Source organism: Erwinia sp. S43 (assembly GCF_016624745.1).
GTDB lineage: Bacteria > Pseudomonadota > Gammaproteobacteria > Enterobacterales > Enterobacteriaceae > Erwinia > Erwinia coffeiphila.
The window spans coordinates 1-91,566 of sequence record NZ_JACVTX010000021.1 but is presented as its reverse complement, the minus strand read 5'-3'; the positions used below and the strand labels follow the sequence as shown (position 1 = coordinate 91,566).

Below are 91,566 nucleotides of genomic sequence, written 5' to 3'. Positions count from 1 at the left end.
CCTGCCTGTCACGCAGGGGGTCGCGGGTTCGAGCCCCGTCCGTTCCGCCACTTATTACGATAGCCCTGAGCATTAGCTCAGGGCTTTTTCGTTTTGGCATCTTAGTACTCTCTTATGTTTCTATAGCCGCATATCTGGAGCTATGGGCTTCACCTCTGTAGTATCGTCACTCCCAATCGTCTTCTACAGACGCTCACGCTAGCCCCCCTGAATCAGCACACCATCACACTTTCATCCTTACACACCCCCACATCCTCCAAATCCTCATGCCGCCGTACCTCTTGTGTCTTCACACTTATACATCTTCTACAGCAGTCTGCATTCCATCACATCTTCATACTCACACATATCCACACCTTATTTCCGAAATCGGGGTGCCAGCCGGCTCTATCAAAAAATCTCAGAACCTGGATTAATGTGAAATTACTCACAAAATAGCGAAGAGCTTATTCGGACCGGAAAGATGAAATAACACCACATAGATCACATAATATTTAATATTAAAAATCAATAAGTTAAGTTTTTTATTGCGCGACGCTCGATTAAATTGAGTGATATGTATCACAAAATTGACCTTATAATCAGCTTGTCAAGACGCCTCTATAGTCAAAATCGTTTCAAAAATGAGACTTACTTCAAAAAATTAAATTCATGCTTCTTTAACATTCACTGCACGTTTCAAATGAATATATATCTGAGGTCAACCATGAAAATAGGATTAGTAATAAGCGGTGGTGATGTCAGCGGAATGAATAATTTTTTATTTCAGATTGACCGTATGACGGATGCTGAAATCGTTATTTTCGATGGTGGTATTAACGGCCTGATTGAAAATCGCTGCAAAGACATATCTCGCCGCGATCTGGTTGATTTATCAATTTCTTCCGTGCCGATTATTTCTTCGGGAAGAAAAGAAGATAAGTGTAAACGATCTGACTATGAACGAATTGCTAAAAATATCCGTCTAAAGAAACTAGACTGTTTAATCATGGGCGGCGGTGATGGTTCATTTCAATTTTTGAAGATGCTCAGCACCTACGATATTAACTGTTATGGCGTAGGGATGACCATTGATAATGACATTACGGGAAACAGTTACACCATTGGTTTTTCTACCGCCTGTGAACAGGTTATTAGTGAGGTGGAAAAGTTACGTAACACCGGGCGTGGTTTACCGGGCCGAATTTTTATGATCGAGCTGCTTGGTGGTTATTGCGGTGAACTGACATTACAGGCTGCACTGAAAAGTAATGCGGATATTGCGTTGATCCCTGAAGTTCCGTGGGATATCGACACTCTGGCAGGTCGGATAAAGCAAAAAATCGACACTCAGAATAGCGTCATTATTCTTTGTTCTGAAGGCTATACCAAAGATTACACTCCGGGATTCCAGGGTGCTATCGATACTATGATCGGTAAGCTTGAACATAAAATTGGTATAAGAATCAGAAAAACCATATTGGGATATGGATTACGCAGCGGTAAGCCTACCGGTGAAGAGATTATTCAGGGTGCTATTCTTGCAGAGGAAGTTGTTCGATGCATTAAAAGCGGCCTGACCAATAAAGTCATTGTTATGAATAACAATAATAAAGCAATACCGATCGATCTTGAAAATTCCGACAAACGTTTAGTGGATGAAGATAGTAACCTCTACAAACTGGCTAAAATAAATAACCTTATCTGAGGTGTTAACATGCTTAAAGTACTCTGCGTATGTGGCTGTGGTCTTGGCTCAAGTTTTGCTATTGAAATGAGCGCAAAATCTGTATTACAAAAACTCTGTATTGATGCCGATATTGAGCACACTACAGTATCAGAAGCATCCTCATTCAAATATGACATTATTCTGACGCAGAAAATGTTTGCTGATGTATTAACATCGGATGCCAGCGACGATCAGAAAAAGAAAGTCATTATATTAAATAAGCTCACTGATAAAAAATAAATAGAAGAAAAAATCCTCGCCTATATGAACTCAAACTGAAACTTGGGGTGACAAGTGGACGCTATTATTCATTTTATTGTGAAAGACTTTCTCGGCCAGGCTTCAATACTGATTGCACTGATCGCCATGCTGGGATTGATCCTACAGAAAAAATCCGTCGGCAAAACGATTGAGGGCACCTTCAAAACGCTACTGGGCTTTTTGATCATGATGGCGGGCATCAATATCATTGTTGCCGCCTTAACCTTCCTCAACGACATCTTTACCAGCGGTTTCGGTATGCAGGGCTACATTACGGATGTGGCGGCTATCGCAGGCGTAGCGAACCGCGAGCTGGGTTCGGAAGTGGCACTGACGCTGTTGGTGATTTTTGCCGTCAATATCCTCATTGCCCGTATCACGCCGTTTAAATATATCTTCCTGACCGGGCAGGCGCTGCTGTGGATGGCCACTATCGGTACAGTAATCGGCTACAAAGCCGGTTTGACGGGAGCGACGTTGATTCTGACCGGAGGAATTTTCGGTGGCATCATGGCGGTGCTGATGCCGGCCATCGCCCAGCCCATCGTACGCAAGATCACGGATTCTGATGATGTCGCACTGGGTCACTTCTGTACTATCGGCTACCTGGTGCAGGCGGCGGTTGCCAGAGCCATTGGTAAGAACTCACGCTCAACGGAAGACCTGACGCTGCCGGATAACTTCAAGTTCCTGCAGGATACCTACCTGTCGATGGCGGTTATCATGGTGCCGATGTATATCATCCCCGCCATTTTCGCCGGTCCTGACTATATCGCTCAGTTCTCCAACGGCACCAACTACATCATGTTCTCATTTATGCAGTCGATGCAGTTTGTCGCCGGGGTCTTTGTTCTGTACAGCGGCGTACGCCTGCTGCTTAACGAGCTGGTACCGGCCTTCCGTGGTATCGCCATGCGCCTGGTTCCAAATGCTAAACCCGCTCTCGACTGCCCTGTACTGTTTCCGTATGCCCCTAATGCGGTGATTGTCGGCTTCCTGGCCACCACCGTAGGGTCAATTATCGGCATGATTGTCTTCCCGATGTTTGGTCTGGCGATGATTCTGCCTGGCCTGCTCACCAACTTTTTCGCCGGTGGTGCTGCCGGGGTGTTTGGCAACGCAATGGGCGGGCGCAAAGGCGCGATAATTGGCGGTGTGGTACACGGCCTGTTTATTACCCTGCTGCCGGCAATCCTGGTACCACTGCTTGAAACCTTCGGCTTCAAAGGGGTGACCTTCAGTGATTCGGACGTGATCGCTACCGGCCTGGTACTCGGCCACGCCTTCCAGAATGAGTGGCCATTTGTCATCGGCTTTATTGCTTTCGTCGTCTTTATTGTCTGGTTTTCCAATAGAAAGTTGAGCAAATAGGAGGAACTATGTTCTCAAAGCTAAAGCAAATGTTCAGCCCGGAAAATTCAGCAACAGAAACGGAAAATAATGAACAGGCAGATATTATTGCTACTGAATTAAAGAAGCTTGAATCCGAACTGGCGGCTAATCCTGCTGATAATAATGCGCAGAAAGTATTAATGGTTAAATACAATCAGGCAATAAAGATTTATTCATCCAGCAAGACATATCGCCATCGTGTAGATGATGTCTTTATAAAAATGGATGAGCTAAGGAATACCATCCGAAAAAATATATGAGGTAACATGAGCATAAAGAACTTTCTTGCAGAAAACCAATATATTCAAGTCCAGATGGAAGTTGATTCCTGGAATGAAATCATTCACCAGGCGGCAAAGCCATTAATTGCAGGCGGGTTTGTCACTGAACATTACCCGCAGGCGGTGATTGATAATACGCTCGAATACGGTGCCTATTATGTTTTTGATGAAGGTATTGCCATTCCACATGCACGACCGGAATGTGGCGTCATTAAAGACTGTTTTAGCATGGTGACATTAAACAAACCGACGTCGATTAACGGCAGTCCCCCGGTCGATATCGTTGTAATGTTCGGCGGTGTGAATGGCGATTCCCATATCACCGAAGGCATTGCATCCATCGTTGGACTACTGGAGCAGGAGGAGACGTTACGACATATCAGGCAAGCGAAAACGATTGATGAAATTATCGGACTACTATGAAAACACTGATTCTAGTCAACGGTATCCCGGCATCAGGTAAGAGTTCAGTCGCGAAAATTATTGCCGATTATTTTTCTTATCCGGTGCTGAGTATCGATGAAATTAAAGAACCTTTTATGGTTCAGTTCGCGGACATTATCGACAGGCCATTGAACAGAAAGCTGGGATACGCGGCCTACGAATCCATGTTTAACATTGTGATGTCCTCTCCGCCAGAGACAGTATTTATTATGGATGCCTGGTTTGGCTTTCGTGATAAATCGGTACTTGAAGGATATCTGGAAAAACTTGGTGAAGTCAGAGTTTTAGAAATATGGGTTAAGGCGTCGCCTGACCTGGTGGCCGAGCGATATAAAAAACGCTGCCACTGCCGGGTAAAAGGTCACCCGGGTGAGGAATATATTTCTGAGCTTATTTTACTGGCTGAAAACGCAAAGCCAATGTGCCTGGGGAAACTTTATACCGTTGACCAGAATATCAGTGCCAGTAATGACGAACTGATTATTTGGATCAAAGAGAACAATTGGCGTAATTAAAATTTACTTACTCTCACCCTATGAGGAATACATTGATGAACAAAATGACAACGGCAGAACGACGTGGTTATCAAATGATTTGCGATGCAACCGGTTCAATGATGGTGGTTGCCTGCGACCAGCGTGGCGGCATGCGCACTTTGCTGGCGGCAACGCCGGAAGAACAGGCGTTAATCAGTAATGAAACCCTGGGTAAAACCAAATACGATATTACCGCCTATCTGGCTTCACAGGCTGGCTGCGTACTCGTTGACCCGATCTGCGCTGTTCCTGGAATTATTGATGAAGGCGTGGTGCCGCGCGATACCGGGTTGCTGATTGGCCTGGATGCCTCCGGTTGGAGTACGTCGCCGGAAGGGTATCGCATTTCCAACATGGTTGAGGGGATCACCGCTCGCAAAGTGCGTGAGCTGGGGGCGACGGGCGGCAAGATTATGATCTATCTGCGCAGCGATAAGCCGGAAGCCAACGTGGCCAACCTGCAGACGCTACGTGATGTGATTGCCGATTTTGCACACGAAGATCTGTTCCTGGTCGTCGAGTTTCTTACCTATCAGCTGGAAGGTGAGAGCAAAGAGGAATACCAGAGCAAAATCCCTCAGCTGATCCAGGAAGGCTGCCAGGCGTGTATTGACTGCGGATCTAAAGTCCTCAAAATCCCTTATCCGGGCAGCGAGCAGTCCTGTGCAGCGGTCACGGATATCTGCGGTGATGTGCCGTGGGCCGTGCTGTCTGCCGGGGTCGATCATGCCACCTTCCTCACTCAGGTGGATATCTCGCTGCGTAACGGGGCTTCCGGGGTGATAGCAGGGCGTTCACTGTGGAAGGACTGCATCTCACTTGACCGTAACGTGTCGAAAGAGAAGCTTTCCTCGATTGCGGTTTCTCGGCTTCGTGATATCCAGCAGCTGCTGGTGAAGTACAAAAAGCAGCTTAACGTGGCCTGAGTAACAGATTGGACCGTTGAGCGATGACCTTTGGGCGGCGTTTAGCCGCCCTTCGTATAATGATGCGTGGTGAAGAACAGATAATGAAGACTCTGGATTTGATCATCTTTGATTGTGACGGCGTGCTGATTGATTCTGAAATTATCGGTATCCGATTAACCGTCTCGCTGCTGAATCAGCACGGTGTAGACATTGACGTTGCAGAGTTTACGCGTTTATACAGTGGGCTGGACTGGGATGCGTTAATCGGGCGTGTCCGGCAGGATAGCGGCGTGAGCCTGCCCGCAAATATAGGTGAGGATTTTTATCCCCGACTGATGGCGAGATTTGCCAGCGAGCTGGAAAGGATTGAGGGCAGCATGGAGGTGGTCAGTACGATTGCAACGCCGAAATGCATCTGCTCCAATTCCGGTAGTGAACAGCTGGACACTGTGCTGACGCAGGTTGGACTAAAAAGCCTGTTCGCACCACATGTCTATTCAGCGAAGGATTTGGGACCGGGCCGAGGCAAGCCCGAGCCGGATATTTTTCTGCACGGCGCGCGGCAGTTTAATGCACGGCCGGGCAACACGCTGGTGATTGAAGATTCGGTACACGGCGTGATGGCGGCAAAACGGGCCGGTATGTACGTGGTCGGATTCACCGGCGGTACGCATACCACGGCAGATCACGCCAGCCGTCTTATCGGCGCAGGGGCGGATGTGACGATCGATTCGCTGTATCGCCTGCCTGAAGAGGTTGAACGCTTTCGGCGGGGTGCTTCATAACTGCCGTGCCATATCGTCTGAGCACGCGTTTACCAGGAAGCCTGGGTGAGAGGCAGAGCGGTTCTGTCAGTCCCCAGGCCGCTGGCAAAAGCGGCAGTCTGTTCGCCTGCACATTGTTTGCATTTACTTACGGAGAAGCTCGGGGAATTACAGCGCGGTGATTGAAACTGCACCGCAAAGCCCCTATAACTGGAAGATGGAAAGCATCCTTCGTTGTAACTGTGCAGGCAATAACGTGCGAAAAAAGACTTATGCCATGAGATATGTAGCAGGGCAGCCAGCGGAACGTATTTTTCCGCCGGGCTCGATGCTTCATGTCGGACAGGCATTACCGCCAGGCGCACCGCTCACCACGGAAACCTCGCTGAAAGTTCTGGTCTGGAATATCTTCAAGCAGCAGCGGGCTGAATGGCTGTCGGTGCTGCAAAACTTTGGTAAAGATGCGCATCTGGTGCTTCTGCAGGAGGCACAAACCACCCCTGAGCTGGTCCGCTTCGCCACCAGCAATTATCTTGCGGCGGACCAGGTTCCCGCTTTTGTGCTGCCACAGCATCCTTCAGGCGTGATGACGCTGGCATCAGCGCATCCGGTTTATTGCTGCCCACTGCGTGAACGAGAACCCCTGCTGCGGCTTTCCAAGTCCGCTCTGGTGACCGCCTATCCGCTGCCTGACAGTCAGATGCTGATGGTCGTAAATATTCACGCGGTGAATTTCAGCATTGGCATTGATGTTTACAGCAAGCAGCTGGGGCCGATTGGTGAGCAAATTATCAACCATCAGGGGCCGGTTATTATGGCCGGGGACTTTAATGCCTGGAGCCGCCAGCGCATCAATGCCCTGTATCGTTTTTCCCGAGAAATGGGCCTGCGTGAGGTGCGCTTTACTGACGATCATCGCCGTAAGGCCTTCGGTCGCCCGCTTGATTTTGTCTTCTACCGCGGAATGGGCGTAGCCGAAGCTTCGGTGCTGGTTACCACGGCTTCCGACCACAATCCGCTGCTGGTTGAATTCAGCTCACGCCCCGCGAGTACTTTCTGAAAATAAAGGAATTATTATGGCAAGCCTTCATCACGATCACGTCGATAAGCAGTTTGGCGAGCAGGCAGGTGCCTATCTGACCAGTGCAGTACACGCCAGCGGTCGCGATTTGGTTAAGCTGAGTGAGCGCTTGTATGCCGCATCTGACGCGCGGGTGCTGGATTTAGGCTGCGGTGCCGGGCATGCCAGCTTTATTGCCGCGCAGCACGTTAAAGAGGTGGTGGCTTACGATCTCTCCGAAAAAATGCTGACGGTGGTGGCGAAGACGGCAGAGGAACGGGGTTATCACCATCTGACTACGCGGCAGGGCTATGCGGAAAAGCTGCCGTTTGCCAACGATGAATTCGATATTGTCATCAGCCGCTATTCCGCTCACCACTGGCACGATGTCGGCAGTGCGCTGCGTGAAGTTCGCCGCGTGTTGAAACCGGGCGGAAAAGCGATCTTTATGGACGTCAATGCGCCGGGGAATCCGGTGCTGGATATCTGGTTACAAACCGTTGAAGCGCTGCGCGATACCTCGCACGTTCGGGATTATTCCCCCGGTGAGTGGCTGACGCTGTTTACGGAGTCCGGGCTGGCCATTGGGTCGATTTCACATGACCGGCTGGAGCTGGAATTTACCAGCTGGGTTGAGCGCATGCGTACGCCGCAGGTGATGGTGCAGGCTATTCGTGCCTACCAGCACTCCGCCCCCTACGACGTTCAGCGATACTATGCGCTGCAACCCGATGGCAGCTTTACCACGGACATTATTTTTATTGAGGCCAGCAGGCCCTGAGCTTGATTACGACTCTACCAGGGCAATCGCCCGTACCGGCGAGGCCGACGCGCCTTTAATCCTCAGCGGTAGCGCGATAAAGGTAAACGATGTGGGCAGGCTGTGCAGATTTGCCAGATTTTCAACGATCAGGCAATCCGAACCCAGCACGGCGTGATGCGCCGGATGCCCCTCGCTGCTGAAGCTGTCCAGCGACATCGCGTCGGTGCCAAACACGGTGACTCCTTGCTCAATCAGATAGCGTGCTCCTTCCCCCGATAACCCCGGCCAGTCCTGCAGGAAAGCCTGGTGATGAGGGCGGGGCTGCCATTTTTTATCATAGCCGGTGCGAAAAATAACGATATCGCCCGCGGCTATCGCGCCGTGTTTCTCTTCCCACTGCTGAATCTGTTCGAGGGTGATTAGGCCGTTTTTCTCAACGTGGGACATATCCAGGCAGCGCCCTCGTCCCGTGAGCTGGCGAACATCAATACTGTCGATGGTTTTCCCTTCGGCAATAAAGTGAATCGGCGCATCTACGTGGGTGCCACAGTGATCGCCAAGGCTGAGCTGGCAGTTATAGTTGCCGTCCCCCGCGACATAGTCTTCTGAACGATGGCAGAAAAACTTGCCGTGAGTTGGCCATACCGGCATGAACTCTTCATAGAGATGATTCAGCTCAATTAAACGGTGGCGGCTCAGCAGATTAACCAGTTCAGTGCTCATATCAGGCCTTTTTAACGTTAACGGTTTCTTTAATTAACCAGAGTGGAATACAGGAAATCACCAGTACTGCCGCTATCACCAGGTAGTGCGTGGTAAAGCCGTAGCTGTGGATGATCCAGCCGCTGACCGGAGCAACCAGAATACCGGCAATACCCACAGCCAGGCCGATCATCAGTCCCATGCTGGATGCGGCAGCGCGCGGGGATGAGTCGATTAACAGTGCATAGGCCACCGGGAAAGGAGAGTTACGGAACAGCCCCCAGAAGATCAGTATGGCCCATGCCAGTGCGGCTGAGTGGATGAATACGCAGAGTGCGGCGGCCAGGATCCAGCCCGCGATGATGATCGTTAGTGAGCGTTTGCGCCCTTTGATATCAGAGAAACTGCCCCAGACGATCTGACCAATCCACCCGGTGAGTCCGGAAGCCCCGGAGATAATGGCTGCTGTAGAAAGATCGAGGCCCACTTCACGGGTCAACTGTAGCGTCAGAAAGTTAGCAATACCCATCTCCGCCCAGGTAAAACCAAAAATCAGCAGTATCGCCAGCTGGCAGTTGCGGTTTTTCAGGCAGGACAGAACGTTGGCCCAGATGGATGACTGCTCAACGGTCTGCTGCAGGGATTCCGTTACCGGTGGCGTAAGGCCATTTTCAACAATCCATTTATTGACCTTATCGTGATTTTTCTTCGTTCCCAGCAGCAGCTGAGCGACTAAAATCACCAGCCCAATCATGGGAATGAACAGGAACGCTTCACGCCAGGTCGCAAACGCCAGGATAGCAGCAATCAGCACCGGCCCGATAAACTGGCCGAGGGGAAAACCGGTATGGTGAACGCCAATCGCGAACCCACGGTTTTCCTTTTGCCACCATTCACCCAGCAGGGCGACGTTAATCGGTTCGGAACCGCCGGTGCCCATTCCCATCGCCACGCGCAGTGCCTGAAACATGCCAAGTGTTTTACAAAACGCGGTCGCCACACCGGAAACCACTTCAACCAGCACCGCCACACACCAGCTGTAACAGCGTTTATGCCCGGTCCCAACCCAGTCAGAAAACAAACCGAACAGGATGGCACCTGTTAAGGTCCCGACAAAGCTGAGCGAGTTGAGCCAGCCGGCCTGCACCTCGGTGAGGTTAAACGAGGTCATGATCGCCGGTAACAGCGTGGGAAGAATAATTCGGTCGATGGAGTTCATTAAAATGGCAAGCGTGGTGATCACCAGCATCCACCATGAAATGGGGTGCGCTCGCGGAATAAAACGCATTAAGCCGCGTCTGGCAGGTGGCTGATGAGCAAGCGGCGGTACTGTCCTGCTTTCGGCCCGCTGGGCCATTTCTGAAGAGGGAAGAGTCATATCCTGTGCCTTTGAAATCGACGTTATCGGTACCGCTCTGCAACTGGGCTGGCAGAGCGGGAAGCCTGGTGTTGTTATTTTTTTTGCGTGTTTAGATCAAAAATTAAACACGTAGATAACATTAGATTTCAGATGTACTACCATACAAGAATAGGCGCGCGATAATTCGATCTGCATCACAGTCACTGCAAAGGAAGCGCTAGCGGGATCACACATTGAACAGCACAGGGGCGATATCAGGAAAAGAGAAAACAAAAAAGCCAATCCGAAGATTGGCTTTTTAACAAGTATTTCAACAGATTAGCTGTCTGGCGTTGCGTTGTTATCGACAAACAACGTCAGCTTGTCGCCCGGTTGAAGGTTTTTGGCATTGTTGGCAACGCTGTTCCAGCGCACCACATCCTTGATATTCACACCGTGACGCTTCGCAATACTGGCCAGAGAATCACCCTTACGAACCTGATAGGTGATGCTGTCGCCGTTATTTGCCAGTCGCGTACTGCTACTCGTTCCCAGATTCAATATCTGGCCGGGTTTAATGCTGGCAGTACGCAGATTGTTAGCGCGCTGCAGGGTCTTTACCGGAATACTCAGACGCTTGGCGATAGCGGACAACGTATCGCCATTGCGCACCTTGTAGGTGGCCGGAGAAACGCTGTTCTTCGCCAGCGACGTTGGCTGAACTGCGGCAATATCACCTTCTGCCAGTGAATTACGCAGCTGCGCAACGTTGGACTTCGGAACCATAATGTAGTGAGGACCATTTGGTGCCGTTGTGCCACGTTTGTATCCCGTGTTGAAACTCTTCAGCTTGCTCAGCGACATGCCAGCCATATCGGCGGCCTGCGTCAGTTCAATCTGCTGACCCACTTCAACACGTGCCAGCGCGCGGGTTTCATTTGCCGTAGGCAGACGAATGCCATAGCGCTTGCTGTCCTTGAGCAACTGCCCCAGAGCCAGCATTTTTGGCACATAAACCGTTGTCTCGCGTGGAAGCGCCAGGGACCAGAAATCCGTCGGTCTCCCTTTGGCTTTATTCGCCTTCATCGCTTTCAGCACGCGGCCTTCACCACTGTTATAGGCGGCTACCGTCAGTAACCAGTCACCGTCAAACATGTCGTTAAGGCGCTGCATCATATCCAGAGCAACTTTTGTCGATGCGACAATATCACGTCGCCCGTCATACCATTGATTCTGTTTCAAGCCGTAGTTTCGCCCCGTTTGCGGCACAATCTGCCAGATGCCAGCGGCATTCGCAGATGATGTTGCGTGGGGGTCAAAAGCGCTCTCCACTATGGGTAGTAGTACCAGTTCCATCGGCATTTTGCGTTGCTTAATCTGCTCGACTATCCAGTACATATACGGCTCTGCCCGTAATGTTACATCGTGGAGATAGCTCTTGTTCTTCAGGTACTTCTGTTTCTGTTCGCGTATCCGGTAATTATCCGGAACCTTCATCTTCAGCTCGTCGCTAATGAAATTCCACAGATCCTGACCCTGCGCGAGGCCGGTTCCATCGTCCTGCCATCGAGGGGACAACATTGAATCTGAGTACTGTCCATTTTCACCTTGACCTGCCGAAGACAAACTCTGTGCATGCTGTTCAGGAATGTTGGCATCATGCTTTGATGCCTGGCACCCCACCAGCAAGACCGAGGCGAGAATTATCGCTTTAGCCTTCATGTGTGTGTCAATAGTTCGATTAAAAGACGAGCAATCATACGTGCTCGTCCCAGTCATGACAACCTAAAATATTAAAAGTGGTCTTTCTTTGCACGTAAGGCAGCAAATACCTGCCACTCATGTTGCATAGTTGTTTCTAAACCGATTTGTTTCCTTAATTCAATATCTTGTGTCATTAAAAAAACATTAATTTTTCGCTCAAGTTCCAGTTTTGTCGGTAAAGTTATGTGGTTTTTTGAGCGTAACTCCTTAATTTTATGCAGATAGCGTTCTATTTCCTTATGTTGCGGATAAATCGCGTGTGCAAAAGTTAAATTCGATAATGTGTATTCATGCGCGCAACAAACTAAAGTATCGGCCGGAAGTGAATTAAGCTTCTGAAATGATTCGAACATTTGTTTTGGCGTTCCCTCGAATAATCTACCGCAGCCGCCGGAGAACAGCGTGTCGCCACAAAAAAGATAAGGGGAACTGAAATATGAGATATGTCCCAAAGTGTGACCGGGCGTAGCATAAATATCGAATTCCAGCCCAAGAATTTTGATTGTTTCGCCTTCGCCGACGATTTTAGTGGCGCCTTTATCCTGCGTTTCCTGTGGACCGTACACCGAAATATCAGGATACCGGGCCAGGATTTCAGCCACGCCCCCCACGTGATCGTGATGATGATGAGTGAGTAAAATCGCGACCGGCTGCCACTGATTTTGGGACAGGGTACGCAAAACCGGCGCGGCTTCGCCTGGATCAACGATCAGACAGCGCCCCGCAGTGTCATTTAACATCCAGATGTAGTTATCCTGAAGTGCCGGTATGCTGGTAAGATTCATATTCACCTCTTTAGAGCCTATACCATCAGGCTATTTTATTTGCCATTTTGGCCCTGGGCAGTGCTCAAAATCCTCACGTACTGTGTGTACGTTGCGGTTTTTCCGCGCTGTCCGTGCCCAAACTGGCTGCAACAATGTACGCCTGGTGGGACAGGCTCTTATATACTTTTCATCAGTGACGCCGCGCCAGGTGTCCTGCGGCAACGCTAATCAGACTGGGTATACACTCATAATGGATAGAAGATGGTAAAGCATGAAGCCTGCTAAAACACGCCAAATCCGCCACGTGCCTGACTCATGGTCGCAAATTCCCTGCGGCGAGTTTTATCGTGACGCGCTTGCCCATCATCTGCGCCCCAGTCTGGCCAAACTGTATGGTTTTCACCTGCTCAAGCTGGGCAATCTCAGCGCGGAAATTGATACGGAATCCTGCGCCATTTCGCATCAGGTTAATGTGGGACTGAAAGGCGATCTGCTCCAGGTAAAAGCAGACCCGCTCAGCCTGCCTTTTGAATCGAAGTCGGTGGATGCCTGCCTGCTGGCTCATACTCTTGCCTGGAGCAGCGATCCGCATCGCATCCTGCGTGAAGTCGATCGGGTATTAATTGATGACGGCTGGATGCTGATCAGCGGATTCAATCTGTTCAGTATGCTGGGCGTCGGCAAGCTGATCCCGGGCGTTCACCGTATGATCCCCTGGAACAGCCGCATGTTTACGCAGATGCGGCTGCTGGACTGGCTGAGCCTGCTGAATTATGAAGTGGTGCAGCGCAGCGGTTTTCAGGTATTACCCTGGAGCCGGCAGGGCGGGAAGGTGATCAGCACGCATCTGCCTGCGCTTGGCTGCCTGAATCTTATTGTGGCCCGCAAGCGCACCTTCCCGTTGATTATCAATCCGATGAAAAAGAGTACCAGCAAGCCGAAGCTACAAACAGTGGGCGCTACCCGACAGTTTCACCCGCGCACCCCTCAGGAACCCGACTGATAGCCAACGTCATCAAATGTGGGATTACCGGCAGCGCTGCGGGCCAGTTCGTCACAGCGTTCGTTTTCGATATGACCGGCGTGGCCTTTTACCCATTTCCAGTCGATGTCATGCAGGCTAAGTGCGCTGTCGAGGCGCTGCCACAGGTCGACATTTTTTACCGGCTTTTTATCCGCCGTTTTCCAGCCGCGCTTTTTCCAGTTATGAATCCAGCTGGTGATCCCCTGGCGCACATACTGGCTGTCAGTACTCAGAATGACCTTACAGGGCTGTTTCAGCGCCTCAAGCGCCACGATTGCCGCCATCATTTCCATGCGATTATTAGTGGTCAGATGGAATCCGGCGCTGAACTCTTTTTCATGCTCGCCGTAGCGAAGAATCGCACCGTATCCACCGGGTCCCGGGTTGCCGAGGCACGAACCGTCGGTGAAAATTTCTACCTGCTTAAGCATCTCTGGTAGACTCCCTGTAGAAAAACGCCAAGTCTGACATAAACGGGTCCTATGAGCACAGTAAATACCACACGCCAGATCGTACTCGATACCGAAACCACCGGTATGAACATGATTGGTACCCACTATGAAGGGCACTGCATCATCGAAATTGGTGCCGTTGAGGTGATTAACCGCCGCCTGACCGGCAATAACTTTCATGTTTATCTGAAGCCCGATCGGCTGGTGGACCCGGAAGCGTTTGGCGTTCACGGTATTGCCGACGAATTTCTTGCTGATAAACCGACGTTTGCCGACATTGCCGATGACTTCCTCGCCTACATCGACGGCGCGGAGCTGGTCATCCATAACGCCTCGTTCGATATTGGCTTTATGGACTATGAATTCGGCAAGCTCAAACGCAATATCCCGAAGACAGAAACCTTCTGTCAGATCACCGATAGCCTGGCGATGGCGCGCCGGATGTTCCCCGGCAAGCGTAACAGTCTTGATGCGCTGTGCTCGCGTTATGAAATAGATAACAGTAAGCGAACGCTGCACGGCGCACTGCTTGACTCCGAAATCCTGGCGGATGTCTTCCTGATTATGACCGGCGGTCAGACTTCGCTGTCGTTTTCAATGGAAGGGGAAAAGGAAGAACAAAGCGGCGGCGATACTATCCATCGTATTGCGCGACCTTCATCGGGGCTGCGCGTGCTGCGCGCCAGCGAGCAGGAACTGGCCGAGCATGAAAAACGACTGGATCTGGTACAGAAGAAAGGCGGCAGCTGCCTGTGGCGTCCGCAGCAGGAAAATGTGTAGTAAGTCACTAAAAATGCGCAATAAAACCGCTTTAAGTGCAAAAAAAGAACAGTTGAAATAATTCTGAATAAAAAGCGTTGACGAACGTTTTGTCGATCCGTAATATCCGATTCGTTCCCGACGGGGAACAAAGCGCGGAGCGGTAGTTCAGTTGGTTAGAATACCTGCCTGTCACGCAGGGGGTCGCGGGTTCGAGCCCCGTCCGTTCCGCCAAGTATACAGAGAAAGGCCGATTCGAAAGAATCGGCCTTTCTCGTTTCTGCTTTCCTGAAAAACGTTCCGGCGAAAAAAAGCCGCAACGCTATCCGTTACGGCTTTCATCAAAACTTCACTCACAGGCATGACCGCCTGAGCTAAGTTTATTACGTTGCTATTGCTGCTCTTTCTGCATCACCACATCGGCACGGTAATCACCGCCCGCCCGTGCAGAGGCCATTTCATCGCGGGCAATCCAGCGGTAGGCTCCGGCTCCCAGCGCCACACCGATAAACCAGCTGAAGTTAGCCACCGCGTGCAGCGAAGGGATAAAGCTGATCACCAGGCCAATGCCCACCGACGGCAGCAGCGCAGCAATCGCTTTCGGATTGAAGCCGCCTTTGTACCAGTACTTTCCTTTCGGCGTGGCGTCAAAGAGGTCGTCAACGGAGATCTTGCTGCGCTTCAGCAGATAGAAGTCGGCAAGCAGGATGCCGAACAGCGGCCCGATAAATGCGCCCAGCACGTCCAGCGTATAGTGAATCAGCTCCGGTGACTGGAACAGGTTCCACGGCGTTAACAGCACGGAACCCACGGCCGCAATCATCCCGCCGGTACGGAAGCTGATTTTCTGTGGAGAACAGTTAGAGAAGTCGAAGGCCGGAGACACAAAGTTGGCCACAATATTAATGCCGATGGTGGCGGTAATCATCGTTAACAGCCCGATCGCCACCGCCAGGTCATTACCGACCATGCTAACGGTTTCAATCGGATCGGTAATCATGCGGCCAAACAGCGATTGCGTACCGGAAACGATCACCACGGTAACAATCGAGAACAGCAGGAAGTTAAACGGCAGGCCCCAGCGGTTACCGCGGCGGATTTCACCCATGCTTTTACCGTAGCGTGCAAAGTCACCGAAGTTGAGCAGCGGGCCGGAGAAGTAAGACACCACCAGCGCAGTGGCGGTAATCATCTGCCATACCTGCTCGCCGCCGCTCAACGACTTGCTGGCCAGCGTAAAGGAGATACCGTCAAAACCGGTCTTGTATACAATCCATCCGGCAAGTGCGCCCATTACTACGTACACGGCCGGGCCGGCGATATCGATGAAGCGTTTAATCGCGTTCATACCGTGCCAGAACACCATCGCCTGTAGCAGCCACATAATGCCGAAGCAGAGCCAACCCAGCTGTGACAGGCCCAGCCAGGACACCTGAGTCATTGGGGTCAGTGCAGGCCAGAACTTCAGCGATACCAGCATCAGGGCGTTAGCGGCCAGATAGGTCTGGATGCCGTACCAGGCAAACGCGATCAAACCGCGGATTACCGCCGGGATGTTGGCACCGAATACGCCGAATGCCTGGCGGCAGACCACCGCATAAGGAACGCCGGTCATCTGGCTGGGCTTCGCCACCAGGTTAGCGCACAGCTGTACGATGCAGATCCCTACCAGCAGGCACATCAGCACCTGCCAGCTGGCCAGTCCCAGCGTAAAGAAGCTGGCTGCCACCACATAGCCCCCCATGCTGTGTACATCCGACATCCAAAAAGAAAAAATGTTGTACCAGCTCCAGTTCTGCTTGCGCACGGGAGCAAGGTCTTCATTACACAGCCGCGGGCTGTAGCTTTTGGCGGCCTCTGATGCCGCCGCCGGGGAAGAAAGTTGACTCTTTGGCATGAAACCTGCTCCTCTGAATACAGTAAGAAAAATGTGCCTGTTAAGGTCATTGCAGGATTCAGGCCAGATCTTAAAACTTTGTATACAAAAATAGGTTATTGCTGTGTACGATTGTCGATGGAAATGATGTTTACCGGAGAAGGTAATGAAGAGTGAAACCGGGCTGAAAACGGCCTCTGACCTGAGTGATAAGGATGAACCTATCTATCAGGCGCTAATGACGGCGATTGTTGAACATCAGCTGCCGCCGGGCAGTAAATTACCGGAAGAGGCGCTTTCCGAGGTCTTTGGCGTGAGCCGCACCGGCATCCGCAAAGTGCTTCAGCGCCTCGCCGCGGTGCAAATGATCACGCTGACGCCCAAACGTGGTGCGCAGGTGGCCACGCCTTCCGTGGAAGAGGCGCAGGATATCTTCCGCACCCGCAGTCTGCTTGAGTGTGCCAATCTTCCCGACGTTCTGGCGCACTGCCGGGGTCCACACCTGGCGGCGCTGGAAAAAATAAACCAGCAGGAACAGCAGGCCCATGCCGTACATGATGGTGCCGCCGCTATCCGGCTTTCCGCCGCATTCCATATTCAGCTACAGGCGATATCCGGCAATCAGGTGCTGACCGAGCTGGTGACGCGCCTCAGCCAGCGCTCTTCGCTGGTGGTGGCGGCCTACGGCGCACCCTGGCAGCACGGCTGCCGCTGCGACGACCACGACCGGCTGCTGGAACTGCTGCGTGAAAAAGAACTGGATCGGCTGACTGACGCATTACGGAAACATTTCGATCATATCGTTGCCAGTCTGCACTTTGAGCGCAGTGGCGAAACGCTACCTGACTTTGCCCGCCTGTTTGCGGCAAAAGGAGCCTGAGCATGAACAAGCAGATCATTCAGGTGATCAATCCCAACACCAGCTTGGCAATGACCGAAACCATCGGTACGGCGGCGCGCGCGGTGGCCGCCGGTAATACTGAGATTCTTGCCGTTTGCCCGCAGCAGGGCGTTCCGTCGATTGAAGGGCATTTCGATGAAGCGATCGCGGCGATTGGGGTGCTGGAACAGATCAAAGCGGGGCGCGAGCAGGGCGCTCAGGGACACGTTATCGCCTGCTTTGGCGATCCGGGGCTTCTGGCCGCGCGCGAACTGGCGCAGGGCCCGGTGGTGGGCATTGCCGAAGCGGCGATGCATATGGCGACAATGGTTGCCACGCGTTTTTCGATAGTCACCACGCTGCCGCGCACGGTCATTATTGCCCGCCATCTGCTGCGGCAGTACGGTTTTGAGCACCACTGCGCAGCGGTACACGCTATCGATCTGCCGGTGCTGGCACTGGAAGACGGTAGCGGTATCGCGCAGGAAAAAGTGCGCCAGCGTTGTATACAAGCCATACGTGAAGACGACAGCGGGGCCATTGTGCTCGGCTGCGGCGGCATGGCCGATCTGGCGCGTGAACTGACGCATGAACTCGGCGTGCCGGTGATTGATGGTGTGGGCGCGGCGGTCAAAATGGTGGAGTCGCTGCTGGCTCTGGGGTTGAATACCAGTAAGCATGGCGATCTGGATTACCCGATTCGAAAAAAACTTTCAGGTCAGTTTGAACGCCTAAACTAAGGCAACGATCTGTTCCGATACTAAGGATGTTTTGATGAGCGATAGTCCGGAAAAGAAAGAGTACAGCTTTAACAAAAACTACCCGCGTGACCTGATTGGCTACGCGGGGAATCCTCCCCACGCCGCCTGGCCGGGTAAAGCACGGATCGCCGTGCAGTTCGTACTCAACTATGAAGAGGGTGCGGAAAACAACGTCCTGCACGGTGATGCGGGCTCCGAGCAGTTTCTGTCCGATATCATCGGTGCGGCAAGTTATCCCGAGCGGCATATGTCGATGGATTCGCTCTATGAATACGGCTCTCGTGCCGGATTCTGGCGCATCCATAACGAATTCCAAAAGCGCAGTCTGCCGCTGACGGTATTTGGCGTGGCAATGGCGCTGGCTCGCCACCCGGAGATCGTCGAGGCGATCAAAAACGCCGATTACGACGTTGTCAGCCACGGCTGGCGCTGGATCCACTACCAGGGAATGGATGCGAAAACCGAGCGCCAGCATATGCAGCAGGCGCTGGATACGCTCACCGATCTGTTTGGCAAAACGCCAACGGGCTGGTACACCGGGCGCGACAGCCCGAATACCCGTCGGCTGGTGGTGGAGCAGGGCGGGCTCACCTACGACAGCGACTATTACGGTGACGATCTGCCGTTCTGGACCCAGGTGACCTGTCAGGACGGCACCGTTAAACCGCACCTGATTATTCCCTACACCCTTGAAACCAACGATATGCGCTTTGCAACGCCGCAGGGTTTTAACACCGCAGAGCAGTTCTACACCTACCTGCGCGACAGCTTCGATGTGCTGTATGAAGAGGGTGAAACTTCGCCGAAAATGCTTTCCATCGGTATGCACTGCCGCCTGCTTGGCCGCCCGGGCCGCTTCCGCGCGCTGCAGCGCTTCCTGGACCATATCCAGCAGCACGATAACGTGTGGATTTGTACCCGCCAGCAGATCGCCGATCACTGGATAAAAACGCATCCGGCTCCACAGGCCTGATCAAAAACGGATGGGGAAACCCATCCGTTTTTTTACGCTACCGGAAGAACATCAATCAGGGAATTAAACTGACCTGTGCCGCAACAATCCGCCAGCCACAGGGCAGTTTCACCCAGGTTTGCTGCTGACGTCCGATTTTATCGCTGCCCTCGCGGGTAAATTCGGTGCTGCAAACGGCAAAATCCTCGCCAAAGGTGGATATCACCGTATTTTGCAGCTGGCGGTTCAGCCCGACGGGCGAGCGTGATGCACGGAATTCGCGGATAGCGTCAATGCCATACAGATTCTCACCGGCGCCCAGACGTACGGTGCGATCGTCGTGCCAGAACAGCTCATCCAGAACGACAGTATCGTTGCTGATTAAGGCTTCCTCGTAGCGATAAAAGGCCGCAGTCACTTCAGCGTGGATCGCCGGGCGATCGATATGTTCACTTTTCATTTTTTATCTTCCATGTTTGCAGGCATCGCCTGCGCAATACCCATCTGCTCCAGCGCCCTGGCGGCTCGCAGACAGGCTTGTTCGTTAAACGGTGCCGCGATTAGCTGCAGGCCAATCGGCAACCCACTCGTCGTTCGTAACGGAACGGTAGCGACCGGCAGTCCGAGGAATGAGATCGGCTGGGCCAGCATGCCCATACTCGCGCGGGTTGGCAAGTCGTTGCCATTAATGCGCATTGTCTGCTGGCCAATCAGCGTGGCGCAGGTCGGCGTGGCGGGAGCGATCAGCACATCAACATCGTTGAACAGCGCCAGCGCCTGCTGCTGGCAGTGGCGGCGGAAACGCTGAGCCTGAACATACCATGCCGAAGGCAGCATGGCGCCGGCCAGCAACCGCTCGCGGGATGCGGGTTCGAAACGCTCCGGCGACTGCTTCAGCGCGGGCAGATAGTGATTTCCGCCTTCGGCCGCCGTGAGGATAAATGCCGATGCGCGTGCCAGCTCGGCCTCCGGCAGTAAAAACTCATCAATGGCTTCCAGCGCCTTCGCCGCAGTGGCGACGGCGGTGCGCGCGTGATCATCGCACCACTGCTGAAAATAGCCGCCCAGCACGCCGACGCGCAGGCCGCCAATCCCACGATCCAGCTGTGAAACGGTGGCGGCAGGGGCTTCCGTCGCCTGAAATGCATCAGCGGGATCGTGGCCCTGCAGGACATCATATACTTCTGCCAGATCGCTCACCCGGCGAGCCAGTGGACCAATATGGTCGAGGCTGGCAACAAACGGATGGCTGCCGCTGCGCGACAGGCGGCCAAAGGTGGGTTTTAGCCCAAAAATTCCGCACAGCGAAGCCGGAACGCGAATGGAACCGTTGGTATCGGTGCCGAGCGTGAAGTGAACCAGCCCGGCGGCAACGGCAGCGGCAGAACCGCCGGACGATCCTCCGGCAATACGCGAAGTGTCATGCGGGTTTCGCGTGGCGCCATAGTGGGTGTTTTCCGTGGTGAAACCGTAGGCGTAGGCATCCATATTCAGCATGCCTGACAGCATCGCTCCGCTGGCGGTCAGCTGCCGCACCGCCCAGGCATCCTCCCTGGCAACGGGGCGATCGCTGAACAGGCTGGCCCCGGCCAGCGTGGTGTGACCGGCCACATCAAACAGGTTTTTAACCGCATAGGGCACGGCGGCAAGCGGAGGAAGAGGCTGGCCGTCACGCTTAAGGCGATCGACGCGCAGAGCTTCCTGCTGCATGCGATCGCGTGTCACGCCGGTCCAGGCGTTAATCGCCGGGTTGTGCTGTTCTATCGCCGCAAGCGTCCGGCTGGCGATATCCGCAGCGCTCAGATCGCCCGTTGCCAGCGCCTGTCTGATTTCACTGATGGAGAGAGCGGCCAGATTCATGCTTTATATACCCCCGCCACTTCCAGCCGGTCATCCAGCGGAAAGGCCATCAGCGGTGCCGCCATGGCGGCAATACGGGTGAACTGTACCAGCAGCTCGGCCCGGCGTGCTTCGTCGAGATCCATCCCGAGGATCTGCTCCATCTGTAAGATATACGTTGCCCAGTCAGGCTGAGTTGGCGTCATGTTCTTCTCCTGCTAAAAGCCCGCGGCGCTGCCGTTGCTGCGGGGATCGAAGGCACCTTCCAGCATGCCGTTGGTATGGCGTACGATCGCGCCTGCGTGGCCTACCGCCTCGCTGAAATCGGGCAGTAGCTCGACCTCATGCCCCAGCGCCTGCAGCGCGTTGATGGTTTCTGCGCTGAATCGACCTTCCAGCTTCAGGGAGTCGGACAGCTGTCCCCAGGTGCGGCCCAGCAGCCAGCGCGGTGCGCTGAGCGCCTGTTGCAGCGGCATCCCCTGAACGACATGACGGGTGAAAATGGCGGCCTGGGTCTGCGGCTGGCCGTCACCGCCCATTGAACCGTAAACCAGCGTGCGGCCATCGTTCAGCCTTGCTGCTGCCGGATTGAGTGTGTGGAACGGCTGTTTACCGGGGGCCAGCGCCAGCAGGTGATCGGCATCCAGGCTGAACGATGCCCCGCGATTCTGCCAGGTGATACCGGTGCCCGGCAGCACGACGCCGCTGCCAAACTCGTGATAAATACTCTGGATAAAGGAGACCGACAGCCCGCTGCTGTCCATCACGCCCATCCATACGGTATCACCCGGGCCTTTGCCGTTGCCCCACGGTGCGGCCTGATTCAGATCGATCCGATCGGCAAGCTGCTTCAGACGATCGGATGTCAGCAGCGACTGCATCTCTTCGCGCATGAAACGCGGATCGGTGATGTGGCTGTCGCGCAGTCCGAAAGCCAGTTTGGTGGCTTCGACGATACGGTGGATGGTTTGCGCCTCGTCCGCATCTTCCATCGTCAGATGGTCGGTGATGCCCAGAATGGCCAGCGATACCAGTCCCTGGGTAGGCGGTGTCATATTGTAGATATCGCCAGACTGGTGGCGAATGCGCAGCGGCGTACGGCGTTTTGCCTGCTGACGGTTCAGATCCTCCAGCGTAATCGGCATACCGAGCTGCGACATTTCTGCGGCCAGCCGCTGTGCCAGCGGACCGCGATAGAAGGTATCCAGTCCTTCTTCAACCAGCTGGATCAGCGTAGCGGCAAGGTCCGGTTGCACAAAGCGGCTGCCGGATTTCGGGATTTCATTTCCCGGTAAAAACGTGGTAGCAAAACCAGGCTGTTCGGCCAGTTCCGCGTATTTGCTGGCGGTGGCTTCCGCCTGTGAAGCCGTGATCGGAATGCCGTCCGCCGCATAGCGGATCGCATCATTTAACAGGCGAGCCAGCGGCAGCTGCTCACCGCCGTATTCGCCGGAAACGGCCAGCGCTTCTGACCAGCCGCTGACCGTCCCTGCCACGGTCAGCGCCGATTTCGGCCCGCGATGGGGAATATGGCTTTCGCCCGCGTAAAAGTCGAGATCGGCCAGGGAACCTGCCGCGCCGCTGGCATCGATAGCGACCGGCTCGCCGCCTGGCGGAACAATCAGCCAGAAACCGTCGCCGCCCAGCCCGTTCATATGGGGATAGACCACCGCAATGGTGGCTGCGGCCGCGACCATGGCTTCAATGGCGTTGCCTCCCGCCCGTAAAATTCCCAGCGCGCTCTCGCTGGCCAGATGATGTGGGGTTACGGCCATCCCCTGCGGTGCCATATTGCTCTGATTCATATTATTCTCGTTATTGCTCGAACTGAGTGTGACTAAAGCAAGAGTCATTCCAGTTTTTGTATAACAATCAGACGCAGGCGGGGGGGCCGGGAAAACAGGGCGTAAGCGAAGGCATTTTTCTGTCCGGCTACAGACAGGCACGTTATTTGTATATGATCGGTGGAATGAAACAAAAGTTACAGGATGCATAGACATGAAGCAGCTTGATGAACGCCTGCGCGGTCACTATGCGCAACTCTCGCCGCAGGAGCAGCGCATTGCGGATTTCGTCTTCGATCATTATGACGACCTGATTGGTTACAACAGCGCTGAACTGGCGCGGCTGAGTGGGGTGTCGAAGGCCACGGTAAGCCGCTTATTTAAGCGCCTGGGCTATGACACCTATAAAGATATGCGCAACGAGCTGCGCACCCTGCGCCAGAGCGGCATGCCGCTGACGGACGTGCGCGATGCGGTTCAGGGCAATACCCTGTTAGCACGCCACTACAAGCAGGAAATGGCTAACCTTACGCAGTGGGTTAACACCCTCGACAGCACGCATTTCGGCCAGGTCGTACAGGCACTGTGTGAGAGCCAGCGAATTTTTATTATTGGCTTACGCAATTCTTATCCGGTCGCACTGCACTTCCGCCAGCAGCTGCTGCAGGTTCGGAGCCGGGTGCAGCTGCTGCCGCAGCCGGGGCAAACTTTTTCCGAAGAGCTAATCGACATCACCCCGGAAGATATGGTGATTGTGATGGCGTTTCGCCGCCGCCCGCGCATTATCCGGCCGCTGTTACAGCAGCTGCAGCAGCGGCATATCCCCACGCTGGTGATGTGCGAACCTCAGGCGCAGACGTCCATCGCGCTGGCGCGCTGGCAGCTGTGTGCGCCGTTGGATAGCGTATCGGCCTTTGACAGCTACTCGGCGGCCAACAGCCTGGTCAATCTGCTATCGAATGCCGTCTTACATGAGTTACTCAGCAACGGGCGTCAGCGTATCCATCAGATTGCCGATCTTTACGGCGAGCTGGACGAGCTGGAACAGCGTTGATGGGGCACTAATTTGGTGCTTTGCATAGTTATGGGGCACGAGGCGGTGCCCCTTTTTATTGCGCTTTTCTCACGCTTCGATCTGCCTTTTCTGAATTTTTTCATCGAAATAACCCGATTTTATTTATGGAATTTATTTCTTTGATTCTGATTTTAATCAGGTTTTAATCAAGCGTTGTCGATCGGCCACCGATTTCAGCAAGAAAAATCAACGCCAAAATCCCCGGTGGCACATTAGTTGCAAATAAATTCTTTAAGAATCTTTCGTTTCATGATGTATTAATCGGGGAAGTGAGAATGAAAAAAGGCTTATTCGCATTACTGGCTGGCGCTTTACTGCTGACGTCTACCGCTTCGGCGCTGGCGGACCAACTACAAGATATTGAAAAACGTGGCGTTATCCGTATTGCCGTACCGCAGGATTTCCCGCCGTTTGGTTCAGTAGGTACTGACTTACAGCCGCAGGGCTATGACATCGATATGGCGAAGTATCTGGCTAAGCAAATGAAACTTAAGTTGCAGCTGGTGCCGGTTACCAGCGCAAACCGTGTGCCTTATCTGCAGACGGATAAAGTGGACCTGGTGATTTCCAGCTTGGGTAAAAATCCGGAGCGTGAAAAAGTGATCGACTTCAGCCGCGCCTATGCACCGTTCTTCCTCGGCGTGTTTGGTCCGAAAGACGGTACTCTGAAAGACGCGGCGGAGCTGAGCGGCAAATCCATCGGCGTTACCCGCGGTGCCGTTGAGGATATGGTTCTGACCAGCGTGGCACCAAAAGAGGCGGAAGTGAAACGCTACGAAGATAACAACACCACGCTGTCGGCCTATCTGTCTGGTCAGGTGCAGTATGTGGCAACCGGTAACCTGGTCGTGGCCGCTATTGCCCGCCAGAACGCTGACAAAGCGCCGGTGGCAAAGTTTATGCTGAAAGATTCGCCGTGCTTTATCGGCATGAAAAAGAATGAACCGGCTCTGAAGGCTAAAGTGGATGAGCTGATCGGCCAGGCGCTGAAGGACGACACGCTGAACAAACTATCGCAAGAATGGCTGAAAGCGCCATTACCCGCTGACCTGGGTTAATCGGGGCTGACTTGATGATCGGGCAACTGAATTTTCCCGCTCTGTGGCCCTACTGGCCGGAACTGATTTCCGGCCTGTGGGTGACTATCCAGCTAACGGTGATGGCTACCGTTGGGGGCGTGGGGCTGGGTATTCTGGGGGCAGCGCTGCGAAGCGGTAAACCCTCACTACTCAGCCGCTGCTGGGGCGCTTACGTCGAACTGATCCGCAATACGCCGTTTGTGGTTCAGCTATTTTTTATCGTTTTCGGCCTGCCCAATCTGGGCCTGAAACTCACCGCCGGTGAGGCGGCGCTGCTGGCGATGCTGATTAACCTCGGTGCCTACAGCACGGAAATCATCCGCGCCGGTATCCAGGTGACGCCGAAAGGGCAGTGGGAGGCCGGGCGGGTGCTGGGCTTAACCCGCACTCAGACGTTTATCCGCGTGGTGCTGCCGCCCTCAATGAAGCGCATTTATCCGGCACTGGTGAGCCAGTGCATTATCGTGATGCTGGGCTCCTCGGTGGTGTCGCAGGTCTCTTATGAAGAGCTGACCTTTGCCGCCAACCTGATCCAGTCGCGGACGTTTTTGAGTTTTGAAGTGTATCTGGTGACCACGCTGATGTATCTGGCGCTGTCGATTGCCATGCGTCAGCTGCTGCTGGCCGCCGGGCGTAAATGGTTCGGGGAGCAGCCGTAATGACGACCTTTACCGACTGGGACATTCTGCGCAATCTGCTGCTCGCGGCGCGCTGGACCATCCTGCTGTCGCTGACGGCATTCTTTGGCGGCACGCTGGTGGCGATGCCGCTGGTGATGGTTCGCCTGACCCGTCGCCGCTGGCCGTGCCGCTTTATTCGCGCCTGGACCGAACTGTTCCAGGGAACGCCGCTGCTGATGCAGCTGTTTCTGGCCTTCTTCGGCGTTGCGCTGTTCGGCATTGACGTTTCGCCGTGGACCGCCGCCTCGCTGGCGCTGACGTTTTACACCAGCGCCTTCCTGATTGATATCTGGTACGGCAGCATCCAGGCGTTGCCGAAAGGGCAGTGGGAAGCCTGCCGTTGCCTCGGTCTGAGCTTCGGCCAGACGCTGTATCGCGTGGTTCTGCCACAGGCGCTGCGCATCGGCATCGCGCCGACCGTGGGCTTTGCCGTACAGGTGGTGAAAGGTACGGCGCTGGCGTCGATTATCGGCTTTATCGAGCTGACCAAAGCCGGAACCATACTGAACAATGTGACGTATCAACCGTTTAAAGTTTTCGGGCTGGTGGCGCTGGGCTACTTCCTGATGTGTTATCCGCTGTCCCGCTACAGCCAGTATCTGGAGAAGAAATTCAATGCCGCTCATCACCATTAATCAGGTGCAGAAATACTATGGCGACAACCACGTACTGAAAGGCGTGGATCTCGACATCGAAATGGGCCAGGTGATCTCCATCATCGGCCGCAGCGGTTCGGGGAAAAGTACCCTGCTGCGCTGCATGAACGGGCTGGAAGGCTATCAGGAAGGCAGCATTAAACTGGGCGGGATGACCATCACCGATCGTGAATCTCAGGCGCGGGAAATCAGCCATTCTGTCGGCATGGTGTTCCAGAACTTTAATCTGTTCCCGCATATGACCGCGCTGGAAAACGTCATGCTGGCACCGCGTCGCGTGCTGAAAAAAAGCGACGCCGAGTGCCGGGCGCTGGCGGCGGAAATGCTCAATAAAGTCGGGCTGGGGGATCGCATGGATTACTATCCTGCCAACCTGTCCGGCGGCCAGCAGCAGCGCGTGGCGATTGCCCGTGCGCTGGCGATGTCACCGAAAGTCTTGCTGTGCGACGAGATCACCTCGGCGCTCGATCCAGAGCTGGTTGGCGAAGTACTGAAAGTGCTGGAGCAGCTGGCGAAAGAGGGCATGACGCTGATCCTCGTGACGCATGAAATGAATTTTGCCCGCGAAGTGGGCGACCGCGTAGTGTTTATGCATCAGGGCCGCGTTTGGGAGCAGGGCGACAGTAAAACCCTGTTTGCCAACCCACAGACCAATGAGCTTAAACAGTTTATCTCCTCGGTGCGTGGGCTTTAGGCTACTTTGTTTGCCATTTTGCACCTGGGCAGTGCTCAGAATCCTCACGTACTACGTGTACGCTCCGGTTCTTGCGCGCTGCCCGTGTGCAAACTGCCTGCACCAGTAACGCCTGAAGCGTTATTTACATATAGGAATCGATGATGGATTTATCTAAATTTACCCAGATCAACCCGCCGCAGCGTTTACTGATGGGGCCGGGGCCGATTAACGCTGACCCGCGCGTGCTTCGCGCCATGTCCAGCCAGCTGATCGGGCAGTACGATCCGGCCATGACCCAGTATATGAACGAAGTGATGGCGCTTTATCGCGGCGTGTTCCGTACCAAAAATCAGTGGACCATGCTGATTGACGGCACTTCGCGCGCGGGGATCGAGGCCATCCTGCTGTCTGCTATTCGTCCGGGTGACAAAGTTCTGGTGCCGGTCTTTGGTCGTTTCGGCCATCTGCTGTGCGAAATTGCTCGCCGCTGCCGCGCGGAAGTTCACACCATTGAAGTACCGTGGGGCGAAGTGTTCACCCCGGATCAGATTGAAGACGCGATCAAAAAAGTGAAGCCGCGCCTGCTGCTGACCGTGCAGGGCGACACCTCGACGACCATGCTGCAACCGCTGGAAGAACTGGGTGCCATCTGCCGTAAATACGGCGTGCTGTTCTACACCGACGCTACCGCTTCCTTCGCCGGTAACGCGCTGGAAACCGATGCCTGGGGACTGGATGCGGTCTCTGCCGGCATGCAGAAATGCCTGGGCGGCCCGTCAGGAACTTCGCCGATCACCCTCAGCCCGCTGATGGAAGAGGCGATCCGCAAGCGCAAATGCGTGGAAGCGGGTATCCGTACCGATGCGCACCAGGACGGCGACGATGAGATGATCTATTCCAACTATTTTGATCTCGGCATGATCATGGATTACTGGGGGCCTGAGCGCCTGAACCACCATACCGAGGCTACCTCCGCGCTGTTCGGTGCCCGCGAATGCGCGCGCCTGATTCTGGAAGAGGGGCTGGATAACGGCATCGCCCGCCACAAGCTGCACGGCGACGCGCTCCTGAAAGGCATTCAGGGAATGGGGCTGGAAACCTTCGGTGACCTTAACCACAAAATGAACAACGTGCTCGGCGTGGTGATCCCGCAGGGCGTCAACGGCGATCTGGTGCGTAAGCTGGTGCTGGAAGATTTCGGCATTGAGATCGGCACCTCGTTTGGCCCGCTGATTGGCAAAGTGTGGCGTATTGGCACCATGGGCTATAACGCGCGTAAAGACTGCGTGATGCAGACCCTGAGCGCGCTGGAAGCCGTGCTGAACCATCTTGGATTCCGTACAACCCAGGGTGCTGCGATGCAGGCAGCCTGGGATCACTATAACGGGAGCCGTTAATGAGTGAGTGCCTGATGACGGCCGCCGCCGCCGCTGAGGCAGCGGCGCGCGTGATGGCCCGCTGCGATGCGCTGGCAGAAATCAGCGAAACGCCGGGTGAACTGACCCGCGTTTATCTGTCGCCGGAGCTGCTGCGGGCTAACGCGATGGTTGGCAAGTGGATGACGGCGGCAGGGATGAAAGTGTGGCAGGACAGCGTCGGCAATATCTGCGGGCGCTATGAGGGCCAGCAGGTCGGCGCGAAAGCGCTGCTGCTGGGTTCTCACCTGGACACGGTGCGCAATGCCGGGCGCTATGACGGCATGCTCGGTGTGCTGACTGCGATTGAAACCGTGCAGTACCTTCACGATCGCGGCGAGCGCCTGCCGCTGGCCATTGAGATTATCGGTTTCTGCGATGAAGAAGGCACCCGTTTCGGTATCACCCTGCTGGGCAGCCGCGGCCTGACCGGCAGCTGGCCGGAAAGCTGGGTCGATCACCCGGATGCCAACGGCATTACCGTGGCGCAGGCGATGAAAAACTGCGGGCTGAATGCCGACCGCATCTGGCAGTCGGCGCGCGATGTCGAAGACTTCGTGGCCTATCTGGAGCTGCATATCGAGCAGGGGCCGTGCCTGGAGCAGGAACAGCTGGCGCTGGGTGTGGTGACGGCGATTAACGGTGCGCACCGCCTGAACTGTCGCTTTGTTGGCGAGGCCGGTCATGCCGGAACCGTACCAATGAGCCACCGTAAAGATGCGCTGGCTGCCGCCGCCGAGTGGATGGTGTATATCGAGCGCCGCACGCCACAGGTTGGTCCGCAGCTGGTGGCCACGGTCGGCACGCTGCAATGTCAGCCGGGCGCGGTAAATGTCATTCCCGGTGATGTGGCGCTGTCGCTCGACGTGCGCGGCCCGGAAGACGGCCCGCTCTCTGCACTGTTGGCCGATTTGCTGGCCGAAGGCGAGGCGATTGCCCAGCGTCGCGGCATCAGCTTCAGCGCCGAGGAGTTTTACTGCATTGCCGCCACCGCCTGCGATAACGAACTGCAGGCCGCGCTGACCCGCGCCGTTGTTCAGGTGCAGGGGCGCAGCGTATCGCTGCCGAGCGGTGCCGGGCATGATGCTATCGCTGTGGCCGAGCGCTGGCCGTCGGCCATGCTGTTCGTGCGCTGCGATCGCGGTATCAGCCATAATCCGGCAGAGTCGGTGACCACGGAAGACGTGGCGCAGGCGGTTCAGGCGTACGTGCAGGTGGTGAATGAGGTGGCGGGCAGGGCGTAATACCGTGCCTCAGTCCGTTTTTATCATGGCGTAGTGTTCGGCTGTTCTGCGTAACGGTACAGGGTGGGAGAAAGTTATATTGATTTTCTACCTTATAACCCCCGATAGTGGGGGTTCCCTGCCGCCGTTTTGTAAGAATCTTGCGCCTGATGTGGAACGACGATCGCTTTTTCGAAAAAATTGAAACCACCCTTGGCGTGGACTACCTGCTGCGTGCGCGGGAGGGGGTGCCCGAAAAAGGGGTGTATATTCGCCCTCATGTGCATCTGGAACACGAGATTATGTGGTTCCGCCGCGCCGAGGGATCGTACTCAATCGGCAGTGAAAAACTCGCGCTGCGCGACAATACGCTGGTTTTTGTAGGATCGATGATCCTGCATGATATGGAGCTGGCGTTTACCCCTGATCACGAACGGTTTTTACTGCAGTACAGCAATGTGGTGATGAACCGGCTCAAATGCCCGCTGCCCTTTACCGGTCAGCACGCCGGGTTTGTCCTTCAGCTCAATGAACGTGATGCGGAACGCATGCAGTTTCTGTTTACCTGGTTTACACAGCTGCATGACGAGCCGCACAGCTCACGCGAATCCAACCCGTTATTAACGCTGCTGCTGAATACGGTTTACGGCCACGCCGAGCAGGCTGTTAAGGTGAACGTCAGCGAAGACAAGAACAGCACCTTCGACAGCCTTATCGATTTTGTCGTGCAGATTGAACGAGATCGGACGTTCAGCATCACGCTGAACGATGCCGCTGAACGCTGCGGGCTTTCATCCAGCCACTTTTCCCGCACCTTCAAAAAAATCATGCAGATTAGTTTTAAAGACTATCTGGTCAGAAAGAAAATTGCCGCCTCAGCCGAGCTGCTGAGAAATACCGAATTGAGCATTACGGATATTGCCTACCAGTGTGAATTCACCGACAGCGCCTATTACTGTTTTAAATTCCGATCGCTGATGGGCGTAACGCCAAAAAAATTCAGAACTTACAGCCGCTCGACAAAGCAGCTATCCACGAAACACGACCCGCTGCCCTGACCGATCCGCCGTTGGATCTCGAAAACATGCTCTCTGTGCTGACTGGCCGCCGGTGCTCTTCCTGAAGCTGTTGCTTAGACGAATTGCTTTTTTCAAAAGGGTGATCGTCGTTACACTCAAAGCGCAAAAAAATTATATAAAGCCGCAATCTCTCTACATTAACCCGCCCCGATAAAGCCTATTTTTGATACCAGCTGGCCCGCTACTCCCTGAACCTGTAGACACAACACCAGAAGGTAATCTATGTCCAAGCTGACGATTAAAGAGAAAATTGGCTACGGGCTGGGTGATGGCGCATCGAACATCATCTGGCAAACCATCATGCTGTTTATGGCCTACTTCTACACCGATATTTACGGCCTCAGCCCCTTTCATATGGGCGTGATGTTTCTTTTTGTCCGCATCGTTGACGCCTTTTTTGATATTTATATTGGCTTCCTGGCGGATCACACTTCAACCCGGCACGGCCAGTTCAGGCCTTACTTACTCTGGTTTTCCCTACCGTTCGGTATTCTCGGCTCGCTGACCTTTTTCACGCCGGATCTGGGTGAAAGTGGTAAAATTATCTATGCCTACGTGTCGTATACGGCGCTCTCCCTGCTGTACACGCTGGTGAATGTGCCGTACTGCGCGATGATCAATAATCTCTCTCAGGACCCCGATGAACGGCTGTCGATGCAGTCCTACCGCTTTGCCTTCGCGGCGCTGGGCGGGATTATCGTTTCCGCCGTGGCGCTGCCGCTGACTAAAGTGCTGGGGGGCGGCAACCTTCAGCAGGGCTATTTCTATGCCATGGTGCTGATGGGCGTGGCCAGCACCGTGATGTTTTATCTCTGCTTCGCCCTGACCCAGGAACGCTATATCCGCCCGGTGGATAAATCACAAAAATTCAGCATGGTATTCAGCGAGCTTCGCTATCTGACGTCGGATGCCAACTGGCGGCGTTTATTCCTGCTAAACGTAATTAACCTGACGGCGGGAATATTAAAGACCGGTGGGGCGATGTATTTTGTTACCTATTATCTTCATCGGCCCGAGCTGGTCGGCGTGGTTCTGACCATCATTCTCGGAGCTAAGTTTTTTGGTTCAATGTTTACCACTACCCTCTATTCCCGATTAGAGCGGGTGTTTGCCTATAAATTGGCGATGTCGGTGCAGGCATTGATTATGATTGCGCTGTTCTTTATACCTTCGCAGCATGCGGTGCTGATTTGCTGCATTATCGGCTGTATTCACGTCATCAACTCAACGGCGACGCCGCTGCAGTGGAACCTGCTCAGCGATATTATCGACAATATTGAGAATAAAGCCGGCAAGTCTTTCAGCGGTCTGGTTTTCTCCACCAATATTTTTGCGATCAAGGTTGGTATTGCCGTGGGTGGCGCACTGATGGGGTGGATACTCACCGTCGGCGGCTACGTGGGCAACGTGCCAACCCAGTTGGATTCGGCCACGCTCTGCATCAGATTAATTTTTACTATTATCCCCGCACTGTTAATTCTCAGCCTGATTCTGGTATTGAGAAATTACGATCTCAGCCCGAAACATCCTGACGGCAGCAATGAGAACGAGGCCGCTAACGGCGTGCTGTCAGACGTGAAAGGAGAAGCAAGATGACCACCATTACTAATCCCATCTTACCCGGATTTAATCCCGATCCGTCGATTATCTTTGCGAACAATGCTTATTATATTGCCGCATCGACTTTTGAATGGTTCCCCGGCGTGAGCCTGTATAAATCATACGATTTAAAAAACTGGAAATTGATATCTTATCCCTTAAATCGGGTCAGCCAGCTGGATATGAAAGGCAACCCGGATTCCGGTGGCGTTTTTGCACCTTGCCTGACGTTTGATAAAGGTATTTTTTATCTGGTTTTTAGCGATGTTAAAAATCTGACAGGCCGCTTCTGGGATGTGAATAATTATATTGTCAGCACGTCGGACATCGAAGGTGAATGGTCAGAACCCACCTATCTCAACAGCCGGGGCATCGATCCCTCTCTGTTCCATAAAAGTGACGGCACCAAATGGCTGGTCAGCATGGAAATGAGCTATCGCGATGGCGGAAAGCCCGGCTTCCCAAAATGGAACGGCATCATCATCCAGCAGTACGATGAACAGCGTAAGCAGCTTATCGGAGAGTGCCGAAAAATTTATAACGGCAGCGAACTGGGGATCACCGAAGGCCCGCATCTTTATGAACGCGATGGCTGGTTCTACCTGCTGACTGCCGAAGGAGGCACTTTCTACAATCACGGCGTGACCATGGCGCGATCCCGAGAGCTCATGGGGCCGTATGAAACCGATCCCTGCGGCCAGATGATGACCTCCCGCTATGACTGCCAGCTGCCCCTTCAACGCGCCGGCCATGCGGATCTGATTGAAACCGGGCAGGGGGAGTGGTTTATCGTTCACCTGTGCGGCAGGCCGCTGCCGTCGCGGGGTAGAAGCCCAATGGGCAGGGAAACTGCCATCCAGAAAGTGTACTGGAACCAGGACGGCTGGCTGCGGCTGGTGAATGAGAAAAACACCCCGGAGCTGGTGGTCCATACGCTGCTGCTGGAAAAACCCTGGCCAGCGACAGCGGCGCGAGATGACTTCGATGCGCCTGTACTGCCGCTGCACTACCAGAGCCTGCGCATTCCCCTGACCGACGCGTTTTGCAGCCTGACGGCGCGGAAGGGCTGGCTTCGCCTGCATGGCCAGGAATCCCTCAGTTCCCATCATCACCAGAGCTTAGTGGCCAGAAGGCAGACCGATTTTGCCTTCCGGGCGCAGACCCGTATCGATTTCCAGCCCGATTCCTTCCAGCAGATGGCCGGGCTGGTCTGCTACTACGACACGACCAATTACCTTTACCTTTATCTCACGCGTGATGAGCACGGCAGACGCACCGTCAATCTGCTGATTAACGATCTTAACCGGTTCAGTGAGCCGAGCGGGGACGGTATCGTCCTCGACGATGACGGCCCGGTGTATCTGAAAGTGGAAGTGGACCACGATGCCGCCTGGTTCTTTTACTCCCTTGATGAGCGGGAGTGGCATCGCGTGGGGAGCTATGTGGAATACAGCAAACTGTCCGATGAATACTTTAAAGAGCGTGGACACGAGCGCTTTACCGGGGCTTTTGTCGGGATCTGCTGCCAGGATTTCACCGGGGAGAACGCCTTTGCCGATTTCGACTACTTCTCTTATCAATCGCTGAACGAGGGCTGAACGCTATCCTCAGATGGCCCGGCGTAACGGAGACGATATGGCATGGCATCCCCATCGCCGGGATACCCGGCGCCATCGTATTACCCTGTTGTTCAATGCCAACAAAGCCTATGACCGGCAGGTTATTGAGGGCGTGGGCGAGTACCTTCAGGCATCGCAAAGCCGGTGGGATATCTTTATCGAAGATGATTTTCGTATGCGCTCAGCTCCGGCTGCTGACTGGCTGGGTGACGGGGTTATTGCAGACTATGACGATGCGGATATCGAGGCACAGCTTGATGGCGTTGCGGTGCCGGTGGTGGGGGTGGGCGGTTCCTTCCTGCATTCGCCGTATCCGCCGGTTCACTATATCGCTACGGATAACTTTGCCCAGGTCGAACTGGCCTGGCGCCACCTGCAACAAAAAGGAATTTCGCAGTTTGCCTTCTACGGCCTGCCGGACAGCCGTCATCATCGATGGGCGAAGGAGCGTGAAATGGCCTTTCGACAGCTGGCCAGCCGCAACGGCTACCCGCTGCGCATTTATCAGGGAAGCGAAACCTCGGCGGTAAGCTGGCAGCATGCGCAAAATCGGCTGGCTGACTGGCTGCAACAACTTCCTGCCCACTGCGGCATCATTGCCGTCACCGATTCTCGTGCTCGTCATATTCTTCAGGCCTGTGAGCATCTGAACATTCCGGTACCGGACACGCTGTCCGTTATCGGTATTGATAACGAAGAGCTGACGCGCTATTTGTCGCGCGTGTCTCTCTCATCTGTGGTTCAGGGAACCCGGCAGATGGGCTTTCAGGCCGCCAGGCTTCTCCAGCGCCTGCTTGACGGCGAGCCGCTGCCGCTGCAACGCATTCTTATTCCTCCGCAACGGGTGATTGGTCGGCGTTCGACCGATTATCGTTCTCTGAGCGATCCGGTGGTGATTCAGGCGATGCACTTTATCCGTGGCCACGCCTGTCAGGGGATCCGCGTGGAGCAGGTGCTGGATGCTGTTGGCCTCTCCCGGACCAGCCTCGACGGCCGATTTAAGGCAGAAACGGGGCAATCGCTGCATGCGATGATCCACGCGGAAAAACTGACCCGCGCCAGAGAGATGCTCAGCGCCTCGCCGCTGCCCGTGACCGAGATTGCACAGGTCTGTGGCTATGCCTCACTGCCGTACTTCTACGCGGTATTTCGAAAAGCGTATGGCATCACACCAGGAGAATACCGGGAGCACAATCGCCACAGCGAACCCTGATTCGTCTTATTTTTATCTTTTAATTTCAATGGATTGATGTTTTGTCGCCGTGGGAGTTGCTGAAGAGTGTGATCGCCAGCACGGTTGCAAATTCTCGCAATCGGGTCGTGAAATATCGCAATTGAGGCGTCGGGCCATTACGCAGAGGATGAGGCAACACGGAGATTCATCATCCTTCAACCCGGAGTCTGCAATGAGCATCTATTTCGACAGGTTAGATAAAGTTCGCTACGAAGGCACACAGAGCCGCAACCCACTGGCATTTCGCCACTACAACCCGGATGAGATAATCCTGGGTAAGAGCATGAAAGATCATCTGCGCTTTGCCGCCTGTTACTGGCATACGTTCTGCTGGAACGGCGCAGATATGTTCGGCGTTGGGGCGTTTGACCGCCCGTGGCAGAAAGTGGGGAACGAACTTGAGCTGGCCAGACTGAAAGCGGACGTCGCTTTTGAGTTTTTCCACAAGCTGGATGTGCCGTTCTATGCCTTCCACGATGTCGATGTGTCGCCGGAAGGCCGGTCGGTGCGGGAGTATCAGAGCAACCTGGCGGAAATGACCGATGTCCTTGCTCGCAAACAGGAAGAGAGTGGCGTCAGGCTGCTGTGGGGCACCGCGAACTGTTTCACTAATCCCCGTTATGCTGCCGGTGCGGCGACCAACCCAAACTCTGAGATTTTCTGCTGGGCGGCGACGCAGGTCTTTCATGCAATGAACGCCACGCACAAACTGGGTGGAGAAAACTACGTGCTGTGGGGCGGCCGCGAAGGCTACGAAACGCTGCTGAATACCGACCTGCGCCAGGAGCGCGAGCAGATCGGACGCTTTATGAATCTGGTTGTTGAGCACAAATATAAAATCGGCTTCACCGGCCCTCTGCTGATTGAGCCGAAGCCACAGGAGCCGACTAAACATCAATACGACTATGATGCGGCGAACGTGTATGGCTTCCTCAAGCAGTTCGGCCTGGAGAATGAAATTAAGCTGAATCTGGAAGCGAACCACGCCACGCTGGCGGGTCACTCGTTCCATCATGAGATTGCGACCGCCATCGCGCTGGGTATCTTTGGCTCTGTTGACGCCAACCGCGGCGATCCGCAGTGCGGCTGGGATACCGATCAGTTCCCGGTCAGCGTGGAGGAAAATGCGCTGGTAATGTATGAAATTCTGAAGGCCGGTGGCCTGACCAGCGGCGGGTTGAACTTTGATGCCAAAGTCCGTCGTCAAAGCACGGACAAATACGATCTGTTCCACGGTCATATCGGTGGGATGGATACCATGGCGCTGGCGCTCAAAGTCGCGGCGCGGATGATTGAGGACGGCGAGCTGGAGCAGACGGTAGCCGATCGTTATGCCGGCTGGAGCAGTCCACAGGGGCGTCAAATCCTGCAGGGCAATCTGTCTCTGGAAGCGCTTGCTGACTACACCAGCGAAAACAACCTGGCGCCTCAGCACCAGAGCGGCCGCCAGGAGCAGTTGGAAAATCTCGTTAATCGGTACCTCTTCGGTTAATTCTTTTGCGCCACCTGCCGGTGGCGCCTGTCCAGGATACTCAACATGTACATTGGTATCGATCTCGGCACCTCGGGCGTCAAAGCGATCCTCGCGGATGAACAGGGACGAGTGATTGCATCTCATACGGCAGCACTGACGTTGCAGCGGCCTCATCCGCTCTGGTCCGAACAGAACCCGGAAGCCTGGTGGCAGGCCACCGATAGCGCCGTTCGCTCACTGGGCCAGCAGCATTCGCTGGCCGCCGTGAAGGCGATCGGGCTGGCGGGGCAGATGCACGGTGCCACGCTGCTGGATAAACAGCAGCGGGTACTGCGCCCGGCCATTCTTTGGAACGATGGCCGCTGCGGTGCAGAGTGCCGCGATCTTGAGGAGGCCATTCCTGAGCAAAGAGGCATAACCGGCAATCTGATGATGCCGGGCTTTACCGCGCCAAAGCTGCTCTGGCTGGCGCGCCATGAGCCGGATGTGTTTCGCCAAATCGATAAGGTGCTGCTGCCGAAAGATTATCTGCGTTTTCGCATGACGGGCCGCTTTGCCAGCGATATGTCGGATGCGTCCGGCACGCTGTGGCTGGATGTGGCCCGCCGCGACTGGAGCGACCGCATGCTGGAAAGCTGCGGCCTGACCCGAGGCCATATGCCTGAACTCTTTGAGGGCAGTGCCATCACCGGCGTCCTCCACGCTAGCGTTGCCCGCGAGTGGGGCGTTCCGGCGGTGCCGATCGTCGCGGGCGGTGGCGATAACGCGGCCGGTGCGGTGGGAGCCGGTATTGTCGATCCCGGTGCGGCAATGCTGTCGCTGGGGACGTCCGGCGTGTATTTCGCGGTCAGCGAGGGTTACCACAGTAATCCTGACAGTGCGGTTCATGCTTTTTGCCACGCGCTGCCCGACCGCTGGCATTTGATGTCGGTGATGCTCAGTGCCGCTTCCTGTCTGGACTGGGCCGCACGCTTAACTGGCGTGGGTAGCGTTCCCGCCTTGATCGAGAAGGCGCAGTCTGCCGCGCCCGGCGCGAGCGGACCGCTCTTCTTACCTTATCTTTCCGGGGAGCGTACGCCGCACAATAACCCGCATGCCCGGGGCGTGTTTTTTGGTTTAGGTCATGAACACGGTCAGGCGGAACTGGCGAAATCGGTGTTGGAAGGCGTGGGATTTGCGCTGACCGACGGAATGAACGTGGTGAACGCAGCCGGGGTGAATCCCGACAGCATCACGTTGATTGGCGGCGGTGCGCGTAGCCCATTGTGGCGGCAGATGCTGGCCGATATTTCCGGCAAAGTGCTGGATTACCGCACGGGGGGCTATGTGGGACCGGCGCTGGGAGCCGCTCGGCTGGCGCAGCTTGCCCTGTCGCCCCACAGCACCTTTAGCGATCTCCTGCCGCCGCTGCCGCTTGAACAGCAGCATATTCCCGATGTTGAACTGCACGCGCAGTATCTCGAGCAACAAGCACGATTCCGTTCTCTGTATCGCCATCTTTCGCCAATGATGTCGGGGGAATAATTTTCGCCAATTATGTCGGGGGAATAATCTGCCCGCGTGGTAAAGAAACGGCCCGTGTCGGGCCGTTTATGTGATTAGAGGCTGAATGCATCCGCATCCCGCCATGCCGGAAACTTCTCGCGATACTCGCGCAGGCTCTCCAGTGAGAGCTCCGCTTCAAGAATCGCTGGCTGATGCGGCTCTCCGGCGGCAAGCACTTCGCCCAGCGGGCTGAAAATCCGGCTGTCGCCGCTGTAACCGTGGCCGTTGCCGTCGGTGCCAACGCGGTTGCATCCGGCAATATAGGCCTGATTTTCAATCGCTCGTGCCTGCAAAAGCGTCTGCCAGTGCAAGGCGCGCGGGGCCGGCCAGTTCGCCACGTACAGCGCCAGATCGTAATCATTCTGGTTGCGGGCAAACACCGGGAAGCGCAGGTCGTAACACACCTGCGGCAGAATGCGCCAGCCGCGCCACTCGAACACTTCGCGGCGATCGCCCGCCAGATAGTGCTCGTGCTCACCGGCCATGCGGAACAGATGGCGCTTATCGTAGAAGTGCACCGCGCCGCCCGGCTCAACGAGGAAGAAGCGGTTAACCGCGCCTTTTGCCGTCTGGATCGCCGCGCTGCCCGCCACCATTGCGTGGGTCGCTGCGGCTTTTGCCTGCAGCCAGCTAATCACTTCGCTTTCAGCCAGCGAGCTTTTCGCCGCTTCCATAGCAAAACCGGTGGTGAACATCTCCGGTAGCACAATCAGGTCGCGACCCTTCAGGCCGTCCAGCAGCGAATCAAAGAAACGCAGGTTGGCTTCACCATCCATCCAGACCAGCGGTTGCTGGAGTACGCTAATTTTTAAAGTTGACACAGTCGCTCCGCAGCAGCATCCAGCGTGGCTTCCTGTTTGGCGAAGCACAGGCGGATCAGTTTATGAGGGAAGGCATCGGCACAGAACACCGACAGCGGAATAGCCGCCACGCCCACTTCTTTTGTTAACCACTGGCAGAATGCCACATCGTCGAGATCCGAGATAGCACTGTAATCCGCCAGCAGGAAGTAGGTGCCTTCGCAGGGCAGCAGCTTAAAGCGGCTGGCGGAGAGCGCCTCAACAAAACGATCGCGGCGGGCACGGTAAAATTCCGGCAGCTCGCGGTAGTGCTCCGGGTGCTGCTGCAGCATGTCGGCCAGCGCCAGCTGCGCCGGGGTGTTGACCGAGAAGGTCAGATACTGGTGAACCTTACGCACTTCCGCGCTCAGCGCGGCGGGGGCCACGCAGTAGCCGACTTTCCAGCCGGTCATATGGAAGGTTTTGCCAAAGGAAGAAACGGCAATCGCCCGCTCGCGCAACTGCTGATGCGCCAGCACGCTGGCGTGTCCGGCTTCATCAAAGCAGATGTGCTCGTACACTTCATCACTCAGGACATAAATTTCCTGCGCGGCAATGGCCTCCCACAGCTGGGCGAAATCACTTTTTTGCCACACGGTCGCGGAAGGGTTGTGCGGCGTATTGAGAATCACCAGGCGTGTGCGCGGCGACAGCAGAGCGGTGAATTCCGCCCAGTCAACGCGGAAGCCGGGCGGCTGTAGCGCGATACGCTTCATAACACCGCCTGCCAGCGTCACCGCCGGGGCGTAGCTGTCGTAGCTCGGGTCGAAGCAGATTACCTCATCGCCCGGGCGCACCAGCGCAGTAATTGCCGCGTACAGTGCTTCGGTAGCACCGGCGGTGACGGTAATTTCGCTGTTTACATCCGGCAGGTAGCCGTAGAGTTCAGCAGTTTTCTGCGCAATGGCTTCACGCAGCGGCGCCACGCCGATCATTGGTGCGTACTGGTTAGCGCCCTGGCTGACGTGATAAGCCAGGCGCTCCTGCAAATAGGCCGGGCCGTCAAAATCGGGGAATCCCTGGGAAAGATTGATCGCGTTGTGCTGCTGGGCGAGCGCGCTCATCTGTGTGAAGATGGTGGTGCCCAGTGCGGGCAGCTTGCTCTCTGGCGTGAATGACGTCTGGCTCATGGTTACAACCCTTGCTGAATGCGGTTTTATGATGTTGTGTCCTGTGTTGCTGCCAATATATCACGGTGATACTATTTGGCAATCGAGACGCTTAGACGGCTAAATGTAAGCCCTGAATAAAATAGTCCCAGAGGAATAAAAAAGAGATGACCCAGACCTCACAATTGGATCAGCTGGTTAGCGCCTGTCACTGGATTGGCGAACGCGGCTGGGCTCCGGCCACCGGCGGCAATATGTCCGTTCGTCAGGACGCGGAGTTTTGCCTGCTGAGTGAATCCGGTAAAGACAAGGGCAGCCTGACCCGCGATGACTTTATTCAGGTAGAAATTGCCAGTAATCGCGTGCCTTCGGGGCGTAAACCTTCCGCAGAAACCGGTCTGCATACGCTGATTTATCGTCTGTTCCCCGAAGCCGGAGCCGTTCTGCATACCCACACCGTTAACTCAACGGTGCTGTCACGTGTGGAGAAAGGCGCTGCGCTGGAGTTGCAGGGTTACGAAATGCAGAAAACGCTGGTGGGCCAGCACAGCCATCTGGACTGCGTGCCGATTGCACTGTTCGATAACGATCAGGATATTGATGGCCTGGCGAAGCGTATCGAGCAGTTTGCCGCGAAGAATCCGCTGCGCTACGGTTTTCTGCTGCGCGGCCACGGTCTGACCTGCTGGGGCAAAGACGTTAACGAGGCGCGCCGCCATCTTGAAGGGCTGGAATTCCTTTTCCAGTGCGAACTGCAACGCCGCGTTCTGGAGAGCAAATGATCCGCGCTATTGTTACCGATATTGAAGGCACCACCAGCGATATTCGCTTTGTTCATAACGTTCTTTTCCCCTATGCCCGTGAAAACCTGCCTGCCTTTATTAAAGGTAACGAGCAGCAGCCTGCGGTGGCTCAGGCGTTGGCCGATCTGCGCGCTGAAGTGAACCGCCCGGATGCCACGTCACAGGAGCTGATTGAAGTGCTGTACGGCTTTATGGATGAAGATCGCAAGTCCACCGCGCTGAAAGCGCTGCAGGGCATGATCTGGCGCGACGGCTATCTGAACGGCAGCTTTACCGGCCATCTGTATGCCGATGTGCTGCCTGCGCTGAAACAGTGGCAGCAGCAGGGCATCGCGCTGTATGTATATTCATCTGGCTCAGTAGCAGCGCAGAAATTGTTATTTGGCTACAGCGATGCGGGTGATATCACTGATCTGTTCAGCGGTTACTTCGATACTCACGTCGGTGCCAAGCGCGAAGTGAATTCCTATCGCAACATCGCGGAGCAGATTGCGCTACCCGCGGCGGAACTGCTGTTTTTATCCGATATCCACCAGGAGCTGGACGCCGCACGGGAAGCGGGCTGGAATACCCTTCAGTTAATACGTGGCGAGGCCGATGCCGAAAGCAGCCATCGCCAGGTTTCAGGTTTTGATCAGATTAACCAGGAGCTGTTGAATTCATGAGTGCACTGACTATTTTTACCGATACCGATGCGGCCACCCAGGTCTGGCACAGTACCGATGCGGCGGAAATCGCCGAGAAGCTGAAATCTAAAAACGTGCGCTTTGAGCGCTGGGAAGCCGACCGCGATCTGGGGGAAAACCCGGATTCTGAAACGGTTATCAAAGCTTACCAGCATGCTATCGATCGCCTGGTCGCCGAGAAAGGCTATCAGAGCTGGGATGTGATCAGCATGCGTGCGGATAACCCGCAGAAAGACGTATTGCGCACCAAGTTCCTCTCTGAGCACACCCACGCGGAAGATGAAGTTCGCTTCTTTGTTGAGGGCGCAGGTTTGTTCTGCCTGCATCTGGATGGTCACATTTATCAGATCCTGTGCGAGAAAAACGATCTGATCTCAGTGCCGGAAGGCACCGCGCACTGGTTTGATATGGGTTCCGCGCCGCACTTCACCGCAATCCGTATTTTCGACAATCAGGAAGGCTGGATCGCCAATTTCACCGGCGACACCATCGCTGACGCCTATCCGCGCCTGCCATAATTTGCATAACGGGGGCGCTGCTTCAGCCCCCGTACTCTTTACCCCGAACCCCGAACCCCGTACTTCACACTCCGTTCACTTCGAAATACACGTGTCGACGAGAAGTGAGCGTCAGCCATAGCCTTGCAGCGATCCGTGCGCAATGGGTAATGGCATTCTCGGTACAGCGGACCCTTTCCGACCCGCTGATTTAGTCCACTATACGCGTGGCTGGAAGACACCCGCAGTCACCTGCTCCGGTGTGACCACACCGGTATCCAGAACCCATCCGCTGATTAATGACGCTGGCGTAACGTCAAACGCCGGGTTGTAAACCTGTGCGCCTTCCGGTGCCCAGGTGACGTCACCGAAGCTGCCCGCCACGCCGGTCACTTCGCTGGCTGCGCGCTGCTCGATCGGAATGGCGCTGCCGTCCGGGCAGTGGCGATCCAGCGTGGTGTGCGGTGCGGCAACGTAGAACGGCACATTATGATACTGCGCCAGTACCGCCAGGCTGTAGGTGCCGATCTTATTGGCAACGTCGCCGTTGGCGGCAATGCGGTCCGCCCCGACCCAGATCGCATCAATTTTGCCCTGGGCCATCAGGCTGGCGGCCATTGAATCGCAAATAAGATGGTAGGGGACGCCGAGTTCACCCAGTTCCCACGCCGTTAAGCGCCCACCCTGCAATAAAGGACGGGTTTCATCGACCCATACACTGGCGACTTTTCCCTGCTGCCAGCCGCGGGCGATGACCCCCAGCGCGGTGCCGACGCCAGCTGTAGCCAGTCCACCGGTATTACAGTGGGTCAGCAGGCGGCTGCCGGGAACGATCAGCGTGCTGCCCGCTTCGGCGATGTTGTCACACAGCGTTTTATCCTCAGCAACCAGACGCAGCGCCTCCTCGGTCAGCGCAGTGGCATAATTGTCCTGCGCCAGCACTAACTTCATACGATCGAGATTATTCATCAGGTTAACCGCCGTCGGGCGTGAAGCGCGCAGGGTTTCCAGTGCCTCCGCAAGTTCAGCTCGCGGCATTCCCTGTTCCGCCAGCAGCGCCAGCAGCAGGCTGGCAGACAGTCCAATCAGCGGTGCACCACGCACCCGCAACGTTTTGATGTGTTCGACCAGGCTGGCCACATCGGGCGTCGGACACCAGATTTTTTTCTGCGGGAGGGCCTGCTGATCGAGTATCCACAGTTGATTGTCGCGGATCTGTAGGCTGGTGGTGCTGAGTGTCTGCATAAGTGAAATCCTGGTTGCTTTAAGGCGATACATTGTGCCAACATGGCTGATGGATGTATAGACGTCTGAACGGCTTATTAAAACGAATTTGTCTTATGGGGGTTAGGTTAATGTCGCAATACCGTACGTTCACCGCAGCGGATGCCGTGGAATATGCTCGCCAGTTTGGCGGCGTGGATAATCCTGACAGCCTGGTTGATTCGCTGGAAGTGGGCGATGGTAATCTTAACCTGGTGTTTAAGATTTTCGATACCCAGGGCGTGAGCCGGATTATCGTCAAGCAGGCGCTGCCTTACGTCCGCTGCGTGGGTGAATCCTGGCCACTGACGCTGGACCGGGCAAGGCTGGAAGCGGAAACCCTGATTGAGCACGGCAAGTTTTGCCCGGAACACACGGTTAAGATCCTGCACTACGATGCCGATCTGGCGGTGATGGTGATGGAGGATCTCTCCGATCACGCCATCTGGCGCGGCGAGCTGGTAAAAGGGAAAAACTATCCTCTGGCCGCGACGCAGCTGGGCGGTTACCTGGCGCAGACGCTGTTCCATACCTCTGATTTCTTCCAGCATCCCTATCAGAAGAAAAAGGACGTGATCCGTTTTACTAACCCGGAACTGTGCGACATCACCGAGGAGCTGTTCTTCAATGAACCCTATGAGCAGCACGATCGCAACGCCTATCCGCGTGAGCTGGAGCGCCTGGCCGAAGCCCTGCGCGACGATGAAGAGCTGAAAGTGGCGGTTGCCGGGCTGAAGCATCGTTTCTTCAGTAATGCCGAAGCGCTGCTGCACGGGGATATTCACAGCGGCTCGATTTTCGTTGCCGAAGGCCGCCTGAAGGTGATCGACGCCGAGTTTGGTTTCTATGGCCCGATTGGTTTTGATATCGGCACGGCGATCGGTAACCTGCTGATTAGCTACTGCGCTGCGCCGGGATTGCTGGTGCCAAGAGAAGCGGCCGATGCACGCGAACAGCGCCTGAACGACGTGCGCGATACCTGGAATAGCTTTGCCGAAGGCTTCCTGGCGCTGGCCGCCGAGAAGAGTACCGATCGCGCGCTGGCGACGCCGGGATACGCGCGTGAGTTCCTCGGTAAGGTGTGGAGTGACACTATCGGCTACTGCGGCACCGAGCTGATCCGCCGTACCGTCGGCATGTCGCAGGTCGCCGATATTAAAAACATCGATGACCGTGCGATGCAGGTGGAGTGCGTGCGCCAGGCGATTACCCTCGGCCGCAGCCTGATCCTGCTGGCTAACCACGTGCCGGATATTGATGCGCTGATTATGCGTATCCGCCAGAATGGCTGAATGCTGAATGCTGAATGCTGAATGCTGAATGCTGAATGCTGAATGCTGATGGCATGGGCAGGTTGCCCGTCGCTGTAGCATGTGGAGCAGCTTAGTCAGCGAAATAAAAACGCCAACCCTTGCAGGCTGGCGTTTTTTTATTGCGCGTTTCTGATGCGGTTGAGCTGCCTGACAAAGGTAACCGCCAGGCAGCATCGTCAGGCCGTCAAATGCAGGCAACCTGAAGCTACGCCGCTTCGGTTTTACCCGCCCCCTGCTGCTTTACCGTAGCGGGGTTCTCCAACGTGACCGTGGCTGCATCATCCTGCTTGCCCGATTGAGCCTGTACTGTCGCCGAAGATTCCCCAGACTTAGCGGATTTATCCAGCGCGACCTTATCCGAACCCTCGGCTTTCACCGGACGGGTTGCCAGCGCGTCGGCCTCGAATTCGTCGACGTTAATGGAACGCAGGCGACTGGCCTCGGCGCGAATCAGGACGTCAGCTTCGGCTTTGGTCAGCCACCCGGTCTGCTGACCTTCGGCGGCCAGCACGTCCAGGCGGGTGAACGGCAGGTGCTTTTTCTGCTCTTTCGAGACGCGTTCGTGAATCACTTCTGCCGCCATCACATCGGTTAATGCCTGCTCCAGCTGGCCCGCCGGATTGTGTTCGCTCGGTGCCAGGTACTGACCCCGTCCCAGACGGCTGCGGGTAGCCGAAGGCAGCTGCAGAATACGCGCCAGCTGGTGGTCCAGGCGATCGGACGGTGCGCGGCAGTGGCGGCCGGTTGGGAAGATCACCACGCGAAGCAGGCCCGCTACCATTCTGTTCGGGAAGTTACGCAGCAGATCGTCAATCGCCGTTTCAGCCTGATTCAGCGCATCCTGCACGCCCCAGTGCACCAGCGGCAGATCGGCTTCGTTACGGCCCTCATCGTCGTAGCGCTTCAGCGCCGCCGAGGCGAGGTAAAGCTGGCTGAGAATATCGCCCAGGCGCGCCGAGATACGTTCACGGCGCTTCAGGCTACCGCCGAGTACCGACATCGAAACATCTGACAGCAGGGCGAGGTTAGCGCTGATGCGGTTCAGATGCTGATAGTAGCGGCGAGTGGCATCGCGGGTTGGCGAGGCGCTGGTCAGGCCGCCGGTCAGTCCCAGCCACAGGCTGCGCATTTTGTTGCTGCCTACGTGGCCGATATGTTTAAACAGCGCCCGGTCAAAGGCCGCCACGTCGTTATTCTGCGCGGCTTCCATCTCCTCCAGCACGTAAGGGTGGCAGCGAATCGCCCCCTGGCCGAAGATGATCATGCTGCGGGTCAGAATGTTCGCGCCTTCAACGGTGATCGCAATCGGTGCGCCCTGATAGGCGCGGGCGAGGAAGTTACTGTTGCCGAGCATAATGCCCTTGCCCCCGGCGATATCCATCGCATCCATAATCGCCCGCTGGCCGCGGTGGGTGCAGTGGTATTTCACAATCGCCGACAGCACCGCCGGTTTTTCTCCCTGCATAATGCCGTAGGTAATCAGCGACGCGGCGGCATCCATCACATAGGCGTTACCGGCAATGCGCGCCAGCGGCTCTTCAATCCCTTCCATCTTGCCGATCGGCAGGCGGAACTGGCGGCGGATATGGGCGTAGGCACCAATCGCCAGTGCAATGCTCTTCAGGCTGCCGGTGGAGTTTGACGGCAGGGTAATACCGCGACCGACGGAGAGGCATTCAACCAACATCCGCCAGCCCTGACCGGCCATTACCGGACCACCGATAATAAAATCAATCGGCACAAAGATGTCTTTACCACGCGTCGGGCCGTTCTGGAACGGCACGTTAAGCGGGAAGTGGCGGGTGCCGATTTCCACGCCCGGGGTTTGGGTCGGGATCAGCGCACAGGTGATGCCCAGTTCTTCGGTGTTGCCCAGCAGACGATCTGGATCAGACAGTTTGAACGCCAGTCCCAGCACTGTGGCAACCGGGGCCAGGGTAATGTAGCGTTTGTTCCAGGTCAGGCGCATGCCTAGCACCTGCTCGCCCTGCCAGTCGCCCATGCAGACCACACCGGTATCGGGGATTGCCCCGGCATCGGAGCCCGCTTCCGGGCTGGTCAGCGCAAAGCAGGGGATCTCATCGCCGCGCGCCAGGCGGGGCAGATAGTGATTTTTCTGTTCTTCAGTACCGTAGTGCTGCAGCAGTTCACCGGGGCCGAGGGAGTTAGGCACGCCGACGGTGATCGCCAGAATACCGGACACACCGGCCAGCTTTTGCAGAACCTGCGCCTGTGCGTAGGCGGAAAACTCCAGCCCGCCGTACTCTTTCTTAATGATCATCGCAAAGAAACGATGCTGTTTCAGGAAGGCCCACAGTTCCGGCGGCAGGTCGGCCATTTCATGGGTAATTTCGAAGTCATTGGCCATGCGGCAGGCTTCTTCAACCGGGCCGCTAAGAAATGCCTGCTCTTCTTCGGTCAGGCGCGGCTGCGGATAGTTGTGCAGCTTTTTCCAGTCCGGCGCGCCGCGGAACAGATCGCCTTCCCACCAGGTTGTCCCGGCGTCGATGGCTTCTTTTTCAGTACGCGACATCGGCGGCATCACCTTGCGGAAAGTATTCAGCACCGGCTTACCAAACATCGCCTGGCGCATCGGCAGCAGGTTAAGCGGCAGCAGGATGATAGCCAGCGGAACCAGCAGCCAGAAGGTCCACAGGCCGACAAGGCTGAGAACGGCGGTCCACGCCAGCAAGGCGATACTGCCAGCCAGAAGGTTAACGCGGTGATAAAACAGGGCACCAATCAGCACGATTGTCGCCACAATACTGAGAACCATCATAACGTGCGCTCCGTAAGTAGTAAGAGGTCCGACCTGTTGGTTATATGTTTAGATTAGCGCTGGCTCAGATGCAATCTGTTTACATAATAATTACAACCTGGCTCACAAAGCGCCGCACATCCGGGTAAACCTCGCAAGCGAAAGGGAGATTGCTTCACGGCCTTCTGGCAAGTTGATAAACTTAAGCCGTCACTTATTCCTAAAAAGGATCTCTCCCTATGTACCAGGACATCATTCGCGCCGAGCTAAATGAAGCCGCCGACACGCTGAATAAGTTTTTAAGCGATGACGCTAACATCCATGCCATTCAGCGGGCGGCCGTGCTGCTGGCCGATTCCTTTAAGGCGGGTGGTAAGGTGCTTTCCTGCGGTAACGGCGGTTCACACTGCGATGCCATGCACTTTGCTGAAGAGCTGACCGGCCGCTATCGTGAAAACCGTCCGGGCTATCCGGCGATTGCGATCTCTGACGTCAGCCATATCTCCTGCGTGGGCAATGACTTTGGCTTTGACGCCATCTTCTCCCGCTATGTTGAAGCGGTAGGTCAGGCGGGTGATGTTCTGCTGGGGATCTCCACTTCCGGCAATTCCGCCAACGTGATTAAAGCGATTGAAGCTGCCCGTGCCAAAGGGATGAAGGTGATCACCCTGACCGGTAAAGACGGTGGGAAAATGGACGGTTCGGCAGATGTTGAAATCCGCGTGCCGCACTTTGGTTTTGCCGATCGCATTCAGGAGATCCACATTAAAGTGATTCATATCCTGATCCTGCTGATCGAAAAAGAGATGGCGAAGTAATCCCTGCCGTTGCCCGCAGGCGCTGCTGCGCGGCGGGCACTCCACGGTTATCCGTTTCAAGGTTGTTGACGAGGAATCACTATGTGCGAACTGCTCGGGATGAGCGCGAACGTCCCGACGGACATCTGTTTTAGCTTTACCGGGCTGGTGCAGCGCGGTGGCGGAACGGGTCCGCATAAAGATGGCTGGGGTATTACCTTCTACGAGGGTAAAGGCTGCCGCACATTTAAAGATCCGCAACCGAGCTTCCAGTCGCCGATTGCGCGTCTGGTGCAGGATTACCCGATCAAGTCGTGTTCGGTGGTGGCGCATATACGCCAGGCCAACCGCGGCGAAGTGTCGCTGGAAAACACGCATCCTTTCACCCGCGAACTGTGGGGCCGCAACTGGACCTATGCCCATAACGGTCAGCTGAAAGGCTACAAGAATCTGGATACCGGGCCTTACCGACCGATCGGCGAAACCGACAGCGAGCTGGCCTTCTGCTGGCTGCTGCATAAGCTGACCACGCGTTATCCGCGTACGCCGGGCAACTGGCCTGCGGTGTTCCGCTATATCGCCGAACTGGCGGGGGAGCTAAGGGAGAAGGGCGTATTCAATATGCTGCTGTCGGACGGTCGCTATCTGATGGCATTCTGTTCCACCAATCTGTTTTGGATCACCCGTCGTGCGCCGTTTGGCAAAGCAAAGCTGCTGGATCAGGATGTGGAAATTGATTTTCAGAAGCAGACCACGCCGAATGACGTGGTCACGGTGATAGCAACGCAGCCGCTAACGGCTAACGAAACCTGGAACAAGATTGCCCCAGGCGAGTGGGCGCTATTTTGTCTGGGTGAGCGCCAGAGCTGAATCTGGTGCACCTGTGCCGCTCATCATCGGGCGGCTCAGTACATATTTACCGCCGCTGACGCTCACTGACGGCGGCTGTTTGGTCTGCACAAACTGCGTATAGCCCGGCTGCAGCTCTTTCCAGAAGCTGAAATAGGTCGAGTAACGGTGGCGCTGCATATTGCTTTCGGTCATGCGGAAGGGATAAATGCTGACATCAACGCGCTGCTGGCCGTTACGCAGGGCGGCTTCCACATAGTGATAAATTTCGTCCATATAGGCATCGGTCATGGCATAGCAGCCAATTGACACGCAGTTGCCGTGGATCATCAGATACTTCCCTTCATAACCCTGCTGGCGGTCATATTCATTCGGGAAGCCGACGTTAATCGCACGATAAAAGCGGCTGTCCGGCTTAAGCTGGGAAAGCCCGACAGTGTAAAAACCTTCCGGGCTTTTAAAATCGCCCTGGCGACGTTTTGGCCCCAGTCCGCCGGAAAAATTACAGATGCGATAGCTGTCGAGCAGGCGATATTCGTTACCGATCTTGCCGTAAAGCTCGAGAGTGCGTTCTTCTTTAAAGATCTGCAGATACACCGGTGTACCCAGCAGTTGTTTCTTTAACTCTTTGCTGACCGGCGCCAGTGGCTGTACCGCATCGGGTACGCTGGCAAAGACAACGGCAGGCAGAAAAATCATCGCAAACAGCAGTGCGATTTTGGCCATTCTTGTTCCCTTGAAAAAGAGGGTGGAGTGCAACGCCGAAAGGCGTCTGTTTCTTGCAATATAGGACAATTCCGCTATCGCGGCGATACCATAGCATTGTCTATTTTTTTCTCAAGATTAGAAAGATTAAATACCTTAATACCCGCCATGATTGCGGGTGAACCGACATTTATTGATATCGCCTGATTTAACTGTATACTTATACAGTGCATTGTCGGGGGGCATTATGCGTAAGATCATTCACGTTGATATGGACTGTTTTTTTGCCGCAGTAGAAATGCGTGACGATCCCAGCCTGCGCGATATCCCGATTGCGATTGGCGGCAGCCGGGTGGCACGTGGAGTGATCAGCACCGCCAACTATCCTGCACGCAAATATGGTGTGCGCAGCGCGATGCCAACGGCCATGGCCTTAAAACTTTGCCCCCATCTTAAAGTGATCCCCGGGCGCTATGACGCTTATAAAGAGGCCAGCGCCCATATCCGTGAAATTTTCTCCCGCTATACCTCGCTGATCGAACCGCTGTCGCTGGATGAAGCCTATCTTGACGTATCCGACAGCCCCCACTGCCAGGGGTCGGCGACGCTGATGGCGCGGGAAATCCGCCAGACTATCCAGCAGGAGCTAAACCTGACCGCTTCTGCCGGCGTGGCACCGATTAAATTCCTCGCCAAAATCGCCTCTGATATCAATAAACCTAACGGCCAGTGCGTGATCACCCCCGAGGAGATGCCCGACTTTCTGCTGGCCCTGCCGCTGGCAAAAATTCCCGGCGTCGGCAAAGTGACCGCCCGCAAGCTGGAAGAGCTGGGGCTGAATACCTGTGCCGATGTGCAAAAAAGCGATCTGGCAATGCTGCTCAGGCGGTTTGGTAAATTTGGTCGCGTGCTGTGGGAGCGAAGCCACGGTTTTGACGATCGAGAAGTGATCACCGAGCGCCAGCGTAAATCCCTCGGCGTGGAGCGTACGCTGTCTGAAGATATTCACGACTGGGAAGCGTGCCTGGAAATTATCGATACGCTATACGAAGAGCTGGAACGGCGGCTGATCAAAATCAAGCCGGACCGCCAGATTGCCCGTCAGGGTGTGAAGCTGAAGTTTAATGACTTCCAGCTGACCACTCAGGAACACGTCTGGCCGGAGCTGAATAAAGCCGATCTGATTGCCGTGGCGCGTAAAAGCTGGGACGAACGTCGGGGAGGGCGCGGGGTCAGGCTGGTCGGGCTGCACGTTACGCTGCTGAATCCGCAGATCGAGCGGCAGCTGCTGCTGGGGCTGTAGCGTGTGGAGAACGATTTGGCGCTGCATGATAAGAACGCTGCCACAGTGTTATGCGGCAGCGTTCATTAGATAGCGCATTCCATGGTGAACACAGGCAGAGTTCGCATACATCCTGCTTTGTGAACACTCGCATGGCTTAGCGCGGGTATTCAGCGATACGGTGTCGGCTTGCTGGCAAAGATTATCCAACCCGGGGATTCCCGGGCTGGGAATACTCTTATTTCGCCGGGATAGCCTTCAGCAGTGCCGTCAGCAGCTGCCAGTAAAGGCCAACGCTGGCGATATGCACCTGCTCATCCGGTGAGTGTGGGCCGGTAATGGTGGGGCCGATAGAGACCATATCCATTTCCGGGTACGGTTTTTTGAACAGACCGCACTCCAGACCCGCGTGAATCACCTGAATATTCGGCGTGCGGTTAAACAGCTTCTCGTAGGTTTCACGCACCAGCGCCATTACCGGGGAGGTGGCATCCGGCTGCCAGCCTGGGTAGCTGCCTTTTGCCAGGGTTTTTGCCCCTGCCAGCTGGCCGAGCGCGGTGAGCATTTCCACCACGTACTCTTTCCCGCTGTCGATCAGGGAGCGCACCAGGCTGTTGATGACCGCTTCGTCGCCTTCAAACTTCACCACGCCGACGTTCAGCGAGGTTTCCACCACGCCTTTCATCACGCCAGAGTTACGGATCACGCCGTTCGGGGTGCTGTTCAGCAGAGCAATGAAAGCATCGCGGCTTGCGGCATTCAGCGGCTGTTCGCTGCTTTCCACGGCTTCGGTCACGATAGCGATATTTTTCTCAACCAGGCTCAGTTCATTTTGCAGCGTGGTCAGGTAGCCTGCCGCCAGCGACTTCAGACGATCGACCTTATCGGCCGCAACCGCGAGGGTAGCAAACGCCTCACGCGGAATGGCGTTACGCAGCGTACCGCCGGTAAAGTCGATCAGGCGCAGGTCGAGTTCCGCCGCGTGGGCAAACAGGAAGCGCGAAAGCAGCTTGTTGGCGTTACCCAGACCGACGTGAATATCGCAGCCGGAGTGGCCGCCTTTCAGGCCTTTTAAGGTCAGTTTCAGCGTTTGGTAACCCGCTGGCAGCCCCTCGCGAGTCAGCGGCAGGGTGCTGGTAAAGTCGATACCGCCCGCGCAGCCCATATAGATCTCACCTTCCTCTTCCGAGTCGGTGTTGATCAGAATATCAGCCTGCAGCCAGCCGGCCTGAAGGCCAAATGCACCGGCCATGCCGGTTTCTTCGGTCATGGTCAGCAGCACTTCCAGCGGACCGTGCTCAACGCTGTTATCGGCTAAAACGGCCAGCGCAGAGGCCATACCAATGCCGTTATCGGCACCCAGCGTGGTTCCGCGCGCCTTCACCCACTCCCCGTCAACCCACGGTTGGATCGGATCTTTGGTGAAATCATGCACGGTATCGTTATTTTTTTGCGGCACCATATCCAGGTGCGCCTGCAGCGCCACCGGCTTGCGGTTTTCAAAGCCCGGCGTGGCCGGTTTACGAATCAGGATATTGCCGACCTGGTCACGTTCATGCCAGAACCCCTGCTCTTTGGCCCACGACATAATGTGGCTGGCCAGCGCTTCTTCATGATAAGAAGGGTGAGGAATGGAGCAAATCTTGGCAAAAATATCCCACAGCGGCTGCGGAGATAATTGAGACAATTCAGACACGTTGACTCTCCTGTGTCAGCACCACCGGCCGCCATCAAGGCAGGGGCGTGCGTTAAATTCGGTTGGACAATTCCCGTCAGCGGATCTGACGCGATGGGGAAATAGTATCACCGTTTATCAGACACTGCTTACTTCGCCCCGGCAAAAAAGCGGTTATCGACGCCTCTGGTGCTGGTTTTTAGCGCCTCAGATCTCTATAATTTCGCGCAACCTTTCCCATTGCACATTTTTAAGCCAGTTTCTGGTCGGGATCTTTTTATGAGTGAAAAATACGTCGTCACCTGGGACATGCTGCAGATTCATGCCCGTAAACTGGCACAGCGCCTGCTCCCTGTAGAACAGTGGCAGGGCATTATTGCCGTCAGCCGCGGTGGCCTGGTGCCTGCTGCACTGCTGGCTCGCGAGCTGGGCATTCGCCACGTTGATACCGTCTGCATCTCCAGCTACGACCACGATAATCAGCGTGAAATGAAAGTGCTGAAGCGTGCAGAAGGGGACGGCAAAGGGTTTATCGTGATTGATGACCTGGTGGACACCGGCGGCACAGCGCAGGCGATTCGCGATATGTATCCGCAGGCGCGTTTTGTCACTATCTTTGCCAAACCGGCCGGCCGCCCTCTGGTTGACGATTACATCATCGACATCCCGCAAAACACCTGGATTGAGCAGCCATGGGATATGGGCGTTGCCTACATTCCGCCCATTGTTAAAAACTGATTGATGCTGCTCAATGCGCGCCCGGTTTTACCGGGCGCGTCTGTTTTTATCCTTCGCGTGCGAGCTGTGGCTACGATAGACTGGATATCTGTCCAGAATGCCGGAGGAACTCCCAGTCATGTCGCCGAAAAACCTCAGCGAAGAACTGTTCAAACCGCGTTTTAAGCATCCTGAAACCTCGTCGCTGGTGCGGCGTGTGCATCATCACCGCCCGATAAACATTAACTCCGCGCTGGATGGCGAAAGCCATGCTGGCTGGTATCGCATGATTAACCGCCTGCTGTGGACCTGGCGAGGGCTGACGCCGCAGGAAATCAGCGAAGTACTGGCACGCATTGCGGTCAGCCGGGTGGAGCATACCGACGATCGGCTGCTGGATACGGTAATTGGCTATCGCAGCGGCAACTGGATTTATGAATGGTCAAAGCAGGCGGCACAGTGGCAGCAAAAGGCCAGCGAATGTGAAGACGATCTGCTGTCCGGCCAGCACTGGCTGCACGCGGCGAATCTGTACAGCCTGGCGGGCTATCCCTATCTGAAAGAAGACGAACTGGCCGAGCAGGCACAGCTGCTGGCGAACCGAGCCTATCAGGAAGCGACCAGCCGCCTGTCTGGCGAACTGCGCGAGCTGACGTTCAACATTCCCGATGGCAGCCCGGTCACCGGCTTCCTGCATATGCCGCCGGGCGTATCGGCACCCTATCCGACGGTGATGCTGTGCGCTAACCTCGATTCGCTGCAAAGCGATCACTACCGCCTTTTCCATGACTATCTCGCGCCGCGCGGTATCGCCATGCTGACTCTCGACGTTCCGTCGGTGGGCTTTTCGGCCAAATGGAAGCTAACGCATGATTCCAGCTTCCTGCATCAGCACGTACTACGCCAGCTCGAGCAGGTGGCGTGGGTCGATCATACCCGTGTAGCCGCTTTCGGTTTCCGCTTCGGTGCGAACGTTGCCGTCCGTTTAGCTTATCTTGAACCTCAGCGTCTGCGTGCGGTGGCCTGCCTTGGCCCCATCGTTCATAGCCTGCTGAGTGATATCGCCCTTCAGGATCGGGTCCCGGAAATGTATATGGATATGCTGGCCAGCCGTCTGGGGATGTCCAGCACCTCCGACAGCGCCCTGCGTATTGAGCTGAGCCGCTTCTCGCTCAAGCTTCAGGGACTGCTGGGGCGCCGCTGTACCGTGCCGATGCTTTCCGGCTATTGGGCTAACGATCCGTTCAGCCCGGAGGAGGAGTCACGCGCTATTGTGAACTCCTCCGTCAGCGGCAAGTTATTACCAATTAAACCCTCGCCCTCAATGAATAATTTCGACCGTGGCCTGCGCGATATTTGCGACTGGCTGGCCCGGCAGTTAAGCGCATGAGTTGCTAAAATCCATGATTTTGCTACAACTATAGGCCCAACCAAGGAGGTTTAACGATGACGTTACCGAGTGGACATCCTAAGAGCCGTTTAATGAAACGCTTTGGCTCTTTAGGCCCTTACATCCGTGAGAACAAGTGTGAAGGCGATCGCTTTTTCTTCGACTGTCTGGCAGTTTGCGTCAATGTGAAACCTGCACCGGAAGAACGAGAATTCTGGGGCTGGTGGATGGAACTGGAAGCGCAGGCGGACCATTTCACCTATGAGTACTACTTTGGTCTGTTTGACAAGGAAGGCAACTGGAAGCCGACAGCCGTAAAGGGTAAGGATAACAATGCCCGCCTCGAAGAGACGTTACGTAATTTCCATGAACGCCTGAAGGCCGTGCTGGTTGAACTGGAACTGGATTTGCGTCCTGCGGCTGATTTTGCCGAGGAGCCGGTAAAGTTGAGTGCCTGATTCAATCTGAGAATAAGAAAAGGCTGGATAATTCCAGCCTTTGTTTTAAGTAGACACAGCGAGGGGTGGTACAGTTTTACAACTTAGAACTGGTAAACCAGACCAACAGCGACAACGTCGTCGGTGTTCAGAGACAGTTTGTTGTCGTCTTTCAGCTGGTTAATTTTGTAGTCAACATAGGCGTTCATATTCTTGTTGAAGTAATAGGTTGCGCCCACATCGATGTATTTCACTAAATCTTCATTACCGATACCGTTCTCGATATCTTTACCTTTGGTCTGGATATAGCCCAGTGATGGACGCAGACCGAAGTCGAACTGGTACTGCGCCAGCAGTTCCACGTTCTGAGTTTTGTTCGCCATGCCGCTGACGGAAGAACCAGTTACGGTGCTGGTGCCGCTGATTGGCGTCATGTTGCGGGTTTCAGAGTAGATCGCTGCCAGATACAGGTTGTTGGCATCGTACTTCAGGCCCGTACCCCAGGAATCCGCTTTGTCGCCGTGACCGTAAGCCTGAGCCTGCTGCTGGTTAGTACGGTCAGAAGAGGTGTAGGCACCGCTGATGCTCACGCCGCTGTCGCCCAGTGCGTAAACCAGTGAACCGCCGTAACCGTCGCCGTTCTGGCGTGCTACGCTGGTACGGTCGTTAGCGCCGCCCGCATCGTTTTTACCCTGATACTGCAGGGCGAACTTCAGGCCATCAACCAGGCCGAAGAAGTTGGTGTTACGGTAGGTCAGCACGCCGGTAGTACGCGCGGTCATGAAGTTGTCGGTACGTGCAGTACCGTCACCACCGAACTCTGGGAACATATCGGTCCAGGCTTCCACATCGTACAGTACGCCGTAGTTACGGCCGTAGTCGACGGAGCCGTAGCTGCCGAATTTCAGACCAGCGAAGCCCAGACGGGTTTTGTTACCGGTCTGTGCGTCGGTGCTCTCAGTGTTGTTGGTGTTGAACTGGTATTCCCACTGACCGTAACCGGTCATCAGGTCGTTAATCTGGGTCTGGCCCTTGAAGCCAAGACGAACGTAAGATTTGTCGCCGTTGTTTCCAGCGCTGTCGCTGAAGTAGTGCAGGCCTTTCACTTTGCCGTACAGGTCCAGCTTGTTGCCGTCTTTATTGTAAACTTCAGCAGCCTGAGCGGCGGTGGACAGGGCCAGTGCGGCGGTTAAAATTGCCAGTGCGCTTTTCTTCATTGCTATCAATCCCGAAAGAGTAAAGTTTATGTCCCTTCATATTCCAGACGGCTGCGGGGCAGACTTCGACTGAACTACTTTGGGCTAAGTGGCCCGGAGGCTCTTCTAAGGCAGGAACGTTTTACCTTTTCTCTATTAAAGTTTTATTACAGTTTTAAACATTTCTTGTTAATCACGAACTTTTCGACTAGCGAATGGTCAGGGCTTTTTCACGCTTTTCCCCGCCTGGCTGTTGGCTTCCTGCACGACTCCTGTTAAAACGTTTCTTTGCACTCTTTTATGACAAAAACGGCAGGAAATAATGAGCAGCAGCCAGACCCTGGTGGTGAAACTGGGGACCAGCGTACTGACCGGCGGATCGCGTCGGTTAAATCGGGCACATATCGTTGAGCTGGTGCGTCAGTGCGCACAGCAACATGCGGCTGGCCACCGGATTGTAATAGTGACCTCGGGCGCGATGGCGGCCGGGCGAGAGCATCTGGGCTACCCCGAACTGCCACCTACCATCGCCTCAAAGCAGCTGCTGGCTGCGGTGGGGCAGAGTCGTTTGATCCAGCTGTGGGAACAGCTGTTTTCCATCTACGGCATTCATATCGGTCAGATGCTGCTGACTCGTGCCGACCTGGAAGATCGCGAGCGTTTTCTTAACGCCCGCGACACCATGCGCGCGCTGCTCGATAACCATATCGTCCCGGTCATTAATGAGAATGACGCGGTGGCGACCGCCGAGATCAAAGTGGGCGATAACGATAACCTGTCGGCGCTGGCGGCGATTCTGGCCGGTGCTGATAAGCTGCTGCTGCTGACCGATCAGCAGGGCCTGTTTACCGCCGATCCGCGCAATAACCCGGAAGCGGAGCTGATTAGCGACGTTCATGCCATTGATGACGCGCTGCGTGCGCTGGCCGGGGACAGTGTTTCCGGGCTGGGCACCGGCGGCATGACCACCAAACTGCAGGCCGCCGACGTTGCCTGCCGCGCGGGCATCGACACCATCATTGCCGCAGGCAGCCGCCCGGGCGTGATCGGTGATGTGATCGCCGCAACGCCGGTCGGTACGCGTTTCCACGCTTTTGCCACCCCGCTGGAAAACCGCAAGCGCTGGATCTTCGGTGCGCCGCCTGCCGGTGAGCTGGTGGTGGATGACGGTGCGCTGTCCGCCATTCTGGAGCGCGGCAGCTCGCTGCTGCCGAAGGGGATTCGTGAGATCAGCGGCAACTTCTCCCGTGGTGAAGTGATCCGCATCCGCAGCCTGCAGGGGCGCGATGTCGCCCACGGCGTGTCGCGCTATAACAGCGACGCTATGCGGATGATTGCCGGACATCACTCCCAGCAGATTAGCGATATTTTAGGTTATGAATATGGTCCGGTTGCCGTGCACCGCGACGATATGATTGTCAGCTAAGGAATACCAATGCTTGAGCAAATGGGTAAAGCGGCCAAGGCCGCGTCATATCAGCTTTCGGTGCTGTCTACCGAACAAAAAAATCAGGTACTGCTGACGATTGCCGACAGCCTGGAAGCGCAAAGCGCAGAGATTCTGGCAGCTAACGAGCTGGATCTGGCCGATGCGCGCCAGAACGGCATGAGCGCGGCTTTGCTGGACCGCCTGATGCTGAATCAGGCACGCCTGAAAGGCATTGCCGACGACGTGCGTCAGGTGTGCCATCTGGCCGATCCGGTGGGCGTGGTGATTGACGGCGGTAAGTTGGATAGCGGTCTGCGCATTGAGCGTCGCCGCGTGCCGCTCGGCGTGGTGGGCGTGATTTATGAAGCGCGCCCAAACGTTACCGTTGACGTTGCCAGCCTGTGTCTGAAAACCGGTAACGCGGTGATCCTGCGCGGCGGTAAAGAGACCTATCGGACTAATGCCGCTACCGTACGGGTGATCCAGAATGCCTTGCAGCAGCATGGCCTGCCTGCCGGTGCGGTTCAGGCGATTGAAAGCCCGGACCGCGAGCTGGTCAATCAGCTGCTGAAGCTGGATCGCTACGTGGATATGCTGATCCCACGCGGCGGTGCCGGTTTACACAAGCTGTGCCGTGAAAATTCAACCATTCCGGTGATCACCGGCGGTATCGGCGTTTGCCATATCTATGTCGATCGCAGTATCGAGCAGGAAGCGGCGCTGAAGGTGATCGTTAACGCCAAGAAGCAGCGCCCAAGCGCCTGCAATTCGGTGGAAACCCTGCTGATTGATGCTGCCATTGCCGACAGTTTCCTGCCGGTGCTGAGCGCGCGGATGGCGGAAGAGGGCATTACTCTGCATGCCGATCCGCGTTCGCTGCCGCTGCTGGAAAACGGCCCGGCAAGCGTCAGTGCGGTGACCGATGCCCAGTACCGCGATGAGTGGCTGGCGCTGGATCTGAACGTGAAGCTGGTGGACGATCTGGATGAGGGCATCGCCCATATTCGCGAGTACGGCACGCAGCATTCCGATGCGATCCTGACGCGCACCATTCAGCATGCCGATCGTTTCGTTAACGAGGTGGATTCTTCGGCGGTGTATGTGAATGCCAGCACCCGCTTTACCGACGGTGGTCAGTTTGGTCTGGGGGCCGAGGTGGCGGTGAGCACGCAGAAGCTGCACGCTCGCGGCCCGATGGGGCTGGAAGCGTTAACCACGTACAAGTGGGTGGCGTTTGGGGATGATACGATCCGCGGGTGATTAGCTGGAGCCTTAGTCAGCCGGGACTTTAGCTTTTGTGTCGTCTGACGGTTTGATTCCGTGTTGGCAGGGTTTGGAGACTGCGCAGGCTGGCAGCTCCTCCGTCGGGCGGGTCCTCGCGCCGCTATGCGGTGCCTTCACTCCGTTCGTCAGCCGGGCGGACCGCCACAGACGCGCGTCCTGCGCGGCTGTGCCTTTCGCCCACGTCCGTGTGGGCGAATCCTGGCTTCCTCGCTGCGTTCAGCGCTGCGGATTGCCCGATCGTAGGAGCCGCCAGCCCGCGCTTTAGCTTTTGTGTTGCCTGGCTGATTAATCCTGGACTGGTGATGGTTGGGCTTTCAGCCAGTGTTGTAGTTTTGTGTCGACTGGTATTTGTTCCATTTTGGCAATGATCGGAGCCTGCGTGTGCTGTCTGCCTGTTCAGACCTGCGCTGATGATGGTCGAAAATTGTCAGCAAGTGCTGTAGATTTTGTGTTGCCCGGCCATATTTTATTTGCCCGGTATTTTAAGTTTTCCTAAAGCCGTAATGCCATAGCTTGAAGGGGATCGACCTCTGCGGCTGACGGGTAATCCGCAGCGCTGAGGTGCAGGCTGCGGGACCGGAGATGGCCGCATGGACGCGGACATCAGGCCTGGCGCGGGCAGGACGCCCGCTCCAGGCCGATCCGTAAGGCCCGCAGCCGGAACCGAGGGCACCGCGCCCGGCGCGGCGCGAGGACCGGCCGGCAGCCGCAGAGGTCGATTCCCGATCACCGGCCAATGCCGAACTCTGACCGAAATTCAATCACCGCCCCATGATCCCGAAGCACCCGATGCAAGGACCCGAACTCATGATGACACTTAGCCAGATCCTGCCGTTTGCCGCCGTCTCACTCGGCATGGTCCTCACGCCCGGACCTAACATGATCTACCTAATTTCCCGATCGCTGTGTCAGGGAAAACGGGCTGGCTTCACTTCACTTACCGGTGTGGCTCTGGGCTTTATGTTTTACATGCTCTGCGCCGCGCTGGGCATCACCGCACTGGTGATGGCGGTACCGCTGGCGTATGACGTACTGCGCTTTGCCGGGGCCGCTTATCTGCTGTGGATGGCCTGGCAGGCGATTTTTAGCGGAAAATCTCCCTTTGAAGTGCGTGAACTCCAGCCGGATAGCCCGCGCAGGCTGTTTACCATGGGGCTGTTGACCAATCTGCTGAATCCCAAAGCTGCGGTGTTGTATCTCACATTGCTGCCCCAGTTTATTCGCCCGGAGTTGGGCAACGTCCTCGGGCAGTCGCTGACGCTGGGCTTTACCCAGATTGCGATTAGCATGCTGGTCAACGGCCTGATTATCTTTGCCGCTGGCTCCATTGCCGCATTCCTCGCTCAGCGCCCCCTCTGGCAAAAAGCACAGCGCTGGCTGATGGGTACGGTGCTGGCGGGTTTGGCTGTGAGAATGGTGGTGGACAGCAAACGCTGAATAAAATCCTGAAAATACCGGTTACGCGAATCCTGCCACCTGTTCTGAGCAACTCACCGCTTACCGCGGGCTATCCGCTGTTGTCCGCCTGAAGCGGCGGTGGCCTGTTTGTCGGTCGTTTTCTATGCATCCATCCGGCATTTTTTGTTAATTTAGCAAATGGAGATATCCACTATACTCGGCGGGTTTTTCTTTTGGATTTTTTTCGGAAATAACAGCCTGAGTTTTACTTCTCCCAGCCCGGGAGAAATCTTTCTCTCTTACGGAATAAGAGGGAGTGTAAATATATAGAGGGATCTATGCTGTCAGTTTGTCTGCTTACCTGTAACTCCGATCGTCTGCTCAAGGATGTCGTTAAGTCATTAATTCCCGTGGCTGATGAATTTATTGTGATTGATTCCGGCAGCACCGACCGCACCCTCGAAATTCTCGCTGAATTCGGCATCACCTGTCACTATCACGCCTATACCACTCACGCGCAACAAATGAACTACGCGGTCTCGCTGGCAAAAAATGACTGGGTGCTCTGCATGGACAGCGACGAAATCCTCAATGACGACACTATCGCCGACATCAGGCGGATAAAAGAAGAAGGTCTGAATAATGAAGGTGTTGCCTGGTGCCTTCCGCGTTACTGGTACGTTTTGGGTAAGCCCGTACGTACCATTTACCCGGTTTCCTCTCCTGATTATCCCATCCGCCTGTATAACCGGAATCGGGTAAAGTTTAACGATAGCCCGGTTGACGATGCAGCGGAAGGAGAGGTGCAGCGGCAGGTATTAGCGGGCCGCGTCAGGCACGATACGTTTTATTCTCTGCATGAGGTGTTTAACAAGCTTAATGTTTATACCTCTCGGGTGGTGAAATATAAAAAAATCAGACCGTCATTAAGCCGGGGGGCAATAAGCGCGTTTGGTGCGATGTTTAAATGGTATCTGCTGAACGGATCGTGGAAAGACGGCAAGGTGGGCTTTGTGACGGGGGTGTATGCTGTTTCTTACAGCTTCCTTAAATATTTTAAGGCGTGGTTCTATGCTGCGAAAAAATAAGCAGTGAGCGCGATGGCTGCTATTAGTTAAATAACGATGAAACGACGGCAGCCGGTATACCATCATTGATAAAGCTGTTTCGGCACGGGTATCAATATTTACACTGCACTTGTACAGGCATTTCAACCACCAATTTGACGGGAGACTACACTGCCTGTACGTCGGTGAACGGAACTTGAGTTATTGATACTGTGCATATCCTAATGCTTTCGGTGCGGAAGATTAGCGTTTTTGATAGGGATGATTACAATCATTTTGAAACCTTATCCCAATAATCATCAGCCTTTATATTACCAGGTAAATAATTCCACTCGACACCTCTATATCTAAGTTTAATTACTTCGTTCATATTAGGGTTTGTTGAACCGGGAATGTATGAATGGTTAAATACTATGGAACTTACTACCACGCTTTCAAGCTTGATGTTATATACCTCTGCCTCCATGCCTGCATTGTTTATAGCATAAAATCTTATTATTGCGTTTTTAAGTCTTTTACAGGAACAAACGGAATCAAAGAGATAAGGTGATGATTTGTCCACCTCTTTACTCATTATTACAGGTTCATGCATTCTCGTTCCAGTCATTGATCCAGTATGTGGATCTGTCGGCAATGTGATACCATGTTGCGTATTCATTACCTCAATCGCGCCTTCACGACCTAATGCAGAACAAGATCCTTTAATTTGAAGACCATTTTCATCATATAAAAAAAGGTAAGCTGGTAAAGACATGTAATTTTCCTTGTGTTAAAAAACTATTCCTCTGGTCTTTCAGGTAGAACCTTAACAATGAAGCAGACGACAGCGATACTGATGGAAATATAAATAAATCTTTCATGCCATGTTTCAAAATGAAAGAAAAAATAAATACATATAAAAACCAACATACCACCAAGCAAGGAAACAGTATATTCCATGAAATTATGAAATACGCGCTTGCAAAGTGATGGTTTTTCCGGTTTATCATCGGGCATACTTGACCTCTTTTTCCACAAGGTCCAGAATCTGAATGAACGCTGTTTCTCCTTGGTTTCTTCTAATCCTTAGTGCTTCAACAAAAGGATTTAGAGCAGGCTCCACGAGGAAATAAAGAAAATCATAATCTCTTTCACGTAATGCATAATATATTTCAGGGTCAGTGCTCTGGAGTTTTTGTGAGTTATAAATGCTACGCTCTGCCATACCGCCAGCTAACAGCGTATTGCCAACAACACCGCCCCGCAGAGCGACCATAAGTGAACTACGTTGAGCTATTATGGTGGCTGTTTTTTTTAGAGATAATTGAATTTGTAATTGCACGCCCAAGTACGGATGCTCCCATTTTTGCGTAAATTTCGTCTCTCTTTTCAATCGGCATGTATTGATTGAATTTATTCAATACGATTTCTATCGTTCTTGCAAAATTTTCATTTTGAAGGATGCCAAACCTAATAGCTTTGTTTAGCCTGATGCGTTCTGTTTCTCTATTGAACCTGGAGTCAGTATCAATATAGCCATATGCCAGATAGCCTAAATCTTGCGGAACTGATAACACACCATGAATAAAGCCAATTACTGCATCAGGTGAAACAATTATCTTTGCTATACGTTTTGCGATGTCTGTGTAAGTGCTCATAAGGATTCCATTCCTATTATGTAGATAAGGTGATTGATAAATCAATCTTCTAATCTGTCTGTACAACAGTGAACAGTTTGCCATTTTCAACCACTGTGCCGATAACTTTCCAGGCTTCCTGTGCGGCAGTGAATGCCCAAGCCGCAGAGGCAGAGCTAAAGAGAAGTTCTAACCTGCCAGCTCGACAGTGAATCATGCCGCTTTTACTGCGGCGCGCCCTCGCCATTTCTAAGCGACCTGTTCGGCACTCCAATCAATTTGTTTAGTCGGCAAAAGCTAAACCAGAATCACCTTCTTACCCTGCTTTTTCAGGCTGTTCACCATCTCTTCCGGCGCTTCGCGATCGCTGATGATGGTATCGATTTTTTCCACCGGCAGCACAATGTTGTAACCCTTACGGCCAAACTTCGTCGAGTCGGTCAGCACGATCACCTGCTGCGCCGCGGCGGCCATCACGCCGCTGATGGCATAGCCTTCGTTAAAGGTGGTGATGCCGTTCTCATCATCCAGCCCGTCTGCACCTACAAACATCAGATTGGCAGAAACGTCCCGCAGTGCATATTCCGCAATGTTGCCGTGCAGCGAGACGGTTTTATGCCGCAGGGTGCCACCGCAGATCACCAGGGTGATGTCTTTATTTTCAAACAAGATATTCGCCGCAGGCAGGCTGTTGGTAATCACCGTAATGCTGCTCATTGCCACCAGCTCTTCGGCCAGCAGCTTGGTGGTGCTGCCGCTGTCCAGAATGACCGTATCCCCTTCACGTACCAGCTTTGCCGCTTCGATAGCGATGCGCCGTTTCGGGTCGGCAGCCAGCTGGTAGCGATCGGTCAGGCTAACCTCACTGGTTTCTATTGTGGTTTCAGCCGGAACGGAACCTTCTTTGCGTGCGGCACCGCCGTGGAAACGGCTCAGCAGCCCGCGCTCTTCCAGCAGTCGCAAGTCGGCCCGGACGGTCACTTCCGTCACCCCGAGCCTGGCGGAGATATCGTTTACCAGCACGCTGCCGGTGCGGTTCACCATTTCGATAATTTTGTTTCTGCGTTCGAAGGTATTCATCAACACTCCTTTGAGCTGGTCGGGGAATCCTAAAACGAAAGAAATAGAAAGTAAAACAAAAATCTCAGGATTGTGAGCGTTCACTGGTACTGGAGAAATGTCTTAAAACAGTGATGTTTATAACTCATTGTATTGGATATATAAAAATCAATTTGCGAGTAAATTATTCGATGAATTGATAAAAAGAAAGAAAACGAAAGACAAAGAATGACTTCGAAAATAAATAGATCACGATCACACAACGAAAGGAAAGAGATTGTGCAATTTGCGAAAACTAACGATTGTTTACGCATACTTTCGGAGGACGTGATGAAAACGATAATTCAGCAACATAAAGACGGTCTGGACTGCGGTATTTGCTCAGTGTGTTCTGCTCATCCACTGGTGATTGAAGCGGCACTGCGCTTCGACCTTAACAGCCAGCGTCAGGTCTTGATTGAAGCGACTTCAAATCAGGTTAATCAGTTCGGCGGCTATACCGGCATGCGCCCGGCGGCCTTCCGCGACTACGTACTGGCGATTGCCCAACGCGTTGGCTTCCCGGAACAGAGGCTGATCCTCGGCGGCGATCACCTCGGACCCAACTGCTGGCAGAATGAACCCGCCGACAAGGCGATGGAGAAATCCCGGGTGCTGATCGCGGAATATGTTCAGGCCGGTTTCAGCAAGATTCATCTGGATGCGTCGATGTCCTGCGCTGACGATCCGATCCCGCTGCCGCCGGAAACCGTTGCGCAGCGCGCTGCCGAACTCTGCCGTATTGCCGAAGAAACGGCGACCCCGCAGCAGAAGGCACTGCTGACCTACGTGATCGGCACCGAAGTACCGGTGCCGGGCGGTGAAGCATCGGCTATCCATGAAGTTCACGTTACCCGCCCGGAAGATGCGGCACACACGCTGGCGCTGCACCATCAGGCCTTCAGCGAAGCGGGTCTTGAACAGGCGATTCCCCGAATTATCGGGCTGGTGGTTCAGCCGGGCGTCGAGTTTGACCACAGCAGCGTGATCCACTATCAGCCGTCGCAGGCTCGGGCGCTGAGCGAGTTTATTGCCTCCACGCCGGTAGTGTATGAAGCGCACTCCACCGATTATCAAACCCGCAGCGCCTATCGCGCGCTGGTAAAAGATCACTTTGCCATTCTGAAGGTTGGCCCGGCGCTGACTTTTGCGCTGCGCGAAGCGATTTTCGCCCTCGCCAATATTGAAAAAGCGCTGGTTGCGCCTGAGAAACAGAGCCAGATCCTTGCTGTAATCGACCAGGTGATGCTGGATGAACCGGGCTACTGGAAAAAATATTATCGCCCGGCGTTCAGCCAGTCGCTGGTGGATATCCACTACAGCCTGTCCGATCGTATTCGCTACTACTGGCCGAATAGCCGTATCAGCGATGCGCTGAGCGCACTGACCGAAAATCTTAACCAGCAGGCGATCCCGCTGGGGCTGTTGAGTCAGTATCTGCCAAAACAGTTCGATCGCGTGCTGACCGGTTCACTGGCCGCTAACCCGCATTCGCTGATTATCGACAAAATTCAGGATGTGCTGCGCGACTACGCGTGGGGCTGCGATCCTGAATCCATCCAACACAAAGAGGTAAGCCATGCATGACTACCGCCTGATCGTCTCTTCGGCAATGAATTTTTCCAGCGCTACCGACGCCCTGCGGCATATCGGTGAGCGAATGGTGCAGGAGGGGCTGTGCCGCGACAGCTATCCTGCCGCGCTGCTGGAGCGCGAAGCCACTTACCCCACCGGGATTGCACTTGACGGCCACGCGGTAGCGATTCCCCACTGCGATGCTTCTCACGCTATCGCACCCGCCATCTATCTGATCCGCCCGGAAAAACCGGTAGCGTTTCAGCAGGCGGATGATGACGGCAGCATCAACGCCGAACTGATTATCGCGCTGGTGGTGACCCACCCGCAGGAGCAGCTCAAGCTGCTGCGGGCGCTGTTTGGCCAACTGCAGCAGCCGGAATTTTTTAGCAGCCTGCTAAACGCGGCGGAAGATGACGTCGCGCACTGCTTCAGCGAACGCATCCTGGCCGCTGCGGCATAACGTTATCCCTGACCCTGCAAAACGGAGAATAAAAAAAATGAAACGCAAAATCATTGTTGCCTGCGGTGGCGCGGTGGCTACCTCGACGATGGCCGCTGAAGAAATTAAAGAGCTGTGCGACGAGAACCACATTGAAGCCGAGCTGGTTCAGTGCCGGGTTAATGAGATCGAAACCTATATGGATGGCGTCCACCTGATCTGCACCACGGCGCGCGTCGATCGGCAGTTTGGCGATATCCCGGTGGTACACGGCATGCCGTTTATCTCCGGCGTGGGTATCGACGCGCTGCGGGATAAAATCCTGACCATTCTGCAGGGGTGAACACATGTTTACGGAAATAATGCGTTATATCCTCGATCTTGGCCCAACGGTGATGCTGCCGTTTGTGATCATTATCTTCTCCGTCAGTCTGGGGATGAAGGTGGGCGATGCCTTTAAGTCGGGCCTGCATATCGGTATTGGCTTCGTCGGTATCGGACTGGTGATTGGGCTGATGCTGGATTCCATTGGCCCTGCCGCCAAAGCGATGGCCGCCAACTTCGAAATTGGTCTTGAGGTGGTGGATGTCGGCTGGCCAGGATCGTCACCGATGACCTGGGCGTCGCAGATTGCCCTGATTGCTATTCCTGTTGCGATTGGCGTCAATATTCTGATGCTGGTCACCCGCATGACACGGGTGGTGAACGTCGATATCTGGAATATCTGGCACATGACCTTCACCGGGGCGATGGTACATATTGCCACCGGCTCTTACTGGCTGGGGATGCTCGGCGTGGTGGTACATGCGGCGTTTGCCTATAAGCTCGGTGACTGGTTTGCCCGCGATACAAAAAACTTCTTCGATCTTGACGGCATCGCCGTGCCGCACGGCACCTCCGCCTATATGGGGCCGATTGCGGTACTGGTGGATACCCTGATTGAGAAAGTGCCGGGTCTGCGCCGTATTCACTTCAGCGCCGACGATGTGCAAAAGCGCTTCGGTGCCTTTGGTGAACCGGTGACGGTCGGGTTCATCATGGGGATCATCATCGGCCTGCTGGCGCATTACGATGTGAAAGACGTGCTGCAACTGGCGGTAAAAACCGCCGCAGTGATGCTGCTAATGCCGCGAGTGATCAAGCCGATTATGGATGGCCTCAACCCGATTGCCAAACATGCCCGTAAGCGTTTGCAGGCCCGCTTTGGCGGTCAGGAGTTCCTGATCGGACTTGACCCGGCGCTGCTGCTGGGGCAGACCTCGGTGGTTTCCGCCAGCCTGATTTTTATCCCGCTGACTATCCTGATTGCGGTGGTACTACCGGGAAATAAAGTTCTGCCGTTCGGCGACCTGGCGACCATCGGGTTCTTTGTGGCGATGGCGGTGGCGGTGCATCAGGGTAACCTGTTCCGTACGCTGATTTCCGGCACGGTGATTATGAGCATCACTCTGTGGATCGCCACCCAGACCATCGGGCTGCATACCCAGCTGGCTGCCAACGCCGGTGCGCTGAAGGCGGGCGGGCAGGTGGCTTCAATGGACCAGGGCGGATCGCCGATCACTTACCTTCTGATTCAGCTCCTGACCTGGCAAAACATCACTGCGCTGGTGGTGATTGGCCTGATTTACTTTGCCGGTGTCCTGCTGACGTGGCGTCGCGCACGCAGCTTCAGTACGCCGCCGGAACCCACGCTTTCCAGCTCTAAAACCCTGTCTGAATAAACTGCGGGGGGAGATCCCCCGCCATTCTGGAGTTCTCTGATGAAATCTGTCGTGATCCACGCCGGAGGCAGCGTTACGGTTGAAGAAAGACCGTTGCCTCAGATTGAAGCCGCTGATGATGTGCTGGTTGAGGTGATCAGTTCGGGACTGTGCGGCTCCGATATCCCGCGTATTTTTCACAACGGCGCACATTTTTATCCGATTACCCTCGGCCACGAATTCTGCGGCCGGGTAAAGTTGACCGGCAGTGCGGTCAACGATTTACAGCCCGGTAATCTGGTTTCCTGCGTGCCGCTTCAGCCCTGCTTTCAGTGTGAAGAGTGCCAGCGTCAGCTCTGGTCCCAGTGCCGCCACTACCGGTTTATCGGCTCCCGCAGCGACGGCGGCAATCGCGAATATATCGTGGTGCCGCGCAGCAATCTGTTCCTGCTGCCGGAGCACACCACGCCAACCGAAGGGGCGTTCTTTGAGCCGATGACCGTCAGCCTTCATACCATGCAGCTGGCCGGTGGCTGCGAAGGTAAAGAGGTGATTATCGTGGGCGCGGGCACTATCGGCCTGCTGGCGATGCAGTGTGCGAAAGCGCTGGGAGCACGTTCGGTCACGGCGATTGATATCAATCCTGAGCGGCTGGCGCTGTCGCAGAAACTGGGCGCGGACTACACCTTTAACAGTGCCGAGATGACCGCCGTAGAAATCCGCACCGCGATGGACTCCAGGCGCTTCGATCAGCTGGTTCTGGAAACCGCCGGCAGTCCGCAAACCGTGGAGCTGAGTATCCAAATCGCCGGACCGCAGGCGCAGATCGGCCTGATTGGCACGCTGCATCGTGATTTACCGCTGAGCAGCAGCACCTTCGGTCTGATCCTGCGTAAAGAGCTGCGAATTCTCGGCAGCTGGATGAATTACTCGGGTCAATGGCCCGGCGTGGAGTGGCAGCAGGCCGTGCGGCTGTTCGAGCAGGGATCGATCGACCTCTCATCGCTGATTGCTGTCCAGGCCGCGCCGCAGGATTACGCCGAGGCGGTCAGCGCGCTGGCGGGCAAGCCAATGAGCGGGAAAATCATGCTCGATTTCTCAGTCACGGATAAGGAGCAGGCATAATGTATCTGGTTTCTAATCGTACGATGCTGCTTAACGCGCAGCGCGAAGGCTATGCCGTACCGGCATTCAACGTTCATAACCTGGAAACCGTACAGGCGATTGCCGAAACGGCGGCGGAACTGCGCTCGCCGGTGATTATGGCGGGCACCACCGGCACCTGGAACTACGCCGGACTGGAGTATCTTGTCGCAATCTGCCAGCAGGCGGCGAAAAAGTACGATCTGCCGATCGCGCTACACCTCGATCATCACGAAGATCTCAACGATATCAGCCGCAAAGTGCATGCCGGGGTGCGATCGGTGATGATCGATGCCTCGCATTATCCCTTTGCGCAGAATATTGAGAAAGTCCGCGAGGTGGTGCGTCTGTGCCATCGTTATGATGTCAGCGTGGAGGCGGAGCTGGGGCGGCTGGGCGGTCAGGAAGACGATCTGATCGTTGATGAAAGCGACAGCTTTTTTACCGATCCGGCTAAAGCACAAGAGTACGTCAGCCGTACCGGGATCGATTCGCTGGCGGTGGCGATCGGATCGGCGCACGGGCTGTATCAGGGGGAGCCAAAGCTGGATTTCGATCGGCTGGCGCAGATCCGTGAACAGGTGGATATTCCGCTGGTGCTGCACGGCGCCTCAGGGATTCCGGAAGCGATGCTCAGGCGCTCCATTTCTCTCGGTATCTGTAAAGTGAATGTGGCTACCGAGCTGAAAATCGCCTTCTCCGGCGCGGTTAAGGCCTTCTTCAACGCGCATCCCGGTGCCAGCGATCCGCGCGAATATATGGAGCCGGGTAAGCAGGCGATGAAGCAGGTGGTAGCGGAAAAAATCAGGATCTGCGGCAGCGAAGGGCGTATTTAGCCTGGCCCACCGGCGGTCTGCATGACTGATGGTATGCAGAGCACTTTTGCAGACCGGCGGCCTGCATAAAGTACCCTGGCCGACCGGCGATTAGCGTAACGAATGTCAGGCAGAGTATCCTGGCTGGCTGCCTCTGATGAGTGTTATTGCCGGGACCAGGCCGCCGCTTCCCTGAACAGCGCGTCGTCGGGGCGGATGCCGGTATACAGGGCAAACTGCTCCACCGCCTGAATGGCAAACACCGCCGCGCCGGTAATGACGGTTTTATCTTTCTCCTGCGCGTAGCGCACCAGCGGGGTGATTTCCGGCAGCGCAACCACTTCAAAAATGACTTTGGCCGCGTCGACCTGGCGCGGCGTGAATGACATCAGCTCCGACTCCGCGCCACCGCTCATGCCGGTGGGCGTAGCGTTAATCAGCAGGCCCGGCTGGAGGTCGCCCAGATCTTCTCGCCATTCAAATCCGTACAGCGCCGCCAGTTCCCTGCCGCTTTGCTCGTTGCGGGCAACAATATAGCCGTGGTTAAACCCGGCATCCTTCAGCGCGGCCGCCACGGCCTTGGCCATGCCGCCGCTGCCGCGCAGGGCAAAGGTCAGCCCGCGATCGACCTGGTGCTGCTTCAGCAGGCTGGCGATAGCGATGTAGTCGGTGTTATAGGCTTTCAGATAACCGTCGGTGTTCACAATGGTATTCACCGAGTCGATAGCCTTCGCCGACGGGTCCAGCTCGTCGACCAGTGCGATCACCGCTTCTTTAAACGGCATGGAAATCGCACAGCCGCGAATGCCCAGCGCCCGTACACCGCCAATAGCGGCGGGCAAATCGGTCGTGGTAAAGGCCTTATACAGGTAGTTGAGATCCAGTGCGTCGTAGAGAAAGTTATGGAAGCGGGTGCCAAAATTTCCCGGGCGGGATGCCAGCGACATACATACGGTCGTGTCTTTGTTCAGCTGTCGGGTCATGGATGCGGTCCTGTGATCGATGAAGGAGGATTGCCGTTCAGTGCAGAATGGACTAAAAAGGTGAGATTAAAAACAGCTGACTTTTCTCTTTCAAGGTTCCTCTTTTATGTACGGTCAACGACTTGAATATCACTACCTGCGGCTGCTGACGCTGTTTCCCGCTCGTGAAGCCGAGACGACTCTGCAGGCGCTGGCGGACTCGCTGTGCTGCAGCAAGCGCCATATGCGGGGACTGCTGGTAAAAATGCAGAACGAGGGCTGGCTGAACTGGCAGGCTGCGCCGGGGCGAGGTCGGCAGGCTCAGCTGCGGCTGCTGCGCGATGAGCAGCAGCTTAAAGTGGAAAAAGCGGATCGTTTACTGGAAACAGGGAACCTTGCCGCCGCCGTTGAGCTACTGGGCGAGGAAAAAAGCCGTCTTGCCAGCCTGCTGCGCACGCGGCTGGGCTATCGTATCAGCGATGACTATCAGTCGCTGCGTATTCCCTACTATCGCGAGATGCTGAACCTCTATCCCGGCACGCCGCTCAGGCGCTCGGAAAACCATCTGGTGCGGCAAATCTTTAGTGGTCTGACGCGCATCAATCCGCAGAGCGGCGAAGTGGAGTGCGATCTGGCCCACCGCTGGCGTTGTTTGGATGCGCTGCGCTGGCGCTTTTTTCTCCGCCGTGGCGTGCGTTTTCACGACGGGCGCGAGATGACCAGTGAGGACGTGATTTCTTCGCTGACTCGCAGTGCGTCACTGCCCTTGTTTTCACACATCAAACGGGTTGAGGCTGCGGGTGCATTGAGTGTGATCGTTGAACTGCACTACGCCGACGATCGTTTGCCGCTGCTGCTGACCGATCCTGCCGCGCTGATCCTGCCTGCCGATCATTCCAGGCGTGATGATTTTGCCGCACATCCGATCGGCACCGGGCCTTACCGGGTGAGCGAGAACGATCGCTGGCACCTGAAGATGCAGGCGTTCGAGCACTATTTTGGCCTGCGTGGACTGCTGGACGAAGTGGAGCTGATCGTCTGGCCGGATGTCGCCCATGCGGCATCAAGCGAACAGTTTATACCTGCCGGTCAACCTGCGGCGTGGCTCAGCTCCAGCATCAGCGATATCGCCTATGTTTCCGGCGAGGCCGAACAGTTCACCGGTAAGCCTTCTGAGCCGCTGGCGGAGATGTTCCTGGAGCAGGGCGGATATTTCCTGCTGTGCGACAGCCGCTCTGGCCGCTGGCAAGCTCCCGAACGGCGGCGCTGGCTGCGGGAGATACTCAGTCCGTGGCAGCTGGCCTCGCAACTGGTGGAGTCTATCAGGCCGCTGTGGGTGCCAACGGGCAGCCTGCTGCCCGCCTGGTTTCACTGTATGGATGAGGGGAGTTGCCTTTCACCGTTTTCCGCCGATGAAAATCCGCTGCACGGCGCGGTGCTGCGGCTGGCCTGCCATCGGCAGCATCCTGAATACGCCATGCTGACGGGGATGATGCGCAAAAACCTGGCGGCGGAAGGGATCGCGCTGGAAGTGATCGAGCTGGACTATCAGCAGTGGGCAAGCGGCGAGGCCGAGGTCGATCTGTGGCTGGGTACGGTGAATTTTCCCGCGCCGGAACAGTGGAACGTGGGGGCCTGGCTGCTGGGAATGCCGCTGCTGAAGCCGCATATCTCTGGCGGCGATCCCAGCCAGTATCAACGCTGGCAGCAGCAGTGGCGCAACGGCACCCTTGAATCACGCCAGCTGGTACAGAAGGTGGTCGGCGCAGGCTGGTTACAGCCGCTGTTCCATCACTGGATGCGACTCAAGGCACCGGAGAACGCACAGGGAATACGCCTGAACAACCTGGGCTGGTTCGATTTTCAAAGCACCTGGATGGAGCCTGAGTAGCCGGGGACGCCCGGCTGCGGCAGCTCGCTGTTGCAAAAGCGGCGATGACTGATTATCTTGTGGTTCACAAGGTGATGGTGTTCCACCTTTCCCAACCGCCCTGCTCGTAAGGGGCTGATGACGCCTGATAACCCTGACCGTTAACACGAGGTCGGTGTGTCAGGCTATGCGTTTTCTGCCCGCTGGCACCCCGCCTCGAAAGTACTGAGGATTTTATGCTGAAACCTTTACTGGCTGTAATGATTGGCGGCTGCGCCGGCTGTGTGATCCGCTGGCTTCTTGCCGTGCGGTTAAATTCACTTTTTCCTAATCTGCCCCCCGGAACGCTGCTGGTTAACCTGGTAGGCGGGCTGATTATCGGGGCGGCAATGGCGTGGTTTATCCGCCATCCACAGCTGGACCCGGCATGGAAACTGCTGATTACCACCGGATTATGCGGCGGCATGACTACGTTTTCTACTTTTTCGCTGGAAGTCGTCACGTTACTACAGGCCGGCAATTATCTTTGGGCGCTGACCTCGGTGCTGGTCCACGTTATCGGATCGTTGCTGATGACGATTGCTGGTTTCTGGCTGGTCTCTCTGCTGTTCTGAGGCGAAAAAGCACATTCAGGGCGGTTTTTCAGGAAAATGACGGAGTGAGGATGCCATCAGGCATCCTTCTGATGCTGGGTGCGACGATGAATGTCGCCAGCTGCTTTGCTAGCGTTAGCGGTAAACTTCTCCGCAAAGCAGTACCGCATTTGGGCGGCGTTCGTGGATCCTTTCTGCCATCTGTTCACATGCTGTGCGTGTGGGATAGATATGCTCTGATACCGGTAGTGCGTCACAGGCATCATGACCGCAGGCGCTGACGAGTAATACGAAGCCGATTAGCATTGCTCACTCCTTTGGCAGATTGGGGTCGCTTTGAGTATAGGCGATAAGCCACACAATAGCCTTCGCGGCCTGTCTCACGCCAGTGGTTTCAACAGGCTACCGCACATTCCAGTCAATTATGCGATTCGTATTTTCATCCCTGATGTGCCCTTTATCACGATTGTTCTGACTCTGGTGGGCAACGCGCGCAGATACGCTATGCTTTATATTTAACCAACGAGGAGGAGAGAATGATCGGCGAAGCAGATTTACCCGTTTCTAACGAAGACGAAGTATGTAACATCATCGGCAGAGCAGTGGTTGACCTCAGCGTTACCGGACAGCCCGTCAATAAAGCAACGCTTGGACTAAAGCTGTTATCTATGGCCGACCAGGATAAAGATGACGAACGTATTTTACTGTACTGGATTGCCCGCCGGGCGATCAATCAGCCGCAAAAATTTGCGGAGGCAGGTTACTGAAACTGCCTGCAACCGGTGCGACTGCCACCGGATTCAGCGGCCCGCCCGGTGTCCACCGGGCGGCCATTGCAGGCGCAGTTAAATCCCATCGTATTTAGTGCTTATCGCGTTCTACCACAATCTCCGTTGGGCAGCTTTCATCCGCTTTCACTCGACGATATTCCGCCTTGCCCTGGTAAACATAAATACAGGCGCGTCCCGCATTGCCCCCATCCTGCTCCTGGCTCAGTGAAACGGTCACCTGCTCCGCCCGACTGTTAAGCGGCAAAAGGCTGCATGCCAAAGAGAACACGGTTGGGAGCACGGATAGGTATGCGCGGAAAATCGGGTAGCGGTTGCGCGAGGGCATCTGACGTCCTTATGAAACGGAATGTAACCTGAGGTAAATCTCTATTGATGCCGCTATTTTAACGCATTGTGCCGGCCAGCACAGATGAAACGCGGGGTTAAATAAATTTTCTGTGAGAAAGGCTGCATTGCGGGTAGCACTAAACTGGCATTCAGGGGATTCGCTCTTATCCGACGGGCGATGTTGACCCCGCCGGATAAAAAATCAGTGCTGCGGATAGTGCTGCTTTATCTGTTCGTAAAAAAAGAGTCCCTTAGAAGGGGCCGCCATAAAGAAGTGCCAGGTGGTCAGGGGAACGTTATTGTAGGTCAGCGTTCCATGCTTCAGCGTTTCTACCTCGAGAATCCGTTTTTCCATGTCATAGGCCACGGTTCGAATAACGGATGAGGCTACGGACTGTCTTTTCATTCTGCACCTCTCAGCTGTCATTGGTGGTTAAAATTTAGACTACCGATGGCGAATTGGCATTGTTTTCGATCAATTATTAATTTTTTTTAGATCCAAGAATAATCAGAGGAGGGAAAAAATTACCTCGGAAAGTGGAAATCCAACTACACTTTCCGAGGCTATGCAAATGCACAATACGTTACGGGGATTACTTTAACGCTTTTTTTTAATCTGTACAGATTTATTTTTGTTGTACAAGTTTGTCGGTCGCGGGAAACAGAACCAGTTAGGTGGGGGATACGGGCTTTCAGGCTGCAAAAAGGGTAACGAAAGGCGGCTAAACTTGCTAAAGTTCGCTTTTCACTGTGTTGGGATTTTTATGTCGAACGAAATTGCACATCCATCCAGCAGCCCGAAGCAGGCTGCCCTTCAGTTGGTTATTGAACTGGTCAGAGCCGGTAAACTCAGCCCGTTACAGGGTGATGCCAGCAATATGATCTCGATTTATGAGCAGTTTAAGGCTCACTTTGAAGAGGATAAGCACAAGCACTCCTCGGATTCTGCTATCTCCTGAGTGGCGTAGCCAATTCTCCTGGCGGGTAGGGCAGTCGCCATACCCGCTATTTCTCTACGTGTTCTAGCTTTTCTTACTCACGCGGTCGAAGTAGAGCAGGCTAACGCCAATTCCCTGATACGCTCCCTGAATCTGCTTGCCCAGTCCAACCTGTTTCTGCCCCTGTAGCGTCACTACGTACGGTGAGTTCTGCTGGATATCCGTTTGTAGCTGCTGATACAGCGCGGTACGCTTTTTCACATCGCTTTCGGCGGCCGCTTCTCGCGTACGTGCGCTCAGGTCAGGTATCGTCCAGCCAACGCGCCAGGCCAGGGTTTTTGGCCCGCCGGGAACGTTATAGGCGAAGGTGCTGGCGTTGCTGTTGGCATCCACGTAGTCCGCGCCCCAGTAAATAAAGATCGACTGGAAGTTGCGGCCGCGCATCTTGCTCCACAGCTCGGCTTCCGCGACCGGTTGAATATCCAGATGAATATCCGCTTTCGCAAAGCTGGCCTGCAGCGCCTGTGCCACATCGCTGTAAGGCGGCTGATTGACAATAGTCAGAGCAAAGCGCGTGCCCGATTTGATGCCTGCCTTCGCCAAAATGGATTTCGCTTTTTCCACATCATAGTGGAACGGTTCGTTGGTGAGTGCGCCGTCAAAGCCTGCGGGCAGAAACGTCTGATGAACCTGATACTGGCCTTTCAGTAGCTGTTCAGAAATCGACTTGTAGTCCACCAGCCAGCGTGCGGCCTGCCACAGTGCCGGGTTTCCCAGCGCGGGCTGCTGCTTGTCCTGGGTATTGAAGCCAAGATAATAAATCAGGCTGGAAGGGAAACTGGCGACGTTAACCTTACCCTGCTGTTTGAGGGTAGCGAACTGATCGGCGCCAAGGTCGTAGGCCACATCCACATCGCCGTTTTCCAGCAGCAGCCGCCGCGAACCGGCGTCGGTGACGCTCTTCAGGATCACCCGCTTCAGGTGCGGCGGGGTTTGTGCATACGGATTCTGTTCCAGTACCAGCGCCTGCTGCGGTACATAATTGCTTATCGTATAGGCGGCACTGCCGGCGGAATGGGTGTGCAGCCAGCCGTTACCCAGGTCATTGCCCTGTGCATGCTGCTGTACCAGCTTGCTGTCCACCACCGAGGCGATCGGCGAGGTCAGCAGGCGCAGAGCCAGATCCTGACCGATTGGCGTGGTCCAGCGGATTTCAATCTGGTTATCGCCGTGCGGCGTAAACTGGGTGTCGATATTTTCCGGCGTCCAGCCAAACTCCGCGAGGATAAACGCCGGGGTTTTATTCAGTTTCACCGCGCGGGTGAGCGAGTAGATCACGTCCTGGCTGGTCACCGGATTGCCGCTGGCGAACTTCGCGCCAGGCTTTAGCGTAAACAGCAGGCTGTGCTCACTGCTGCCCGCCTGCCATTCGGTGGCCAGTGAAGGGGCCAGTTTGCGCGGATCGTCGATGTCCGGCGTCACCAGCGTTTGATAAACATTTATCAGGCTACTGTTGCTGACCGTTTCAAAGCTTTCTGCCGGATCGAAGCTGATAATGCCATCAAGCGAGATGGCGACAATCAGCGTATCGGCAGGCGTTGCCGCCTGCACCGTGTGTCCGAAAACCAGGGCGCAGGCCAGCGCCAGAGGAGCAATTTTTCGCATGATGATGTCCTGAAATCGTGGGATATATCAGGACTATAGGCGCGTCATGCGCGATCGGAAATGCCGGATCTGACTAAGGTTAGCTGATAAAGATAATTGACGGATCAACGGCTTAGCCGACGATCCTGCCTTTATCCATATGCACCGCGCGATCGCACATATGATCGATGACATCGGGATCGTGACTCACCAGCACCATGGTCAGATGATCCTGCTGCTTAAGCTGATTAAGCAGGTTGAGGATCTCCGCCTGTACCGACATATCCAGCGCGGAGGTCGGCTCGTCCAGCAGCAGTATCTTCGGCTCTAACAGCAGCGCGCGGACGATAGCCACGCGCTGGCGCTGACCGCCTGAGAGCTGGTGCGGATAGCGATCGGCCATCGCCGGGTCCAGTCCAACGTGGCGAAAACCGTCGTCGATGCGATCGTTGATGTTATCCGCCTTAAGCAGCTTCAGCGGCTCGGCCAGCGTACGTCGCAGGCGATGTCGAGGATGCAGCGAGGCGTAGGGGTCCTGAAACACCATCTGCACGTCGCGTCGCAGCTGGCCGGTAAAAGCTTTACCCGGCTCGGCCTGATGGTCCGCCAGCCGCATTGTGCCCTGCCAGTGCGGATTCAGCCCGGCCATTACCCACAGCAGGGAAGATTTACCGCAGCCGGACGGGCCGACCAGGCCGAAGCACTCACCGGCGTTAACCGACAGTGTGACATCTTCCACCACGGTGCGCAGCTCATAACCCTGGCGGTGAGCCACGCTGAGCTGGTTTAACTCAATCATGTTTAACTCCCCCGAGCAGCGCGGCGCGATCCAGCACAGGTAGTGGTTTACCGTGGGTGGATTTATTTGGCCGACAGGACCACAGCGTTCGGGTATAGGGATGCGTGGCGTGCGGTAAATCAGCGGCGGGCAGCGTGTCGAGAATATCGCCCTGATACATCACCATGACTCGCTCGCAGTGTTCGGATACCTGCTGTAAATCGTGGCTGATCAGCAGCAGGCCCATGTTGCGATCTTCCACCAGCTGGCGGATCAATCCCAGCACCTGATCGCGCATCGCGTGATCGAGCGCGGAAGTTGGCTCGTCGGCAATCAGGAAGCGCGGTTCGGCAATCAGCGCCATCGCCAGCATCACGCGCTGGCCCATCCCACCGGAAAGCTGATGGGGATAGCGTTGCATCAGCTGTACGGGCTGCGGTAGCCCTACCGCTGAAAGGATATCGCAGACCTTCTCTTTAATTTCGCTGCGGCTAAAACGGCCGTGTAGCTTGAGCGGTTCCGCGACCTGCCAGCCGATGGTGCGCATCGGGTTAAGCGCGTATTTCGGGTCCTGCATCACCATGCCCAGCTGGCTGCCGCGCAGCTGACTCCAGCGGCGTTCGCTCAGGGTCAGGGCATTTTCACCGGCGATACTCAGCGTGCGCGCCTGCAGGTGCAGGGAAGGGGAAAGCAGGCCCATCAGGCTGCGGGCGGTCAGCGATTTACCGGAGCCGGATTCACCGACCAGCGCCACGCGCTCGCGGCCAAGGGTAAAGCTGATATTTTTTACCAGCGCCGCGCCGCCTGGTGCGGAAATCGTCAGGCCATCCGCCACAATCGGCGCATCAGCATTAGTCAGCATTACGGGTATCCAGTCGGTCACGCAGGCCGTCGCCTGTCAGGTTAAAGGCCAGGCTGGCAAACAGAATGGCACCGCCGGGAACGGCAGCGACCCACCACTGGTCGAAAATCACTTTACTGCCTTCGGCCACCATCGATCCCCACTCCGCGGTAGGTGGCTGAATGCCCATACCGAGGAAGCCCAGACCGGCGGCGGAAAGAATAATGCCACCGAGGCTGAGGGCCGCGCGCACAACGGCGGTCGGCAGGCACAGCGGCAGAATATGACCAAACATCAGGCGCAGGCCGTTAATACCCTGCATCCGCGCGGCGGCCAGATAGTCGCTGCGGCGCAGTGCCAGGGTTTCCGCGCGCGCCTGGCGGGCAAACGGCGGCCAGCTGGTCAGCGCCAGCGCCAGCGCACCGTTCATCAGTCCTGGCCCCATCATCGCGACCAGCGCCAGTGCAATCACCAGGTTAGGCAGCGAAAGGAAAATATCGGTAATGCGCATCAGCACGCGCTCGCTCCAGCCGCCGAGGTAACCGGCGCTGATACCGATTAACATCCCCACCGGGATGGTCAGCACCAGAATCAGTGACACCAGCAGCAGCGTCGGGCGCGCACCGTAAATCACGCGGGAGAGCAGATCGCGGCCAAAGCCGTCGGTGCCCAGCCAGTGGCTGGCCGAAGGCGGCATCAGGCGCACTGCCATTTCCTGCGCGTTCGGATCGAAAGGTGCCAGCAGCGGTGCGAACAGGGCGGCAAAAATCAGTATCCCGACCAGCGTCAGGCCAATGGTCAGGGTGATATTTCGCCGTTTTTTAAACGGTTTTACCGTTTCGGAATCAAGAGCCTGCGTCATCGTGTCCTCGGGTCGGTCAGGTAGGTGAGCGCATCAGCCAGCGCGTTGATGACGATAAAGCAGCCGCCAATCAACAGGGTCGAGCCGAGGATCGCGGGCGTATCGGAGGCGAACAGCGCGGTGGTCATGTAGCGCCCCACGCCGGGCCAGGCAAAGACGGTTTCAGTCAGCACTGAGCCTTCCAGCAGCGTGGCGTAGGAGAGCGCCAGCACGGTAATCAGCGTTCCCCGCACGTTAGGGAAAATGTGCAGCAGCAGGATGCGTCCCCGGCTGGCACCTTTTGCCCGCGCCAGCGTTACGTACTCTTTGCTGTTCTCTTCCAGCAGCGCAGCGCGCAGCAGACGGGTAATGGTCGCCATCGACAGCAGCCCCAGCACCACCACCGGTAGCCACAGGTGGGCGATGGCGTTGCGGAACATTTCCGGGTCGCCGGAGAGCAGGCTGTCGATCAGCACCAGCCCGGTTTTCGGTTCCAGGGTATAAATCCAGATATCATCCAGCCGCCCCGGCCCTGCCGACCAGTGCAGTACCGCATAGAACAGCAGCAGACCCAGTAATCCAAGCCAGAACACCGGTACTGAATAGCCCAGCAGGGAGATCAGCCGCGCGACGTTATCCAGCAGGCTACCCGGCTTCCACGCCGCCAGCAGCGCAAGAGAAATGCCGAAAATAGCGCCGAAGATCATCGCACAGGTCGCGAGTTCAATGGTGGCCGGGAAGGTACGCAGTAAATCGCTGGCTACCGGCTGATTGGTAATACTGGAGATGCCGAGATCGCCACGTACCAGGTGTTCCAGATAGTGCCAGAACTGCATCGGCAATGGCTGGTCGAGTCCAAGATCGCGCCTGACCTGTGCATAGGTGGATTCGCTGGCGTGATCGCCGGCGATCTGCAGCACCGGATCGACAGGGGAAAGATGAGATAAACCGAAGGTGAACACCAGCAGACCAAGCAGCGTTACCACCAGCGAAATCACGACGCTGAGGGCACCGCTGCTGCGGCGCCAGAACAGCCGTGTACCGCTTTGACGCGGTACACGATCCTGAGCAGCAGGTGCCGCCATTACTTACTGACCTGGCTGTAGTAAACCATGTCCGGGTTGATCCCCTGAACGTAGCCTTTCAGATTATCGCGCAGGGCAACGAGGTTACGCGCCTGCAGGCCGACGACGTACGGTGAGTTCTGCTGAATTTCACGCTGCATTTTGTGGTACAGCTCAACGCGCTTCGCCGGATCGCTTTCGGCGGTGGCGGCCAGCGTCTGCTTGCTCAGCTCAGGGATATGCCAGTTAGAGCGCCACGCCAGCGTTTTGCTGCCGTCTTCCGGGTTGTAGGCAAAGGCGGCGGCGTTGGTATTCGGATCGAAGTAGTCAGCGCCCCAGGCGTTCAGCGTGGCTTCATACTGATGCGCTTTCACTCGGGTCGCGACTTCTGAGCTGATCCCCGGCAGCACTTCGACCTTCACACCGCCTTTCGCAAAGCTGGCCTGTAGGGCTTGCGCAATATCCAGGTACGGCGGCTGGTTGCTGACCGACAGCTTAAAGCTGACGTTTTTCAGCCCGGCTTTCGCCAGAATCGCTTTGGCTTTTTCCGGATCGTAGGTGAACGGATTATCGTTCAGCGCGCCGAGGAAGCCTTCCGGCAGGAACGACTGGTGAACCTGGAACTGGCCTTTCAGCAGGTCGTTGGCGATGCCTTTATAGTCGAACAGATAGCGTGAAGCTTCCCACAGGGCCGGGTTTTTCAGCACCGGATTGGCGTCGATATTGAACTGCACGTAGTACAGCGAGGCCATCGGCACCGCGAGGGTTTTTACGCCCGCTTTATCTTTCAGCGAGGCGATCTGATCGGCACCCAGGTTACGCGCGATATCGGCGTCGCCCTGTTCCAGCAGCAGACGGCGAGCGGCCGGTTCCGGTACGTTTTTAATCAGCACGTTTTTCAGCTTAGGGGCGCCGGCCGGAGAGCTTGGGTTAGCGCTGAGCAGCACCACTTCATGCGGCACGTATTTGCGGATCTGATAAGGGCCGCTGCCCGCAGAGTGCTGGGCCAGCCATTTATTGCCGAAGTCGCCGTTCTGCACATTGGCCGATACGGTTTTCTCATCAACGATCGATGAAACCGGAGCCGCCAGCAGACTCAGCACGTAGGTCGGGCTGACATCCGCCGTCCAGCTCAGCTGAACGTGTTTATCGTCGATTTTTTTAAGATGCGAGTCGACGTTATCTTTGGTCCAGCCCAGTTGCGCCAGTATAAAGGATGGATCGAGGTTCAGCTTAATCACGCGGGAGAGCGAGAAAATCACGTCTTCCGGGCGTAAAGGGTTGCCGGAAGAGAAGGTCGCGCCATCACGCAGGGTGAAGGTCATACTGCGATTATCGCTGCCGGGCTTCCACTCGGTAGCCAGCGTCGGCTTCAGATCGGTCGGATTCTGCGGATCGGACTGAACCAGACGCTGATAAAGGTTGGTAAATGCCTGCACGGAGGTCAGTTCAAAACCGTCTGCCGGATCGAAACTGTTGGCATCATCGATAGACTGCGCAATGACCAGCGTGTCAGCGGGGGTCGCCGCCGTTGCGGCAAAGGATGCCGCCAGCGCCAGTGCAATAACTGAGGGGACTGTAAATTTCATGACGTTTCCTTGCCTTACATTTTTTTCGCGAGTGTAAGTGAACAACCGATAAGAGCAATAGTAGATTATTCGCTATCGATATGCGCGAAAGTTATAAGAGGAGTCGAAAGGTTATAACCTTGTCCTGTATGCAACCGATTACGCTAGCGGCTGAAGGTCAGCCACAGCCAGGGGGCAACGCCAAGCAGGTTATTAAGCATATGCAGGAAAATAGGTAACTTCAAACCGCCTGAGACCAGTCGCGCGGCACAGAGCAGCAGCGACAGGGCAACCAGCGCGATCAGCGTTTGCAGATGGGCATACTGTGTATGGATTGCGGCGAAGGCGAGGGAGGTCAGCACCGAACAGGCAACCCGCTGGCGCGGGGCCCACAGTAAAAATCCCTGCATTAAATAACCACGAAACAGAATCTCTTCGTAGACCGGTGCCAGCAGAGCCACGGCCAGCGCGAACAGTATTGAGCTGGTTGCATTACCGCTAAACTGCCCGCCCGTCCAGCTCTCACGCTGCATATAAAAGGCCTGGCTGACCAGCAGCAGAATCAGCAGCACGCTGAACACCATCACCTGACGCGGGAGGAGTTTTCCGACGTGAATATCGCCGTAATGACGTCTGTACCAACGGAAGAGCGGGATCAGAACGGCAAATTCCAGCGTGCAGAGCACCGGCATCAGCAGACCACTGCTGACCAGCATGGCGTGGTTGGGCAGGTATCTTACCAGCAGGGTAATGGCGTACCAGATAATCAACATCCCGGCGCAGAGCAGGGTTTGGGACACTCTGTCGGGAGCGGTATTCATGGCAACAACCTGTCACGGAAGGTTTTTTTCGATGTTAACAACTGTTACGAGCACTGTCGAGTTTGGGGAGCGTCATAGCAAAGCGGGTTAAGTTTTCGTGGTGAAAAACCTGTGACCGGGGAAGCGACGATTGTGCTATCGGTTGCCCCGGTAAACTGCGCCGGGGCCGGGAGGATGTTAGCGGACTCTCACCGCGACCAGCGTCATGATGACGGCAAAGGTGACAAAAATTGCCAGTTCCATAAGAATCTCCTCTTTGGGAAAACTCCTAAAATTATAGCTAAAATCTGGATATTTTATGAACGATGCGTGCGCAGGGAGGCTAAATCAGACGGATAATCATCCGTTCTTTTACCTGCGCATTATGGCGTTAATCTGTTAATCTTTAACTCAATTTGCCGATTATCTACGCGAAAAGAGGAGCAGGAACAGTGAAATACTATGGAAAAATAGCGTTCGTTGCGGCGTTGATTGCGCTGGCAGGCTGCCAGTCGTCTGGCCAGAAAACGGCGGCGAATGCGCCGGTTGACCCGGAAATGGATCGCTGTGGCGCATCGGAACTGCAGCAGTATGTTGGTAAGCCACTTACCGCGCTGGAAACGCTGCGCTTCGAGAAGCCGGTGCGCGCGATCCCTTACAATTCTGCCGTGACCATGGACTTTAATCTGAATCGCATTAACTTCTTAGGCGATCAGCAGGGCAACATTACTAAAGTCTACTGCGGTTGATCGATGCTGGCTGGTCGTACAGGCCAGTCAGTACTGCCATTTCCTCACCCACCACAGGCGCAACAGTACGCCGGTGTTGCTGGTCCAGCCGCTGCTGGTGCTGACCACTTCACCCTTCGCGACAACAAGCAGTGTAGGTTTGCTGGTGACCTGCCAGTGAGCGGCAAGACTGCCGTTACTGTCATTGACCACTGGCAGATTGAAATGATGCCCATTCAGATAGCGTACAACGCTGATGTCATCTCCCGACATGCTGGCGACGGTGAGCACGTTGGTGCGTTTATCGTTGAGTTTGATCATCAAAGGGATGGTGTCGTGACAGGCCGCGCACCAGCGGTCCCAAAACAACACCAGCAGCGGCTTTTTTTCGCTGAGTTCCGCGAGCGTCAGGTCTCTGCCATCAATGGTATGCAACGGCTGGCTGGCGAAATCGGCGGGCAGGTCCGGAGCCCGAATACCATCGACCAGTCGGATGATCAAAATAAGGGATAGAAGAGGTAATAGCAGGTAAAGACCGACCTTTTTAAAGCGGTTAATAAGAACGTTATACCAGTTATTCATCTGCCATCTCCAGCCTGCCTTCGGCGCATATCTTAATGACGCTATGCCGAATAACAATCGTTTGCCGTGTAAACATTCGTATAGGGAATATTCCCCACACGGGCAGGCGGGTTTGCGCTGTCATCATCCTGCAACGCGCTGATGGCAGTATCTTGCTGCACACAACGTGACTTCCTCGTCACTCCAGATATGCAATGCTCGTCTTTAACCCGCCGTGTGCGGGTTTTTTTTCGTGACAGACAGAGCGGCGGCTCAGCGTTTTAAGGCTGGCGTATCCTGTTTATTTGTTGCCGTTGAAAATCTGCGTCAACAGGTTGCGATATCCCTGAAGTATGGCTTCATCGGCTTCTCCTTCCAGTCGGGCGATGACGCTGGCAATAATCGCGTCATTGCTGAGCGGTTTCCCGTTTTGCATTAACTCCATCATGATCGCTTCCAGCAGTTCGCTTTCTCTGGGAGCCTGGAAAGCCGGGCTGTTAAAATAGTCGGTAATTGCGCGGCCTGCGCCCTGAACGTGATAAGCCATGATAAACCTCCACAGACGCGTCCACTAAAGCGCGGAGCGGCTTCCGTGGAATCATAATGTTGTTGTGAATACCAGAGAGTAGGGCAAGAAATGTCCGCTCCCGTTACCTGAAAAAGATGACCGGAGATTCTGTAAACTGTAGATGTGCGGTGCCGGAATGCCAGTAACAGAAAGAAATATTTCTAAGCACCCTGAAAAATATTCCGGGCGGAGGAACCCACCCGGAAGGGAACGTGCGTTTATCCTGCGTGATAGGTTGTAATCACCTCAAGCGTACCGTTAATCATAAACTGCACGCCCATGCAGACCAGCAGGAAACCCATCAGGCGCGAGATGGCTTCAATACCGCCTTTCCCCACCAGACGCATAATTGCCCCGGAGCTGCGCAGGCAGGCCCACAGAATCAGACTGACGGCAAAAAAGGTCAGTACGGGGGCAACGGTAATAATCCAGGGGGCAAAGGGGGTGCCGCTATGAATAGTTGAGGCGGTGGAGATAATCATCGCAATCGTACCCGGTCCGGCGGTGCTGGGCATGGCCAGTGGAACAAAAGCGATATTGACGCTTTTCCGCTCGCTCATCTCATCCAGTTTGTGCTCGGCTTCCATGGAATGTCCGGCCTCCTGCTGTGGAAAGAGCATGCGGAAACCGATAAACGCCACGATCAATCCCCCGGCAATACGCAAACCGGGAATCGAAATGCCAAAGGTATCCATGACAACGTTACCGGCGTAGTAGGCAACGGCCATAATAATAAACACATAGACAGACGCCTGAAGCGACTGCCGGTTACGCTCCTGATAGTTCATATCGCCGGCCAGCCCCAGAAACAGGGCGACGGTCGTCAGTGGGTTTGCCAGGGGCAGCAGTACGACCAGGCCAAGGCCCACGGCCTTAATCAGTTCAAGCATCCTGTAATATCCTCATTGAATACAGACTGGGTCATTTGTCATGCACAATCGTCGACCTGAAAAGGAAGCCTACATTAACCCTGATCTATCCCGTTGACAAAAAATGACCTGAGACATGAAAAGCAGAATGAAGATAAGAAGACAAAATGACTGACGTGATACAGGCAGTTAAATTGATATCTAAATCATGGTGTTGATTGTTTTTTTGTTTTTTTGTTTTTATTTCTCTTGAACCCGGGGCAGTGTTATGCGTAAATGCGTCCGTTGGTTTTGATACAGACCCACGTATGCGAGCAATTTTAGTAAAGCAGTCTGCAGTTAAAGCGTTACACAGCTTATTCCTGACTTCCTTCTTGAGTGCCTCATAGTAATCCCCTGTTGAAAAACCTTGTGCCCCCGTGGCTTACTACATAATTGAAGGAAAGACTCATGTCTAACAAAATGACTGGTTTGGTAAAATGGTTCAACGCTGAGAAAGGTTTCGGCTTCATCTCCCCAACCGACGGCAGCAAAGACGTTTTCGTACACTTCTCTGCAATCCAGAACAACGGTTTCAAAACTCTGGAAGAAGGTCAGAAAGTAGAGTTCACTATCGAAAACGGCCAGAAAGGCCCAGCAGCTGCTAACGTAACTGCACTGTAAGATAGAACTCTTTTCATCAGCTCTGCGTTTAACGCCTGAGATGATGAAAGTTAAAAAACCCGCTTCGGCGGGTTTTTTGCGTTTTCAGGCCTGAAGCGCCACTCGTGTTAGTAGAAAATTCTGAAGTGATGTCCATCACCTTATTTGCCCTCACTCCGTTGCTGACAGTTGTTACACTTGTCGCTCGTGATGTTGCTATAAGGCCGCAAGTGCAGTCCGATGGAATCCTGGAAGGTTAATCTAATCTCAGTCTGGTTTGGCTGTCTGTTTACCGGGCTGGCGATCAGTCAGATAATCCCGTTTCTTCCCCTCTACGTTGAGCAGCTTGGTGTGACCGATCCCGCATCGCTGACGCTGTGGTCCGGGCTGATTTTCAGTATCACCTTCCTGGTTTCAGCGATTGTGTCGCCGATGTGGGGAAGCCTTGCCGATCGAAAAGGGCGCAAGCTGATGCTGCTGCGTGCTTCACTCGGTATGGGCGTGGTGATCCTGCTCCAGGCCTTTGTCACCAACGTCTGGCAGCTGCTGGCACTGCGTGCATTGATGGGGCTGACTTCGGGATATATACCGAACGCAATGGCGCTGGTGGCGGCACAGGTACCGCGTGAACGCAGCGGCTGGGCAATGAGCATGGTATCCACCGCGCAAATTTGCGGGGTGATTATGGGGCCGTTGATGGGGGGACTGCTGGCGGACTGGATCGGACTGCGGGCGGTATTTATCATCACTTCCGGGCTGCTGCTGATAAGCTTTCTGATCACGCTGTTCCTGATCAAAGAGAGCGGCGTCATTCGGGTCAAGAAAGAAGACAATCTCAGCGGCAGCATGGTGTTCCGTACCCTGCCGTGGCCAAAGCTGACCATCAGCCTGTTTTTTACCACGCTGGTTATTCAGCTGTGCAACGGGTCGATCAGTCCGATTCTGACGCTGTTTGTGCGCGAACTTGAACCGAACGTGCAGAATATTGCTTTTCTTAGCGGTGTCGTTGCGGCGATCCCCGGAGTCTCCGCGCTACTGTCCGCACCTTCGCTGGGGAAACTCGGCGACCGCATCGGCGCGCAGCGCATCCTTTTTGCGTCTCTGATCTTATCCATCCTGCTGTTTATCGGCATGTCGTGGGCCAACAGTGCCCTTGAGCTGGGTATCCTGCGTTTCCTGCTGGGCTTTGCCGACGGCGCGATGATGCCTGCCGTACAGACCCTGCTGCTGCGTTATTGCAGCGACCGGGTGACCGGCAGAATTTTTGGCTACAACCAGTCGTTTATGTATCTGGGCAACGTAGTTGGGCCGTTGATGGGCTCGGGTATTTCAGCCGTCGGCGGGTTCCGCTGGGTATTTGCCGCAACGGCCGCTGTGGTGCTGGTGAACACCGTGCAGCTGATCTGGGTTTACCGCCGCCCGCGTGGCAATCGCGCAGGCGGCGTAACGTCAGGCCAGTGACAGCGTTAGTTGATAACGGTACTGCCTGGCAGACAGCAGGAAGTCCGGGTTAACGCTCGGGCTCCAGGAGTCGTCGCCGCCTATGCCCATATGATAACCGTCAAGGATCAGCCAGCATCCCGCTTCATCACGCAGCAGGTGGCGATGTGATGTATCGCGGAGCTGTTCGACGCTCTGGCGGCTCAGCGAGAAGTGGAAATCTCCCTCAGCCTTCAGTCCGGCGTATTCCAGTTCACGGGTGCCGCCCCGCAGCCCGTTCTCCCCCGGGAAAACATAGGCAGTGTTGAGTTCTGCCAGCGGTAGCTGCCAGCGGCTGAACTCTGCGGCCAGCCGCCGATCAGGATAGTTTTCGTGCGGCCCAAGGCCCAGCCAGCTGGCGTGCTCCGCCACTTCGGCCAGCTGGCAGCGCAGGCCGATACGTGCCGGTTCCGGCTGCCCGGCGGCAATATCCACCTCAACCTCGATGCTCAGTTTACCTTCACCGTCGAACAGATAGCGTTTGCGGCTGATAAAGCGCGTTTCCCCTGCGGCCTGCCAGGCGTGGATGCTGGCGATCTGCACACCGTGGCTCAGTTCATCCGCCTGCAGGCTAATCAGTAATGGCTCAAGCTGGTTGTAACCGGCCCGCCGCCAGCGTTCAACCCATGCACGGGGATCGACGCGAGTGACCTCACTAATGCCAATATCATTATCCAGAGGCGCACGCACAAACAGATCGGAGAGCGGGGAGAGCAGCTGCGGTTTATCGCCACGAAGCCACTGCGTCAGCTCGCCACTGCTGCGGCTGAACTGCCAGCGCTGTTCACCGTGCTGTACGTCGAACCGCTGAGCGGTTTCGGTAAGCCGGGGGCGCTCAAGATTTTTCCGGGATCGCGGCAGCGAGAGGGCAGCCGGCAGGCGCCAGCCGTCCCATGCCATGCGGTGCCCGGCGGGTGACCACGCCGTGGCAGCTGGCTGGATCACTTCGACCCGCAGCCACAGTTCTCCGGCCAGTACGGGCAGATCGCCCAGTACCAGACTGATGCTTTGTTCCGCGGCCAGTTCCAGAGCCTGTTCTCCTCCAGCTATCCGCTGACCCTCGTGCTCAATAGACCAGCGCAGCGTTTCGTTATCGCTGCTGCGGAACAGGTATTCACTGGTAATCCGCAGTGTCAGCGGGGCATAGCTCTCCACGGCAAACTGGAAGAACTGTTGGGCGCGCTGGGCCTCAAACAGGGAAGGGTGCGGTGTGCGATCGGCAAAGACCAGGCCATTCATACAGAACTGGCGATCGTTAGGCGTATCGCCAAAGTCGCCGCCGTAGGCCTGCCAGCTGCTGCCGTCCGCCTCATGGCGGGTCAGGCTCTGATCGACCCAGTCCCAGACGAATCCACCCTGCAGGCGTGGGAACTGGCGGAACGCCGCCCAGTAGCGGTCAAATCCGCCGAGGCTGTTGCCCATTGCGTGGGCATATTCACACAGGATCAGCGGGCGCTGTTCTTCCGGCAGGCCAATCCACTTCTTCAGCGACCACTTAGGTACGGCTTCAAATGGCTGATCCTGATCCACTCGGGCATACATCGGGCAGATGATATCGGTGGCGGCGGTATTGGCACCGCCGCCTTCATACTGCACCGGACGGCTGGGATCGTGGCTTTTAATCCAGCGATAAAGCGCATCGTGCGTGCTGCCGTGGCCGGATTCGTTACCGAGTGACCAGATGATAATGCAGGCGTGGTTGCGATCGCGTTGCACCATACGCGTGACGCGCTCGCTGAAGGCATTGAACCACTGCGGATCGTCAGACAGGCGATTCATCGGCTGCATACCGTGGGTTTCAATATTGGCTTCATCAACCACATACAGGCCGAAGCGGTCGCACAGGCGATACCAGAGGGCGTGATTAGGATAGTGCGAGCAGCGTACGGCATTGAAATTGTGCTGCTTCATCAGTGTGATGTCGCGGATCATTGTTTCCTCATCCATCACCTGCCCGCGATCCGGATGATGCTCATGTCGGTTAGTGCCGCGGATCAGCAGCGGCTTGCCGTTAAGCTTCAGCAGCCCGCCTTCTACCGCGATCTGACGGAAACCGACGTCATACGCTTCACTTTCAAGAGGGTTACCGCTGGCATTAAGCAGCGTAACCACGGCACGGTAAAGATGCGGTGTTTCCGCGCTCCACAGCAGCGGCCGTGGCACATTGATACTGAGGAGCGTACGGTCAGTATAGCTGCCGCGCTCATCAATAACGGCACTACCCATTGCCTGGCGGTGTTCTGCAATCAGCGTATCCTGCTGCCACAGCGTAACTTCAACCTGGTGGTCGCGTGCATCCTGCTCCGAGCAGACCGCCAGCACCCGCAAGTCGGCGCTGTGAAACTCTGCGCTCAGGCGGGTTTCGATCTGAACATCCTGCAGGCGAACCGAGGGCTTATGCAGCAGGCTGACGTCGCGGAAAATGCCGCTCATCCGCCACATATCCTGATCTTCCAGATAGCTGCCGTCGCACCAGCGCAGCACCATCACCGCAATCCGATTTGCGCCACTTTGCAGCACGGCGCTGAGGTCGAATTCGGCGGGTAATCGGCTGTCCTGCGAATAACCGACAAACGTACCGTTGCACCACAGATAGAAGGCGGAGTTCACGCCGTCGAAGATAATCCGCGTTTGTCCGCTTTGCAGCCAGTCGGCAGAGCAGTTGAATGTGAGCGAGTAACAACCGGTAGGGTTTTCCGCAGGAACGTGCGGTGGATCGACCGGGATTGGATACTGCACATTCGTATAAATTGGTGCATCGTAACCGGAAAGCTGCCAGTTTGACGGCACGGTGGCGCGATCGGCTGAACCAAGGTCGTCTGCGATCCAGCTATCCGGAACCGCTTCCGGCCGGTTAAAGTAGCTAAATTTCCACTCACCGCTCAGAGACTGGATCGACGGACTGGGGAGATCCTGGCGAGCGGACTCGCTGTTGCGCCAACTGGCGAAAGGAGGATGACTGGGTAAGCGGTTGATCTGGGTGACGGCCGGGTTCTCCCAGTAACGGAGAGATACCAGCTGCTGTAGAGAAAGCGGATTGCGATCGGTCATGGTCAAAACCTCATCAATGTTATGCGCTCACATTGTCGCGAATCGATGTTGTTGTAAAGTGAAAATCCCAGGGAATGCGAGGTGGATCGCGGCAATTAAATCTGGTGAAAGCGAATAGCATGTGTGTCCAGGGCAGGGTTGTGCGCAGAAATTAACAGGAAATCGTTAAGCGCGGTTACGGCGAGTAAAAAGCGCCGCTAACCGGATTATTCTGCATTGTGAGCGGTCCAGGCGGCGCTTACTATCGCGGGAGAAATGAGGAGGGCATCCTCATATTGTGACCCGTGAGGTTTTAACATGATTCGTATTCTTAAGGCGGCGAGTATCGTCGCGCTGGTGGCAGCGCTCAGTGGATGCCTGTTCCCTCCTCCGGGCGGTGGTGGCGGCGGTTGGGGAGG

At 55.4% G+C, this 91,566-nt stretch carries 87 protein-coding genes, 1 tRNA gene, 2 pseudogenes and 1 riboswitch; of the genes and pseudogenes, 56 read left to right on the top strand and 34 right to left on the bottom strand.

The features are described 5' to 3' along the window. The first annotated feature begins 706 nt into the window (after window positions 1-706). The 10 genes from IBT47_RS20280 to IBT47_RS20235 all read left to right on the top strand — a co-directional run bounded on the left by IBT47_RS20280 (window position 707) and on the right by IBT47_RS20235 (window position 8,135). Window positions 707-1,687: a 6-phosphofructokinase gene (locus tag IBT47_RS20280; protein WP_200562569.1), complete on the top strand. Its 981-nt coding sequence runs from the start codon at window positions 707-709 to the stop codon at window positions 1,685-1,687. A gap of 9 nt (window positions 1,688-1,696) precedes the next feature. Further along, window positions 1,697-1,948, top strand: coding sequence for a PTS sugar transporter subunit IIB (locus tag IBT47_RS20275; protein ID WP_200562567.1), 252 nt, complete (start codon window positions 1,697-1,699; stop codon window positions 1,946-1,948). 54 nt (window positions 1,949-2,002) lie between these two features. Continuing rightward, the gene (locus IBT47_RS20270; protein ID WP_200562565.1) at window positions 2,003-3,340 is read left to right on the top strand and encodes a PTS sugar transporter subunit IIC; all 1,338 of its coding nucleotides are present in this window, start codon (window positions 2,003-2,005) and stop codon (window positions 3,338-3,340) included. 8 nt (window positions 3,341-3,348) lie between these two features. Beyond that, on the top strand, window positions 3,349-3,621 hold the full coding sequence (locus tag IBT47_RS20265; RefSeq protein WP_200562563.1) for a hypothetical protein: 273 nt from the start codon (window positions 3,349-3,351) through the stop codon (window positions 3,619-3,621). Between the two features lie 6 nt (window positions 3,622-3,627). Next, entirely contained in the window at window positions 3,628-4,065 is a 438-nt protein-coding gene (locus tag IBT47_RS20260; protein WP_200562561.1) for a PTS sugar transporter subunit IIA, read from the top strand. Next, entirely contained in the window at window positions 4,062-4,601 is a 540-nt protein-coding gene (locus IBT47_RS20255) for an AAA family ATPase (protein ID WP_200562558.1), read from the top strand. The genes IBT47_RS20260 and IBT47_RS20255 overlap by 4 nt, the downstream gene beginning before the upstream one ends. 35 nt (window positions 4,602-4,636) lie before the next feature. After that, entirely contained in the window at window positions 4,637-5,548 is a 912-nt protein-coding gene (locus IBT47_RS20250; protein WP_200562556.1) for a tagatose-bisphosphate aldolase, read from the top strand. Window positions 5,549-5,631: 83 nt separating this feature from the next. Next, window positions 5,632-6,315, top strand: a complete 684-nt coding sequence (locus IBT47_RS20245) for an HAD family phosphatase (protein WP_200562554.1) — start codon at window positions 5,632-5,634, stop codon at window positions 6,313-6,315. Window positions 6,316-6,550: 235 nt separating this feature from the next. Next, window positions 6,551-7,354 (top strand): endonuclease/exonuclease/phosphatase family protein, encoded by an 804-nt coding sequence (locus IBT47_RS20240; protein ID WP_105591149.1) that lies wholly within the window; start codon window positions 6,551-6,553, stop codon window positions 7,352-7,354. A gap of 16 nt (window positions 7,355-7,370) precedes the next feature. Further along, window positions 7,371-8,135: a class I SAM-dependent methyltransferase gene (locus IBT47_RS20235; protein ID WP_200562552.1), complete on the top strand. Its 765-nt coding sequence runs from the start codon at window positions 7,371-7,373 to the stop codon at window positions 8,133-8,135. 6 nt (window positions 8,136-8,141) lie between these two features. Here the strand turns inward: IBT47_RS20235 and IBT47_RS20230 are convergent, their stop codons facing one another. From IBT47_RS20230 to gloB, 4 genes are all read right to left on the bottom strand, one after another. Then, window positions 8,142-8,840, bottom strand: coding sequence for a cyclase family protein (locus IBT47_RS20230; RefSeq protein ID WP_200562550.1), 699 nt, complete (start codon window positions 8,838-8,840; stop codon window positions 8,142-8,144). A 1-nt stretch (window position 8,841) separates the two neighbouring features. After that, window positions 8,842-10,107, bottom strand: coding sequence for an MFS transporter (locus tag IBT47_RS20225; protein ID WP_234472009.1), 1,266 nt, complete (start codon window positions 10,105-10,107; stop codon window positions 8,842-8,844). Between the two features lie 390 nt (window positions 10,108-10,497). Then, window positions 10,498-11,880 carry a murein transglycosylase D gene (mltD, locus tag IBT47_RS20220; RefSeq protein ID WP_200562543.1) on the bottom strand — a complete coding sequence of 461 codons (1,383 nt, stop codon included), beginning with the start codon at window positions 11,878-11,880 and terminating at the stop codon, window positions 10,498-10,500. 71 nt (window positions 11,881-11,951) lie between these two features. Beyond that, entirely contained in the window at window positions 11,952-12,707 is a 756-nt protein-coding gene (gloB, locus tag IBT47_RS20215; protein WP_200562541.1) for a hydroxyacylglutathione hydrolase, read from the bottom strand. A 253-nt stretch (window positions 12,708-12,960) separates the two neighbouring features. On the opposite strand from gloB, the gene IBT47_RS20210 reads away from it, so the two are divergent. Continuing rightward, window positions 12,961-13,692, top strand: coding sequence for a class I SAM-dependent methyltransferase (locus IBT47_RS20210; RefSeq protein WP_200562538.1), 732 nt, complete (start codon window positions 12,961-12,963; stop codon window positions 13,690-13,692). Here the strand turns inward: IBT47_RS20210 and rnhA are convergent. Next, window positions 13,677-14,144, bottom strand: coding sequence for a ribonuclease HI (gene rnhA, locus IBT47_RS20205; protein ID WP_105590671.1), 468 nt, complete (start codon window positions 14,142-14,144; stop codon window positions 13,677-13,679). The two genes, IBT47_RS20210 and rnhA, sit on opposite strands and share 16 nt — an antisense overlap. Before the next feature lie 51 nt (window positions 14,145-14,195). Between rnhA and dnaQ the strand changes: the two genes are divergently transcribed. After that, window positions 14,196-14,945 carry a DNA polymerase III subunit epsilon gene (gene dnaQ, locus IBT47_RS20200; protein ID WP_200562535.1) on the top strand — a complete coding sequence of 250 codons (750 nt, stop codon included), beginning with the start codon at window positions 14,196-14,198 and terminating at the stop codon, window positions 14,943-14,945. Between the two features lie 136 nt (window positions 14,946-15,081). Continuing rightward, window positions 15,082-15,158: transfer RNA gene (locus tag IBT47_RS20195), tRNA-Asp, on the top strand. 157 nt (window positions 15,159-15,315) lie between these two features. Here the strand turns inward: IBT47_RS20195 and IBT47_RS20190 are convergent. Further along, a complete protein-coding gene (locus tag IBT47_RS20190; protein WP_200562533.1) occupies window positions 15,316-16,821 on the bottom strand; it encodes an NCS1 family nucleobase:cation symporter-1 in 1,506 nt (501 codons plus the stop codon). A gap of 145 nt (window positions 16,822-16,966) precedes the next feature. Between IBT47_RS20190 and IBT47_RS20185 the strand changes: the two genes are divergently transcribed. Genes IBT47_RS20185 through puuE form a run of 3 tightly spaced genes read left to right on the top strand, consistent with a single transcriptional unit; the run spans window position 16,967 to window position 19,414 of the window. Then, on the top strand, window positions 16,967-17,680 hold the full coding sequence (locus IBT47_RS20185; protein WP_105590674.1) for a GntR family transcriptional regulator: 714 nt from the start codon (window positions 16,967-16,969) through the stop codon (window positions 17,678-17,680). Between the two features lie 2 nt (window positions 17,681-17,682). Further along, on the top strand, window positions 17,683-18,420 hold the full coding sequence (gene hpxA, locus IBT47_RS20180) for an allantoin racemase (protein ID WP_200547616.1): 738 nt from the start codon (window positions 17,683-17,685) through the stop codon (window positions 18,418-18,420). 34 nt (window positions 18,421-18,454) lie between these two features. Then, a complete protein-coding gene (puuE, locus tag IBT47_RS20175) occupies window positions 18,455-19,414 on the top strand; it encodes an allantoinase PuuE (protein WP_200562530.1) in 960 nt (319 codons plus the stop codon). 55 nt (window positions 19,415-19,469) lie between these two features. Here the strand turns inward: puuE and hpxZ are convergent, their stop codons facing one another. From hpxZ to IBT47_RS20155, 4 genes are read right to left on the bottom strand one after another with little or no spacing between them, the layout of a single operon-like run. Then, a complete protein-coding gene (hpxZ, locus tag IBT47_RS20170; protein ID WP_105590677.1) occupies window positions 19,470-19,853 on the bottom strand; it encodes an oxalurate catabolism protein HpxZ in 384 nt (127 codons plus the stop codon). Next, window positions 19,850-21,253 (bottom strand): AtzE family amidohydrolase, encoded by a 1,404-nt coding sequence (locus IBT47_RS20165; RefSeq protein ID WP_200562528.1) that lies wholly within the window; start codon window positions 21,251-21,253, stop codon window positions 19,850-19,852. Before IBT47_RS20165 ends, hpxZ begins: the two co-directional genes overlap by 4 nt. Further along, a complete protein-coding gene (hpxX, locus tag IBT47_RS20160; protein WP_200547613.1) occupies window positions 21,250-21,438 on the bottom strand; it encodes an oxalurate catabolism protein HpxX in 189 nt (62 codons plus the stop codon). The genes IBT47_RS20165 and hpxX overlap by 4 nt, the downstream gene beginning before the upstream one ends. 12 nt (window positions 21,439-21,450) lie before the next feature. Continuing rightward, a complete protein-coding gene (locus IBT47_RS20155; RefSeq protein WP_200562525.1) occupies window positions 21,451-23,037 on the bottom strand; it encodes a gamma-glutamyltransferase family protein in 1,587 nt (528 codons plus the stop codon). A gap of 193 nt (window positions 23,038-23,230) precedes the next feature. Here IBT47_RS20155 and IBT47_RS20150 point away from each other — a divergent pair, with 193 nt between their 5' ends. The 13 genes from IBT47_RS20150 (at window position 23,231) to xylB (ending at window position 38,349) form a co-directional block, all read left to right on the top strand. Further along, entirely contained in the window at window positions 23,231-24,070 is an 840-nt protein-coding gene (locus tag IBT47_RS20150) for a MurR/RpiR family transcriptional regulator (RefSeq protein ID WP_105590681.1), read from the top strand. Window positions 24,071-24,366: 296 nt separating this feature from the next. After that, window positions 24,367-25,149, top strand: coding sequence for a transporter substrate-binding domain-containing protein (locus IBT47_RS20145; protein ID WP_105590682.1), 783 nt, complete (start codon window positions 24,367-24,369; stop codon window positions 25,147-25,149). 14 nt (window positions 25,150-25,163) lie between these two features. Next, complete coding sequence (locus IBT47_RS20140) at window positions 25,164-25,829, top strand: amino acid ABC transporter permease (protein ID WP_105590683.1); 666 nt, start codon at window positions 25,164-25,166, stop codon at window positions 25,827-25,829. Next, on the top strand, window positions 25,829-26,485 hold the full coding sequence (locus IBT47_RS20135) for an amino acid ABC transporter permease (RefSeq protein WP_123335480.1): 657 nt from the start codon (window positions 25,829-25,831) through the stop codon (window positions 26,483-26,485). Before IBT47_RS20140 ends, IBT47_RS20135 begins: the two co-directional genes overlap by 1 nt. After that, entirely contained in the window at window positions 26,466-27,200 is a 735-nt protein-coding gene (locus IBT47_RS20130; protein ID WP_105590685.1) for an amino acid ABC transporter ATP-binding protein, read from the top strand. Before IBT47_RS20135 ends, IBT47_RS20130 begins: the two co-directional genes overlap by 20 nt. A 143-nt stretch (window positions 27,201-27,343) precedes the next feature. After that, window positions 27,344-28,579: an alanine--glyoxylate aminotransferase family protein gene (locus tag IBT47_RS20125; RefSeq protein WP_200547633.1), complete on the top strand. Its 1,236-nt coding sequence runs from the start codon at window positions 27,344-27,346 to the stop codon at window positions 28,577-28,579. After that, a complete protein-coding gene (hpxK, locus tag IBT47_RS20120; protein WP_200562522.1) occupies window positions 28,579-29,841 on the top strand; it encodes an allantoate amidohydrolase in 1,263 nt (420 codons plus the stop codon). Before IBT47_RS20125 ends, hpxK begins: the two co-directional genes overlap by 1 nt. 149 nt (window positions 29,842-29,990) lie before the next feature. After that, on the top strand, window positions 29,991-30,878 hold the full coding sequence (locus tag IBT47_RS20115) for a helix-turn-helix transcriptional regulator (protein ID WP_200562519.1): 888 nt from the start codon (window positions 29,991-29,993) through the stop codon (window positions 30,876-30,878). A gap of 243 nt (window positions 30,879-31,121) precedes the next feature. Further along, on the top strand, window positions 31,122-32,495 hold the full coding sequence (locus IBT47_RS20110) for a glycoside-pentoside-hexuronide (GPH):cation symporter (protein ID WP_200562516.1): 1,374 nt from the start codon (window positions 31,122-31,124) through the stop codon (window positions 32,493-32,495). Further along, complete coding sequence (locus IBT47_RS20105; RefSeq protein ID WP_200562514.1) at window positions 32,492-34,096, top strand: glycoside hydrolase family 43 protein; 1,605 nt, start codon at window positions 32,492-32,494, stop codon at window positions 34,094-34,096. Before IBT47_RS20110 ends, IBT47_RS20105 begins: the two co-directional genes overlap by 4 nt. Before the next feature lie 37 nt (window positions 34,097-34,133). Further along, window positions 34,134-35,330: a DNA-binding transcriptional regulator gene (locus IBT47_RS20100; protein WP_200562510.1), complete on the top strand. Its 1,197-nt coding sequence runs from the start codon at window positions 34,134-34,136 to the stop codon at window positions 35,328-35,330. 193 nt (window positions 35,331-35,523) lie between these two features. Further along, window positions 35,524-36,843 (top strand): xylose isomerase, encoded by a 1,320-nt coding sequence (gene xylA, locus IBT47_RS20095; RefSeq protein WP_200562507.1) that lies wholly within the window; start codon window positions 35,524-35,526, stop codon window positions 36,841-36,843. A 45-nt stretch (window positions 36,844-36,888) separates the two neighbouring features. Further along, window positions 36,889-38,349, top strand: a complete 1,461-nt coding sequence (gene xylB / locus IBT47_RS20090) for a xylulokinase (RefSeq protein WP_200562504.1) — start codon at window positions 36,889-36,891, stop codon at window positions 38,347-38,349. A gap of 74 nt (window positions 38,350-38,423) precedes the next feature. Here xylB and IBT47_RS20085 read toward each other — a convergent pair whose 3' ends face one another. Together IBT47_RS20085 and IBT47_RS20080 are read right to left on the bottom strand one after the other, a co-directional pair. Further along, window positions 38,424-39,191 carry an amidohydrolase gene (locus IBT47_RS20085; RefSeq protein WP_200562502.1) on the bottom strand — a complete coding sequence of 256 codons (768 nt, stop codon included), beginning with the start codon at window positions 39,189-39,191 and terminating at the stop codon, window positions 38,424-38,426. Then, window positions 39,179-40,339, bottom strand: a complete 1,161-nt coding sequence (locus IBT47_RS20080; RefSeq protein WP_200562499.1) for a pyridoxal phosphate-dependent aminotransferase — start codon at window positions 40,337-40,339, stop codon at window positions 39,179-39,181. Before IBT47_RS20080 ends, IBT47_RS20085 begins: the two co-directional genes overlap by 13 nt. A 146-nt stretch (window positions 40,340-40,485) precedes the next feature. Between IBT47_RS20080 and IBT47_RS20075 the strand changes: the two genes are divergently transcribed. Genes IBT47_RS20075 through IBT47_RS20065 form a run of 3 tightly spaced genes read left to right on the top strand, consistent with a single transcriptional unit; the run spans window position 40,486 to window position 42,325 of the window. Continuing rightward, on the top strand, window positions 40,486-41,100 hold the full coding sequence (locus IBT47_RS20075; RefSeq protein ID WP_200562496.1) for a methylthioribulose 1-phosphate dehydratase: 615 nt from the start codon (window positions 40,486-40,488) through the stop codon (window positions 41,098-41,100). Then, window positions 41,097-41,786, top strand: coding sequence for an acireductone synthase (gene mtnC / locus IBT47_RS20070; RefSeq protein ID WP_200562494.1), 690 nt, complete (start codon window positions 41,097-41,099; stop codon window positions 41,784-41,786). Before IBT47_RS20075 ends, mtnC begins: the two co-directional genes overlap by 4 nt. Further along, window positions 41,783-42,325: an acireductone dioxygenase gene (locus tag IBT47_RS20065; protein ID WP_200562491.1), complete on the top strand. Its 543-nt coding sequence runs from the start codon at window positions 41,783-41,785 to the stop codon at window positions 42,323-42,325. Before mtnC ends, IBT47_RS20065 begins: the two co-directional genes overlap by 4 nt. Window positions 42,326-42,523: 198 nt before the next feature. On the opposite strand, the gene mtnA is transcribed toward IBT47_RS20065, so the two are convergent. After that, the gene (mtnA, locus tag IBT47_RS20060; protein WP_200562488.1) at window positions 42,524-43,549 is read right to left on the bottom strand and encodes an S-methyl-5-thioribose-1-phosphate isomerase; all 1,026 of its coding nucleotides are present in this window, start codon (window positions 43,547-43,549) and stop codon (window positions 42,524-42,526) included. 110 nt (window positions 43,550-43,659) lie between these two features. Here mtnA and mtnK point away from each other — a divergent pair, with 110 nt between their 5' ends. Next, window positions 43,660-44,859: an S-methyl-5-thioribose kinase gene (mtnK, locus tag IBT47_RS20055; protein ID WP_105590700.1), complete on the top strand. Its 1,200-nt coding sequence runs from the start codon at window positions 43,660-43,662 to the stop codon at window positions 44,857-44,859. A 391-nt stretch (window positions 44,860-45,250) separates the two neighbouring features. Here the strand turns inward: mtnK and fadE are convergent. Continuing rightward, window positions 45,251-47,659 (bottom strand): annotated as a pseudogene (fadE, locus tag IBT47_RS20050) (acyl-CoA dehydrogenase FadE); the annotation flags it as partial. A 218-nt stretch (window positions 47,660-47,877) separates the two neighbouring features. Here fadE and lpcA point away from each other — a divergent pair. Together lpcA and IBT47_RS20040 are read left to right on the top strand one after the other, a co-directional pair. After that, window positions 47,878-48,456 (top strand): D-sedoheptulose 7-phosphate isomerase, encoded by a 579-nt coding sequence (gene lpcA / locus IBT47_RS20045; protein WP_105590702.1) that lies wholly within the window; start codon window positions 47,878-47,880, stop codon window positions 48,454-48,456. An 81-nt stretch (window positions 48,457-48,537) separates the two neighbouring features. Next, window positions 48,538-49,305 (top strand): class II glutamine amidotransferase, encoded by a 768-nt coding sequence (locus tag IBT47_RS20040; protein WP_105590703.1) that lies wholly within the window; start codon window positions 48,538-48,540, stop codon window positions 49,303-49,305. Here the strand turns inward: IBT47_RS20040 and dpaA are convergent. Continuing rightward, entirely contained in the window at window positions 49,276-50,010 is a 735-nt protein-coding gene (gene dpaA, locus IBT47_RS20035; protein WP_200562481.1) for a peptidoglycan meso-diaminopimelic acid protein amidase, read from the bottom strand. The two genes, IBT47_RS20040 and dpaA, sit on opposite strands and share 30 nt — an antisense overlap. 226 nt (window positions 50,011-50,236) lie before the next feature. Here dpaA and dinB point away from each other — a divergent pair, with 226 nt between their 5' ends. Next, window positions 50,237-51,292, top strand: coding sequence for a DNA polymerase IV (dinB, locus tag IBT47_RS20030; protein WP_105590705.1), 1,056 nt, complete (start codon window positions 50,237-50,239; stop codon window positions 51,290-51,292). 217 nt (window positions 51,293-51,509) lie between these two features. Here the strand turns inward: dinB and pepD are convergent, their stop codons facing one another. Next, window positions 51,510-52,967, bottom strand: a complete 1,458-nt coding sequence (pepD, locus tag IBT47_RS20025) for a beta-Ala-His dipeptidase (RefSeq protein ID WP_200562478.1) — start codon at window positions 52,965-52,967, stop codon at window positions 51,510-51,512. 258 nt (window positions 52,968-53,225) lie between these two features. Here pepD and gpt point away from each other — a divergent pair, with 258 nt between their 5' ends. From gpt to crl, 3 genes are all read left to right on the top strand, one after another. Beyond that, the gene (gene gpt / locus IBT47_RS20020) at window positions 53,226-53,684 is read left to right on the top strand and encodes a xanthine phosphoribosyltransferase (RefSeq protein WP_105590707.1); all 459 of its coding nucleotides are present in this window, start codon (window positions 53,226-53,228) and stop codon (window positions 53,682-53,684) included. A gap of 118 nt (window positions 53,685-53,802) precedes the next feature. After that, window positions 53,803-55,053, top strand: a complete 1,251-nt coding sequence (gene frsA / locus IBT47_RS20015; protein WP_105590708.1) for an esterase FrsA — start codon at window positions 53,803-53,805, stop codon at window positions 55,051-55,053. Window positions 55,054-55,109: 56 nt separating this feature from the next. Further along, a complete protein-coding gene (gene crl, locus IBT47_RS20010) occupies window positions 55,110-55,511 on the top strand; it encodes a sigma factor-binding protein Crl (RefSeq protein WP_105590709.1) in 402 nt (133 codons plus the stop codon). Window positions 55,512-55,594: 83 nt separating this feature from the next. Here crl and ompC read toward each other — a convergent pair whose 3' ends face one another. Next, entirely contained in the window at window positions 55,595-56,707 is a 1,113-nt protein-coding gene (gene ompC / locus IBT47_RS20005; protein ID WP_105590710.1) for a porin OmpC, read from the bottom strand. A gap of 301 nt (window positions 56,708-57,008) precedes the next feature. Between ompC and proB the strand changes: the two genes are divergently transcribed. From proB to IBT47_RS19985, 4 genes are all read left to right on the top strand, one after another. Continuing rightward, entirely contained in the window at window positions 57,009-58,112 is a 1,104-nt protein-coding gene (gene proB, locus IBT47_RS20000) for a glutamate 5-kinase (RefSeq protein ID WP_200562475.1), read from the top strand. A 9-nt stretch (window positions 58,113-58,121) separates the two neighbouring features. Beyond that, window positions 58,122-59,375: a glutamate-5-semialdehyde dehydrogenase gene (proA, locus tag IBT47_RS19995; RefSeq protein ID WP_105590712.1), complete on the top strand. Its 1,254-nt coding sequence runs from the start codon at window positions 58,122-58,124 to the stop codon at window positions 59,373-59,375. An 831-nt stretch (window positions 59,376-60,206) separates the two neighbouring features. Then, window positions 60,207-60,836 (top strand): LysE family translocator, encoded by a 630-nt coding sequence (locus tag IBT47_RS19990; RefSeq protein ID WP_200562472.1) that lies wholly within the window; start codon window positions 60,207-60,209, stop codon window positions 60,834-60,836. A 299-nt stretch (window positions 60,837-61,135) separates the two neighbouring features. Then, complete coding sequence (locus tag IBT47_RS19985; RefSeq protein ID WP_200562470.1) at window positions 61,136-61,885, top strand: glycosyltransferase family 2 protein; 750 nt, start codon at window positions 61,136-61,138, stop codon at window positions 61,883-61,885. Window positions 61,886-62,135: 250 nt separating this feature from the next. Here IBT47_RS19985 and IBT47_RS19980 read toward each other — a convergent pair whose 3' ends face one another. The 3 genes and pseudogenes from IBT47_RS19980 to IBT47_RS19970 all read right to left on the bottom strand — a co-directional run bounded on the left by IBT47_RS19980 (window position 62,136) and on the right by IBT47_RS19970 (window position 64,560). Then, the gene (locus IBT47_RS19980) at window positions 62,136-62,618 is read right to left on the bottom strand and encodes a type VI secretion system tube protein TssD (RefSeq protein ID WP_200562467.1); all 483 of its coding nucleotides are present in this window, start codon (window positions 62,616-62,618) and stop codon (window positions 62,136-62,138) included. A gap of 231 nt (window positions 62,619-62,849) precedes the next feature. Further along, a pseudogene (locus tag IBT47_RS19975) lies at window positions 62,850-63,501 on the bottom strand (hypothetical protein). 276 nt (window positions 63,502-63,777) lie between these two features. Beyond that, window positions 63,778-64,560 (bottom strand): DeoR/GlpR family DNA-binding transcription regulator, encoded by a 783-nt coding sequence (locus tag IBT47_RS19970; RefSeq protein ID WP_200562464.1) that lies wholly within the window; start codon window positions 64,558-64,560, stop codon window positions 63,778-63,780. Window positions 64,561-64,869: 309 nt separating this feature from the next. Between IBT47_RS19970 and gatZ the strand changes: the two genes are divergently transcribed. Genes gatZ through IBT47_RS19940 form a run of 6 tightly spaced genes read left to right on the top strand, consistent with a single transcriptional unit; the run spans window position 64,870 to window position 70,274 of the window. Continuing rightward, complete coding sequence (gene gatZ / locus IBT47_RS19965) at window positions 64,870-66,165, top strand: tagatose-bisphosphate aldolase subunit GatZ (RefSeq protein ID WP_105590716.1); 1,296 nt, start codon at window positions 64,870-64,872, stop codon at window positions 66,163-66,165. Further along, on the top strand, window positions 66,158-66,616 hold the full coding sequence (gene gatA, locus IBT47_RS19960) for a PTS galactitol transporter subunit IIA (RefSeq protein ID WP_200562461.1): 459 nt from the start codon (window positions 66,158-66,160) through the stop codon (window positions 66,614-66,616). Before gatZ ends, gatA begins: the two co-directional genes overlap by 8 nt. Before the next feature lie 37 nt (window positions 66,617-66,653). After that, on the top strand, window positions 66,654-66,938 hold the full coding sequence (gatB, locus tag IBT47_RS19955) for a PTS galactitol transporter subunit IIB (RefSeq protein WP_105590718.1): 285 nt from the start codon (window positions 66,654-66,656) through the stop codon (window positions 66,936-66,938). 4 nt (window positions 66,939-66,942) lie between these two features. Then, on the top strand, window positions 66,943-68,316 hold the full coding sequence (locus tag IBT47_RS19950; protein ID WP_200562458.1) for a galactitol-specific PTS transporter subunit IIC: 1,374 nt from the start codon (window positions 66,943-66,945) through the stop codon (window positions 68,314-68,316). Window positions 68,317-68,355: 39 nt separating this feature from the next. Beyond that, the gene (gatD, locus tag IBT47_RS19945) at window positions 68,356-69,420 is read left to right on the top strand and encodes a galactitol-1-phosphate 5-dehydrogenase (RefSeq protein WP_200562456.1); all 1,065 of its coding nucleotides are present in this window, start codon (window positions 68,356-68,358) and stop codon (window positions 69,418-69,420) included. Further along, the gene (locus tag IBT47_RS19940; RefSeq protein WP_200562453.1) at window positions 69,420-70,274 is read left to right on the top strand and encodes a tagatose bisphosphate family class II aldolase; all 855 of its coding nucleotides are present in this window, start codon (window positions 69,420-69,422) and stop codon (window positions 70,272-70,274) included. Before gatD ends, IBT47_RS19940 begins: the two co-directional genes overlap by 1 nt. 143 nt (window positions 70,275-70,417) lie before the next feature. On the opposite strand, the gene IBT47_RS19935 is transcribed toward IBT47_RS19940, so the two are convergent. After that, window positions 70,418-71,236, bottom strand: coding sequence for a shikimate 5-dehydrogenase (locus IBT47_RS19935; RefSeq protein WP_200562450.1), 819 nt, complete (start codon window positions 71,234-71,236; stop codon window positions 70,418-70,420). 106 nt (window positions 71,237-71,342) lie between these two features. Between IBT47_RS19935 and IBT47_RS19930 the strand changes: the two genes are divergently transcribed. The 3 genes from IBT47_RS19930 to IBT47_RS19920 all read left to right on the top strand — a co-directional run bounded on the left by IBT47_RS19930 (window position 71,343) and on the right by IBT47_RS19920 (window position 74,445). Further along, window positions 71,343-73,106 carry an SgrR family transcriptional regulator gene (locus IBT47_RS19930; protein WP_200562447.1) on the top strand — a complete coding sequence of 588 codons (1,764 nt, stop codon included), beginning with the start codon at window positions 71,343-71,345 and terminating at the stop codon, window positions 73,104-73,106. 61 nt (window positions 73,107-73,167) lie between these two features. Next, window positions 73,168-73,240: riboswitch (Fluoride riboswitch) on the top strand. Between the two features lie 81 nt (window positions 73,241-73,321). Then, a complete protein-coding gene (gene crcB, locus IBT47_RS19925; protein WP_105590724.1) occupies window positions 73,322-73,699 on the top strand; it encodes a fluoride efflux transporter CrcB in 378 nt (125 codons plus the stop codon). Window positions 73,700-74,214: 515 nt separating this feature from the next. Beyond that, window positions 74,215-74,445, top strand: a complete 231-nt coding sequence (locus IBT47_RS19920) for a hypothetical protein (RefSeq protein WP_105590725.1) — start codon at window positions 74,215-74,217, stop codon at window positions 74,443-74,445. Between the two features lie 94 nt (window positions 74,446-74,539). Here the strand turns inward: IBT47_RS19920 and IBT47_RS19915 are convergent, their stop codons facing one another. Both IBT47_RS19915 and IBT47_RS19910 read right to left on the bottom strand, forming a co-directional pair. Next, window positions 74,540-74,686 carry a hypothetical protein gene (locus tag IBT47_RS19915; RefSeq protein ID WP_172606521.1) on the bottom strand — a complete coding sequence of 49 codons (147 nt, stop codon included), beginning with the start codon at window positions 74,684-74,686 and terminating at the stop codon, window positions 74,540-74,542. Window positions 74,687-74,998: 312 nt separating this feature from the next. Further along, complete coding sequence (locus IBT47_RS19910) at window positions 74,999-75,202, bottom strand: KTSC domain-containing protein (RefSeq protein WP_200547586.1); 204 nt, start codon at window positions 75,200-75,202, stop codon at window positions 74,999-75,001. Window positions 75,203-75,560: 358 nt separating this feature from the next. On the opposite strand from IBT47_RS19910, the gene IBT47_RS19905 reads away from it, so the two are divergent. Continuing rightward, window positions 75,561-75,755 (top strand): hypothetical protein, encoded by a 195-nt coding sequence (locus IBT47_RS19905; RefSeq protein ID WP_105591151.1) that lies wholly within the window; start codon window positions 75,561-75,563, stop codon window positions 75,753-75,755. 63 nt (window positions 75,756-75,818) lie between these two features. Here IBT47_RS19905 and IBT47_RS19900 read toward each other — a convergent pair whose 3' ends face one another. The 7 genes from IBT47_RS19900 to IBT47_RS19870 all read right to left on the bottom strand — a co-directional run bounded on the left by IBT47_RS19900 (window position 75,819) and on the right by IBT47_RS19870 (window position 83,291). Further along, the gene (locus tag IBT47_RS19900; RefSeq protein ID WP_200562444.1) at window positions 75,819-77,399 is read right to left on the bottom strand and encodes an ABC transporter substrate-binding protein; all 1,581 of its coding nucleotides are present in this window, start codon (window positions 77,397-77,399) and stop codon (window positions 75,819-75,821) included. 112 nt (window positions 77,400-77,511) lie between these two features. Further along, window positions 77,512-78,177: an ABC transporter ATP-binding protein gene (locus IBT47_RS19895; protein ID WP_200547583.1), complete on the bottom strand. Its 666-nt coding sequence runs from the start codon at window positions 78,175-78,177 to the stop codon at window positions 77,512-77,514. Further along, window positions 78,170-79,018 carry an ABC transporter ATP-binding protein gene (locus IBT47_RS19890; protein WP_200562441.1) on the bottom strand — a complete coding sequence of 283 codons (849 nt, stop codon included), beginning with the start codon at window positions 79,016-79,018 and terminating at the stop codon, window positions 78,170-78,172. The genes IBT47_RS19895 and IBT47_RS19890 overlap by 8 nt, the downstream gene beginning before the upstream one ends. Further along, window positions 79,008-79,859, bottom strand: a complete 852-nt coding sequence (locus IBT47_RS19885; RefSeq protein ID WP_105590733.1) for an ABC transporter permease — start codon at window positions 79,857-79,859, stop codon at window positions 79,008-79,010. Before IBT47_RS19885 ends, IBT47_RS19890 begins: the two co-directional genes overlap by 11 nt. Beyond that, complete coding sequence (locus IBT47_RS19880; protein WP_105590734.1) at window positions 79,856-80,923, bottom strand: ABC transporter permease; 1,068 nt, start codon at window positions 80,921-80,923, stop codon at window positions 79,856-79,858. The genes IBT47_RS19885 and IBT47_RS19880 overlap by 4 nt, the downstream gene beginning before the upstream one ends. Further along, window positions 80,923-82,491 (bottom strand): ABC transporter substrate-binding protein, encoded by a 1,569-nt coding sequence (locus IBT47_RS19875; RefSeq protein ID WP_105590735.1) that lies wholly within the window; start codon window positions 82,489-82,491, stop codon window positions 80,923-80,925. Before IBT47_RS19875 ends, IBT47_RS19880 begins: the two co-directional genes overlap by 1 nt. Before the next feature lie 143 nt (window positions 82,492-82,634). Beyond that, window positions 82,635-83,291 (bottom strand): CPBP family intramembrane glutamic endopeptidase, encoded by a 657-nt coding sequence (locus IBT47_RS19870; RefSeq protein WP_200562439.1) that lies wholly within the window; start codon window positions 83,289-83,291, stop codon window positions 82,635-82,637. Window positions 83,292-83,722: 431 nt separating this feature from the next. On the opposite strand from IBT47_RS19870, the gene IBT47_RS19865 reads away from it, so the two are divergent. Further along, the gene (locus IBT47_RS19865; RefSeq protein ID WP_200562436.1) at window positions 83,723-84,019 is read left to right on the top strand and encodes an I78 family peptidase inhibitor; all 297 of its coding nucleotides are present in this window, start codon (window positions 83,723-83,725) and stop codon (window positions 84,017-84,019) included. A 27-nt stretch (window positions 84,020-84,046) separates the two neighbouring features. On the opposite strand, the gene IBT47_RS19860 is transcribed toward IBT47_RS19865, so the two are convergent. The 3 genes from IBT47_RS19860 to IBT47_RS19850 all read right to left on the bottom strand — a co-directional run bounded on the left by IBT47_RS19860 (window position 84,047) and on the right by IBT47_RS19850 (window position 86,017). After that, the gene (locus IBT47_RS19860) at window positions 84,047-84,580 is read right to left on the bottom strand and encodes a redoxin domain-containing protein (protein ID WP_234472008.1); all 534 of its coding nucleotides are present in this window, start codon (window positions 84,578-84,580) and stop codon (window positions 84,047-84,049) included. 280 nt (window positions 84,581-84,860) lie between these two features. Then, a complete protein-coding gene (locus IBT47_RS19855; RefSeq protein WP_105590739.1) occupies window positions 84,861-85,106 on the bottom strand; it encodes a biofilm development regulator YmgB/AriR family protein in 246 nt (81 codons plus the stop codon). A 239-nt stretch (window positions 85,107-85,345) separates the two neighbouring features. Then, entirely contained in the window at window positions 85,346-86,017 is a 672-nt protein-coding gene (locus IBT47_RS19850; RefSeq protein ID WP_200562433.1) for a MarC family NAAT transporter, read from the bottom strand. A 429-nt stretch (window positions 86,018-86,446) separates the two neighbouring features. On the opposite strand from IBT47_RS19850, the gene cspA reads away from it, so the two are divergent. Continuing rightward, window positions 86,447-86,659, top strand: coding sequence for an RNA chaperone/antiterminator CspA (gene cspA / locus IBT47_RS19845; RefSeq protein ID WP_105590741.1), 213 nt, complete (start codon window positions 86,447-86,449; stop codon window positions 86,657-86,659). 219 nt (window positions 86,660-86,878) lie between these two features. Further along, complete coding sequence (locus IBT47_RS19840) at window positions 86,879-88,099, top strand: multidrug efflux MFS transporter (RefSeq protein ID WP_105590742.1); 1,221 nt, start codon at window positions 86,879-86,881, stop codon at window positions 88,097-88,099. Here IBT47_RS19840 and IBT47_RS19835 read toward each other — a convergent pair. Then, entirely contained in the window at window positions 88,088-91,168 is a 3,081-nt protein-coding gene (locus IBT47_RS19835; protein WP_305038775.1) for a beta-galactosidase, read from the bottom strand. The two genes, IBT47_RS19840 and IBT47_RS19835, sit on opposite strands and share 12 nt — an antisense overlap. Window positions 91,169-91,566: the final 398 nt, after the last annotated feature.

What these genes read in the sequence shown, in the direction of transcription:
- IBT47_RS20280 (WP_200562569.1), top strand. Translation starts at nt 707, where the DNA reads ATGAAAATAGGATTAGTAATAAGCGGTGGTGATGTCAGCGGAATGAAT.
- IBT47_RS20275 (WP_200562567.1), top strand. Translation starts at nt 1,697, where the DNA reads ATGCTTAAAGTACTCTGCGTATGTGGCTGTGGTCTTGGCTCAAGTTTT.
- IBT47_RS20265 (WP_200562563.1), top strand. Translation starts at nt 3,349, where the DNA reads ATGTTCTCAAAGCTAAAGCAAATGTTCAGCCCGGAAAATTCAGCAACA.
- IBT47_RS20260 (WP_200562561.1), top strand. Translation starts at nt 3,628, where the DNA reads ATGAGCATAAAGAACTTTCTTGCAGAAAACCAATATATTCAAGTCCAG.
- IBT47_RS20255 (WP_200562558.1), top strand. Translation starts at nt 4,062, where the DNA reads ATGAAAACACTGATTCTAGTCAACGGTATCCCGGCATCAGGTAAGAGT.
- IBT47_RS20250 (WP_200562556.1), top strand. Translation starts at nt 4,637, where the DNA reads ATGAACAAAATGACAACGGCAGAACGACGTGGTTATCAAATGATTTGC.
- IBT47_RS20245 (WP_200562554.1), top strand. Translation starts at nt 5,632, where the DNA reads ATGAAGACTCTGGATTTGATCATCTTTGATTGTGACGGCGTGCTGATT.
- IBT47_RS20235 (WP_200562552.1), top strand. Translation starts at nt 7,371, where the DNA reads ATGGCAAGCCTTCATCACGATCACGTCGATAAGCAGTTTGGCGAGCAG.
- IBT47_RS20230 (WP_200562550.1), bottom strand. Translation starts at nt 8,840, where the DNA reads ATGAGCACTGAACTGGTTAATCTGCTGAGCCGCCACCGTTTAATTGAG.
- IBT47_RS20225 (WP_234472009.1), bottom strand. Translation starts at nt 10,107, where the DNA reads ATGCGTTTTATTCCGCGAGCGCACCCCATTTCATGGTGGATGCTGGTG.
- mltD (WP_200562543.1), bottom strand. Translation starts at nt 11,880, where the DNA reads ATGAAGGCTAAAGCGATAATTCTCGCCTCGGTCTTGCTGGTGGGGTGC.
- gloB (WP_200562541.1), bottom strand. Translation starts at nt 12,707, where the DNA reads ATGAATCTTACCAGCATACCGGCACTTCAGGATAACTACATCTGGATG.
- IBT47_RS20210 (WP_200562538.1), top strand. Translation starts at nt 12,961, where the DNA reads ATGAAGCCTGCTAAAACACGCCAAATCCGCCACGTGCCTGACTCATGG.
- rnhA (WP_105590671.1), bottom strand. Translation starts at nt 14,144, where the DNA reads ATGCTTAAGCAGGTAGAAATTTTCACCGACGGTTCGTGCCTCGGCAAC.
- dnaQ (WP_200562535.1), top strand. Translation starts at nt 14,196, where the DNA reads ATGAGCACAGTAAATACCACACGCCAGATCGTACTCGATACCGAAACC.
- IBT47_RS20190 (WP_200562533.1), bottom strand. Translation starts at nt 16,821, where the DNA reads ATGCCAAAGAGTCAACTTTCTTCCCCGGCGGCGGCATCAGAGGCCGCC.
- IBT47_RS20185 (WP_105590674.1), top strand. Translation starts at nt 16,967, where the DNA reads ATGAAGAGTGAAACCGGGCTGAAAACGGCCTCTGACCTGAGTGATAAG.
- hpxA (WP_200547616.1), top strand. Translation starts at nt 17,683, where the DNA reads ATGAACAAGCAGATCATTCAGGTGATCAATCCCAACACCAGCTTGGCA.
- puuE (WP_200562530.1), top strand. Translation starts at nt 18,455, where the DNA reads ATGAGCGATAGTCCGGAAAAGAAAGAGTACAGCTTTAACAAAAACTAC.
- hpxZ (WP_105590677.1), bottom strand. Translation starts at nt 19,853, where the DNA reads ATGAAAAGTGAACATATCGATCGCCCGGCGATCCACGCTGAAGTGACT.
- IBT47_RS20165 (WP_200562528.1), bottom strand. Translation starts at nt 21,253, where the DNA reads ATGAATCTGGCCGCTCTCTCCATCAGTGAAATCAGACAGGCGCTGGCA.
- hpxX (WP_200547613.1), bottom strand. Translation starts at nt 21,438, where the DNA reads ATGACGCCAACTCAGCCTGACTGGGCAACGTATATCTTACAGATGGAG.
- IBT47_RS20155 (WP_200562525.1), bottom strand. Translation starts at nt 23,037, where the DNA reads ATGAATCAGAGCAATATGGCACCGCAGGGGATGGCCGTAACCCCACAT.
- IBT47_RS20150 (WP_105590681.1), top strand. Translation starts at nt 23,231, where the DNA reads ATGAAGCAGCTTGATGAACGCCTGCGCGGTCACTATGCGCAACTCTCG.
- IBT47_RS20145 (WP_105590682.1), top strand. Translation starts at nt 24,367, where the DNA reads ATGAAAAAAGGCTTATTCGCATTACTGGCTGGCGCTTTACTGCTGACG.
- IBT47_RS20140 (WP_105590683.1), top strand. Translation starts at nt 25,164, where the DNA reads ATGATCGGGCAACTGAATTTTCCCGCTCTGTGGCCCTACTGGCCGGAA.
- IBT47_RS20135 (WP_123335480.1), top strand. Translation starts at nt 25,829, where the DNA reads ATGACGACCTTTACCGACTGGGACATTCTGCGCAATCTGCTGCTCGCG.
- IBT47_RS20130 (WP_105590685.1), top strand. Translation starts at nt 26,466, where the DNA reads ATGCCGCTCATCACCATTAATCAGGTGCAGAAATACTATGGCGACAAC.
- IBT47_RS20125 (WP_200547633.1), top strand. Translation starts at nt 27,344, where the DNA reads ATGGATTTATCTAAATTTACCCAGATCAACCCGCCGCAGCGTTTACTG.
- hpxK (WP_200562522.1), top strand. Translation starts at nt 28,579, where the DNA reads ATGAGTGAGTGCCTGATGACGGCCGCCGCCGCCGCTGAGGCAGCGGCG.
- IBT47_RS20115 (WP_200562519.1), top strand. Translation starts at nt 29,991, where the DNA reads ATGTGGAACGACGATCGCTTTTTCGAAAAAATTGAAACCACCCTTGGC.
- IBT47_RS20110 (WP_200562516.1), top strand. Translation starts at nt 31,122, where the DNA reads ATGTCCAAGCTGACGATTAAAGAGAAAATTGGCTACGGGCTGGGTGAT.
- IBT47_RS20105 (WP_200562514.1), top strand. Translation starts at nt 32,492, where the DNA reads ATGACCACCATTACTAATCCCATCTTACCCGGATTTAATCCCGATCCG.
- IBT47_RS20100 (WP_200562510.1), top strand. Translation starts at nt 34,134, where the DNA reads ATGGCATGGCATCCCCATCGCCGGGATACCCGGCGCCATCGTATTACC.
- xylA (WP_200562507.1), top strand. Translation starts at nt 35,524, where the DNA reads ATGAGCATCTATTTCGACAGGTTAGATAAAGTTCGCTACGAAGGCACA.
- xylB (WP_200562504.1), top strand. Translation starts at nt 36,889, where the DNA reads ATGTACATTGGTATCGATCTCGGCACCTCGGGCGTCAAAGCGATCCTC.
- IBT47_RS20080 (WP_200562499.1), bottom strand. Translation starts at nt 40,339, where the DNA reads ATGAGCCAGACGTCATTCACGCCAGAGAGCAAGCTGCCCGCACTGGGC.
- IBT47_RS20075 (WP_200562496.1), top strand. Translation starts at nt 40,486, where the DNA reads ATGACCCAGACCTCACAATTGGATCAGCTGGTTAGCGCCTGTCACTGG.
- mtnC (WP_200562494.1), top strand. Translation starts at nt 41,097, where the DNA reads ATGATCCGCGCTATTGTTACCGATATTGAAGGCACCACCAGCGATATT.
- IBT47_RS20065 (WP_200562491.1), top strand. Translation starts at nt 41,783, where the DNA reads ATGAGTGCACTGACTATTTTTACCGATACCGATGCGGCCACCCAGGTC.
- mtnA (WP_200562488.1), bottom strand. Translation starts at nt 43,549, where the DNA reads ATGCAGACACTCAGCACCACCAGCCTACAGATCCGCGACAATCAACTG.
- mtnK (WP_105590700.1), top strand. Translation starts at nt 43,660, where the DNA reads ATGTCGCAATACCGTACGTTCACCGCAGCGGATGCCGTGGAATATGCT.
- lpcA (WP_105590702.1), top strand. Translation starts at nt 47,878, where the DNA reads ATGTACCAGGACATCATTCGCGCCGAGCTAAATGAAGCCGCCGACACG.
- IBT47_RS20040 (WP_105590703.1), top strand. Translation starts at nt 48,538, where the DNA reads ATGTGCGAACTGCTCGGGATGAGCGCGAACGTCCCGACGGACATCTGT.
- dpaA (WP_200562481.1), bottom strand. Translation starts at nt 50,010, where the DNA reads ATGGCCAAAATCGCACTGCTGTTTGCGATGATTTTTCTGCCTGCCGTT.
- dinB (WP_105590705.1), top strand. Translation starts at nt 50,237, where the DNA reads ATGCGTAAGATCATTCACGTTGATATGGACTGTTTTTTTGCCGCAGTA.
- gpt (WP_105590707.1), top strand. Translation starts at nt 53,226, where the DNA reads ATGAGTGAAAAATACGTCGTCACCTGGGACATGCTGCAGATTCATGCC.
- frsA (WP_105590708.1), top strand. Translation starts at nt 53,803, where the DNA reads ATGTCGCCGAAAAACCTCAGCGAAGAACTGTTCAAACCGCGTTTTAAG.
- crl (WP_105590709.1), top strand. Translation starts at nt 55,110, where the DNA reads ATGACGTTACCGAGTGGACATCCTAAGAGCCGTTTAATGAAACGCTTT.
- ompC (WP_105590710.1), bottom strand. Translation starts at nt 56,707, where the DNA reads ATGAAGAAAAGCGCACTGGCAATTTTAACCGCCGCACTGGCCCTGTCC.
- proB (WP_200562475.1), top strand. Translation starts at nt 57,009, where the DNA reads ATGAGCAGCAGCCAGACCCTGGTGGTGAAACTGGGGACCAGCGTACTG.
- proA (WP_105590712.1), top strand. Translation starts at nt 58,122, where the DNA reads ATGCTTGAGCAAATGGGTAAAGCGGCCAAGGCCGCGTCATATCAGCTT.
- IBT47_RS19990 (WP_200562472.1), top strand. Translation starts at nt 60,207, where the DNA reads ATGATGACACTTAGCCAGATCCTGCCGTTTGCCGCCGTCTCACTCGGC.
- IBT47_RS19985 (WP_200562470.1), top strand. Translation starts at nt 61,136, where the DNA reads ATGCTGTCAGTTTGTCTGCTTACCTGTAACTCCGATCGTCTGCTCAAG.
- IBT47_RS19980 (WP_200562467.1), bottom strand. Translation starts at nt 62,618, where the DNA reads ATGTCTTTACCAGCTTACCTTTTTTTATATGATGAAAATGGTCTTCAA.
- IBT47_RS19970 (WP_200562464.1), bottom strand. Translation starts at nt 64,560, where the DNA reads ATGAATACCTTCGAACGCAGAAACAAAATTATCGAAATGGTGAACCGC.
- gatZ (WP_105590716.1), top strand. Translation starts at nt 64,870, where the DNA reads ATGAAAACGATAATTCAGCAACATAAAGACGGTCTGGACTGCGGTATT.
- gatA (WP_200562461.1), top strand. Translation starts at nt 66,158, where the DNA reads ATGCATGACTACCGCCTGATCGTCTCTTCGGCAATGAATTTTTCCAGC.
- gatB (WP_105590718.1), top strand. Translation starts at nt 66,654, where the DNA reads ATGAAACGCAAAATCATTGTTGCCTGCGGTGGCGCGGTGGCTACCTCG.
- IBT47_RS19950 (WP_200562458.1), top strand. Translation starts at nt 66,943, where the DNA reads ATGTTTACGGAAATAATGCGTTATATCCTCGATCTTGGCCCAACGGTG.
- gatD (WP_200562456.1), top strand. Translation starts at nt 68,356, where the DNA reads ATGAAATCTGTCGTGATCCACGCCGGAGGCAGCGTTACGGTTGAAGAA.
- IBT47_RS19940 (WP_200562453.1), top strand. Translation starts at nt 69,420, where the DNA reads ATGTATCTGGTTTCTAATCGTACGATGCTGCTTAACGCGCAGCGCGAA.
- IBT47_RS19935 (WP_200562450.1), bottom strand. Translation starts at nt 71,236, where the DNA reads ATGACCCGACAGCTGAACAAAGACACGACCGTATGTATGTCGCTGGCA.
- IBT47_RS19930 (WP_200562447.1), top strand. Translation starts at nt 71,343, where the DNA reads ATGTACGGTCAACGACTTGAATATCACTACCTGCGGCTGCTGACGCTG.
- crcB (WP_105590724.1), top strand. Translation starts at nt 73,322, where the DNA reads ATGCTGAAACCTTTACTGGCTGTAATGATTGGCGGCTGCGCCGGCTGT.
- IBT47_RS19920 (WP_105590725.1), top strand. Translation starts at nt 74,215, where the DNA reads ATGATCGGCGAAGCAGATTTACCCGTTTCTAACGAAGACGAAGTATGT.
- IBT47_RS19910 (WP_200547586.1), bottom strand. Translation starts at nt 75,202, where the DNA reads ATGAAAAGACAGTCCGTAGCCTCATCCGTTATTCGAACCGTGGCCTAT.
- IBT47_RS19905 (WP_105591151.1), top strand. Translation starts at nt 75,561, where the DNA reads ATGTCGAACGAAATTGCACATCCATCCAGCAGCCCGAAGCAGGCTGCC.
- IBT47_RS19900 (WP_200562444.1), bottom strand. Translation starts at nt 77,399, where the DNA reads ATGCGAAAAATTGCTCCTCTGGCGCTGGCCTGCGCCCTGGTTTTCGGA.
- IBT47_RS19895 (WP_200547583.1), bottom strand. Translation starts at nt 78,177, where the DNA reads ATGATTGAGTTAAACCAGCTCAGCGTGGCTCACCGCCAGGGTTATGAG.
- IBT47_RS19890 (WP_200562441.1), bottom strand. Translation starts at nt 79,018, where the DNA reads ATGCTGACTAATGCTGATGCGCCGATTGTGGCGGATGGCCTGACGATT.
- IBT47_RS19885 (WP_105590733.1), bottom strand. Translation starts at nt 79,859, where the DNA reads ATGACGCAGGCTCTTGATTCCGAAACGGTAAAACCGTTTAAAAAACGG.
- IBT47_RS19880 (WP_105590734.1), bottom strand. Translation starts at nt 80,923, where the DNA reads ATGGCGGCACCTGCTGCTCAGGATCGTGTACCGCGTCAAAGCGGTACA.
- IBT47_RS19875 (WP_105590735.1), bottom strand. Translation starts at nt 82,491, where the DNA reads ATGAAATTTACAGTCCCCTCAGTTATTGCACTGGCGCTGGCGGCATCC.
- IBT47_RS19870 (WP_200562439.1), bottom strand. Translation starts at nt 83,291, where the DNA reads ATGAATACCGCTCCCGACAGAGTGTCCCAAACCCTGCTCTGCGCCGGG.
- IBT47_RS19860 (WP_234472008.1), bottom strand. Translation starts at nt 84,580, where the DNA reads ATGAATAACTGGTATAACGTTCTTATTAACCGCTTTAAAAAGGTCGGT.
- IBT47_RS19855 (WP_105590739.1), bottom strand. Translation starts at nt 85,106, where the DNA reads ATGGCTTATCACGTTCAGGGCGCAGGCCGCGCAATTACCGACTATTTT.
- IBT47_RS19850 (WP_200562433.1), bottom strand. Translation starts at nt 86,017, where the DNA reads ATGCTTGAACTGATTAAGGCCGTGGGCCTTGGCCTGGTCGTACTGCTG.
- cspA (WP_105590741.1), top strand. Translation starts at nt 86,447, where the DNA reads ATGTCTAACAAAATGACTGGTTTGGTAAAATGGTTCAACGCTGAGAAA.
- IBT47_RS19840 (WP_105590742.1), top strand. Translation starts at nt 86,879, where the DNA reads ATGGAATCCTGGAAGGTTAATCTAATCTCAGTCTGGTTTGGCTGTCTG.
- IBT47_RS19835 (WP_305038775.1), bottom strand. Translation starts at nt 91,168, where the DNA reads ATGACCGATCGCAATCCGCTTTCTCTACAGCAGCTGGTATCTCTCCGT.